Origin of the sequence: Mycobacterium sp. DL (assembly GCF_039729195.1) — a bacterium.
Taxonomy (GTDB): domain Bacteria; phylum Actinomycetota; class Actinomycetes; order Mycobacteriales; family Mycobacteriaceae; genus Mycobacterium; species Mycobacterium hippocampi_A.
This window is the reverse complement of sequence record NZ_CP155796.1, coordinates 519,045-632,975: the sequence shown is the minus strand read 5'-3', so window position 1 is coordinate 632,975 and position 113,931 is coordinate 519,045. Positions and strand designations below refer to the sequence as shown.

The window sequence follows — 113,931 nt, the reverse complement described above, 5'->3', positions numbered from 1 at the left end:
CGACCAGCAGCGGCCACAGCAGCAGCACGCTGACCGCCCCGGCGGTGTGGCGCAGCAGCGCCGCGACGCCGACGCCGAGTACAGCCGCCAGCGCTGCGTAGAGTCCGATCGCGGCGGTGGTGCCGACGGCGTCCGGGTCCAGGCCGACGCGCGCCACCACAAGCGATCCGAGGACCATGACCGTTGCGGTGACGGCGGAGAACACCGCCGCGACAACAGCTTTGGCGATGAGCAACAGGGTCCTGTTCGGGCTGGCCATGAACGAGGTGCGGATCATCCCGGTGCGGTACTCCCCCGTCACCGTCATCGCCGCGACGACCATCAGCACCGGCACCCCGAACACCGCGACGCCGAGCGCCGCGTCCGGTGCGGTCAGCGATTGGTAGTCGTATGCCGTGGCGGCCTGCAGTGCGGCGATACCGAAGCTCAGCAGCGCCGCGGCCGCCGCCGACCACAGCGGGGACCGCACCGTCGTCAGCTTGATCCGCTCGGCGTTCACCACGGCGGCCACGGTGGTCAGCGACGTCATCGGTGTCCGCCCCGGAACTCGGTGGCGTCGTCGGTCGACGACAGGTATGCCTGCTCGAGGGAGACCTGCACGGCGCTGAGTTCGTGCAGCACGATCGCGTGCTGCGCTGCAAGTTCGCCGACCGTGTCGGTGGTGGCCTCACGCACCGTCAGCGCGTCGGGCCCGTCGTCCACCGTGAGGCCGGCCGCGGTGAGTGCCTCGCGCAGTGCGGGCAACTGCGGGCTGCGCACCCTCACGGTGGCGCCGCCGGAGCGGCCGACGAACTCGCTGACCGTGGTGGAGGCGATCAGCTTTCCCCTGCCGATGACCACCAGTCGGTCGGCGGTGTTCGCCATCTCCGAGAGCAGGTGGCTCGACACCAGTACGGTGCGGCCTTCGCCTGCCAGCGTCCGCATCAGCGTGCGCACCCAGTGGATGCCCTCCGGGTCCAGGCCGTTGACCGGTTCGTCGAACAGCAGCACCGGAGGATCGCCGATCAGCGCCGCCGCGATGCCCAATCGCTGGCTCATGCCCAGCGACAACGTGCCCGCCCGGACCGACGCGACGGTGCTCAGGCCCACCATCTCGAGGACCTCGTCGACGCGACCCGCCGGGATGCGGTTGGTGGCCGCGATCCAGCGCAGGTGCCCGCGGATCGACCGGTTCGGGTGGACCTGCCGGGCGTCGAGCAGCGCGCCCACCTCACGCAGCGGATCGGTCAGCTGCCGGTAGGTCTTGCCGTTGATCGTCGCGGCACCCGAGGTCGGGTGGTCCAGGCCGAGGATCATCCGCATGGTGGTGGTCTTGCCGGCGCCGTTGGGGCCGAGGAACCCGGTCACCATTCCCGGCTCGATCGAGCACGTCAGCCCGTCGACTGCCGTGTTCGACCCGTAAGTTTTTGTCAGCTCGGATAATTCGATCATCTGCCGGCTGCGGCGACGACCAGTTCGGCGACCGCACGCATTCCTTCCGCGTTCGGGTGCAGCGGAGCGGGTCGGCGCGGCACCGGCAGACCGAACCGGGTGGTCCAGGGCTGGGCCGACCACGCGTGGTGGTCGCGACTGGCGTCCGCAGCGCGCACCACCGCACAACCGGTCGCCTCGGCGGCCTCGGCGGTCAGGCGTTGCAGGGTGGCCGCCATCCGCCGACCCAGTGCTACCTCGGCGTCACGCAGCGGAGGCGCCGGAGTACCGGCCGGCGGCAGCAACGTGAGGTAGTCGACGAACAGCACGGCAGCGTCGGGGGCGCGGCGGCGCAGCGTGCGCCCGACCTCGACCAGCGACTCGCCGACCTCGACCAGGGCACGGTCGCGCGCCGCCGGATCGAGGAGCTCACGCAGCTTCGCTCCGAGGAACGGTATCGACCGCGCCGGCCGGGGCAGTCCGGCCGCGAACAGCATCGGCACATATCCGATGTCGTTTCCGCCGATCGTCACCGTCACCAGCGTCTCGCTGCCGTCGAGTGCATCCACCTGGGGTGGGGCGCTGCGCTGCGATTCGTGCAGCACGTGCGCGGTGGTCGCCCCCGAGTAGGTGACGTCGACGAGGTCCAGGCCGAGTGACGCCGCGACGAGGTGCGGATAGTTGGCGCCCGACCGGCCCGCGGGTCGCGGCGATCCGGGCACCCGCGGCTGGATCCCCGGTCCGGCCGCCATCGAACTTCCCAGGGCGACATAGCGCTTCGTACTCGGAGTCATCGGTTCTTCGCGCAAGCGCTCATCACAGGTCTGGACTGCTCGCCTGCGCCCAGAACCGCTTCGGGATCCGGCCCGCCTGCCTGGCCAGGTAACCGCCCTTGACGGCGGCCGCCATCGCCGCGGCCATCACGGCCGGATCGGCGGCCCGGGTCACCGCGGTGGCCAGCAGCACCGCGTCGCAACCCAGCTCCATCGCCAGAGCGGCATCACTGGCGGTGCCGATACCGGCGTCGAGGATCACCGGCACCGACGCCTGCTCGACGATCATCTCGATGTTGTGCGGATTGGCGATGCCCAGTCCGGTGCCGATCGGCGACCCGAGCGGCATGACCGCGGCGCAGCCGGCGGCTTCCAGGCGGCGGGCGAGGATCGGATCGTCATTGGTGTAGGGCAGCACGGTGAATCCGTCGTCGACCAGTTGCTCTGCCGCCCTGACCAATTCGACGCCGTCCGGGAGCAGCGTCCGTTCGTCGGCGATGACCTCGAGCTTGACCCAGTTGGTCTGCAGCGCTTCGCGGGCCAGCTGGGCGGTCATCACCGCTTCCGCCGCCCCACGGCAACCGGCGGTGTTCGGCAGCGGGGTGATGCCGATCCGGGCCAGCAACTCGAGCACGCCGGTGCCGCCCTCTGCGTCGACCCGGCGCATCGCCACGGTGGTCAGCTCGGTCTCCGAGGCGATCAACGCCGCCTCCAGCACCGCGAGGTTGGCCGCGCCGCCGGTGCCCAGGATCAACCGTGATCCGAACTCCCGACCCGCGATACTCAGCTTTCCGGTTGACACTTCAGCCACCCTGCACCGCCGTCACCACTTCCACCTTTGCACCGTCAGCGAGCACGGTATGCCACTGTGACCGCGGGATCACCGACCAATTGACGGCAACGGCGATGCCCTTCTCCGGAATTCCGAGCCGGTCCAGTAGCCCCGCCACCGTCATGTGTTCGTCGACCTCCACCGCTTCGTCGTTCACCGTCAGCTTCATCGGGCCGATGCCCCTGCCATGTATGCGGTCTCGGGCAGCGGCTCGCCGCGGAGCTCGGCGGCGATCGCCTCGGCGGTCCACGGGGCCAGCAGGAAACCCGACCGTCCGTGGCCCGCTGCCACCAGGGTCCGCGCGTCGAGCCTGCCCACGAGGGGCAGGTTGTCGGTGGTCATCGGCCGCAGGCCGGCCGAACACTCGGCGAACTCGTACTCGCCCAGGCCGGGCAGCACCGCGCACGCGTCGTCGAGCAGTTCGCGCACCCCCGTCACCGCCGGTGCGGTGTCCCTGCCGTGCTCGTACTGCGTCGCGCCGACCACGACACCATCCTCCCTGGGGACCATGTACACCTGCCGTCCGTGCACCCGTGCCCGGATCACCCGCTGCGGCAACGGCATACACCCGCGGCGCCAGCGCAGTCGAAGCACCTCACCCTTCACCGGACGGATCGGCAGGCCCGGCCACAGGGAGGGCGCATCGATACCGTTGGCGATCACGGTGACGTCAGCGGAGTGGGTCTCGGTCAGGTCGCCGACCGCGGGCGCCCACTGCACTCCGAGCCGCTCACAGTGCGCGGCGAGCGCCTCGACCACAGCCCGGTTGTCCACCGCCAGCTCGGTCTCGGCGACGAAACCATGCCGAATCCCCTGGGCAAGAAGGGGTTCCACGTCGCGAGCGGCGTTGGTCAGCGTCACAGGATGCCCCTGAGCCGACAGCCACTCCCCGACGGTCTTCAGATCTGCGGCGTCGGCCCGGTCCACGGCGACGACGAGCGACTCGCGCGCGGTCACCACCTCGGGTGGCAGTCCGTCGAGGAAACCCTGCTTCCACAGCTCGAGTGACGCCAGCCCGAGCCGCAGCAGGCGCTCCTCGCCGGGCCATCCCTCGCTGTGGGGCGCCAGCATCCCGCCGGCGACCCACGACGCGCCGGGTTCGGCGCGGTGCACCCGGACGGCCCAGCCGTCCGCAGCGGCGCGACGCGCCACCGAAAGCCCGATGACGCCACCGCCGATGACGGCTAACGCTGGCATCGCTGCTCCCTTCGCCGGCATGACCCGGATCAGGTGTGACGGTAAGAGCGGCGCGCTCACTCTCAGTCCCCGTTGCCCGGGACTCCCGTGTGGTCGGCTACCAGCCTACGTCGGCACGGGGTTAGCGTTTCGTGGTGTGAGTGACTCCGCCACGCGGGCCAGGCTGCAGTCGGCCTCCCTGTACCTGTGCACCGACGCCCGCCGCGAGCGTGCCGACCTGGCCGAATTCGTCGACGCCGCGCTGGCGGGCGGCGTCGACATCATCCAGCTCAGGGACAAGGGATCACCCGGCGAGCAGCGGTTCGGCCCGCTGGAGGCACGGCAGGAGATCGAGGCGCTGGCCGTCATCGCCGACGCGGCCCGCCGCCACGGCGCGCTGCTGGCCGTCAACGACCGCGCCGACATCGCCCTGGCGGCCGGCGCCGACGTGCTGCACCTCGGCCAGGACGACCTCCCGCTGTCGGTCGCCCGCACCATCGTCGGGGACACGCTCGTCGGGCGGTCCACCCACGACGCCGACCAGATGACAGCCGCGTCGACAGAGCAGGTCGACTACTTCTGTGTCGGCCCGTGCTGGCCCACACCCACCAAGCCCGGCCGGGCGGCGGCGGGTCTCGACCTGGTCAGGGCAGCAGCTTCGGTCGGCACCGACAAGCCCTGGTTCGCCATCGGCGGAATCGACGCCGCCCGTGTCCCCGAAGTGCTGGCCGCCGGTGCCCGTCGGATCGTCGTGGTCCGCGCGATCACCGCGGCCGGCGATCCGAAGACCGCCGCCGAGCACCTGAAAGAGCTGCTCAGCTCTGGTGGTTGAACGTCAGCGGGATCGAGGCCGTCAGGTCGCGGAGCCGCTGCCAACTCGCGGCGAAGCCGGGGTGCAGCGGGAGATCGGCCACCTCGTCCTCGGCGACCCAGCGCAGTTCCGCGCTCTCCCGATTGGGAATCGTGTCCAGCAGTTCCTCGGCGTCGGCGATGACGGTGGTGTAGGTCCACCCGGTCACCTCGGCGGTGACCACCGTGGTGCGCACGGTCAGCTGGTCGGCGGGCAGTCCGGCCTCCTCGTGGGCCTCCCGCACCGCAGCCTGTTCGGGTGTCTCATGGCTGTCGCGCGCCCCGCCGGGCAGTCCCCAGGTTCCGCCCTGGTGGCTCCATATCGCCCGATGCTGCAGGAGCACCGCGGCCGATCCGTCGGGGCGGGGGGCCCGCAGCAGCAGTCCGGCCGCGCCGTGTCGGCCCCAGTAGGCGGCGCCGTTGGCCGAGACCACCCAACCGTCACCGTCGCCGCGCACGCGTTCAGGATAGGGAACAGATCCCGATATCGGGGAAGTCGCCGCCCGCGAATGCGCACACGTCGCACGGGAAACTCTTAGACTTCTTTCATAGAGTGTGGGTCAATCGGTACGAAGGCCGGGGAGATCGAGACCAAGATGGGGTCCGCGCAGACGTGACTGTGGAGTTGGCGCATCCGTCGACCGAGCCTCTCGCGTCCAGGTCACCCACCACCCCGGCGCATCCGCGTTGGTGGTTCCTGTGGACCACTCCCGGCCGCATCATGACGATCGGTTTTGTGTTGGCAGCGCTGGTGATCGGAAGCGCGTTCGCGACGTCGACGACGATCAACGACCGCCAGCAGGCGCTGACCACCGTCCTCAACCACACCGAGCCGCTGTCCTTCGCCGCCGGTCAGCTCTACACCACGCTGTCGGTCGCCGACGCCGCCGCGGCCACCGCGTTCATCGCCGGCGTCGAACCCCGGGCGGTGCGACAGCGCTACGAGCAGGCGATCACCGATGCGTCGGTCGCGGTGACGCGCGCGTCGAGCGGTCTGACCGACGAGCCGATGGTCCAACTGCTCGGACGCATCAACGCCAGGCTCGCGGTCTACACCGGGCTGGTCGAGACGGCGCGCACCAACAACAGAGCGGGCAACCCCGTCGGTTCGTCCTACCTGTCCGAGGCCTCGTCGATGATGCAGCAGCAGATCCTGCCGGACGCGCAGCGGCTCTACGAGCAGACCTCGGCGCGGGTGGACGCCGAGACCACCGCGTCGACCAGAATCCCCGGGCCGGTGATCCTGGTGGTGCTGGCCACGCTGCTGTTCGGGGCGTTCGCGAACCGCTGGCTGGCCAAGCGCACCCGACGACGGGTCAATGTCGGATTCGTCGCCGGCGGGTTGGCCGTGCTGATCATGTTGATCTGGGTGGGCACCGCGCTGGTGATCTCCACATCGGACAGCCGCAGCGCCAAGAACACCGCGGCGGAGTCCCTCAAGACGGTCACCAACCTGGCGATCACCGCCCAGCAGGCACGGGCCGACGAAACCCTGTCGCTGATCAGGCGCGGCGACGAGGACGTCCGCAAGCAGTCCTACTACCAGCGGATCGACCTGATGCAGGAGCAACTGGTGCGCTACCTCGCGCAGGACGATTCGATCGACAAGTCGGATCTGGCCGACGCGGAGCAACTGCTGGACCGGTGGCGGGCCGCTGATGACCGGATCAGCGCCTACATCGCGGTCGGCAACTACCAGGCCGCCACCCAGGTCGCCCTCGGGGTCGGCGAGGACGACGCCACGCCCGCCTTCGACAAACTCGACGAGGCGTTGACCAAGGGCATCGAACAGAGCCGCAACCAGTTGCGCAGCGACATCGCCAACGCCCGTCGGGTGCTCTCGGGCGCGACCGTCGGCGCCGCGGCGCTCAGTGTCGCGGCGGCGATCGCCGTGGCGTTGGGCATCTGGCCGAGACTGAGCGAATATCGGTAGGCGAGGCACATGAACAGGACCCTGGGGACTCTCGCGGCGGCGATGCTGCTGCTGAGCGGGTGCGCGCAGGCGGCACCGATGGTTCCGACGCCGAGTGTCACGCTGGCGCCGCCGACACCGGCCGGGATGGAGGAACTGCCGCCCGAACCGGCGCGGGCACCGACCGTGGCCGACGACGACTGCGACCCGAGGGTCAGCCTGCGCCCGTTCGACACCGACGCCGAGGCCGACGAAGCCGTCCGCAACATCAAGGAGCGCGGCCGGCTGATCGTCGGCCTGGACATCGGAAGCAACCTGTTCAGCTTCCGCGACCCGATCACCGGTGAGATCACCGGTTTCGACGTCGACATCGCCGGCGAGATCGCCCGCGACATCTTCGGGACCCCGTCACAGGTGGAGTACCGGATCCTGTCGTCGGCCGATCGGATCGAGGCGCTGCAGAACAACGAGGTCGACGTCGTGGTCAAGACGATGACGATCACCTGCGAGCGCAAGGAACTGGTGAACTTCTCCACGGTGTACCTGACCGCCGACCAGCGGATCCTGGCGCCGCGGGACTCGGCGATCCAGACCTCGGCCGACCTGTCGGGCAAGCGGGTCTGCGTCGCCAAGGGCACCACCTCGCTGGAACGGATCCAGCAGATCACCCCGCCGCCGCTGATCGTCGGAGCGGTGACGTGGGCCGACTGCCTGGTCGCATTGCAGCAGCGCCAGGTCGACGCGGTCAGCACCGACGACTCGATCCTCGCCGGGCTGGTGTCCCAGGATCCCTACCTGCACATCGTCGGCCCCTCACTGAACTCGGAGCCGTACGGGATCGGGGTCAACCTGGAGAACACCGGTCTGGTCCGCTACGTCAACGGCACGCTGGAGCGGGTGCGTCGGGACGGCACCTGGAACACGCTGTACCGCAAGTGGTTGACGGTGCTCGGTCCCGCTCCGGCGCCGCCGGCTGCGAGGTACTCGGACTGATGGCCACCTACGACGACGACCCCGACGACCCGGGCACTCAGCCCGCGAGTTTCGCAGACCTGAACGAACTCAGCGACGATTCGGCGTCGACGCTGCGTCCGATGGCCACCCAGGCGGTGTTCCGGCCGAACTTCGACGACGACGATGACGACTCGGTGCAGACCAACGACACCGAACCCCAGGACCAGCCCACGACCCTGACGCGCACGGTGTCACGCACCCGCAGGCTCGGCGGCGGTCTGGTGGAGATCCCACGGGTGCCCGCGGTCGACCCGCTGGCGGCGCTGATGACCGATCCGGTGGTGGCGGAGTCCAAGCGGTTCTGCTGGAACTGCGGGCGGCCCGTCGGCCGGTCGTCACAAGAGGGCCCGGCGCAGTCGGAGGGCTGGTGCCCGCACTGTGGCAGCTCGTATTCCTTTCTGCCACAACTGAACTCCGGTGACATCGTCGCCGACCAGTACGAGATCAAAGGCTGTATCGCGCACGGCGGCCTGGGCTGGGTGTATCTGGCCTTCGACAAGAACGTCAACGACCGTCCGGTCGTGCTCAAGGGTCTGGTGCACTCCGGTGACGCCGAGGCGCAGGCGATCGCGATGGCCGAGCGGCAGTTCCTGGCCGAGGTGACCCACCCGGGGATCGTCAAGATCTACAACTTCGTCGAACACGACGACAAGCACGGCAACCCGGTCGGCTACATCGTGATGGAGTACGTCGGCGGCACCTCGCTCAAACAGGCGACCCGGCTCAAGCAGAGCGAGGGCTCGCGGCTTCCGGTGGCCGAGGCCATCGGGTTCACCCTCGAGATCCTTCCTGCGCTGAGCTATCTGCACGTCAACGGCCTGGTGTACAACGACCTCAAGCCCGAGAACATCATGGTGACCGAGGACCAGCTCAAACTCATCGACCTCGGCGCGGTCTCCCCGGTGAACTCGTTCGGCTATCTCTACGGGACTCCCGGATATCAGGCTCCGGAGATCGTGCGCACCGGTCCGACCGTCGCCAGCGACATCTACACGGTGGGCCGCACCCTGGCGGCGCTGACGCTGCACATGCGGCTGCGCAAGGGCCGCTACGTCGACGGACTGCCCGAGGACGATCCGGTTCTGACCCAATACGATTCGTTCGGCAGGCTGCTGCGGCGCGCGATCGACCCCGACCCGCGGCGGCGCTTCCAGAGCGCCGAGGAGATGACCAGCCAGCTGCTGGGCGTGCTGCGTGAGGTGGTGGCCCAGGACACCGGGATGCCGCGGCCCGGTCTGTCCACGGTGTTCAGCCCGTCACGATCGACGTTCGGCGTGGACCTGCTGGTGGCGCACACCGACGTCTACCTCGACGGTCAGGTGCACTCGGAGAAGCTCACCGCGCAGGAGATCGTCAAGGCTCTGCAGGTCCCGCTGTTGGACCCGACCGATGTCGGCGCCGCGGTGCTGTCCGCGACGGTGCTCAGTCAGCCTGTGCAGACCCTGGATTCGCTGCGCGCCGCACGCCACGGGTCGCTGGATTCCGAGGGCATCGACCTGTCGCAGTCGATCGAGCTGCCGCTGATGGAGGCGCGGGCGCTGCTCGACCTCGGCGACGTCGCCAAGGCCACCCGCAAGCTCGACGAACTCGCCGAGCGGGTCGGCTGGCGCTGGCGACTGGTCTGGTTCCGCGCCGTGTCCGAGCTGCTCACCGCCGACTACGACTCGGCGACAAAACATTTCACCGAGGTCCTCGACACCCTCCCCGGCGAGCTGGCGCCGAAGATGGCGCTGGCCGCCACCGCCGAGCTGGCCGGCAGCGCCGACGAGCGCAAGTTCTACAACACCGTGTGGTCCACCGACCGCGGCGTCATCTCGGCCGGCTTCGGCCTGGCACGTGCGCTGTCCGCGGCCGGCGAGCGCGACGCGGCGGTCCGCACTCTCGACGAAGTCCCGGCGACCTCGCGGCATTTCACGACCGCACGGCTGACGAGCGCGGTGACGCTGCTGTCGGGTCGGTCCTCCAGCGAGGTCACCGAGCAGCACATCCGCAATGCCGCCCGCCGGGTGGAGGCGTTGCCCGACACCGAGCCGCGGGTGCTGCAGATCCGGGCCCTGGTCCTCGGCACCGCCATGGACTGGCTGGCCGACAACACCGCCAGCACCAACCACATCCTGGGGTTCCCGTTCACCGAACACGGCCTGCAGCTGGGTGTCGAGGCGTCGCTGCGGAACCTCGCCCGGGTCGCACCCACCCAGGCTCACCGCTACGCGCTGGTCGATCTCGCCAACAGCGTGCGGCCGATGTCTACGTTCTGAGTTCGATGTAGGTGCTCACCACATCAACCAGCGTCTGCAGATCCCGGGACTGATCCACCGGCTCGGGCCAGGTCATCTGCGCAACGACGATCCCGCGCAGCGTGTTCCAGATGAGGGTGCCGATGTGTGTCGCGTCGGGCGCGGCCAGCCCCTCGCCGAGCTGCCGTCCGAGATCGGTGAGCTTGGCCATCAACTCGGCGAGGTGCGCGTTGACCGCGGCGCCCCGCATACCGCGGGTGGAGATCAGAATCTCCAGCGCGGCTCGCGAGGTCGTGCTGGAGAACGCCTGCCACACCGCGTCGACGACCAACGCAACCCGGTCCCGCGCGCCCGGCGACGACGCCGGCGACAGCCCGGCCAGGGTGTCGAGCAGCTCGCCGAAGCCCTGATCGACCACGGCCATCAGGATCCCGTCGAGGTCACCGAAGTGGTACTGGACCACCCCCCAGGTCACCCCGGCGCGGTCGGTGATGTGCCGGACGCTGGGCGGGGCGAACCCCTCCTCGAGGATGCATCGCACGGTCTCGTCGATCACCGCCGCGCGGGTGCGTTCGGCCCTGGCCTGCCCGCCCGTGGCCGGGCGCCGTGGCGCGGTCATGCTCTCCGGGTCACCACATGACACCCCTGACGTGGTCGAGAGCCCGCAGGTCGTGGGCGGCCAGCAACCCGACCGGTGCGCGGCACACCGCGTCGATGACGTTGACGACCCTTGCCGCGGTGGCGATCACGCCGCCCTGGTTGTGGTCGATACCCGACGTTCCGACATGGGTGTTGATCTCGATTCCCGGGCTGCCGTCCACCAGTACCCGGTGCACACCCGGATGACCGTCGGGCGGAAACGGCCAGTCGGGCGCCGCCGCCGCAGTGAGCCGGTTGACATGCTCCATCGTGACGACCGGGCGGCCGTCGCGCAGCCCGTCCACACCGAACTTGATCGCGGCGACGTGACCGGGTTCCACCCGCATCATCGTGCAGTCGATCGGTTCGGGCGTCACCCACTTCTCGTGCCGTTCCCGCACCTCATCGAGTTCGATGCCGAGGTCCGCGGCGAGGCTGCGCACCTGGGCACCCCACATCGAGGACAGCACGCCGGGAGAGAACAGGATCGGGGTGTGATCGGGTCGGGTACCGAAACCGAAGCTGACGCCGGTGAACTCGGCGTCGTCGTAGGTCCCGTAGTCGAAGATCTCCTGCACTGTCACCGCGGTGGCGCGCGCCGCCAGGCTCAGCGCCGTGTACACCAGCGTGTCGCCGGAGAATCCGGGGTCGATGCCGTTGATGTACAGCGTGGTGCCACCGTCGGCGCAGGCGGCCGCGAGGGGGCCCCGCAGCCAGTCGTCGGCCTGGTCGGGGGCCACCAGCCAGACGAACGACGTCCCGACCACATTGGTACCGGCGCGCAGGAATCGACTGATTTCGTCGATCGCCACCATGGGCCGCGTCTCCGCCTGGGACGTGTACACCATGCAGTCGGCTCCGAGCGCGACCAGCGCGTCGATGTCATCGGTCGCGATCACACCGGTCGGAACGGGTGACCCGCACAGTTCGGCGGCATCACGTCCGACCTTGTCGGCGCTGTTGGCGTGCACACCGACGAGCTCCAGATCCGGGCGCTCGATTATGCTGCGCAACGCGTGCACACCGACGTTGCCGGTGGAGAACTGGATGACCCTACGCATGTTGTCGCTCCTCACAGCAGGTCGGTGATGGTTTTGAGGCCCGCCTCGTACAGCACCCCGGGCAACATTCCGCCGTCGATCTCGATGGTGGTGCCGTTGATGAAATCCGCTGCGCCAGAAGCCAGGAAGACGCAGGTGCGACCGACCTCGGCGGGTTCTCCGCCGCGTCGCAGCGGTAGCGCGCTGAAGTAGTCGGATCCTGTGGGATCGTCCTCGGGAAGGACGAAGGAGCGGAAGTTCTCGGTGATGGTCGGACCGAGGGCGACGCAGTTGACCCGGGCCGTCGGGCCCCATTCCTCGGCGAGCGACCTCGTCAGGTGGTTCAACCCGGATTTTGCCGCCCCGTATGACACCAACGTGGGAGAACCGGCCGGATGACCGGCGCCACTGGAGACGTTGACGATGCAGCCCGTCCCGTCTTGGCGCTGCATCTGCCGGTAGACCCGGATCGCGAACCACAGCGGGCTGATCAGGTTCATCTGAACGGCGAACGCGTGGAACAGCACCGTGCGTTCGAAGTCGTCGTCGGAGGCGGGCGCCCCCTGGATGCGCGAGACCAGGGAGGGGACGTCCTCGGCATGCGGCGACGGGACGGTACCGCCGGCGTTGTTGACCAGGATGTCCACCCGCCCGTACGTGTCAGCCACCTCGGTGACCATGGCGTCGATCGCGTGGTAATCGCCTTGGTCACAAACCATCTGGGCGGATCGCTGCGCCCACTCCGGATTCTCACCGGTCCCCGGGATCGCATCGAGCGGGGCCCGCGAACAGCCGATCACGGTCGCCCCGGCGCGCAGCAGTTCGTGGGCGATTCCGACACCGACACCTCTGCTGGTACCCGTGACGATCGCTACTTTCCCGTCGAGTGCACCCGTCATGACCGGAATCATCACACGCTTGATGTTTTATGCCAATCAACCAGCAACGACGAAATCCGTTGCTGAACCGTCAAAATTGACCAAAGCGTCGCCCGACCCACCTGATCGAGCCGCCGCTGTCGAGCAAACTCGCAGGTGAAGTGGTGTTCGATGAGTTCGGCGAAACTTCTGGTTCCGCGACGGGATCCGTAGTATCGTTTCGACACTGGTTGATGGACCAGCCAGCACAAGTGGTGACGTCATCGGCGCATCGGGCGCGACAAGCGACCAACGCAAGGCTTTGAGAATCAAGGGCCACTCCCCTGACGGCAGATATCGGCTGACGGAGGTCACCGTGTCCAGTTCAGAATCATCAGGCGCTCCGAGTACTCAACGGGTGTACCGTCCGGACCCGCGATCCTTCGACCTGCGGGAGGAGCATCACCGGGCGACGTTCTCCGCCTGCCAGCTGCCTCCGTCGAAGGTGCTGGTGACGATCCACGGCGAGATCGACGCCACCAACAGCTGCGCGATGGCCCGCTACGTGGAACGCAGGATCGCCGGGTCGACTCGCCTCGTCCTGGACCTTCAAACCGTCGAGTTCTTCGCCGCCGCCGGATTTGCTGCGCTGTCCAACATCAACATCATGTGCGCCCGCACCGGCGTCGAGTGGTCGCTGCTGGCGGGCCCCCACGTCTGGCGCCTGCTCACGATCTGCGACCCGGCACGCGAACTCCCCGTGGCGCGCGACCCGTCAGCCGGCAAGTACCTGCGCACACGCACGGGCGATCGCAAGCTCCTCGTTGGTGGGAATCACTAGCACCGTCGTCGGAGCACCCTCGGGGGAGATCCGCCGGGCCGCCCTGGCCGGGCTGTCGTTGAGGTGCTCGTCGAGTTCGATGCCGAACGCGGTGAGTCCGGAGAGCGCATCGCGGCGTACTGCTGCATCGTTCTCGCCGATTCCCGCTGTGAACGTGATGACGCCGGCCGTGCCGAGGACCGCGAGGTAGGCACCGATGTACTTCCGCAGCCGGTGGATGTACACGTCGTAGGCCAATTGTGCTGCTGGATCGCCGGTTTCGATCTGGCGGCGAAGGGCCCGGAAGTCGACCTCGCCGCCGAGTCCCCGCACCCCCGATCGCCGGTTGAGCATCGTCTCGATGTCCTCGACGCTCATGCCGGCGGTGCGCGACAGATACGTGATGACGCCGGGGTCCACGTCGCCGGAGCGGGTCCCCATCACCAGACCCTCCATGGGGGTCAGCCCCATCGACGTCTCGACCGGGCGGCCGCCGACGATCGCAGACGCCGATGCACCGTTGCCCAGGTGCAGCACGATCTGGCTCAGCGTGTCCAGTGGCACCCCGAGGAAGGCGGCCGCCTGCTCGCTGACGTACTGGTGCGATGTGCCGTGAAAACCGTACCGCCTGATGTGCCACCGGCTGGCGACGTCGCGGTCGATGGCGTAAGTGGCTGCGGCAGCGGGTAGGTCGTGGAAGAAGGCCGTGTCGAACACCGCAACGTGCGGGACGTCGGGAAGCGCACGCCGGGCCACCTCGATACCGAGGATCGCCGGCGGATTGTGCAGGGGCGCAAGCGGAGCCAGTTCTTCGATCTGTGCGATCACCGTGTCATCGACCACGGTGGGCCGGAACAGGTTCGGCCCGCCGTGCACCACCCGGTGGCCCACCGCCGCGAGGTCGAGATCCTCGAGGGAATGCCCGTCGGCGGCCAACGCCTCGAAAACCGCATCGATGGCCGCGGCATGGTCGGCCACGGATTTGTCTCCCGAGCCTGGATCGATGTCCTCACCGATGCGGTCGATCATGCCGTCGGCCACCATCGCGCCCGAATCCGGCTGCACGACCGAATATTTCACCGATGAGGAGCCCGAGTTGAGCACCAGCACTGACCGTGTCACGCACTGACCCCCTGGGCCTGGATCGCAGTGATCGCGACGGTGTTGACGATGTCCTCGACCAGCGCACCGCGCGACAGGTCGTTGACGGGCTTGTTCAGACCCTGCAGCACCGGCCCGATCGCGATGGCGCCCGCGCTGCGTTGGACCGCCTTGTAGGTGTTGTTACCGGTGTTGAGGTCGGGGAAGATCAGCACTGTGGCGTGGCCCGCCACCTTCGAGTCGGGCATCTTGGTCGCCGCCACCGAGGGCTCGACGGCCGCGTCGTACTGGATGGGGCCCTCGACCATCAGCTCCGGTTCGCGCGATCTGACCAATTCCGTTGCCTTCCTGACCTTGTCGACGTCGGCGCCAGTTCCGGACGTCCCGGTCGAATACGACAGCATCGCCACCCGCGGTGCGATGCCGAACTGCGCGGCGGTGCGCGCCGACGAGATCGCGATGTCGGCGAGCTGCTCGGCGGTGGGGTCCGGAACGATGGCGCAGTCGCCGTAGGCGAGGACCTCGTCGGCCAGACACATCAGGAAGATGCTGGAGACCGTGGACACACCGGGCACCGTCTTGATGATCTCGAAGGACGGCCGGATGGTGTGCGCGGTCGTGTGCCTGGCGCCCGACACCATGCCGTCGACCATGTTGTTGTGCACCAGCATGGTGCCGAAGTAGGACACGTCGTGGATGATCTCTCGAGCGTGCTCGACGGTGACCCCCTTGTGGCTGCGCAGCGTCGCATACTGCTCGGCGAACTGGTCGCACAGCTCACTGGTCTGCGGGTTGAGCACCGTGGCGCTGGACAGGTCGACACCGAGTTCAGCAGCGCGGCCGCGGACCTCGGCCTCCTCGCCGAGGATCGTCAGGTCGGCCACACTGCGCTGCAGCAGTCGGCCCGCAGCCTGGAGAATGCGATCGTCGTTGCCCTCGGGCAGCACGATGTGCTTGCGGTCGGATCGGGCGCGGTCGAGCAGCCGGTGGGTGAACATCTGCGGCGTGACCGCCGAGGGAATCGTGATCGCCAACTGCGCCAACAGATCCGCGGTGTCGACATGGGTTTCCATCAATGCCAGCGCGGTGTCGACCTTGCGCTGCGATCGTGTCGTGACCCGGCCGCGCGTCGCTGCCACCCTGCTGGCCGTCTCGAAGGTGCCGAACGGCGTCTCGATGATCGGCAGCCGCAGCCCCAGCCCCGACACCAGTGATTCGATCGCCGGATGCAGGGCCAGGCCGCCGTTGAGGATGACGCAGGACAGCGACGGGAACCCTTCTGCGGCATGGGCACTGTGCACGGCGAGCACGACGTCTGAGCGATCCCCGGGGGTGACCACGGCGACGCCCTCGGTCAGCCGCTCCAGGACGTGTTCGGCCGTCATGCCGGCCACCAGGACGTCCATCGCCTCGCGGGTCAGCAGCGCGGGATCCCCCCGCAGTACCGTGCCCTCGACCGCTTCCTGCAGCTCGGCGACCGACGGCGCGACCAGAAGCGGTTCTTCCGGGAGCACATAGGTGCTGGGGCCGAGTTTCTGCAGCGCAGCGGCGACATCGGCCATAGCCGCCGGATCGCATCGGTTCACCACCACCGCCGCGGTCCGTGCGTGCTGCGCGGCGATCTCGTCGATACACACCTCGACGACCTGCGTGACCTGCTCGGGGGTGCGGCCCTTGGCCTTGACGGCGAGCACCACCGGAGCGCCGAGGTTGGCCGCGATGCGGGCGTTCATCGACAGCTCGCTGGGCGCCGCGACGTCGGTGTAGTCGCTGCCGACCACGAGGACGGCGTCACACTGTTCGGCAACCTGGTGGAAGCGGTCGACGATGTCACCGAGCGCGGTGTCGGGGTCGTCGTGCAACTGCTGATAGCTGACGCCGACACACTCCTCGTAGGACAGGCCCGCGGTGGTGTGGGCCAGCAGCAGCTCGAGGATGTAGTCGCGCCCCTCGCCGAGGCGGGTGATGGGCCGGAACACCCCGACCTTGGCGACCGTCGCACCGAGCCGGTGCAGGATGCCCAGTGCGATCGTCGACTTCCCGGTGTCCCCCTCCGGCGAAGCGACGTAGATGGCGGACATCGGGGATTCGGCGGCGTCAGACACGGGTCAAAGCCTGCCGTCAACTGCTTGTCATGTCCACCGGCACCCTGACCGTGGTGAGCAGACCGCGGTGGTCGGCCCCCGGCACCTCGACCGTGCGGGCCGTCGCCGCCGAGGCGTTCTTGGTCAGGACGTGGTCGATGCCCAGCAGCGGAGGCCTGCCGCCGCGGCCGGGGTAGGTGCGGGCGAGGCCGGCGGCGGCGTCTGCGGCGGCATCGCCGTAACCGGTTGCCAGCAGCCGCCGGAACGGTGCCATGTCCGCGGTGGCGTTGAAGTCACCGGCGACGATCACCGCACCCGCTCCGGCGTCGCGGCCGACCTCGGTCAGTGTGTCGGGCATCAGGGCGATGTCGGCCAGCCAGGTCTCGATCGGCTGCGGCCACGGCGCTGCCAGATGTATCGACAGCACCGTGGTGTCGACGACCACCCCGGGGATGCGGATCCGGGTGCCCAGCATCGGTAGCGCGTACCCGTCGATGCGGCCGGAGTTCACGATCGGGTGCCGGCTCCAGATCCCGATCCCGGACGCCAGCGGCGCCGGGAGCACAACGCGATGCGGGAACACCGCATCCATCCCGCCCTCCGACAGCCCGTCGGCCGCCTCCTGCGTCATCTCCTGCACAGCCACGATGTCGGCGGTGTCGCGGGCCAGGGCCACCAGCGAGGGCGGATCAGCTTGTCCCATACCGAGGTTGGTGGTCAGCACCCGGACGTCGACGGCGGCGACGTCGGCGCCCGTCGGAGCGAGATAGCGCGGCACGTACACCCAGAGCAGCGCGACCGTGACGGCCAGCGCGACCACTGTCAGCAGCCAACGTCTGCCCAGCACCAGCAGCAGCACCGCCACCGGTGAGGCGACCGCCAGATAGGGCGACGCTGCCGCCACGATCAGGCTGGGGTGCCCGGTGATCGGCAGGTACCGCGCCGCGAAGGCCACCAGCGCGACGGCAAGGGCGAGCAGGCCCAGCAGCGTCGCGAGAATCCGCATCGTCTCGCGAGGTTCGTCGAGTCAGCCGAGCTTGCGCAGCCTCGGCTCCAGGTCGCGCTGGAACAGTTCCAGGAAACGCCTCTGGTCGTGGCCCGGGGCATGGAAGACCAGATGGTTGAGGCCGTAGCCCACATACTCAGCGACCTTGGCGACGGCTTCGTCGGGGTCCGATGCGACGATCCAGCGTTTGGCGACCTGCTCGATGGGCAGCGCGTCGGCGGCCTTCTCCATCTCCATCGGATCGTCGATGGAGTGCTTCTGCTCGGCGGTCAGCGACAGCGGCGCCCAGAACCGGGTGTTCTCCAGCGCCAGCTCGGGATCGGTGTCGTAGGAGATCTTGATCTCGATCATCCGGTCGACGTCGTCGGGGTTCTTGCCGGCCGCCTCGGCGCCTTCCCGCATCGCCGGGATCAGCTTGTCCTTGTAGAGCTCCTCGCCCTTGCCGGAGGTGCAGATGAACCCGTCGCCGGCCCGCCCCGCGTACTTGGCCACCTGGGGCCCGCCCGCCGCGATGTAGATGGGGATGCCGCCTTCGGGCACGTCGTAGATCGAGGCGCCCTTGGTCTTGTAGTAGTCGCCATCGAAGTCGACGCGGTCGCCCAGCCAGAGCTCGCGCATCAGCCGCACCGACTCGCGCAGTCGTGCGTAGCGCTCCTTGAACTCGGGCCACTCGCCCTCGTATCCGGTGGCGATCTCGTTGAGCGCCTCGCCGGTACCCACACCCAGGAAGATCCTGTTGGGGTACAGGCAGCCCATCGTCGCGAACGCCTGCGCGATGACGGCCGGGTTGTAGCGGAACGTCGGGGTCAGCACCGAGGTGCCCAGGAAAAGGCGTTCGGTGCGCTCACCCACGGCGGTCATCCAGGCAAGCGAGAAGGGTGCGTGGCCACCTTCGTGGCGCCAGGGCTGGAAATGGTCGCTGACCGTGGCGCTGTCCATACCGTGTGCTTCAGCGGCGACGGCCAGTTCGACGAGTTCGCGTGGGGCGAACTGCTCCGCCGACGCCTTGTAGCCCAGTTTCAGTTCAGCCATGTCATCTTTCTACACTCGCCGCATGGCACCCGTGCTCACGGCCATCACCGACCGCGTCCACTTCGCACAGACGGACCTGGTCAACTGGACTCTGGTCGCCGGTGACGACGGTGTGATGATGATCGACGCCGGCTTCCCGGGCAGCCGCGCCGACGTGCTCGGATCGCTGGGCCGACTGGGCTTCGGTGTCGACGACGTCCGCGCGATCCTGTTGACCCACGCCCACATCGACCATTTCGGCACCGCCATCTGGTTCGCCGCCGAGCACGGTACGCCCGTCTACTGCCACGCCGACGAGGTCGGGCACTCCAAGCGCGAATACCTCGAACAGGCCTCGCCGGTGGACGTCGCGGCCCACGTCTGGCAGCCGAAATGGCTCAAGTGGTCGGTGTCGATCATCCGCAAGGGCGGGCTCAACCACGCCGGCATCCCGACGACCGCCCCGCTGACCGACGAGATCGCGGCGGGACTGCCGGGTGCGCCGCAGATGATCCCGACGCCCGGGCACACCGGCGGGCATTGTTCCTATGTCGTGGACGGTGTGGTGGTCAGCGGGGATGCGCTGGTGACCGATCACCCGGTGGCGCCCCGCCGGGGTCCGCAACTGCTGCCGTCGTTGTTCAACCACGACGAGGACGGGTGCCGCCGCAGCCTGGGTGTACTGGCCGAACTCGACTCCGAGGTGCTGCTGCCCGGACACGGGCCGGCGTGGCGGGGCCCGATCAGGGAGGCCGCGACTCAGGCCACCACGGCCGAGCCGTGAATCAGGCCACCACGGCCGAGCCGTGAATCAGGCCACCACGGCTGAGCCGTGAATCAGGCCAACGTGTCGTAACCGAGGAGAAACAGCGCAGTCAGGCACAGGCCGCACGCGATGACGATCGTGGGCATCAGGATCATCGTGTCGAGTTCTTCGTCGTCGAGCACGTCGTCCTCGAAGCGCCCGAAAAGCACCCGTGCGATTCCGGTGCGCCGGAACGTGTGGACGAGACGACGCACCGCTGCGGATTCGCGGCGACGGCCGATGACCACCCGCGACGCTCCACCGAGCACGAATGTCAGTGCGGCAGCGGCCAGCATCAACCAGCCGACGGTCGACTCTGACACGTCGGCAAGCCTATAGGCCGGGTGGGTCCTGCAACGCCTTGACGAAGGCGATCGGATAGACCTCACCCTCGGCGGGGAGCGGCTCGGCCAACCGGGTGTAGCCCATCGACTCGTACAGCGCCTCGGCTTCGGGTTGGCGGTCGCCGGTGGTCAGATAGATCCGCGAATAGCCGCGCGCGGCGATGACGGTTTCCAGCCGCGCCACCAGCGCCCGTGCGTGGCCGCGGCGACGGTGCCCGCTGTCGGTCCAGATGCGTTTCAGTTCGGCGGTCGTGTCGTCGAATCGCCGGTAGGCCCCGCCGGTCACGGGTCGGCCGTCGAGCAGTCCGATCAGCAGGCCACCGCCCGGCGCCTCGAATTCCTCAGCGGGGTAACCGCGCAACCACGCGTGGACTCGGTCTCTGCTTCCGCCATACCGGTCGGCGTACTCGACCGCGAGTTCGTCGATCAGCGGCGCAGCCAGTGGGTCATCTTGGCCGACCGCCACGAAGCGCAGGTCACCAACGGGAGGCGTGGACATCACCTCAATGTCTAGCGCATGGCGCCGGGCCGCATCAGAACGGTGGTGGGTCGTCGCCGTAGTCGGGTTCGTAACCGGCTGGGGGAAACTCGTAGCTGGGCGGCGGCGGTGGCTGTGTCTGCTTCTGTGCTCGTATGGCGGCGCGCTCGGCTTGTCGAGCGGCCGCGGCTGCGATGTCGAGGTCACGTTGGATCGCGTTGAGGCGTCGTTCGGTGGCGATGTGGGCGGCGCGGCTCTGTTCGCGGGTGCGTCGGCGGGTAGGCATCATGAGATCGCGGCCGGGCCTGGGCTCTGAAGGTCGTTCTGAGGTATCCGGCGCGGGCGGGGTGGTGGTGTTCCAGGCGGGGAACAACAACGTCGAGAACGGTTTCGTGGTGTAGGTGTGTCCCGTCGGTGTCGTGACTTGCACTGTGCCGTCAGGTAATTGGGCATCGGCGAAGCCGTCGCAGAACGTTTTCACCAAATGATGCAGACGGCAATAGCATTTGATGTTGCCAGGATGGGTGGGGCCGACGGGCCAGGGGCGGGTGTGATCGATGTCGGCGTGTGCGGCAGGCCGGTCGCAGCCGGGCCAGCGGCACGTCAGGTCCCGGGTGCGCACGAACTCGGACAGCGCGGTCGACGGTCGGTAGCGGTCCTCACTGTCACACGGCGAGCTGAGGTAGCGGATCTTCGCACCACCGGCGATCAGTTCGGCCAGCAGTGGCGCGGGCACGATCGCGCCGTTGGCGCCGGCAATCAGCGCAGCCTTGCGCCGCCGCGGCTCAGGCGGCTCAGGCGGCTCGGCAGGCGCGGGCGGGGTGGGTGCGTATTCCAGCCCCTCGCCGTGCAGTTTCGGGTCCAGGGCGGCATCGAGTGATTCCGGGTCGGCGATGACATGGATGGTCACGCTGCTGGCACGACCGTCGTCGACCTTGCCTCGGCATGTCGGGTCGTCGCAGCGGCACGCCAGATGTGTAGCGTGGGCGGCGATCGCGCCGACAGCATCGGAGCGGCGTTGGCCCAGGGTGCGGGGATCGTCGTCGCACACCGACGCGATCATGTCGGTGATGCGCCGCTCCAGTAGCACCGCATCGGTGGCAGTCAACCGCCCGTGGACGCTGGCAGTTCCGGTGGCATCGTCGCGGTCCCCGACGGTAAAGTCACGCACCCGAACCGAGTTGCGCAGTCGGCGCACCGCGTCGGGGTCATGGCGATCGACCCAGAAATCGATGGCCTGCTCGAGCTTGTGCTGTGACAGCGGGCCCCAGCCCGCGGCGTTGTCGGCGACCTCGCTGTCGATGTGGGACAGCGCGACCGCGTCGCGGACCAGCGCGGTGCGGAACACGATCGTCGAGATCATCGCGCCGCTGAGGTGGCCGGCCAGGAACAGTGCCCCCACTTTCGGGAGCCGATCGCGCAGAGCGACGGCCAACTCGATCTGCCCCAGCGCGCGACCGTGGCTGATCGTCAGCGCACACGACAGGCCCGCCGCGGCGGCATCGACCTCATCAATCGCCCACCGCGAGCGGCTCCCTCCGGCCACGGCGCGGCGCTGCACCTCGGCGATCACCGCCAACTTGCGTGCCTCCGCCGCCGCCGAAGCTGTCGCCCACCCGGCCGCCGCCTCCGCCAGCGCGGCATCGCTGGCCTCAGCCAGGGCAGCCGACTCCGGTAGCGAACCATCGAACATGTGTTCTAAACTACCCGGTTCCACCGACACGTCGAGGCATCACCTTCGCGGCAGCAGCGCCACCAGTTGATCCGCGGTCGCCGCCCACCCGAGGTCGTGATCCTCGAACCCCTCGGGCGGTAGTAGCGAGTGCTCGATGGACATCAGCGTCTGGTCGACGCCGAACGGTTCGAACGCGACGTTGACGATGCTGGTGACCGTCGGATCAGCCCAGCCTGAATGACTCCACGTGAAGCGCAACAGGTTCGGCCGGTCGATGTCGAGGAACTGGCCGGTGATGAGCACCGAGGAGCCCGAGTCGTCGACATCGAAGCTGACCCGGCCCCCGACCTTCGGTTCGATGATGATCGCCACACACCGGGACGGGCGTGGGCACATCCAGTCCATGAGCGCTTCGGGGTCCAACCACTCGTCGAACACCACGTCCGGACGGGCGGGCATGACGCGCTGGACCCGGACCACGGGTCCGTCGGTCATCGGCCGCGTCCCTTCTTGCGCAACCTCTCCGACAACGCGTCGGCGCGGGTGGACCAGAAGTCGGCTTGCGCGTCGATCCACTGGCGCGCGGACGACAGTCCGTCCGGTTGCACAGAGAGCCAGTGCTCGCGGCCGCGCACTTCGCGTCGCACCAGGCCGGCCGACTCCAGCACGCCCACGTGACGCGAGACTCCCGCGAAGGTCATCGGCAGCGGCGCCGCCAGATCGGTGATGCGCGCGTCGCCCTGCCGCAGTGTCTCCAGCAGCCAGCGGCGCGTCGGATCGGCGAGCGCCGCGTACGCGCGGTCCAGGGTCGGATCTTCAACCATTCTGTTGACTATAGCGGTGTGAGCATGTTCTGCTGATGCTGATATTCAACAGAACTGTTTAACGTTTACGAAGGAGGTTCCGTGCAGACACCCGAGATCGTCGCCGCGCCGGAATGGCAGGCGGCCCTTGCCGACATGCTCGTTAAGGAGAAGGAGTTGACGCGTGCCCGCGACGCGCGTGCCCGGGTTGGTCGGTCCGCGACGTCGTGGCCCACATGACGGCCGTCGCACAGGATTGGGCCGACGGACGACTGGCGGGGGCACCGACGGATGCTCAGACCGCCGATCACGTCCGCCGATTCGACGGACTCGGCGCAACCGAGCTCCTCGAACTCTGGGACAGCGCCGCCAGCAGGCTGCACCATCTCGCCGACGCAGAGGACCTGGAACCACCGCTGGGCGACATCGCCTGCCACGAACACGACATCCGCAGTGCGATCGGCCGGCCCGGCGCGCGGGATGCGGAGTCCGTGAGGTGGACCGCGGACACGCTGCTTGCCATGCTCGACCCTCCCGTACCCATGCGCGTCGTCGTCGAGGACGGCGAATATCGCAGCGGCCCACCCGGGGGTGCCGAGCTCATCCTGCACACCACACGATTCGACGCTCTGCGGTGGCGGACGGGCCGCCGAAGCCGCGCCCAGTTGACCGCGATGGACTGGTCCGCGGACCCGGCAGCCGTGGTCGACGACCTCTACTTGTTCGGTCCGGCCGGTGCCGACGTCATCGAGTGACGGACTTCCGTTCAAAACTTGACACGTGTAAAGTTTCGCCGCATGGACAACATCGCCGGCAAGACCATCGCCATCACCGGGGCGGCACGGGGCATCGGGTACGCAACCGCGACGGCCCTGCTCAAGCGCGGCGCCCGCGTCGTCATCGGAGACCGTGACGTGGCGCTTCAGGAGTCGGCGGTGGCTCAGCTGACCAAGCTCGGGTCGGTATCGGGCTACCCGCTCGACGTCACCGACCGCGAGTCGTTCGCGACGTTCCTGGACAAGGCACGCACCGACGGCGGCGGCCACATCGACGTGCTGATCAACAACGCCGGCGTCATGCCCATCGGACCGTTCCTCGAGCAGTCCGAGCAATCGATCCGATCCTCGATCGAGGTCAACCTCTACGGTGTCATCGCCGGGTGCCAGCTGGCACTGCCCGACATGCTCAACCGTCGCCGCGGCCACATCATCAACATCGCGTCGCTGTCAGGCGTCATCCCGGTGCCCGGCCAGGTGGTCTACGTCGGCGCGAAGTTCGGTGTCGTGGGCCTGTCGACGGCGCTGGCGGACGAGGTCGCGCCGCACGGCGTGCACGTCTCTGTGGTGATGCCGCCGTTCACCAGGACTGACCTGATCTCGGGAACCCGAGAGACAGCGGGCACCAAGCCGGTGGAGCCCGAAGAGATCGCGGCGGCCATCGTGAAGACGCTCGACAAGCCCAAGACCCATGTCGCGGTACCGCCGTTCCTCCGCTTCACCGCGCAGGCCGCTCAGTTGCTCGGACCGCGCGGCAGGCGCTGGATGAACAAGAAGCTCGGTCTGGACAATGTGTTCCTCGAGTTCGACATCGCGACGCGGAAGAACTACGAGGACCGCGCACAGGCAGCCCTCGGCGTGGTCGAAGGTCAGGCGAAGAAGTAGACCGCCGCCGGCCGGAATTCGTCGGGACTGGCACGTTTTGGTTTCTTTCGTGTAACGGATCCCGCTAGCGTCACGACAACACCACTGATAGCCAACCGCTGGTAACTGTAGGCACGGCAAGAGGCAACATGGTGATGAAGACCAAGGTCGTCGGCATTCTCGCACTGTGTGCTGTCGTGACCACGGCGCTCGACGCCACCGCGGGAGATTTCACGGCGCAGGCCGACGGCCGGGCAACCGGGATATCCCTCGGCGTCAAACAGCTTCGCCAGGCATGCGGGACGATCGGCGAGGACGCGCGGCTGACCGCGGCGGCTCAGCGGCACGCAGACGACATGCTTCGGAACCGCGCTTACAGTCACACCGGTTCGGACGGCTCGTCACCGCGAGCGCGTATGGCGGACGCAGGCTACGGCGGTCTCGGCTCCACCGGTGAGATCGTCTACTGGGCCACCGGTTCTGCCGCGACTGCCGATGGTGCGCTCAACTTCTGGATGCAAAGTCCCGGCCACCGGGCGATCATCTTGAACTGCGGATTCACCGCAGGCGGCTTCGCCACTGCCTGGGACGGCCATACGATGACCGCTGTCGGTGACTTCGCAGGTCCTTGAGATTTGAACCGTCAAGTCTCGGAAACATCTCTTTTGCAATAGATTTCCAACACGAACGGATGTCAAACCGCACCGAACGTCACCATTCGGAAACGGCCTGGTGCAGCGTCTTCCACCCTTGTAGTTCGTAGAGATAAATTGACGACGTCGCTGCCAGGCGGCTCGGATTGGTGGCCAGACATCCTGTTGCCCCATCGAATCGATGGATCTTTGGAGAGTGAATGAGGGAGTTGGTGCCTGATGGCTGTCGTTGATCGACTCAGCATCAGAGTGGCTGCCGTCGGTGCCGGACTGTGCGGCATCGCCTTGGCATTGAGCCCCGGCGTCGCGCAAGCCGGTGGGTACGAATGCCTCCAGACGTCGGCGGGCGAAGTCCCAGCGGGGGCGGTCGCCTGCGCGCCGATCTCTGAGATGTCCGGTGTTCCAATGGCTTTGCCGGGCCCGCTGGCTCCGCCCCCGGTTCCGCCGGTTGTGCCGCCATTGGCTCCGCCGCCGATCCCCCCGGTCGTGCCGCCACTGGCTCCGCCACCGATCCCCCCGGTCGTACCGCCACTGGCTCCGCCACCGATCCCCCCGGTCGTACCGCCACTGGCACCGCCACCGATTCCCCCGGTCGTGCCTCCACTGGCACCGCCGCCGATTCCGCCTGCAGCACCGCTGATTCCAGCTGGAGCCGCTGTGGCGGATGGCCTTCCGCTGGCCACCATGGGTGGTCTTGCCGGAAAGGGAGATTCGACGGGCCCGGCGCCGAGTGGAGCGCCGGTGCCCGGCCAACCGATCGCGCCCGGCCCCGGAGCTTAGGCGGGAACTGAAGCGTCGCCTGCGGCCCGTCCCCGATGAGGGGGCGGGCCGCAGGTGTGTCTGGCCCGCCGGCATTCAATACATCATCGACGACGCCGCGGATCCGGATTGCCTCTCAGACAGGCGGATTCGGCGTGGATGGTCGAACTGGTTGAGCTCGGCACGGGCGTCGATACCCGGTGCCACAGACCGCCGGCCGGGGCAGCGCTAGCCGGCAACAGTGCGGGGAACTTCCAAGCTGTTCTCCCGAACGATGATCGGATCACCGACATTGACGGTGTTGAAGTACCATTCGGCGTCCTCGGTGCTGAGGCCGACACAGCCGTGGCTGGTGTTCTCGTATCCCATTTGGTTGACAGCCCAGGGAGCGGAGTGCACGAAGAGGCCCCGCTGGGTGAACCGGATGGCGTACTCCACGTCCAGCAGGTAGCCATCGGGAGAGTCCAGGGGAATGCCGACGCTGCTCGAATCCATCACCACGTCGCGTTCCTTGGCCAGGACGGTGTAGACCCCTACTGGCGTAGGGTATTCCGGACGTCCCATTGACGCCGGGAACACCCCGTTCTGTCCCCAGTTGGGCCGGTGATGCGGTGCCGGAAGCTGATCGGGAGGCTGTCCGTCGACTGTCACGGTGAACGTGTGGTCCGAGAGGTTGGCGACACCGATGACGGCCGGGCCCGTCTCGAAGTTCCGGGTTGGCAGGCCGCCCAGGGTGAGCTTCACCGTGCTGTGCGCGGGCCAGAACTGATCCGGGACCCACTGCGCGACATTGTTTTCCACCCACTCGAACTTGCCCGTCATCGGCGGCTCAGACGTGACGCCCAAGGCTTGTTCGGCCAGGCGCCGTTGTACCACCGAGCTGCCGAAGGTGATCACCAGCGGGTGCGCCACGCCCACCACCGCGCCCTCCGCGGGGGACAGAGCGACGATGTCGAGTTGCGGCGACCGACTTGCCGCGCTACCGGGATGCGCCGGCGCTGCAACGGCGCCCGCAGCCACCAAGCCCATGGCGAGGACACTCCTGACGGCCACGCGCATGGTTCTCCGCATCCTTCGAACTATCAAGATCGTCAATGTTGGCGATAGAGATCTGATGTTAGAGGTGATAGCTCGATCACCGAAAGATGTTGAACGCCTTCGATTCGATCAAGGGTTCGTCACACTTGCGCATCGGTGCGCCAGCTGATGCAGCGTTGCCCCGATCAGTCGAACACCGGAAGCGGCTCACCCATCCGGTATGCCTCGATGGCATCGAGGTGGTCGAAGAGTTCCTCCAGGCCGAACTGGTAGTCCTCGTCGGCTCCCACGAACACCACGTGGGCGATCCCGCCGCCGTCGTCCGGGGTCAACAGCACGACGGTCGCGCTGGCCCGCTCGGCGTCGTGGTCGACATCGGCAGCCGACGGTGGCCATATCCAGAAGACTCCCGGCGCGTCATCGTCCTCACCGAACACCCACCCGCGTTCAGTGAGTCCGGCGTCGAATCTCTCCAGCTCCGCGGCGACTTCGAGTTCGGCTGCCACGCTGTCGGACACCCACCCCTCGTCGCGCGCTCGCTGCCGCTTCCTACGCCGCGCCTTCTTCGCGTCGGACTGCCGGGACACTCAGCCCAGCGCCCGATCGAGGTCGGCGATCAGATCCTCGGTGCCTTCCAGCCCGACCGACACCCGCACCACGCCGTCACCCAACCCGATCGCGGCGCGACCCTCCGGGCCCATCGCCCGATGTGTGGTGGTGGCCGGATGGGTGATCAGCGACTTGGAATCCCCGAGGTTGTTGGAGATGTCGATGATCTGCAGCTTGTCGAGGACCTCGAAGGCCCGTTCCTTGCTGCCGCCCCTCAACTCGAAGGTGACGACGGTTCCGCCGCCGGTCATCTGCCTCTTGGCGAGGTCGTACTGCGGATGTGATTCCAGGAACGGGTATTTGACCCAGCTCACCGACGGGTTCGCTTCGAGGAACTCGGCGATCCGGTGCGCCGACGAGTTCTGGTGCTGAACCCGCAATGCCAGCGTCTCGAGTCCCTTCAGCAGCGTCCACGCATTGAAAGGACTTAGCGCTGGGCCGGTGTGCCGCATCAATTTCTGCACGGGCTCGTCGATGTACTGCTTGTCGCCGAGGATCGCACCACCGAGCACCCGACCCTGGCCGTCGATGTGTTTGGTGCCCGAGTAGACGACGACGTCGACACCCAACGGAAAGCCCTGCTGCAGAATCGGTGTCGCGAAGACGTTGTCCAGCACCACTTTTGCGCCGGCGGCATGCGCCATGTCGCACAGGGCGGCGATGTCCACCAGCTGCTGCATCGGGTTCGACGGCGTCTCGAAGAAGACCGCCTGGGTGGGGACCGACAGCGCCTCCTCCCACTGGGACAGATCGTCGCCGTCGACGAACACCACCTCCACGCCCCAGCGCGGCAGGATCTCGTTGCACACGACAAAACACGACCCGAAGAGGCTGCGGGCGGCCACCAATCGGTCGCCGGCACCCAGCAGCGCACCCAACGCCGTGAACACTGCGGACATCCCACTGGCGGTGGCGAAGCACGCGGGCGCGCCCTCGATCAGCCGCAGCCGCTCCTCGAACATCGACACCGTCGGATTTCCATAGCGCGAGTAGACGTATCGATCGATCTCTCCGGTGAACGCCTTCTCCGCGTCGGCTGCGGTCTCGTAGACGTAGCCCGATGTCAGGTACAACGCCTCTGAGGTTTCCTCGAAGCCCGAGCGCAGCAGCCCGCCGCGCACGCCGATGGTGGCCTGGCTGACCCCGTCGGGCAACGCGGCCGGAATCCGTACCGACGGCACCTGCTCGCTCATGATTGCCTCCACGGCAGGCCGAGGGCGCGCCAGCCCGTGCCACCGCGGTGCTTCTGCTCGTCGAGGCCGCCTTCGAAGCCGTCCAGCATGTTGTAGGACGGGGCGATGCCTGCTGCGGTGGCCGCTTCCGCGGCGGGGATGGAACGGTTTCCCGAGCGGCACAGGAACACCACGGGGCGGTCGCCCGGAGTGACGCCCGCAGCCAGCAGTTCGTCGACAAAACCGTCGTTGTGCGCGCCGTCGGTGCGGTTCCATTCGACGTAGACGACATCGCGGCCGAGACTGGAGAGGTCGGCCACCCCGACGAATCGCCACTCGGCATCGGTCCGACAGTCGACCAGAACGGCTTCGGGGTTCTCACTCAGCAGCGTCCAGGCCTCGTCAGGCGTGATGTCTCCCGCATAACTCACGGTCGTGAGTGTCCCATAGCTAACTGGGACCGGTCGAACAGACCTTCCAGGCGCCGCCCTGGCGCACGAAGGCGACCTCGACCGTCTCCTGGGCGTCGGGGTCGTTCTCGAAGTGGTAGGTGACATCGGCGGTGGCCTGGTCGCCGGCGATGGCCACACCGGAGGTGCCGTCGACGAAACGGTCGCCCCGCGTTGCTGCTGAATCCTGCTGTTCGGCAATCACTTCCGACTCGACACCCTGCTGTTCTGCGCAGGTGTAGGACCGGAAGGCGGCGTAGTCCTCGCGTTGGAGCGCGTCGTTCTGCGCCACCACGGCGAGCCCGATCTGCTGGTCGTCGGTCAGTTCGTCACCGGAGAACACGTTGAACAGCCAGACGGCGATCACGATGGCCACGATGATCGTCAGGGCGCCCAGGAAGGGTCCCGCGGTCCCGCCGGCATCGGACGAGTCGGTCGGTTCGGTCACCGGAGCCGTCGAAGGGCAGTCGCTACCCGGCGGACGCGGTCGCGGGCCACGATCGGGTCGGGTGCCGTCGCCAGAGCGAGGGTGCGCCAGCCCCGGGCCTCGGCCGAATCGGACCGGCCGAACAGGCGCACGTCGCTTTCGGCCACAGCCAGCGCGTCTGCCAGCACCAGCTGCAACTGGGTGTCGTCGACGTCGGAGCTCTCCGACTCCCCGCCGTCGTTCGCCTGCGCGTAGGTCACCTCGACCGCGCCCGGCGAGATCATGATGGTGTCCACCGGCAGTCCGAGGACCGCACGAGCCTGCAACTCGAACTGGGAGAGCCGCTGCGAGCGCAGGGTCACCAGCCCGGTGTCGTGCGGCCGGGGCCGGACATCGGCGAAGTAGACCTCGTCGCCGCGGACCAGCAACTCCACACTGAACACGCCGCGGCCGCCCAGCGAGTTGACGATGCGGGCGGCGATCGACTTCGCGGCGTCCAGCGCCGCCGGCGAGAGCTGCTGAGGCTGCCAGGATTCGAGGGCGTCGCCTTCGGACTGGCGGTGCCCGATCGGCTCGCAGAAGTGCACGACGGGACCCGCGGGACCGGTGGTGCGCACCGTCAGCAGTGTCACCTCGAAGTCCACCTCGACGACGGTCTCCGCCATCACCCGCTGCATGCTGAGCCGACCGCCGGCGACCGCGCGGCGCCAGGCGGGCTGGATGTCCTCGGGCCTGAGCAGGACCGACTCGCCTTCACCGGGGGCGGCAGCAACGGGCTTGACCACCAGCGGGAAGCCGGCGTGCGTGGCGACCGCGGTGAGCTCGTCGGCAGAGCCGGCGAACCAGAACGGCGCCGTGGGAAGCCCCAGCTCGTCGGCGGCTAGCCTGCGCAACCCCTCGCCGTCCAGCGACAGCCGGGTGCTGCGCGGCGTCGGGAAGACCTCCACGTCGCCGCGCTCGGCAATGGTGATCCACGCGTCCGTCGCGACGGCGCCGGCGTCGGCCACCACGTAGTGCGGCTTCTGCGCGTCGACGAGCGCGGTGAGGGCGCCGGCGTCGGCGTACTTCTCCACGATCGTCACCTCGGCGCCGAGGCGCTCGAATGCCGAGGCGAGCTCACGGCTGCGTTCCCCGGCACCGAGCAGCATCACCGATGCCGAACCGGGTGCGGGCGGGGCGGGGTGCTCAGTCATCTCGTCGCCGTCTGTCGTGTCACTCATCGACCATCCACCCTGCCAGAACCCGGGCCGCGATGAGTCGCGCCATGCGCAACCTGGCCGTCGAGCTGCGCCCGGAAGGCGCCCATCGCTCCGATGAGCGCCCTGAACACCCGGTGCGCTGCGGCGAGGTCGTCGTCCGGGAGGTCGGCGAGCGAGTCGGTGGTGTGCCCGGCCAGCGGTGTGAAGAACTCCCGCCCGACCTCCAGACCCTGGTCGGCGACCCGCAGCATGACTTTTCGACGATCCGCAGGATCGGAATCCCGCAGCAGATGCCCCGATGCGATCATCCGTTCGACCAGGTAGGTGATCGCCGCGCCAGAGACCCCCATCCGCTTCCTGAGTTCTCCGGCGGTCAACGGCTCGCCGGAATTCTCGGCGACCATGACATGGAGCAGCGCGCGGAAGTCGTTGCCCGTCAGAGCGTGCCTGCCGGCGAAGTTGTGGCCGATCTGGTCGGACTCCGCCGTCAGCGCTCGCACGTCGGCAGCGATCTGCACCTCCAGCGCCTTCCGGTCCTCATCCTGCACCCGACCACCTTAACCAGAATTTCAATTGATTAATGTTTAATTATCTGAAATAGTTGCCGGCATGAACCGCCGCACCTCCTGGCTCGTCGCGCTACTCATCGTCATCGCCTCCGGCGCCCTGATGGGCTTGATCGGCACCGGCGACTCCGCCGAGCAGTCCCCCGTGCCGGTGCCCGCCGGGGCGGAGTCCGCCCGCGCCGACGCGTTGCGCACCGAGTTCCCCGGGGGCGACCGCGTCCCCGCGATCCTGGTCGTGAGCCGCGGCGACGGCGCCGTGCTGACGCCGGCAGATCTCGACGCCGCAGATCAGGCCCGCCAGCGCATGCTGGTGGTGGCCGGTGCGGGTGCCGAAGCGGGTCCACCCGTCCAGGTCTCCGAGGACCGGCAGGCCGCGGTGGCCCCGGTGCCGCTGCGGGCCGACCTGTCCGGGTTCGATCTGAACGACACCGTGAAGGAGTTGCGGGCGGCCGCTTCCGACGGGCTGCCCGGGGATCTTCGAGCCCAGGTCACCGGCGGACCCGCATTCGGCGCGGACATCGCCGACTCCTTCTCCGGCGCCAACTTCACGCTGCTCATCGTCACCGCGGCGGTGGTGGCCCTGCTGCTGATCATCACGTACCGCTCCCCGGTGCTGTGGCTGGTTCCGCTGCTGGTGATCGCGTTCGCCGACCGGGTCGGCTCCGTCGCGGGCGCCGCGGTCGCCGACGCGGTGGGGATGACGCCGGACGGATCGACATCGGGCATCACCAGCGTCCTGGTGTTCGGCGCGGGCACCAACTACGCCCTGCTGCTCATTTCGCGGTACCGAGAAGAGTTGGGGCAGCACCAGTCCCATCAGGACGCCCTGAACATCGCCGTCCGCCGTGCCGGACCCGCCATCCTCGCCAGCAATGCGACGGTGGTGCTGGCGCTGCTGACGTTGCTTCTCGCATCGTCGCCGAGCACCCGCAGCCTGGGCGTCCAGGCGGCTGCCGGGCTGGTCGTCGCGGCGGTGTTCGTGCTGCTGGTGCTGCCGCCGCTGCTCGGGCTCTTCGGCCGGAAGCTGTTCTGGCCGTTCATCCCTGCGCTGGGAGACCGGGCGCTGACCGACAGCGGGATCTGGCACCGGGTGGCGGCGGGGGTCGCGCGACGGCCGGCCCGGGTGGCGGTGGTCTCGATCGGCGCTCTGGCCCTGCTGTGCGCCGGTCTCGTCGGCACACCGATCGGCCTGTCCCAGACCGAGCAGTTCCGCGTCCAGGCCGAATCCGTCGACGGATTCGACACCCTGGCCGCGCACTTTCCCAGCGGGCTCACCGATCCCGCCACCGTGATCGCATCCACCGACCGTGCCGCCGACGTCCAGCGCGCCATCGACGACACGCCCGGCGTCGTGTCGGCCACGCCTGCGGGGAGCGCGGCGAACGGGCTGAGTCAGTGGTCGGTTGTGCTGGCCGCCTCACCGGCGTCCGACGAGGCTTTCGAAACGGTTGACGCACTGCGTGATTCGGTGCAGCAGGTCGACTCGGACGCACTGGTCGGCGGCTCCGACGCGAAGGCTCGGGACGCGTCGGCGGCGGCTGCGTCGGATCGTGCGGTGGTGGTGCCCGCGATCCTCGCCGTGGTCCTGCTGGTGCTCTACGTGCTGCTCCGCTCGGCACTGGCGCCGCTGATCCTGGTCGCGGTGACGGTGCTGAGTGCGCTGGCAGCCCTCGGACTGGGCAGTTGGGCGAGCGTGCACGTGTTCGGTTTCCCCGCGCTGGACAACACCGCACCGCTGTTCGCATTCCTGTTCCTGGTGGCGCTGGGCGTCGACTACACCATCTTCCTCGTGACCCGCGCCCGGGAGGAGACACCACAGCACGGCACGCGGGAGGGCATCATCCGTGCGGTCTCGGCCACCGGCGCCGTCATCACCAGTGCCGGCATCGTGCTGGCCGCGGTGTTCTGCGTGCTCGGCGTGCTCCCGCTGATCGTGCTGACCCAGGTAGGCATCATCGTCGGGCTGGGAATCCTGCTGGACACCTTCGTCGTGCGCACGGTGATCATCCCCGCGCTGTTCACACTCATCGGGCCGCGGATCTGGTGGCCCGCGCTGCGCGAGCAGCCAAGTGGTTCTGACGGAGAATCGAGCGGTCGACACCGCGCCGGGGTGGCTGCCACTTCGTAGAAGCGGTGCCCGCGCGGGCAGCAGGTAGCGTCGAAAGATGAGTCAGGCCCGAACCATCGACGCCGAGTTGCCACCGCTGCACATGCGGCGCGAGGCATTCGACCCGACACCGCAGATGCGCGAGATCCGCGAGACCTCCGGTGTCACCACCTTCACCAATGCCTTCGGCATGCAGGTCTACCTCGTCACGCGCTACGACGACGTCAAGACCGTGCTGTCCGAGCACGCCCGGTTCTCCAACACCCGTCCGCCGGGCTTTGTCATGCCCGGGGCTCCCGAGATGTCCGAGGAGGAGTTGGCCAGCGCCCGGGCCGGGAACCTGCTCGGCCTCGACCCGCCGGAGCATCAACGGCTGCGCCGGATGCTCACCCCGGAGTTCACCTTCCGCAGGATGAAGCGGCTACAGCCCCGGATCGTCGAGATCGTCGACGAGCAGGTGGCGGCAATGGCGGCCGCCGGAACACCCGCCGATCTGGTGGCGCACTTCGCCCTGCCGATCCCGTCGCTGGTCATCTGCGAACTGCTCGGGGTGCCCTACGCCGACCGCGACGACTTCCAGCGACGCAGCGCACGCCAACTCGACCTGTCCATCCCGATGCCCGAGCGCCTCGAGTTGCAGACCGCGGGCAGGGCCTACATGAGATCCCTGGTCGAAGGCGCCAGGACGCAACCGGGAGAAGACATCCTCGGGATGCTCGTCCGGGAACACGGCAACGAGCTCACCGACGACGAGCTGATCGGGATCGCAGGTCTGCTGCTGCTTGCCGGCCACGAGACGACGTCGAACATGCTGGGACTGGGCACTCTTGCGCTGCTCCGCCATCCCGACCAGCTCGCGGCAGTCCGCGACGACCCGACCGCGGTGGCGCCCGCAGTCGAGGAACTGCTGCGCTACCTGTCGATCGTGCAGACCGCGATCCCACGGATCACCACCACCGACGTGGAGATCTCAGGGGTGCACATCCCCGCCGGGCAACTGGTGTTCGCCTCGCTGCCCTCGGCCAACCGCGACAGCCGATTCATCGACAACCCGGATATCCTCGACATCGGTCGCGGGGCGATGGGTCACGTGGCGTTCGGCCACGGCGTTCACCACTGCCTGGGCGCGCCGTTGGCCCGGATGGAGATGCAGATCGCCTTTCCCGCGCTGCTGCGCCGATTCCCCGGCCTGGCCCTGGCCGAGGATTTTGAGGACGTGCAATTCCGCTCGTTCCACTTCATCTACGGGCTGAAGTCGTTGGAGGTGAGCTGGTAGTGAGGGTCTCAGCAGATCGCGAACTGTGCATTCAGGCCGGTAACTGCGTGATGGTGGCGGGTGACGTCTTCGATCAGGACGACGACGGCATCGTGGTGGTCCTCGCCGATCCGGTCCCAGAGGGCGAGCACGACCATGTCCGTGAGGCGGTCAGGCTGTGTCCGGCGAGCGCCCTGTCGTTGCCGGAGGATTGAGGTCGTCGCCGGGCAGGTCGATCACCCCCGAGCGCACCAGCATCACCAGGCTCACCACCAGCACCCACACCGGGAAGGCCAGCGTCATCCACAGGCTGATGTCACTGGCCACCAGAACCGTCAGTGCGACAACATAAGTCACGATCGCCAGCCAGCCGGGCATCAGCCGGGTGCGCAACCAGATGGTGGCCAGCGAGATCATGAACACCCCGGCCATCCGCAACGCGTAGGTGTTGCTGAGCGCGGTGAGCAACCCCTGGCCGAAAGCCGCGACCTCGGTTCGGGTGCTCTCCTCTGCGAGGAACTCCTTGCTGGCGAGCAGCCCGGCGCCGACGGCCGTGGCGACGAAGACCATGCCCAGGAACAACAACCCGCTCCCGATGAACACGGTCGCGAAGAACTTGTCCTCGAGCGCGCCGAGGCCGTCGCGGACCACGCCGATGAACCACAGGAACGCGATGCCCGAGAACGGCATCAGCACGACGGCGATCCGCAGGCGCGCGCTCGACCCGTCGACCCACTGCGAGCCGAGTTGGTCTGCTCCGGGCAGCGCGGTGCGGATCATCACCAGCGCCGTTCCGAAGAGCAACGCGAAGAGCACGCCGGCGAACGCCGCGGCCCGTGGGGTCGTCAGACGGCGGAGGTGGCGGTCGACCGGATGCGTCACGGTCTCATCGTGGCACGACGTCCCCGTCGGATCCGGTCGAACCGCCAGCGCAGTCTCACTCCCCCGCCGAGACGGGATCGTCGGCCGCCACCGTCTGATTCCCACCGGCATTCTTGGCGCGGTACATCGCCGAATCGGCCCGCTCGATCAGCGCGCGCACTGCCACGCGTGCCTGATCCGGCTGATTGACCGCCGTCACGGCACCGATGCTGACGGTCGGCAGCACCGCCGCATCACACTGCGCCACAGCCCGGTGCACGAGTTCGGCGACCCGACGCACGGCGTCGGGCCCGGCGTCGATCACCACGGCGAACTCCTCGCCGCCGGTTCGGGCGATCACCGAACGGACCCCGGCGTTCGACACCGCATCCCTCACGGCATTGGCCACCGCGACCAGGACCCGGTCACCGACGTCGTGGCCATGGCTGTCGTTGATGGCCTTGAACTTGTCGATGTCGACGGCGAGCACACCGACCTGCCCCCCGCCGTGAGACACCAGCTCCTCGCCGTCGACGTCGAGGCCGCGGCGGTTGAGAAGCCTGGTCAGAGGGTCGATCAACGCGTCGACCGCACCCATCCGCAGCGTCAGCAGATAGGACTGCACGATCACCGGGACCCCGACCACCGTCGGCAACAGCACCAGTAGACGCACCGTGATCACCGCAACGGCTGCACCGTCCTGGAAGACAGCCAGCCCGTAGAACCATGCGAACGCGGCGACCGTGAAGCTGAGGTGCCACATCAGGGCACGCGGGCCGTGGAGCAGCACGATGTAGATGCCGTTGGCGGCGAGCAGAGCAAGACCCGGCATCGCGGTGAAAGCACTTGCACAACAGAAGATCACCACGAACACCGACAGGTCGGCGTAGATCGCGAAGGCTGCCGACATCCGCTCGGAGGGCCACGGGCCGACGATCCAGACGACCCCGACCACGGCCGAGCTGACGGCGATCAACACCACGACGACCCGGCCGCCGGCCGGTCCCCCGTCGAGCAATCCGCCTGCCACCGTCAACAGTGCGGTGACGCCGTACATCACGCTGAAGGAGCCGATGAACACCTGATGCACCCATAGGACCCCATTGACCCGCAGAAGTCGTGCGGTCCAATCGAATTCGAAGGGCTGCCGCCACCAGGTCAGCAGGTACTCACGAACCCCCTTGTCCATCGACCCCCCTGTGCAAGTCCTAGGGCTGACCGGGAAGGAGTCGGATCATCAGTCCGTTGGCCTCCGCCAGCAGCGTGCCACCGGGGTCACGCAGTTCGGCGTTGACGAAGGCCTTGCGGCCCTCGGCCTCGCGGACCCATCCCCGTGCGGTCAGCACCGTGTCGATCGGGGTGACGTTGCGATAGTCGACGTGCAGGAAGGCGGTGCGGCTGATCGGGCGCCCCGCGGCGTGGATCACCATGCCGAACACCGAGTCGAACAGCAGGGGCAGCACTCCGCCGTGCACGGCCGAGTTGCCGCCGACCGAGAACCGACTGAACGTCACCTCCAGCTCGACCCCGTCCGGCGCGAACCTGATCGCCCGGTACGGCGGCATCAGCAGGCTGCCGGCACCGGGGAGTTTCGGAACCCGGTTCGCCGGGCCGACGCCCTCGCCCGCCTCGAACGGCTCCAACAGCGAGACCAGTTTCTCGGCGGTGTCGGCGGCCTGCTCCCAGGTGTCGGCGTCGGGGTCGGCCGACACCGCCAGATCCTGCGCCCGGCGCATCGCGGTCAGGAATCGGCCGAACCCGGGGCCGGGCTCGACTGCCTCGAAGTTCGGGAACCCGCCGTGCCGGTCGTATTCGGGATCGACCGCCCTCGGGTCGGTCACCTAGCGGCCAGGATGTCGCGCCGCACGATCGTCTGATCCCGGCCGGGCCCCACGCCGATACATGACACATGTGCTCCGGCAAGCTCTTCGAGGCGAAGCACGTAGTCGCGCGCCTTGGCGGGCAGATCGTCGAACTCACGCGCCGCGGAGATGTCCTCCCACCAGCCGGGCATCTCCTCGTAGATCGGCTGGGCGCGGGCGATGTCGCTCTGGGTCATCGGCATCTCGTCGGTGCGCTTGCCGTCGACGGTGTAACCGACGCAGATCGGCACGGTCTCGAGGCTGGACAGCACGTCGAGCTTGGTGAGGAAGTAGTCGGTGATGCCGTTGACACGTGTCGCATAGCGGGCGATCACCGCATCGAACCAGCCGCAGCGACGCCGCCTACCCGTCGTCACGCCGATCTCGCCACCGGTCTTGGCCAGGTACTCCCCGTACTCGTCGAACAGCTCGGTGGGGAACGGTCCGGAGCCGACACGCGTCGTGTACGCCTTGAGGATCCCGAGCACCGTGGTGATCCGGGTGGGCCCGATGCCGGACCCCACCGATGCCCCACCCGCAGTCGGATTCGACGATGTGACAAAGGGATACGTGCCGTGGTCGACGTCGAGCAGCGTGCCCTGCGACCCTTCCAGCAGCACTGTCTCACCCTGCTCGAGCGCGGCGTTGAGCAGCAGCCGGGTATCGGCGATGCGATGCGCGAACCCCTCCGCCTGCGCCAGCAGCGCGTCGACCACCTCCGCGGGATCGAGTGCCTTTCGGTTGTAGATCTTGACCAGCACCTGGTTCTTGAAATCCAGTGCGCCCTCGATCTTCTCAGCCAGCAGCTTCGGGTCGAGCACATCGGCGACGCGGATCCCGATACGTGCGATCTTGTCCTGGTAGCACGGCCCGATTCCGCGGCCGGTGGTGCCGATCTTCTTGCTCCCCGCATACCGCTCGACGACCTTGTCGATCGCCACGTGGTAGGGCATCAGCAGGTGGGCGTCGGCGGAGATCAGCAGCTGCCCGGTGTCCACGCCGCGCGCCTCGAGGCCCTGCAGCTCGGTGAGCAGCACACCGGGGTCGACGACCACGCCGTTGCCGATGACGTTGGTGACGCCGGGGGTCAGGATGCCCGACGGGATCAGGTGGAGTGCGAAGTTCTCCCCCGACGGCAACACCACCGTGTGACCGGCGTTGTTACCCCCCTGGTAACGAACAACCCACTGGACACGGCCACCGAGAAGATCGGTGGCTTTACCTTTGCCCTCGTCACCCCACTGGGCGCCGATGAGGACGATTGCCGGCATGGCGTAATCTCCCGCTGTCTCCCGCTCGTACTGCGCTCAATTACTCCGCAGCCGGTGAGCCACCTTATCCGACCTGATCGAGGCCCGTTTACAAGGAGTGGATTGGACGACACGCACGTTGCGGTTCTGCTCCTCGGCGGCCGTCGGATTCCCTGGACCCTGCGGGGGCTGCCGGTGCTCGACGCCGGCGCCGATCTCGAGCCGATACCCGCCTGTCGACGCCTCGTCGTGGTCGGCTCCCATGCCGATCTGGCGACGGTGCTGACCCGGCTGCTGCGCGCCGATCGGCTCGACATCGAGGTCGCCCACGTGCGAAAACGGTGGCAGGGGCGGCGTGCCCGTACCGGCACCGCCACCCGGATTCCCCTGATCCGTGACGAGACCGGCACCGTCGTCGCCCAGCGGGCCGACTGGCTGCCTCAGCAGGGCGAACGCGTCATTCTCGGTGAAGCGGTGGTGGATGACGTGGTGCTGTTCGACGGGGAGGTCGCCGGTGTGCGGATAGAGCCGACGACGGCGTTGCCGGGGCTTCGTGCCCGCGTCCTGGCCCGACGGTGGCCGCGGCGCTGGGTTACGGGTCGGGCCGCACAACTGGGCACGTCGGGCGCGTTGGTCGTTCGGGACGGCAACCCGGCGCCGCGACCGGCCCGGCGCTCCACGTTCTACCGTCATACCGAGGGCTGGCTCCGGGTCGACGGGCGGTAACCCCAGGTAGCGTGGTGCGGTGAGCATTCGGCCACTGCACCGGCCGGTGCGTCCCAGCCCGATCTTCCTGGCCATCGTCGCGCTCACCGCGGCCGGCGGCACGGTGGCGTGGCTCTCCGCGCAGCAGATCCGGCCATTGGCCTACGTCGGGGTGTTCGTCTTCGTCATCTTCGGCTGGCTGGTCTCGCTGTGTCTGCACGAGTTCGGGCACGCCTACACGGCCTGGCGGTTCGGCGACCGGGACGTGGCCGTGCGCGGCTACCTGACCCTCAACCCGCTGAAGTACTCCCATCCGCTGCTGTCCCTCGGATTGCCGGTGCTGTTCATCGCGCTGGGCGGTATCGGTCTGCCCGGCGGGGCGGTCTACGTGCAGACGGCGTTCATGAGCAAGCGGCAGAAGACGCTGGTCAGCCTCGCGGGACCCGCGGTCAACCTGGTGTTCGCGGTGGTGCTGCTGACGCTGATCCGGGTGCTGTACGACCCCGCCCACTCGGTCTTCTGGGCAGGCATGGCGTTTCTGGCCTTCCTGCAGATCACCGCGCTGCTGCTGAACATGCTGCCGATCCCCGGCCTCGACGGGTACGGGGCACTGGAGCCGCACCTGAGCGCCGAGACGCAGCGTGCGCTGCAACCCGCCAAGCAGTGGGGGTTCTTCCTGCTGCTCCTGCTGCTGCTCGCGCCGGGACTCAATCAGTGGTTCTTCTCGGCGATGTACTGGCTGTTCGATCTGTCCGGAGTGTCCAGCGCGCTGTCTGCCGTGGGTGGTCAGCTGACGAGGTTCTGGTCGGCCTGGTTCTGAGCGGACCCGCCGTAGATGGTGTCGGCGACGCCGCGTTTCTGCTGTCGCAGTCGTTGCACCGTCCCCGGCCCGAAGCCGCCGCCGGTCGGCCGTTCCGGCACCTTCTCCAGGTCCTCCATCAGCGACCATCCCGACCCGAGCTCGATCAACGACCGGTGTTTGGTGGCGTAGTAGTCCGGGCTGATCGAGACGGCCACCCCCGACGCGCCTGCGGCCGCGGCGGCCATGTGGGGGTGGAACCGGGTGGAGATCCAAATCTGCTCGGCCGACACCGGAAGACCACGGGTCCAGACGTCGACGAACGGGTAGAACCGCGCGCCGGGTAGCTCATGCTCGATGAGCGCATACACCTCGCGGTCGACCCTGGGGATGCCCTCCACGACACACACCTTGTCGCCGCGGACCTGCCAACGACGCAACATCGACAGCACAGCACCGGCCACGGCCGCAGTCCCGGCATCGTTCATGTCGGACTGCAGGCACACCATCACCTCCGGGGCAGGCGCATCCGGCCACATGTCCTGTGGCCGGGAGATCCGGTGGCGCCCGAGGTCGAGGAACGCGTCGTCCACCCCCACGTCGGTGCCGAGTACGTCGGCAGACTGGGTGTCCCGAACATCCACCACGTCGAACCGGTCTGCCAGCGCACACAGCAGCGGGTCGGCTCCGACAGGCTGCGGGGTCAGCCCCTGCCCCGACATCGCCGACCTGGCCCCCGAGAGCCGGGCAGCGGCAACGGCCCCCGCCAGCAGCCCGACGTGCTGCGGCCAGAGGGCGTTGATGTACCCGCCGCCGACGACGTGCACCACGTCGAGTCGGGCCAGCGCCGCGATGCCCTGGTGCCAGCGGGGTGCCATACCCGGATTGGTGATGGCGTGCTGCACCCACGATGCGACCTCCCACGGATCATCGGAGTTGGCCTCCCAGCACAGCCGCCACAGCGTGTCGGTGAAACGGACCCGCGGGTGAGATTCCCCGAAGAGCATCTGGCACGGGCCGGGCGAATGGGTGTCGACCCAGACCTCGGCGTCCGGCGCGACGTCGCGCAGGTGCCGCAACCAGCCGTCGAGGATCAGCTCGTCACCGAAGTTCGGGAAGCCGGCGGTAGCAATCAGGTAGTACACAGGAGATTCCCAGTTTTCCGGCATCACGCGATGGTACTGACCCTCTGCCGGCGCCGCGGCCCCAGCAGACTTGCCACATATGCGCTTCTCTGCATATATTCGCCCCATGGGTGCGGGACACGATCACAGTCATGCGGATACCCGCGTGTCCCGGATGCTCATCGCCGCGGCCATCCTGTCGGTCTTCTTCATCGTCGAGCTGACAACCGCACTGACCATCAACTCGATCGCGCTGCTGGCCGACGCGGGCCACATGCTGACCGACCTGGTGGCGATGTTCATGGGCCTGACCGCGGTGCTGCTGGCACGACGCGGCAGTTCCTCCCCCGCTCGCACGTACGGCTGGCACCGCGCCGAGGTGTTCACCGCGGTCGCCAACGCGGCCCTGCTGCTCGGAATGGCCAGCTTCATCCTCTACGAGGCGTTCCACCGGCTCGGCGACGCGCCCGAGATCCCCGGAGTCCCGCTGATCGTCGTCGCGCTGGCCGGATTGCTGGCCAACGCCGCCGTGGTACTGCTCCTGCGGTCCCACGCCAAGGACAGCCTCGCGGTCAAGGGCGCCTACATGGAGGTGATGGCCGACACCGTCGGAAGCATCGGCGTGCTGATCGCCGGCATCGTCACCCTGACAACGGCCTGGCCGTACGCCGACGTCGTCGTCGCCGTGTTCGTCGCGCTGTGGGTGCTGCCCCGCGCCTTCTCCCTCGCGCGGGCCGCCCTGCGCATCCTGTCCGAGTCCTCACCCAGCCACATCGACGTCGACGAGCTGCGTACGGCGCTCTGCGCGGTCGAAGGAGTCAGCGAGGTCCACGATCTGCACGTGTGGACGCTGGTGCCGGGCAAGGACATGGTCACCGCACACCTGACAAGCCAGCGGGACTCCGCGCTGGTGCTCGACGACGCCCGGGCCGTGCTGACCGCGCGCGGCCTCGACCACTCCACGGTCCAGGTCGAGCCACCCGATACGGCCGCCGACTGCGAGTGCGAGAGCAGCAAGTAGTAACCGGCCGGGTCAGGACAGCCCGAGCTCCACGCGGGCCGCGGGGTCACAATCGTCGAGCAGGTCCAAACAGCGTTGGTACTCGGGCTCCTCGCCGATCGCGTCGGCGGCGCGGGCCAGTGCGGCCACGCACCGCAGGAAGCCGCGATTGGGTTCGTGGCGATAGGGCACCGGGCCGAAACCCTTCCAGCCGTTGCGGCGCAACTGGTCGAGGCCACGGTGGTATCCGGTGCGCGCATAGGCGTATGCGGTGATCGCCTTGTCGGCGGCGAGCGCCTCCTCGGCGAGCAACGCCCATGCGATCGAGGCCGTCGGATGCGCCGCGGCCACGATGGCCGGGTTCTCCGCGGCGTCCAATTCCGCCTCGGCGGCGGGATCACCGGGCAGCAATACAGGTTCCGGTCCGAGGAGATCGCCCATCCGAGTCATGGACCCATTGTGCAGTGCGGCCGTGGGCACTCGTCACCGCGCATGGATAAGCTTCGCCCGTAGCTTCTGTCCGGTGTAGGACCAGGGAGGATTTCAGCAGGGATGTCGAACCCCACAGGGCCTGACCGACCCGAGGACGCCGACGAGTCGGCGAAGCCCGTCGACGACGAGTCGGCGAAGCCCGTCGACGACGAGTCGCAGGCGGCCGGCGCGGACGCCGAGACCGAGATCCTGCCCGAGTCGGAACACGAGCACGAACCCGCGACCGAGGTGATGGCGCCCGCCGACCCGCACGCCGAGGCACCGCCCGAGCAACCCGCCGAAAGGCGGTTCACCGCGCCGTCCGGGTTCGACGCGGGTTCCACCCAGATCATCAATCGGCCCCCCGACCCGGCGACTGAGGTGTTCTCGGCGACCGACAGCGGTCAGACCGAGGAATTCGCTGCGCAGAAACCCGTCATCCCCCAGATGATCCCGCCGCGCGGGGAGGCCCCGAAACCGCCCAAGAAGCGTCGCAGCTGGGGCTGGGTCGCGGCCATCGTCCTGATCATCGCGGCGCTGGCGGCCATCGCGATCCTCGGCACGATCCTGCTCACCCGGACGTCCACACCGGCGGTGTCCCAGGAGGACATGGTCCGTTCCACGATCGAGGACTTCGACATCGCGGTGCAGAACGGCGACCTGTCCACGCTGCGCAGCATCACGTGCGGAACCACCCGTGACAGCTATGTCCGCTACAACGAGAAGACGTGGACGGACACGCACGCGCGGGTGGCCGCAGCCAAGCAGTACCCCGTGGTCGCCAGCATCGACGAGGTGGTGGTCAACGGCGACCACGCCGAAGCCAACGTCACCACATTCATGGCGTACGCACCACAGACCCGCTCGACGCGCAGCTTCGATCTGGAGTTCCGCGACGACCAGTGGAAGATCTGTCAGGCGCCTGCCAGCTAAGAGTTACCGGCGCCGAGTCCCCGACGCGTCCACGTTTTGCAGACGATTACTCGCACTTTCCCTGCAGAACGTGGATCTCTCAGCCGCACACCTGTCAGCTAGGCGGTGACGCTCCGGCCCGCGCTGTGCAGGTCGTTGCAGGCCTCCACGACACGCTCCGCCATTCCGGCTTCGGCCTTCTTGAAGTAGCTGCGCGGGTCGTAGACCTTCTTGTTGCCGACCTCGCCGTCGATCTTGAGCACGCCGTCGTAGTTGGCGAACATGTGCCCGACGATCGGCCGGGTGAACGCGTACTGGGTGTCGGTGTCGACGTTCATCTTGACCACGCCGTACTTCAGCGAATCCTCGATCTCGGACTTCAGCGAACCGGACCCTCCGTGGAACACGAAGTCGAACGGCTGGGAACCCTCCGGCAACCCGAGCTTGGCGGAGGCGACCTTCTGACCTTCGGCCAGCACCTCCGGCCGGAGCTTCACATTGCCGGGCTTGTAGACACCGTGCACGTTGCCGAACGTGGCGGCCAGCAGGTATTTGCCGTGCTCACCGGCCCCGAGCGCCTCGATGGTCTGTTCGAAGTCCTCGGCGGTGGTGTAGAGCTTGTCGTTGATCTCGGCCTCGACGCCGTCCTCTTCGCCGCCCACCACGCCGATCTCGATCTCGAGGATGATCTTCGCCGCGGCCGCCTGCTTGAGGAGCTCCTGGGCGATCGAGAGGTTCTCGTCGATCGGCACGGCCGAGCCGTCCCACATGTGCGACTGGAACAGCGGGTTCTGCCCCTTGGCGACCCGTGCGGCCGAGACCGCCAGCAGCGGCCGGACGTAGGTGTCGAGCTTGTCCTTCGGGCAGTGGTCGGTGTGCAGCGCGACGGTGATCGGGTACCTGTCGGCGATCACATGGGCGAACTCGGCCAGCGCGACCGCGCCGGTGACCATGTCCTTGACGCCGAGTCCGGACGCGAATTCCGCACCGCCGGTGGAGAACTGGATGATGCCGTCGGAGCCGGCATCCGCGAACCCCTTGATGGCGGCGTTCACGCTCTCCGAGCCGACACAGTTGATGGCCGGGAAAGCGAAGGAGTGCTCCTTGGCACGGCCCAGCATCTCGGCGTAGACCTCGGGCGTGGCGATGGGCATAACTGTTCCTCTCGGCTGGCCTGGCTGTACCGGCAGTATCTCAAGAACGATTCAACATCACACGGTCAGCACCATGCGGTAGCGCGCGCTCCCGGAGTCCATCGCGGCATAGGCCTCGGCGGCTTGCGCCAGCGGCCGCTCCTCGACGAGTGCCCGAACGCCGGACAGCAGCGCGAAGTGCAGCGTCTCCTCGACGTCGCGCGACGTGCCCGACGGGTGACCGGTCACCGACAGCCCGGAGTTGATCAGGTCCAGCGGGCTGATCGGCAGATTCTCGGGGGTGACCCCGACGGCGACCAGTTCTCCGGCGGGACCCAGGCCACCGACTGTCGCGGCCATCGCCGCGGCGTTGTTCGCGGTGGCCAGCACGACGGCGGCGCCGCCCAGCTTCTGCAGCTCTGCGGCGACATCCTGCGCGGTCGAGTCGATGTAGTGGTGCGCTCCCAGTTGCGTGGCCTCCTCGGCCTTGCCGGTTCCCCGGGCGATCGCCACCGTCTCGAATCCCATCGCCCGGGAGAACTGCACGCCGAGGTGGCCCAGCCCGCCGACACCGAGGACCGCGACCAGGTCGCCGGCCTTCGCGCGCGTCTGACGCAGCCCGTTGAACGTCGTCACGCCCGCGCAGCCCATGGGTGCGGCTTCGACGAACGACAAGCCGTCCGGAATCCGCGCCAAGGCGGTGGCGGGCACCGTCACCGATTCGGCGTAGCCGCCCGGGTAGTGCCAGCTCGGCACCTGCAGCCGCTCGCACTGCATGAACGCACCCTTTCGGCAGGGCACGCATCGGTTGCAGTTGCCTCCGAACCACCCGACGGCCACCCGGTCGCCCGCCGTGAAGTCCTCGACCCCTTCCCCGACCTCGGCCACGGTGCCCGCGATCTCGTGTCCCAGCGTGAGCGGCCACTGCAGACCGGGAAAGTGACCGGCGGAGAACTCCCGGTCGGTTCCGCAGACGCCGCAGGCGGCGACGTCGATGCGAACGTGGTCCCGCACGGGCGGGGTGGTCTCCACGTCGACGAGAGTGAGCGGTTCGCCGGCCGCAGCAAGCTGGACGGCGGCGTGGGTGCGGGTGCTATCGGGCATGGAATCGACGATATCCACGACACCGGGCAGAAATGAATACCTGCCAGCGGGAATCTCCGGTGCGCGCGTGATTCGGGCCCCGCGATCACGCGCCGGTATCCTTGGATTCCGTGGTCGTCGACAATCTCGCACTGATGCCCGATTTCCTGGACCCGATCAACCTACTGAGCTACTTCGGCACCTGGGCGCTGATCGGCCTGCTGGTGGTCGTGTTCGTCGAATCCGGGGTGCTGTTCCCGATCCTGCCCGGCGATTCGCTGCTGTTCGTGGCGGGCATGCTCGCAGCCGGGACCGCCGCGGCAGCGCAGGACGGCACCGTCCAGGCGAACTTCGAACTCTGGCAGTTGGTGGTGTTCATCCCGATCGCCGCGGTGCTCGGCGGTCAGGTGGGCTATTGGATCGGGCGCAACGTGGGCACCGCGATGTTCAAGCCCAACGCGCGCTTCCTCAAGCAGAAGTACCTCGACGAGGCTCACCTGTTCTTCGAGCAGCGCGGCCCGTTCGCCATCGTCATCGCGCGCTTCGTGCCGATCGTGCGCACGCTCGCACCGATCACCGCCGGTGCGGCGAAGATGAACTACTACGTGTTCACCCTCTACAACGCCGTCGGCGCCGTGGTGTGGGGTGTCGGTCTGACGCTGCTGGGGTACTGGCTCGGCCGTTTCGAGATCATCCAGAGCCTGCTCGAACCCATCGTCATCGGCATCGTCGTCCTCTCGGTTCTGCCGATGGCCTACGAGTGGTACAAGAGGCGCAAAGCCGCCAAGGCGGCAGGAATCCCGACTCCGCCCATGGAGTCCGGCGAGCCCACGGCCTGACCGGTACGGCTCAGCGCCGCTTCTCCTCCAGCGCGCGGATCAGGCTGGCGGCATCCCACGGCCCCCGGTGCCGGATGCCGTTGACGAACAGCGTCGGCGTCGCGCTGAGGTCCATCTCCTCGGCGTCCTCGACGTCGTCGGTCACCCGGTGCAGCACCTTCGACGCATGCACCCGCACGTCCTGGTCGAACTGCTCGATATTGCATCCCGCGGTGACCGCGTAGCGGTACATGTCGGACCACTCCAGGTCATCCTGGTGATCGAAGAGTTCGTGGGCCATCTCCCAGAATCTGCCCTGCAGCGCCGCGGCTTCGCTGGCCCGCGCTGCGTCGAACGCCCGGGGATGCGCCCGATCCAGCGGGAAGTGCCGCCACACATAACGAAGCTGGTCCCCGAAGTGCGCGCGCACCTCGTCGATGGCCCCGGTCGCGCGGCTACAGAACGGGCACTCGAAGTCGCCGTACTCGACGAGCTCCAGCGGCGCCTCGAGGCCGCCGCGGACATGGTCGCGCTCGGGGTCGACCGGACGAATGAGCTTCAGCCCGACCGGCTCGGGCGGGCTGAGCCAGTCGGTCACCCGGAAGATCGCCCAGCCCAGCGCGAACGCGATGATCGAGGCCGCCAGCACACCGATACGTGCCTGATCCTGCCGGTCGGGTTCGGCGATCGCGATGTCGACGATGAACAGCGAGATGGTGAAGCCGATCCCCGACAGGGCCGCCCCGCCCGCGATGCGGCGCAGCGTCAGCCCCGGCGAAAGCTCCCCGAGTCGGGTGCGGCGCATGAACCAGGTGGCTCCGGTGATGCCGACGAACTTGCCGATCACCAGGCCCGCGACGATGCCCCATGTCAGCGGTGACCGAAGCGCCGTCGACAGGCTCTGACTGTCCAGTCGCACGCCGGCGTTGACCAACGCGAAGAGCGGGAGGATCACGAACCCGACCGTCGGACCGACCGTCGTCTGCAGTCTCTCGTTGATCGAGATCGACTCGCGCAGAGAGCGACTCGCAGCACGGGCGTACTCCGAGTTCGGCGACTGCCGGAAAGCGCGGATCTGGTCGACGGCTTTTTCGACCGGTCGCCGCTCGGGTGTGAACACCGGAATCAGCAGCGCCACCGCCACTCCGGCGAGTGTCGGGTGGATTCCGGCCAAGTACAGCGCGATCCACAGCGCCACCCCCAACACCGCATACGCGGGTCCGCGCGCCACCATCGGCAGGTAACGCACCAACGCCAGCGCGACGATCAGCATCACCGAGACCACCAACGGGCCCACCTGGATGCTGTCCGAGTAGAACAGCGCGATCGCGATCAACGCACCGACATCGTCCACCACCGCGAGGGTCAGCAGGAAGATCCGCACGCGGGCAGGGAATTTGGGCTTGATGATGGCCAGAGCACCGACCAGGAACGCGGTGTCGGTGGAGATCACCACCCCCCAGGCGTGGGCGTTCTCCCCGGACGGATTGAACGCCAGGAACACCAACGCCGGGATCACCAACCCGGCCGCCGCGGCGACCACCGGAACCGCGGCACGCGACCGGTCGGTGAGCTCACCGATGGTGAACTCTCTGGTCACCTCGAGGCCGACAATGAAGAAGAAAAACGCCATCAAGGCGTCGTTGACAAAGTGCTTGACGGTCATCTCGAAGTGGTGCTCGCCGAACGTCAGCCCGAGGTGTGTGTCCAGCAGTGCCGAATAGCTCTGCGCCCAAGGCGAATTCGCCCACAGAATCGCCACGACGGTGGCTGCGAGTAACAGCGCGGCGGCGGTGTTGTCCGTCGTCTTGGTGGCCTTGCTGCCGCGACTGAGGCGCGACGGAAGCAGCGGGAAACCCCGCTGGGTCGTCGGTTCACTCACGTATCGGAGTCTCCATCAGGAACGGTGCCCGCAACGGTGTGGGCGGCTTCCATCAACATCCACCCCGACAGCTGCACCGACAGATCACGCTCCGGAATCTGCGAGGAGTTGACCGCTCCTTCAACGAACTCCGCTTCCTTGGACCCGGCTGTCGGCAGCTCGGCCTCCCGTTCCCAGAACGCGCTGAACAGCGGCAGGTCCTCGGCGGTCTGCCGATGCTCCCACGCGGCCTCTGCCGACGCGAGCACCACCGAACGAGCAGTTTGACAAGCCTTCTCGTCATCGGGACCGCGCCGGGGAAGCGCGGTGGCGACCAGCGCCAGATAGCGCGCCAGAATCCCGTTGAACAGACCCCCGTCACCGCCGCCTGCGCCCTTGATCACACCGTCGGGCGCCATGTGCTCGGCCACGGCTGCCACCAGGCGGTGCACCCGTTCGGCATGTTCGGCGTCCTCGGTGCGCACGGCGAGTTCGGTTTCCAGCCCGAGGATCACCCCCTGGCAGTAGGTGTACTGCGCGCGCACCAGCGACCCGGCTTTGATTCCGTCGAACACCAGGTGGGTCTCCGGATCGATCAGTATCTCGTCGATCCAGTCGGCCATCTGCTGCGCCCGCCGCAACCGGCCCTCGTATCGGGCGAGGAAGATCCCGGCGGGGCCGTTGGCCGGGGCGTTGAAGAACTGATCCTGCTTGCGCCAGGGAATGCCACCGCCGTCCTCCGGCACCCAGGCATTGAGGAACTGCTCGGACAGCGTCTCCAGCGCCTTCGGCCGGCCGACCCCGGTGAGGCGACCGGCACGCTCGAGCGCCAGCGCCAGCCACGCCATGTCGTCGTAGTAATCGTTGACCCAGCGACCGAGATTGCGCAGCCGCTGTCCGCGAATCTGGCGGTTGATCGATTCCAGGCGCTCGGGTCGGGGATCACGAACCTGGGCGTCCACCAGGTTGTCCAGCAGATGCGCCTGCCACCAGTAGTGCCAGGTCCCGAACCGCCGGTGCTGCTGGCCGGCAGGCCAGGCGACGACACCGAGTTGGGTGCCCGGCAGCCCCCACAGCTTCTTGAGGTGGCGCTTCGCGATCGCTGCTTCCGCGCTGGCGGCGCGGTTGGCCCACAACTGATCCATGGGGATGATCCTGCCCTACCGGCCGCCCCGAAGCCATGAGACATATCTGTCTCATTTGAGCTATATTTGTCTGATGTCTTCGACCCGCGACGAGTTGCTGCGCGCCGCGGCCGACTTTCTCGGGCGTCGCCCCAACGCGACCCAGGACGAGATCGCGACGGCCGCCGGCGTCAGCAGGGCGACACTGCACCGGCACTTCGCCGGGCGGCACGCCCTGATGGAGGCGCTCGAGAAACTTGCCGTCGCCGAGATGCGCGAGGTGCTCAGAATCGTCCGGTTGCAGGACGGATCCGCCGTCGAGGCACTGCGTCGCCTGGTGTCGGCCTGCCGACCGGTGTCTCCCTACCTGGCGCTGCTGTACAGCCAGAGTCAGGAACTCGACCTGGACAGCACGATCGAGGCGTGGCGGGAGATCGACGACCAGATCACCTCGCTGTTCGAGCGCGGACAACGCGAGGGCGACTTCCGTCCCGACCTGACCGCCGCATGGCTCACCGAAGCGTTCTACAGCCTCTTCGGCGCGACCGAATGGGCCATCCGCGCCGGCCGCGTGGCCGGCCGCGACTTCGACCGACTCATCACCGACCTACTGCTCAACGGAGTACTCAAATCATGAACCGCCGCTGGTTCGCTCTCGGCATCCTCACCATGGCTGTGTTGCTCATCGGCATCGACGGCACCGTCCTCGCCCTGGCGACCCCCTTCATCAGCGCCGACCTCAACACGACCGGCACCCAGATCCTGTGGATCGGCGACATCTACTCGTTCGTGCTGGCCGCGCTGCTGATCAGCATGGGCAGCCTCGGTGACCGCATCGGCCACAAGAAACTGCTGCTCACCGGCGCAACGGCGTTCGCGATCGTCTCGGCCATCACCGCGTACGCCTCGTCGCCCGAGATGCTGATCGTGGGGCGGGCGCTGCTCGGCATGGCCGGTGCGACGCTCGCCCCTGCCACGCTGGCGCTGATCCGTGGCCTGTTCCCGGATCAGCGGGAGCGCAGCATCGCCGTCGGTGTGTGGGCGTCGGCCTTCTCGGCGGGCGCCGCGCTGGGCCCCGTCGTCGGCGGCGTGCTGCTCGAGCACTTCTGGTGGGGATCGGTCTTCCTGATCAACATCCCGGTCATGCTGGTCCTGCTCGTCGGCGGCATCGTGCTGCTGCCCGAACACCGCAATCCCGAACCCGGCCCGTGGGACCTGCCCAGCGTGGCCCTGTCCATGGTCGGGATGCTCGGTGTCGTCTACGGGATCAAGGAGGGCTTCACCGCCCTGGCACACGGGCTGCGGATCGACGCAGTCCTCGCCGCCGTTGTCGGCGCCGTGGCGCTGACGTTGTTCGTGCGGCGCCAGTTGCGCCTACCGGTCCCGCTGATCGATGTCCGGTTGTTCCGCAACCCGGTGTTCTCCGGCGTGGTTTCGGCCAACCTGCTGTCCGTCCTCGGGCTGTCCGGTCTGGTGTTCTTCCTGTCGCAGTACTTCCAGCTCGTGCACGGTTACGGGCCGCTCAAGGCGGGGCTGGCCGAACTGCCCGCCGCGGTGACGGCGACGGTGTTCGGCGTGCTCGCCGGTGTGGCGGTGCGCTACGTCTCGCACCGCCTGGTGCTCACCACGGGCCTGACACTGGTCGGGGTCGCGATGGCCTCCCTGATGGCGTCGCTGTGGCTGTTCACGCCGATCACGCCGTACCTGCCGCTGGGCATCGCGCTGTTCGTCGTCGGCGTCGGGCTCGGGTTGGCGTTCACCGTCGCCAGCGACGTCATCCTGGCCAGCGTGCCGAAAGAGCGCGCCGGCTCGGCGGCCGCAGTCTCCGAGACCGCGTACGAACTCGGAATGGCGCTGGGCATCGCGACGCTCGGCTCGATCATCACCGCCGTCTACCGGACGGTCGTGATCGCACCGGGCCTGTCCGCTGACGTGGCCGGCGAGGCGCGCGACTCGCTGCCGAGGGCGATCAAGGTGGCCGAGGAGCTACCCGCCGACCAGGCGGACGAACTGCTCGCCGCCGCCAAGTCGGCGTTCACGCACGGGCTGGCGATCGCGTCCGGCGTCGGCGCGGCGCTGCTGCTCACGGCGGCGGTGGCGGTCTGGTTGCTGCTTCGGCCGCGAAAGGATGTCGCCGGCTCAGCGACTGGGTCACCAGGCGCGGTCGAGATCGGCGTGCTGGCGGATCCAGGTGTGCATGGCGATTCCGGCAGCGACCGCCGCGTTGATGCTCCGGGTGGAGCCGAACTGAGCGATCGACACTGTGCGGTGGGCACCCGCCGTCGCCTCGGCGGTGATGCCGGGCCCCTCCTGGCCGAAGATCAGCAGGCAATCGCGCGGCAGACGGGCGTCCTCGATGGGGGAAGCCCCGGGGATGTTGTCGACTGCCACGACGGTCAGCGACGCCGCTGAGGCAAAGGCCAGCAGGTCGGCGGTCGTCTCGTGGTGACGCAGCCGCTGGTACCGGTCGGTGACCATCGCCCCGCGCCGGTTCCAGCGTCGACGGCCGACGATGTGCACCGTGTCGACGGCGAAGGCGTTCGCGGTGCGCACGACCGCGCCGATGTTGGCGTCGTTGCCGAAGTTCTCGATCGCCACATGTAGCGGGTGCCTGCGTTCGTCGATGTCGGCGACGATGGCTTCACGGGTCCAATAGCGGTACGGGTCAACAACATTGCGAGTGTCACCGAGGCGCAGCAACTCCGGGTCGTAGCGGGTGTCGTCGGGCAGCGGCCCCTGCCACGGCCCCACTCCCGGACCGTCGCCCCACTCGGTGGGGCCTGCGGCTTCGGGTTCGGGTCCCGGTTCGGTCATCCTTCGGGATCCGTGGTCCACAGCGCCGCATGCGTTCCCGTCATCGACACCGTCGCGTACAGCAACGCGGCGTTGATCTCGCCCTGGGTGCACAGCGACGCGCCGACCTGCACCGCCTCCCGGGAGGCTTCGGGCAGCACCAGCACCGACGCCCCGTAGACGCTGCACGCGTGACTGAGACCGCGTCCCGGCAGCGTCGGTGCGGCCAGCACCATCATCGGGCCACCGCGTTCTGCCGAATCGTCCCGGTATCGCGCTGCGAGGCCGCTGATCTCGAGACCCAGCAGCATGTAGCCGTTGCCCTCGAACGCCGTGGGATCACCGAGCGCGGTGGGTTCGATCTTCGCCCCGTCGGCATGGAAGGCGTCCACGCTGGTCGTGCGCACGCTCAGGCCCGTGTCGTTCTCGTTGGTGGGCATCACCCCGACCGGGAAAGCCGCCGGGTAGGCGGCGGTGGTGCCGGGCATCCGGTCCTTGGGTGAATACACGTAGACACCCCGGACCTGGGACTGATCGCGCAGCGGCCCCATGCAGACCGTCCCCGTCATCCGGTCCGGGGTCGGAGCCGAGAGCGGTTGGATGTCAAGGCTTGTCACGTCCTCGCAGCCACCGAGACCGGGGGCCTCGAGGGGGTGGGACAGTGCACCGTAGAGGCCGAACCGAACGTCCTCGGGCGCAGCGTGCGGCTCGTTCTCCTGCGATGGTGCCGCCTCGACGTCGACCAGCACATGGTCGGCGTCGAATCTCAGGTTGGCCACCGACATGTTCCAGCCGAGGATCGCCAGTGATTCACCGAGTGAGGCGGTGGCCGTGGAGTAGACGTCGGGACGTTCGGTGGCACCCGAGCACGAGGTGGCCGCCAGAACGATCGCGACCAGGACAGCGACTACCCGCACGGGGCCTCAGGTGCGGTCACGGCCCTTGCCCACTACTTTGGTCAAGGCGCGCACCACATTTCGTGGCACCAGGCGCCCGCCGGTGGTCAGTGCCTTGTACTGCAGTCCCGGGATGATCACGACCTTGCCCTTGGCCACGGCTGCCATCGTCTCGCGGACCACGTCGTCGACCTCGAGCCACAGGAACGACGCGGTGCCTGCCATGTCGATGCCCGCGCGCTCATGAAACTCGGTGTGCACGAATCCCGGGCACAGCGCGTGCACGCCGACACCGGTCCCGGCGAGCCCGTTGGCCAGCCCCTCGGAGAACGAGACGACCCACGCCTTGGAGGCCGAGTAGGTGGAGCCACGCCCCGGCAGCAGGCCGGCGACGCTGGCGACGTTGAGCACCGTGCCCTTACCTGCGGCGAGCATCGGCGGCAGCGCGGCATGGGTGAGCGCCATGATGGCGGTGACGTTGACGTCGAGTTGGCCCTGCAGAACCTCCAGATCAGCGGACCAGAACTCCCCCGCGGTGCCGATTCCTGCGTTGTTCACCAGCACCTCGACGCCGGCCTTCAGGCGCTCGGCGACCGTCTCCCGGTCGGCGGCGACGGCAAGGTCCGCGGGAATGACCTCGACCTGCACACCGGCCTCGTCGCGCAACTCCGCGGCGAGCCGGTTCAGCCGCTCGACATCGCGGGCGACCAGCACCAGGTCGTAGCCGTCGACCGCGTAGCGACGGGCGAATCCCTCACCCAGCCCGGACGTCGGCCCGGTGATCAGAGCGACGGGGCGTGACATGCCCAGAGGATACTTACCGCTGATAGTTCGGCGACTGCCGACCGTTGCGCGTCGGCGGTTGCGCCCGACGCATCGGGTCGGGACGGGCCTCGGGCCGGCCGGACTCGGGTCGGGCGGTGTAGCGGCCCACGTCGGCGCGGCCCTGCGGCTGATCCGACATCCCCGGCGGCAACTCGGACCGTCCCGCGGGAGCAGGCGTCACCGGGCGGCTGGGCGAGCCGCTGCGGCGGGCGACCGGCTGACCGGCGACGGCCGCGGGCAGTGGCGGCAGAACCCGCAGCAGGTCGTTGAACTGTCGTACGGTCCGCAGTCCCTCGTCCCATTGGGCGCGGGTACTGGTGACCGGCATGCTGACCAGCGTCCAGTTCTGTTCGTTCCACATGATCTCGGCGCAGTCCGGCGCGGTGTGCGCGAACGTGACCATCCTGCGGTCACAGGCGCGCCGCGCGGCGTCGAGGTTGGTCGAGTACACCATCCTGGGGCCGATGGCGCCGAGCAGCCAGATGTCGCTCTCGCGCGGCTCCTTGATGCCCTTGAGTCGCATGTCGACGACGACGTTCGTGCCGACCTTGCGGTGTAGCGCGATCACGGTCGCCACGTCGTCGAGGTCGAAGATGAAGACCGCCTCGCCGCGGATCTGGCCGAGCACCACGTTGCGCGCCGTCACATCGCCGACCGTGGACATCACGCCGCGCTTCCAGCGCTTGAGAATGTCGCCGGATTCGTGCTCGTAGTCGAACCCGTGCGACTTCGCCCACGACTTGCGTCGACGACCGAGACCCCGACGTCTGTCGAGGTCCACCCACAACAAAACCGCCGCACCCACGAAACAGAGTGCGGACAGCGTGAACCAGAGTGGAACCATTGGGTCAAGAGTACCCGCTCAGGCCGACTAATCCCGAACTCGACCGGAACACAATCCCGCTCCCAGGGGTGACCAGCCCCCGCCGGATTTGCGTTCCAGCCGGCAACCCCCCAGTGGAGACCTGCTGGAACGCAATTCCGGCGACGATGGGGCGTCAGCCCAGGATCAGCGAATCACCGTCCGCGCTGAGGTTGACCGGCACCACGTCACCGTCGTGCACCTCCCCCGCCAGCAGCATCCTGGCCAGCTGATCACCGATGGCCTGCTGCACCAACCGGCGCAGTGGCCGCGCCCCGTAGAGCGGATCGAACCCGCGATCGCCCAGCCACTTCTTCGCGGGCAGCGACACCTCGAGGGTCAACCTCCGCTGCGCCAGCCGCTTCTGCAGCTGGGCCAGCTGGATGTCGACGATCTGCACCAGCTCCTCGGGGTTGAGCCCGTCGAAGATGATGACGTCGTCCAGGCGGTTGATGAACTCCGGCTTGAACGCCGAGCGCACCGCCGCCATGACCTGCTCTTCTGTGCCGCCCGACCCGAGGTTGGACGTCAGGATCAGGATGGTGTTGCGGAAGTCCACCGTGCGGCCCTGGCCGTCGGTGAGCCTGCCCTCGTCGAGGACCTGCAGCAGCACGTCGAACACGTCCGGGTGCGCCTTCTCGACCTCGTCGAACAGCACCACGGAGTACGGCCTGCGGCGAACCAGCTCGGTCAGCTGACCACCCTGGTCGTAGCCGACGTATCCCGGAGGCGCCCCGACCAGCCGTGCGACGGAGTGCTTCTCGCCGTACTCGCTCATGTCGATGCGGACCATCGCCCGTTCGTCGTCGAACAGGAAATCGGCCAGCGCCTTCGCCAACTCGGTCTTACCGACGCCGGTCGGCCCGAGGAACAGGAACGAGCCCGTGGGACGGTTCGGGTCGGCCACCCCGGCCCGGCTGCGGCGCACGGCATCGGAAACGGCAGCCACCGCCTTGCGCTGGCCGACGACCCGCTTGCCCAGCTCGTCCTCCATCCGCAGCAGCTTGGCCGTCTCGCCCTCGAGCAACCGCCCGGCCGGGATACCCGTCCACGCCTCGACCACCTCGGCGATGTCGTCGGGGCCGACCTCCTCCTTGAGCATGACGTTCTCCTGCGCCTCGGCATGCGGGAGCGCGGCATCGAGCTTCTTCTCGATCTCGGGGATCCGCCCGTACCGCAGCTCGGCGGCCTTGGCCAGGTCGCCGTCACGCTCGGCGCGCTCGGACTCGCCGCGCAGGTGGTCCAGTTGCTCCTTGAGGTCGCGGACGACGTCGATGGCACCTTTCTCGTTCTGCCAGCGCGTGGTCAGCTCGGCCAGCTTCTCCTTGTGGTCCGCCAACTCGGCACGCAGCTTCTCCAGGCGTTCCTTGGACGCTGCATCCTCTTCTTTGGCCAGCGCCATCTCCTCGATCTCGAGGCGACGCACCAGACGCTCGACCTCGTCGATCTCGACGGGTCGGGAGTCGATCTCCATCCGCAGCCGGGATCCGGCCTCGTCGACCAAGTCGATGGCCTTGTCCGGCAGGAAGCGCGAGGTGATGTAGCGGTCCGACAGGGTCGCCGCGGCGACGAGCGCGGAGTCGGTGATCCGGACGCCGTGGTGCACCTCGTAGCGGTCCTTGAGTCCGCGCAGGATTCCGACGGTGTCCTCCACCGACGGCTCGCCGACCAGCACCTGCTGGAAACGGCGCTCGAGGGCGGCGTCCTTCTCGATGTACTTGCGGTACTCCTCGAGCGTGGTGGCGCCGACCATCCGCAATTCACCACGGGCCAGCATGGGCTTGATCATGTTGCCCGCGTCCATCGCGCCCTCGCCGGTGGCACCGGCGCCGACGATGGTGTGCAGTTCGTCGATGAACGTGATGACCTGGCCGGCCGAGTTCTTGATGTCGTCGAGCACGGCCTTGAGCCGCTCCTCGAACTCGCCGCGGAACTTGGCACCGGCCACCATCGACCCCATGTCGAGGGAGACGACAGTCTTGTCGCGCAGGCTCTCCGGTACGTCGCCGGCGACGATGCGCTGGGCCAGGCCCTCGACGATCGCGGTCTTGCCGACGCCGGGCTCGCCGATGAGCACGGGGTTGTTCTTCGTCCGCCGGCTCAACACCTGTACGACACGACGGATCTCGTTGTCGCGGCCGATGACCGGGTCGAGCTTGCCTTCGCGGGCAGCGGCGGTCAGGTCGGTGGAGTACTTCTCCAGCGCCTGGTAGGTCGCTTCCGGGTCGGCGCTGGTGACACGCGCACTGCCGCGCACCTTGACGAATGCTTCGCGCAGGGCCTGTGGTGACGCGCCGTGGCCGGTCAGCAGCTTGGCGGTGTCACCGTCACCGGTGGCCAGGCCGACCAGCAGATGCTCGGTGGAGACGTACTCGTCGTCCATCTCGGTGGCGAGTTGCTGGGCCGCCGTGATGGCCGCGAGTGACTCACGGGACAACTGCGGCTGGGATGCCGAACCCGTCGCGCTCGGCAACCGGTCCAGCAGTCGCTGGGTCTCGGTGCGGATGGTCGCGGGATCAACTCCGACGGCTTCGAGCAACGGCGCGGCGATGCCCTCGTTCTGGGTCAGCAGCGCCATCAACAGATGAGCGGGCGCGATCTGCGGATTGCCTGCCGCTGTCGCGGCCTGCAGCGACGCGGTCAGCGCCGCCTGGGTCTTGGTCGTCGGATTGAAGGAGTCCACGACACCTCCCTTTCATGGACAGGGGGCCACATCACGGCCCGTGAAATGCTTCTCGGGTTGTTCAACGCAGTCAAGGTTGAGTCTGTTCCGCTCAACTTTAACTTTTTTGGCGACCACACCACTAGGGACTTAGGCCCCTGGCGGGCATCAACCCGCGTAGTCCCAGAACTGCAGCTCGCGCACTGTCGCAAAAGCGGTCAGCGTCACCGCGTACAGCACCACGATCGTCACCGCCCCGGTGACGCTGATGCGCGTCCCTCTGCCGTCGACCGGGTCCAACCACCGGCGAAACGGTCGGGATGCTGCAGGCATCAGCCACCACTGCATCGCCACCACGCTCACGATCTGGCTGATCCACAACGCCAACCAAGGTTCGGCGCCGACGTCGTCGAGAACCGGTCCGACGAACCGTGACAGCAGCATCACCGTCGGGTAGAGGACCGCCAGCACCAGCATCGCCGACTTCCAGTTCGGCGTCATCAGGGTGCGCCCGCCCTCGATCCGCACCGTGGTGGCGAACGGAGTGGTGTTGGACGCCGACGAGAACTCTTTGCGCAGCGTCGAGCGCAGCCCCGACAGCGCGTCGGACCGTTCCGTCGAGCGCATCCACTCCGACAGCTGCGGGCCCGTCCGGAACCGCACCATCGAGATCCATTCACCCTGCCGGTCCGGCGGCAGCAGTACCGTCCCCTCGTACCCTGGCAGGTCGGCGGCAGCACGCGCCAGTCGCACCTCCATCGCCTCGAAATCGACCTCCTTGCCCGCCGCGACGGCATGGCGGAACAGTCCTACGCCGCCGGACAGCGGGCCGTCGTCGGTGAAGATCAGATCGCCCGAACACCTCGAGAAACCGCGCGCCCGACCCTCGCCGAGCAGAACACTGCGCTGCGGGCTGTCGAGCCAGCGATCCAGCTGGACGTCATCGGAAAACGTCACGGCGACAGCACAATCCAGCGCTGCATCGGCGCGCACCGAAAGCTGGCCCGCCACGCAACCCGCGGCCTCCGCAGAGGCCAAGAGCTCCTGCGACCAACGATCGAAGCCCGCCGCGTCGTCGACCGGATGGAAGACGGTGACCGCGGTCGCCTCACCCATCGACGCGACGGCCCTGCACGTAGACCTGGGCGATCGAGGACTCCCGGATTCCCATCAACAACGCAAAAAGTGTCTGATCGCGTGCCATGTCGGCGTCGGAGGAGCGGACGCCGCACACGATCGAGTTGGCCAGTGCGGGGGTGCGCGACGGGTCCACCACCACGAAGTCCGCCTCTTTGCCGGCGTCGAAGTTGCCGAACCGGTCCTCCATGTCCAGTGCCCGCGCCCCCGCGAGGGTGCCGACGAAGAGCATCTCGGCGGGGTGCATGGAGACCCCTGCCTCGTCGGCCTCAGTGATGTGGACCTTGAACGCATCACCGAGGACCCGAGGGATCAGCCATTCATCACCAGCGCCGAAATCCGTTCCGGCCGAGATGTTCACACCGGAGGCGACGGTGCGACGCCACGGCATCGTCCCGGAGCCGAGGAACAGTTGTGAGACCGGACAGTGCGAGATCGAGGTTCCCGTCTCGGCCATCCGCTGCAGTTCCGCGTCCTGACAGTGCACGCAGTGGGCGAGGATGGTGCGTCGACCCAGCAGGCTCTTGCCGCCGACCTGCGAGCCCGGCAGGAACTTCCCGTCGTAGGTGTCGAGGTAGCTGTCGACCTGATAGGTCTGCAGCACCGAGTCCACCTCGCCGGTTCCGGGCCGGTTGTTCTCGTTGAGGTGAGAATGGACGTAGACACCCCGGTCGCGCACCGAATCGTAGAGTTCCCCAAGGTTTTTCAGAGTCTCGGCGGTGACCGACAGCGAGAACCTCGGCACGATGGCCACGTGCAGCAGCGCAGTCGCCACGTCGCCGGTGTCAGCGGCGTGCCACCTGTCGATCTCCTCCCGAGTCAGCCGCAGTGCGTCCTCTTCCGAGGTGATCAACGCTGCGGCGCTGTCGGGCCCGACGGTCTGGATGCCGCGGCCGCTGACGATGCGCAGGCCGCGTCGCTGCGTCACGGCAAAGAGCGCGTCCTGGGCTTCGGGAAACGCCGAGCCGAAAACCATCGCCGCGGTGGTCCCCGCGGCGATCCGGCGGTCACAGAACTCGACGGCGGCCTTCTGGGCGAACGCGGGATCAGCCAGACGGGATTCGGCCGGGAAGATGCACTGGTCGAGCCATTCCAACAGCTGGCCGCCGCCGTAGGAGTCGCCGGCGTAGGTCTGCGGAAAGTGGATGTGGGTGTCGACGAACCCCGGGAGCAGAAACCCGGGCCGGTGGTCGTGCTGCGTCGCAGACCCGTACCGGGCTGGCAGGTCGGTGCGCTCGCCGCAGAACACGATCCGGCCGTCGGCGTCGATCACCAGAGCACCATCGGGTACCGAGACCAGCGCAGCGACCGAATCACTCACCCCGGGCTGCCCAGCAAGATGGAAGACGTGCCCGAGATGAACCTGGGTCATGGGCTGACGATACCCACGGCCACCGGTTCCCGAGGTTCAAGCGCCGATCGCCGCCACATCTTGCTAGGTTCAGCCGGTGTCGGGTAACTGGGGATCGATTCTGACCGAGCTCATCCCGCTCGCCCTGGTGGTGGCGCTGTCTCCGCTGTCGATCATCCCGGCGGTGCTGGTGTTGCACACGCCCCGGCCCAGGCCCACCGGGCTGGCGTTCCTGGCGGGCTGGCTCGCGGGCCTGGCGTTGTTGACCGGAGTGTTCCTGATCGGTTCCAACCTCGTCGGCGGGCTCGGTAACAATCCGCCGAGCTGGGCGTCGTGGTTGCGCATCGTCGTGGGCGTGGCGCTGATCGTCTTGGGCGGGTACCGGTGGGCGACCCGGAAGAAGTCCGAGCACATGCCCGGCTGGATGACCCGGATGAGCTCGCTGACTCCCGGCAAGGCGGCCGCCACCGCGGCAGCGCTGACGGTGATGAACCCGAAGGTCCTGTTCATCTGCGCCGCAGCAGGTTTGGCGATCGGCTCATCGGGCCTGGGATCGCCGGCGGTTTGGTTCGCCGAGCTCTGGTACGTCGCGGTGGCAGCCTCCACGGTCGCCCTGCCGATCCTCGGATACGCGGTCTCCGGGGAGCGTCTGGACCCCGCGCTGAACCGGCTCAAGGACTGGATGGAACGCCAGCATGCCGCGCTGGTCGCCGCGATCTTCATCGTGATCGGTCTTCTGGTGCTGTACAAGGGCATTCACGCGCTGTAGCTCGGGCAGGCCGGGTTCGCCGGCAGCGGGGTGGCAGAAGCCGGCACCGCAGTGACTTAGGATCGTGCGGCGTGGGACTCGAAGACCGCGACTCGATGCGCATCCTCCGGGATGCGGTCGACCCCGACCGCGGCTCAGCAACGCTGGTACGCGAGTTCTACAGCCGCTGGTTCGGCTCCGATCTGTCGGCCCGGGACCTGTTCCCGCCGGATATGGAGAAACAGCGCACCGTCTTCGCCCACGCGCTGTGCTGGCTGTGTGACGAACTCATCGCCCAGCGCGCCGAGGAGCCGGTGGCCTTCCTCGCGCAGTTGGGCCGCGACCACCGCAAGTACGGCGTCACCCCGCAGCACTACGTCACCCTGCAGCAGGCCCTGCTCACCACCCTGCGATCCCATCTCGCCGACAGCTGGGACCGCCGGCTGAACGAGGCCGTCAAGGACGTGGTGGAGCTGATGGTCGGCGTGATGAGCGGCGCTGCCGACGCCGAGACCAGCCCGCCGTTCGGGGACGGCACCGTGCTCGAGCATCTGCGGCCCAGCCGCGACGTCTCGATCATCAGGCTGAAGATGGATCACCCGCTGAGCTATCTGCCGGGCCAGTACCTTCCCGTCCAGGTGCCGCAGTGGCCGCTGCGGTGGCGCTACCTGAGCCCGTCGATCCCCGCAGACCCCGCGGGCTACGTCGAGTTCCACGTCCGCTCGGTGCCCGGTGGGATGGTGAGCACGGCGATCGTCGGCGAAGCCCGCCCGGGCGATCGGTGGCGGCTGTCCAATCCGCACGGGGCGATGCACATCGACCGCGACGCCGGCGACGTGCTGATGGTGGCGGGCTCGACCGGGCTGGCACCACTGCGGGCGCTGATCATGGATCTGAGCAGGTTCGGGGACAACCCCAGAGTCCACCTGTTCTTCGGGGCGCGATTCCCGTGCGAGCTGTACGACCTGCGCACGCTCTGGGAGATCGCGTCGACGAACCCGTGGCTGTCGGTGACTCCGGTGTCGGAGTTCAAGACCGACCCGCGGTGGGCCGCCGACTACCCCGACGTGACGCCGCCGCGTGGCTTGCACGTCCGTCAGACCGGCAGATTGCCCGAGGTCGTCACCCGGTACGGCAACTGGAGCGACCGTCAGATCCTGCTGTGTGGCAGGCCCGAGATGGTGCAGGCCACCAAGGCTGCGCTGGTCGCCAAAGGCGCGCCCGCCGAACGAATTCTGCACGACCCGTTGGCAAGCTGAGTTCACGTGGCAGGATCGACTCTCATGGACGAGTTCGAGACCGTCACGCTCCGCGATCCGTCATCGGCGCTGACCGCCACCTACGTTCCCATTGCAGGCATGGTCGCCTCGTCGCTGACCGACGACGGCGTGGAACTGCTGGGCCAGCGCCGCGGTGTGCAGGGCTACGTCTCCAACGGCAAGACCATGGGCATCCCCATCCTGTACCCGTGGGCCAACCGGCTCAGCAGCAACGGTTACGGAGTCGACGGGGCTGTGGTGACGCTGACCCCGGGCACCGGCGGCGTACGCACCGACCAGCACGGTGTGCCGATCCACGGGACGTTGGCCGCCTACCCGGACTGGAACGTCACCACCCTGCTGGAGTCGCAGTTGACGGCGGAGTTGGACTTCGCGGCCCGACCGGCGCTGTTGGCGACGTTCCCGTTCCCGCACCTGCTGACGTTGGACATCACGCTGCTGGACCGCACGCTGACGGTGAAGACCACCGTCTCGGCGACGACGGGTTCGCGGGTGCCGCTGTGCTTCGGTTTCCACCCCTACCTGCAACTGCCCGGTGTCCCGCGGGCGCAGTGGCAGATCGAGACACCCGCCATGCGCTACCAGCCGGTGAACGCGTGGGGCATCCCCACCGGCCGGGTGGAGGATCGCCCGGCGAGCTCGGAGGCACTGGGCGACAAGTTCATCGACGACGGCTACGACGAAGTTGTGCCCGGCTCGGTGTTCGCCCTCTCAGGTGGAGGTCGGCGCATCGAGGTGCACTTCGACGAGGGGTTCACCGCGGCCCAGGTGTTCGCGCCCGGCGATGACGATGTGGTGTGCTTCGAGCCGATGGCCGCGCCCACCGACGCGCTGCGCCGCGGCGGGTATCACGTGGTGCAGCCCGGGGAGTCCGCGACCGCTCAGTTCCGGATCACAGTCACCTAGCGCCGATCGCCGAAACGGTATTCCACGCGGGGAAAATCGGGAAAAGACCGCGCGGAATACCGTTTCGGCGGATCTCTAGCGTTGGTGGCGGGGCTGCCACACCACCAGCGCGGTGCTCTTCGCACGCGGCTGCGCCCGCAACTGTTCGACTTCCTGGCTCAGTTCACGGACCCGCGCCTGCAGCGCCTCGACCTGATTGGTCAGCTCGATGATCCGCTTGATCCCCGCGAGGTTGACGCCCTCGTCCTGCGACAGTCGCTGCACCTCGCGGAGCAGATCGACGTCGCGTTCCGAATAGCGCCGGCCACCGCCGGAACTGCGCTGCGGGCTGACCAGGCCGAGCCGGTCGTAGGTCCGCAGCGTCTGGGCGTGCATGCCCGCCAGTTCGGCGGCCACCGAGATCAGAAACGTCCTGGCCTCGTCCCGGCGGTTGGCACTCACAGCGTCCCGGCCCAACCCGCCCGCGGGTCGAACCCGCTCGCGCGCTCAGCTTTGGCGTAGGCCTCGAGAGCCTCGGCCACCTCACCTTCGAGGTTCGGCGGCACCGCCACCTTGACGGTGACCAACAGGTCGCCATGACCCCCGGACCGCTTCGGCACACCGCGGCCACGCACCCTCAGGATGCGGCCGTCCGACGTGCCCTTGGGAACCCTGACCCCGACCTTGCCTTCCAGCGTCGGCACCGAAAGCGTGGTCCCCAAGGCCAATTCGTGGAAGCTGACCGGCACCGTCACGGTGAGATCATCGCCGTTGCGGCCGAACACCTTGTCCGGCTTGACATGTACGGTCACGTACAGGTCCCCGGAGGGGGCTCCCCGCAAGCCGGCCTCACCCTGCCCGGCCAGCCTGATCCGCTGACCGTCCTCCACGCCCGGTGGTATCCGCACGTTGATGGTGCGGGTGCGGGTGGTGACACCGGTGCCCTTGCACTCGTCGCACGGGTTCTCGATGATCGACCCGCTGCCACGGCATTCCGTGCACGGCTCGGAGAATCCGAACGCGCCCTGGTTCCGGCTCACGACGCCTGCGCCGTTGCAGTTGGCGCAGACCTTCGGGCTGGTGCCCGGACGGGCGCCGCTGCCGTGGCAGTTGGTGCACGGGGCCGGGCTGGTCAGCCGAAGCGGCATGGCCACGCCCTTGGTGGCTTCCAGGAAGCTCAGCTCGGTCTCGGTCTCGAGATCGTTGCCGCGACGTGGCCGGGACGGTCGAGGCTGTTGAGCACCCCGGCCGAACAGCCCGCCGAACAGGTCGCCGATGTTGGCGCCGCCGGTCTGACCGGCTGCGTCGAAGAGGTCGTTGAGATTGAACTCCTGACCGTCCCCGGCACCGCTGAACCCGCCGAAGCCCCCGCCGCCACCGCCACCGCCGTAGCGACCCCGACCGAACCCGCCGCCTGCGAACAGCCGGCGGGTTTCGTCGTACTCCTTGCGCTTCGCGGAATCCGTCAGCACTTCCTTGGCTTCCGACGCGGCCTTGTACCGCTCTTCGGCCGCGGTGTTGCCGGGGTTCCGGTCGGGGTGGTTCTCCGAGAGAATCTTGCGGGCGGCCCGCTTGATCTCCTTTTCATCGGCGTCGGAGGTGACGCCGAGCTCCTTGTAGAAGTCCTTCTCAACCCACTCTCGCTGGGCCATATCGGGTCACCTCCTCACCTGCTCGTCGATGTCGATTGGTCAATTCCTACGATTCTGCGGGCTGTTCCGCCCCGGAGTCGGCATTGCCGTCCCCGGTCGCGTCGGGAACGGTGTCCACGACACCCACCATGGCGTGGCGGATCACGTGGTCACCGACCTTGTAACCCCGCCTCATCACGGTCCCGATCACCGAATGCGACCCGTCACCCTCGTGCTGGACGGCCTCGTGCAACGCGGGATCAAAAACCTCACCCTCGGTGCCGAAGGCCGCCAGACCCAGGCCGTCGAGAACACCGACCAGCTTGTCGGCGACCGACTTCAGCGGCCCCGAATCGAGGTCGCCGTGCGTCCGCGCCCGGTCGAGATCGTCGAGCACCGGCAGCAACTGGGTCACCACGTGCGCTTTGGCCCGTTCGGTCGCCACCTGCTGATCGCGCAGAGCCCGCTTGCGATAGTTCGCGAAGTCGGCCTGCACGCGCTGCAGGTCGGCGATCAACTCGGCCGCCTCGTTCTGAGATTCCTCAGAGACGTTGGGCGCCTCCGGAGCCGGCCCACTGGGGGCCGGTCCGGCTGCCGCGTTGTCTCGCACCTGACCTGTCACCGGATCTATCCGGCGCTTGTCGGTGAAGGTGATCGGCTCGTCGCGTTCGCCCGACCGGTCGTGATCGGCGGAACTCACTTGCGCTCCTGGTCGTCCTCAACAACTTCGGCGTCGACGACGTCATCGTTGGATCCGGCGTTGCCGGTGGCGTCGCCGTCTCCTCCGCCCGAGGCCTGCTCTGCCTGAGTCGCCTCGTAGATCGCCTGGCCCAGGGCCTGGCTCTCCTCGCCGAGCTTCTCCATGGCCGTCTTGATCGCGGCGATGTCGGTGCCGGCGAGCGCCGTCTTGGCCTCGGCGATCGCGCCGTCGACCTTGGTCAAGGTGTCCTCGGGAACCTTGGATCCGCCCTCGGCCTCGCGCTGCTCCTTGACGAACTTCTCCGTCTGGTAGACCAGCGACTCGGCCTGATTGCGGACATCGGCCTCTTCGCGACGCTTGCGGTCTTCCTCAGCGTGCGACTCGGCGTCCTTGATCATCCGGTCGATCTCCTCCTGGGACAGGCCGGAGCCCTCCTGGATGCGGATCGTGTTCTCCTTGCCGGTGCCCTTGTCCTTGGCGGTGACGTGCACGATGCCGTTGGCGTCGATGTCGAAGGTGACCTCGATCTGCGGCACGCCGCGGGGGGCCGGCGGGATACCGGTCAGCTCGAAGGAACCGAGCAGCTTGTTGTGCGAAGCGATTTCGCGCTCACCCTGGAACACCTGGATCTGCACCGAAGGCTGATTGTCATCGGCCGTGGTGAAGGTCTCCGAACGCTTCGTCGGGATCGTGGTGTTGCGCTCGATCAGCTTGGTCATCACGCCGCCCTTGGTCTCGATGCCGAGACTCAGCGGTGTGACATCAAGCAGCAGAACGTCTTTCACCTCGCCCTTGAGCACGCCGGCCTGCAGCGCTGCGCCCACTGCGACGACCTCGTCGGGGTTGACGCCCTTGTTGGGCTCCTGGCCGCCGGTCATCTCCTTGACCAGATCGGACACCGCGGGCATGCGGGTGGAACCGCCGACGAGCACCACATGGTCGATGTCGCCCACTGCGATACCGGCGTCCTTGATGACCTGCTGGAACGGCTTGCGGGTGCGATCCAGCAGATCCTGGGTGATGCGCTGGAACTCCGAGCGGGTCAGCTGCTCGTCGAGGAACAGCGGGTTCTTGTCGGAGTCGACGGTGATGTAGGGCAGGTTGATCGACGTGCTCTGCGAGCTCGACAGTTCGATCTTCGCCTTCTCGGCGGCCTCACGAAGCCGCTGCATCGCCATCTTGTCCTTGGTCAGGTCGATGCCGCTGCTGGCCTTGAACTTGTCGACGAGCCATTCGACGATCCGGTCGTCCCAGTCGTCGCCACCGAGGTGGTTGTCACCGGAGGTGGCACGCACCTCGACGACGCCCTCGCCGATCTCGAGCAGCGACACGTCGAAGGTGCCACCGCCCAGGTCGAACACCAGGATGGTCTGTTCCTTCTCGCCCTTGTCCAGGCCGTAGGCCAGGGCTGCTGCGGTCGGCTCGTTGACGATGCGCAGCACGTTCAGCCCGGCGATCTGGCCGGCGTCCTTGGTCGCCTGACGCTGGGCGTCGTTGAAGTACGCGGGCACCGTGATGACCGCATCCTGGATGTCCTCGCCCAGGTAGCTCTCGGCGTCACGCTTGAGCTTCTGCAGGATTCGTGCGCTGATCTCCTGCGGTGAGTAATTCTTGTCGTCGATGTTGACGGACCATTCGGTGCCGATCTCACGCTTGACCGAACGGATGGTCCGGTCCACGTTGGTCACTGCCTGGTTCTTGGCGGGCTGACCCACCAGCACCTCGCCGTTGCGCGCGAACGCGACAACCGACGGAGTGGTCCGGGAGCCTTCGGAGTTGGCGACGACAACGGGGTCGCCACCCTCCAGCACTGCGACGACGGAGTTGGTGGTCCCGAGGTCGATACCGACCGCACGAGCCATAGTTACTGCCTCCTGAATAGACGAAACATTGGTCACGAGTGCACTGCACTCAATAGCACTGAGTGCACCGCGCTCAAGACTGCCTCCACCAATGCCGCGGTGTCAACCAGACTTGAGTCTGTGTTACTCAACTATCGAAGGGGTCAACGGGGCACCTGCGAGATTTGTTCCCAGCCGGCCACCCTCTTCTCCCTCTTCTCCGCGGAATAGCGTTCCGGGTCGCCATCCGAGCCCCACCACAGCCCTGGCGTCACAGTTGGCGGCACCGGCACAACTCGCGCGTCACTTCCGTCACTTCCGCCACAGCCTGCGTATTCTGGGCTCAATGAAGCGGCAGCTGGTTGTTGCGGGAGTCCTCGCCTGCACCGCGGTGCTCGCCGGTTGCCAGTCGATGGTCGACGGCACGGCCACCCGCGAACCGGACTCGTTCGCCGAACCGGAGTTCCCCACCCCGCGCCCGAGCAGGCCCACCCAGGCACCCGCTCCGACGATCGACCCGCAGCCGCCGCCCTCGGCGCCGTCGACTCCGCCGGGATCCGGCGGCGAAGTGCTCCAACCCCAGAACGGCTTCGTGTTCATCCAGACGAAGTCCGGCAAGACCCGCTGCCAGCTCAACCAGCAGGAAGTCGCCTGCGAGGCGCCCTTCACCGACGCTCCTGAGATCGAGGGCATGCCCGCCACCGGGGTACGCGTCAGCGCAGACGGCCAGATCAGTTGGGCGCTGGGCAATTTGGGCGCCATCCCGGCAGTAACCCTGGACTACCAGACGTACTCGGCAGTCGGCTGGACGATCGACGCCAGCGAGGACGGCACGCGGTTCACCAACGACGGCACCGGACGCGGGATGCTCGTCAGGGTCGAAGGGGTAGAGGGCTTCTGATCCGCCGTCACCGATCCTTCATCCGAGGCGAGGTTTGACGCCGAACACCCGGTGGAACAGCAGTGCCGATGCGCACACATGACTTGATCGTCATCGGCGCGGGGTCGGGAAACATGGTCGTCGACGACCGATTCGCCGACCTCGAAGTCGCGATCGTCGAGGAACGCAAGTTCGGCGGCACCTGCGTCAACTACGGATGCATTCCGTCCAAGATCCTCGCCTACACCGCCGACGTCGCCGACACCGTCGCCGCCGCCGACGAGTTCGACCTCGACGCCGCATTCGGGGGGCTGCGATGGCCCGACCTGCGCGACCGTGTTTTCGCCAGAACGGACGCGGTCGCCGAGGACGGGAAGGCAGGCCGCGAGGACAGCGAGTTCATCACGGTCTACACCGGCCACGCCCGGTTCATCGGACCCCGTCGTCTGAGTGTCTCGACCGACCAGGGCACGGTCGAGATCGCCGCCGAGCGGATCGTGGTGGCCGCGGGAGGCCGGCCCGTCGTGCCGGGTCCTGTCGCCGACTCCGGTCTGCCCTACGAGACCTCCGACACGGTGATGCGTGTCGACAGGGCCCCCAAGACCCTCGCGGTGTTGGGCGGCGGGTACATCGCCGCTGAACTGGCCCACGTATTCGCCAGTGCCGGAAGCCGGATCACCATCGTCGAGAAGTCGGACCGCCTGCTCGGCGGCCCCCAGGACGACGACATCCGCGCTGCCTACACCGAGATAGCCCGATCGCGGTACGACGTGCGGTGCGGCCGGGAGCTGGCCGAGATCACCGGCGAGCCCGGCGATCTGGTGATACACCTCAACGACGGATCCGAGGTGCGCGCCGACATGCTGCTGGTCGCCGCGGGACGGACACCCAACGGCGACCACCTCGATGTGCACCGGGCGGGGATCGACACCCACGACGACGGCCGGATCATCGCTGACGAGTTCTGTCGCACCACCGCCGACGGAGTCTTCGCCCTCGGCGATGTCAGCACACCGGTGCCGCTCAAACACGTCGCCAACCGGGAAGCGGAGGTGGTCAAACACAATCTGCTGCACCCAGATGATCTGCACACGATCAGCCACGACATGGTGCCGTCCGCGGTTTTCACCAATCCGCAGCTCGCATCCGTCGGGCGTACCGAGAAGAGTTGCCGCGACGAGAAACTCACGTACCGCGTCGGTGTGGCCGAGTATTCAGACGTCGCCTACGGCTGGGCGATGCAGGACCGGACAGGTTTGTGCAAGGTGCTCTCCGACGCCGACGGCGCGATCCTGGGCGCCCACATCCTCGGTGAGCAGGCGGCGACGCTGATCCAGATCTTCGTGGTGGCGATGAACTTCGGCATCACCGTGGGCGATCTCGCGCGCCGGCCCTACTGGATCCATCCGGCATTGACCGAAGTGGTCGAGAACGCCCTGCTGAACTCGAGGTGGCCGACCCCATGCAGCCTGTGACCGGGTGGGAAACTTCCCGCAGACCTGCACCCACCCCTTCTCGGTCGGTGCGGCGATCGAACTCGATGGCGCACTGCGTGCCACACGACAGAAGGGAACCGCTGACATGACCGTGGCACAGCGAGAACGCGCCGCCCTGGTCGCGACGTTCCGGGAGACACCTCCTGACGCGCCGACCCTGTGCGAGGGCTGGGACGCCCGGGATCTCACCGCACACCTGGTGGTGCGGGAGCGCCGCCTGGACGCCGCGCCGGGAATCCTGATCCCGGCTTTCGCCGACTACACCGAGCGTGTTCAGGAGCAGGTGGCGGCGTCGACCGACTGGGATGTGCTGGTGAGCCAGGTCGCGGACGGGCCGCCGCTGTACTCGCCGTTCAAGCTGCTGGACCCGATCGCCAACGTCGCCGAGATGTTCATCCACCACGAGGACGTCCGGCGCGCGCGGCCCGGGTGGGAGCCCAGGCCGGTCGACGATCAGACCGTGGCGGCCCTGCGCAGACCGGTGGCGATGATGTCGCGACTGACCCTGCGCAAGGCGCCGGCCAAGGTGGTACTGCGCACCCCGCAGGGCGACACGCTCGCCACCGCGGGTCGCGGGCCGACACTCACGGTCACCGGTGACCCCGGGGAGTTGCTGCTGTTCGCGGCTGGTCGCGACGAAGCGCGGGTGACGTTCGACGGGTCCGGCGATCTGATCGAGGCCGTGAAGAAGTCGCGCGGCGGCCTGTGAGCCTAGGCTGGAAATCGTGCACTCGGTAGATTTCAGAATCTTCGTCGAACCTCAGCAGGGCGCCACCTACGCTGACCAGCTCGCGGTGGCCCGGACCGCGGAGAGCACGGGCTACTCCGCCTTCTTCCGCTCGGATCACTACGTGGCGATGGCGGGCGACGGGCTGCCCGGTCCGACGGACTCGTGGGTCACCCTGGCCGGCCTGGCGCGGGAGACCTCGTCGATCCGACTCGGCACGATGGTCACGTCCGCGACCTTCCGCCATCCTGGACCGCTGGCCATCTCGGTGGCTCAGGTCGACGAAATGTCAGGCGGTCGTGTCGAATTCGGCATCGGAGCCGGATGGTTCGAAGCCGAGCACCTCGCCTACGCCATTCCCTTCCCGCCGCTGGGTGAGCGCTTCGACCGGTTGACCGAACAGCTGGAGATCATCAGCGGCCTGTGGACCACCCCGGCCGGTGGGACCTTCGACTACTCCGGAACGCACTACAGCGTCTCCGACTCCCCGGCGCTGCCCAAGCCCGTCCAGTCCCCACACCCGCCGATCATCATCGGCGGCGGCGGCGCGAAGAAGACACCGGCGCTGGCGGCGAGGTTCGCCGCCGAGTTCAACATCCCGTTCGTGCCGTTGGAGACGCTGCAGACGCAGTACGCGCGGGTGGCGGCGGCTGTCGAGAAGTCGGGCCGCGCGGCGGATTCGCTGACGTACTCCGCGGCGTTCGTGGTGTGCGCGGGCCGCGACGACGCGGAGATCACCCGACGTGCGGCCGCGATCGGCCGGGAGGTCGACGAGCTGCGCACCAACTCCCCGGCGGTGGGCACTCCGGGCGAGATCGTCGACAAGCTGGGACCGTTCATCGAGGCGGGTGTGCAGCGGGTCTACCTGCAACTTCTGCACATGTCGGATCTGGATCACGTCGCGTTCTTCGCCGACGCGGTGGTCCCCCAGCTCCGCTGACCGAGCATCGGACCTGCGGCCGCGGCTACTATCGGTGGCCGTGACCAGCCGGGATCGCGACGACGACGCCGATCGGGAGACGCCGCCCGTCCCCTGGCACAACCGCACGTCCACGGTCCTCGGCGCGAGCGTCGCAGCTCTGGCCGCGATCGCGCTGATCGTCACCTCTGTCAGCTATGTCGCCCGGCAGTTCAGCGAGCCGACACAGGCACCGATCAACTACGTCGGGCCGTTCACGTCGACCGAGAACGGGTCGGCGACGCCAACCACGACCGGGACGATCACCAGCACCCGACCGCCCGTCACCACCGACATCAACCCCGACCTGGCACCGCCCCCCGAGACTTCTCCGCCGGAGTCACCCAGCCGGAACCCGAACCTGCGGCCGCCCAGGACGCGCGAGGACGAGCCGGGCGATTCCGAGACGCGGACGACCCGTAACCGGCCCAGAACCAACGTGACACGCACGCTCTACCCGGCACCGTAGAAACCCCGGGGCGAGCGCCTACTATCGGGATTCGTGGCGCGCTACGGATCTCCTGACGATCAGAACAACTACTCCGACGAAGAGCCGACTCAGCTCAGCAATTACGGTGCATACGACGAGCCACCCCCGCCCCCCGGCGACACACCGTGGTATCGCAAGCCTGCAGCGCTGGTGGCGCTCGGCGCCGTCGGCGCGCTGCTCATCGCATTGATCGTCTACGGGCTCGCCAAGGCCATCACCGGCGACTCCACCTCCGACACGACCACCACGACGTCGCTGACCCCGGTGACCACGACTCAGGCTCCCGCGGTGGCGCCCCCGGCGACGGTCACCGACACGGCGACGCCCACGACAACCACAGAACCCGCTCCGACCACCACCACGACGACTGCGCCGACCACCACGACGACGACGACACCGCCGACCACCACCACGACACCCAGCACGTCGGTCAGCACGAGCACCAGCACCGTCACGCAGACCGAAACCGAGACATTGACCGAAACGCCACCGCCGCCGGTCGAGCCCGAGCCCTGATTCCTGGCGGACGCGAACGTGCAACCGCGGTAGTCAGAACGCCGTTCTAGCGACGCAGGACGCACGCTCGGCGTCGCCGAGTCCTAACAGGCTGTCTCGGGTCCCGGCACACATTCGGTGACGGGTGCGGATTCCGGCGCAGTCGACGGTTCAGGCGCAGCCGAAGGCGTAGGCGTGGGTTCTGGTGCAGCTTCTGGCTCAGGCTCTGGTGCGGGCGACGGCGCAGGTTCCGGCTCAGGCTGAGGCTCTGGTGCGGGCGACGGCGCAGGTTCCGGCGCTGGTGCGGGCGACGGCGAGGGCTGAGGTTCGGGCGTCTGCGAGGGCGACGGTTCCCGGGTCGGCGTGGGCGACGGCTCCGCAGACGGCGTCGGCTCCGCCGAGGGCGAGGGGGTCGCCGCCGGCGAGGGAGCGGCGGGAACCGGCTGCGGCGCAGCCGGAACCTGCTGCGGCGCAGCCTGTTTCGACACCACTCGCGGTGGCGGCGGCGCGGGCTGGGGCGCCTGTGGAGCAGGACCCACAGCGACCACCGTCTCGGTGACGGGCGGCGGTGCGGGAGGCGCACCGACGGACAGTGGCGCCTCGACCGGTTGTGTCGCAACCGGTGTGGCGAATTCCGACGCGCCCGTCGGGGCGGTTCCGGCCTCCCCGGCTTGTGCCGTGAACACCAGACCCGCCACTGCCACCGCGGCGAAACAGGCTGCGCCCGCGAACAACACACCCGGTCGTCGGTACCAGGGCAGCGGTTCCGGGTCGGAAGCCGCATCACCGTACTGGTCGAAGTGGATCTCGGGCCGCGCCAGGGCAGGGTCGTACCCAGGCTGCACAATCGCGGCGTCGCCGATCTCCACGGTCTCGGCCGACCAGGCCAGCGGGACGACGGCAGCCGCCACCGTCGCGTCCAGTTCAGGGGCCGCGACCAGCGCAGTGCGCGCCTCGTGCTCGACGCTGCGCCGTGCGAGCAGTTCGGCACCGGCTGCGGCGGCGACCTGCGCATGCGCGGTGGTGGTCACCGGCATCCGGAGAACCTCTGAAAGCCGTTGTGTGACAGCAGGTATACGTGCACCGCCGCCGACAGTGGCGATCGCTGCGAGTTGCGCAGGAGCGATGCGGTTGCGGTGCAGCGTGTCGACGAGCACGTCCATGAACGCGTCGAGTGGCCCCCGCACCTCGTTCTCCAGTTCCGCGCGGGTCAGTCGCAGCGTCGAGTGACCGCTCACGAGTCCGGTGGCCGTCTCGACGGTCAACCGCTCCTTGGCCGCGCGGCACTGCTCGCGCAGCTCGGTCAGTGAAGCCACGGCCGACGTGCCGGTCGGATCGACCTCGAGGTCGGTCATCACATGGCGTAGCAGCGCCTGGTCGATGAGGTCGCCGGAGAAGTCGTCGAAGCGGACCGTCTCCCCTATCGCGGCGAACCCGCTGCCGGCGTCGGCCAGCGTGATGCTGCTACCCGTCGCACCGAAATCACACAGCGCCACCACACCGTGCGTCGGCAGTCCGGGGTCGGCCTGCAGTGCAGTGAGCGCGGCGACGGCGTCGGACACCACCCGCAGATGCGGAAGCCGGGCGCGTAGCGCCGCGACCGTCGACTCCGACCAGTATGCGGGCACCGCGACCGCCGCCAGGTCGGGCCGCCGCTGCGGTCGGGCGAGCCGCGTCAACGCTTCGATCGCGGTCGCGGCCAGGGCCTCGGCGTGGTGGCGCGAACCGTCGGCCAGAACCAGCGGCACCGGGTCGCCGACCCGGTCGACGAACCCGGTGACCGGCACCCCGGGGCCCGCCGCTGCCCCGACCTGGGCCGGGTGATGCGGCGAGAGAGTGAGGGCCGACGGGCGGACGGTCGCTCGCCCGTCGGCGACTGCGATGAGGTTAGCTGCGCCCAGCGAGACGCCCAGAGAACTGCGCATACGTGTTTGTCGCTTGCGGGGACCGAAACGTTAGTCGCCGACGGCACTCCAGTTCGACCGCGCTAGCGGCCGCTGGCGTACTCGGCGACCAAAGCCTCCGCGCTGCGAACCGCCGCCCGGCAGGCCCTCGCGGTGAACGGGTCGTTGAGCGGATGCTCCGCGCGCCGACGCCAGCGCTGAGCTGCGGCGAAGGCGGCGCGCGGTCCGTCGTCGGGGGCGTCCGGCTGCAGTCCCAGCCGGCTGGCCGCATCGGTACCGGAGCCGCCGATCAGGCGGCGCAGCGAGGCCATCTCGTCGGGGTTCAGGGTGGCCGGCCGGGACCGCAACTGGCTGAGCAGTCGGAGCTCCTCGAACGCGTGGGTGTCGGCCAGCAACGGGTCGATGTCGGCGAGTATCTGAGGCGTCGCGTACACCGGGTGCAGTTGCACGAACTGTCGCAGCGACAACAACGCGGTGTGCGCCTTGAGCAGGTCCGAGCGTTGGGCGAACTGCTGATCGATGACGTCGCGCAGTTCGACGAGGCCGCTGCGCTCGAGCAGTTCGTCGGCCAGCGCCACCGAGTCGCTCACGCCGGCGCGCAGCACGGCGATGGAGATCCGGATCCCGAACATGCCGAAGCGGTCCAGCAGCGCGGCCCGGGTAGCCGCGTCGACAGGCAGCGAGTCGTCCTCGCGGACGAACCGGTCGACCGACAGCATCGCCTTCGTCAGGTCGGTGCCCTCCACCCCGGCGAGCTTCTGCAGCGCCACGAACTCGCTCTGTCGCAACGTGCGGGCGGTCAGCGCCAACAGTCCCGACACCGGCACCACGGCCTGGCAGATGCCGGTGCGGTCCATCTCGGTGGTGAACCGTTGGGCCACGTCCTTCGCCGACATCATCGCGTCGATGCGTCCCGCGCCGATTTCATCGGCCCGCGATGCCACCCCGATCACCCCCAGCGCACCGGACGAGCCCCCGACGAGTTGGCCGATCTGCTTGAGCAGCGCGATGTCGGCGGCGTTGAGGGTGCGCAGCAGGAAGACGACGGCGTCCACCCGCGGCACGCCGTCGTCGGGCACCAGCAGGCGCAGCGTGCGCGCCGACACGTCACGGGACAGCGACGAGGTCCCCGGCGTGTCGATGATCGTGGCGTCGGTGAGTTCGGCCGCGGGCCATTCGACATCGAGGTCGACGACGTCGTCGGGATCGAGCATGGCGAAGTCGAACGTCAGGCCCCGATCGTGCGGGTCCCGGGCGATCGGCACGTTGGACCGTCGGCCCCCGCGGTGATTGGCCGTCACCTTCGGCGTCGGTCCGTGCCGGAACCACGTGACGATCCGGGTGGCCTCGGTCGCGTCGGTGGGCGCGATGCCCTCCCCGACGAGGGCGTTGACCAGCGTGGACTTACCCGCCTTGAGCGTGCCGGCGAGCGCGATGCGCATCGGCTGGTTGAGCCGGCGGCCGATGAGTTCGAGCCCGTTGTGCACATCGGGACGCTGACGGTATGCGGGGTCGGCCCGGTAGGCCGCGGTGGTGCCACCCAGGATCGCCCGCACGTGATCGCTTGTGCTCAGGGTTCGCCCGTTTCGAGTTGCCCGACAACTAACCCCCCGAGCTTAGTGACCCCGCGGGCGAAACCAGCTTGTCGGCGTGGTCGATGACCTGCCGCAGGATGTTGAGCTGCCGCTCGAGTTCCTTGACCCGGGTGTTTCGCTCGTCCTCCTGCATCTTTGCCGCGGCGAGGGTGGCCTGCAGCGACTCGTTCAGCGAACGGGTGGTCTGGTTGGCGATCTCGCGGTAGTGATCACGCAGCTGACGCTGGATGCCCTTGAGCCGGTCGCGGGACTCCTTGCCGACCACAAACGCGACGTCGTCGACGAACCGGCGCACCGCGGTCTTGGCGTCGTTGCGGATCCGCAGCATCCGGTTCTCCATGTCCTCCTTGTAGGCCTTGCGACCGAGGATGAAGCCGGCGCCCAGCGACAGTGGGTTGAACATTCCCAGCCCGGCGAAGGAGGTCAGCATGCCGAACATCAGCACCCCGCCGTAGGAGCCGCGCATCCCGGTGACGATCTTGTGGCCGACCTTGAGGGGCTTGGCCTCCAACTGGGCCAGCGAGTTGAACTCGCCGAATTCGGCACCCATGTCCCGCGCGTCGATCGCCGGCATCCGCACCGCGTCGAGCCCGGCCTCCATGAAGGTGCGCGCCACTTCGGCTGCCAGTGCCTCGGCACGCTGGTACGCCCACACGAAGTTGTCACCGACAGCGGTGGCGACCGAATCCTCCAACTCGGCGCCGATCTCGGCCCAGTGCAGCGTCGGATCGCCGGCGTCGATGACCCGCTCGGTGTGAAAGGTGATGTTGCGGAAGCGGTTCCGCAGATCATGATCCACGTCGGCGGTCAGGTCGGCGATGCCGTCGCTCAGCACCTGCTGCCACAGCGCGGTGTGCTGGAGGGCTTCCTGCGCCTCCTGTTTGCGCCGTTCGAGGTCTGCGGTCAGGTTCTCCCTGGCCTGCGGATCGGTGAACGACGAAAGCTCCGACTCCACAGCCATTTTCAGATGCTCCGCGGCGGCACGCACCTCTCCGACCACCTGGTCGCGCACCCGGTCGTTCTGGCGCGAGAGCACATTCTCGGACAGGAACTTCACGATGGCGGGGAAGTTCGACTCTTCGTTGAGTTCCTTGTCGTTGAGCTGCACCGCGTGGCTGCGCAGTGTCGACGACGCCGGGATCATCGGCGTGGTGAGCCCGGCGCGGCGCAGATGGGCGGCGTTGGCATCGGCCACCCGGCGCCAGTGCGGGTACAGATCGGTCTTGGTCGCGACGATCACAGCGACCGGGCAGACCTCCAGAGCCTGCCGCATGAACGTCATCTCGGGTTCGGTGAACTCCTGGCTGGTGTCGCTGACCATCAGCATGGCCTCCGCGTCGGGCAGCAGACCCAGCGTCGCCGACAGATGCGGCTGGCCGTGGCCGCCGACGCCCGGGGTGTCGATGAACGCCAGACCGCCTTTCAGCAGCGGGCTGGGGGCGGTGACCTCGACGCGGAGCACTTCGCGGCCGCCGGCCTGCGGGGCACGCCGGAGGTCGTTGCGTAGATCGGCGGTGGGGATGTCGATCAGCTCCGGTTCCTCGCCGTCGGGCCTGGCGACCACCAGCCGCGCCGACGCCTGCTCGCCGTAGGACACCACCGTCGCGAGCACCGTCGACTCGTCGTCACCGACGCGGGCCACCGGCATGTTCAGCAGTGAGTTCAGCAGCAGGCTCTTGCCCTGTTTGAGCTGACCGGCGATCACCACCCGGATCTGCGGATCGCTGATCCGCCGTTTGGCACGGGCAAGCCGTTCGACCAGATCGCCACGATCGTTGGTCTCGGCGATCTTGCTGGTGTGGTCGATGAGCTCGACGACCACTTTCACCTTGCGGGGGTCGTTCGGCTGCGTCATCGTGCCCCTCTTGTCCGGCGGCTGCTGTTCAGTGGTTCAACGGTATGCGCGCGCCACTGGCGGGGACCATCACGGTCCCCGCCAGTGTCGTCATCTGGTCGCGGTCACTCAGAAGGCGTCCAGATCGGTGTCGGTGGTGTTGTTGGAAGCGAGGTCGGTGTCGATTCCGGTCACGTTGTCCGAGAACAGGTCCGTGGAGGTCTCGTTGCCGGAGAACAGATCCGTGTTGGTCTCGTTGCCGGACCCGATCGCGGTCTCGTTGCCCGACCCGACGTTGGACTCGAAGTTCGACGAGTTGTCCTCGATCGAGCTCTCGGTCGAAGTCGAGGTCTCCGTCTGCACCGAGGTGTTGACGGAATTGTCCTCGACGTTGTCGCTGCCGACGTTGCCGTCGATCTGGGTTCCGGAGTTCACATCGGTGTCGGTGATGATGATCCCGCCGCCGCTGCCGCCGTCACCACCGGACGCGTTGCCGCTGCCGATGCCGATCAGGCTGTCGCCGCCGGCCGCACCGCCGCCGCTGCCGCCGCTGGTGTCGACATCGTTGAGCACCGGCGCGTCGTTGTCGGTGATGAGGTCGTCACCCGCGGTCTGCGAGTTGTCCTCGACCTCGTTGTCCTTGCCGACAACAACATTGGAGCCGGAGCCGGCCAGGATGTCACCGTTGTTCATGGTGTTGCCGTCGCCGAGGGCGGCGCCGTCACCGCTGACGATGTCGCCGTCGTTGTCACCGCCCACCACCACACCACCGTCGGTGGCGGTGTTGCTGGTCTTGTCGCCGAGGGTGATGTCGCCGAAGCCCAGGTTGAATGCGCCATTCTGGGCGTTGGCGCCGGCCGCCTGATCGGGGCTGGCGACCGGGACGTTGTTGCCGCTCAGCAGGTCGGTGTCGTTCCGGCTGGCGAACTCCGTCGACGGAGCGAACGACGTCTGCGGTGAGAAGGGCGACGCGATGTTGGCGGCCAGCTGGTGGTGGTCGGCCACCGCACGCTGCAGGCCGAGGACCGGGTCGCCGCCACCGAGCGCATAGCCGGCAGGCGCGGCCGTGGCGGCCACCGATGCCAGCTGCGCGGCGGTCACGTTCGGCAGACCCGCGTCACGCAGCGCGCCATCGGGGTCGAGGACGAAGGAGGTCGCCGCGGCGGGGCTGCGGAACAGGTCGAGGATGAAGTCGATGAGGGTTGTCATGGAACTTCCTTTCGTGGTCTTCCCGGGTGTCGGGGAGAGGTCTCTCGCCGGGCACCCCGGCGATCTGTAGACCACGTTATGGAGTTGGGGACCTCCCGCAAACGGGGTCCAGTCCCATCCCCGAGCAACCCCGACTAGGGATGTCCACGCGTCCCCATTAGGGGATTAGGGGATTGTCCGGGGAGCTGGGGGAAGTGGGCGTTTTTGCAGCTCAAACGACAAAACCCGCGCGGATCGTCAGATCCGCGCGGGTAGGGCCGGCTTGCCGGTCAGTCGAAGATGTCGAACCCGGGGGTGGGATCACCGGCATGGGGGTCGGCGACCGGCTGCGCCCAGTCCTCGGCGAAACCGGGTTCGGTCACGGTTTCTTCGAGCACCGGCACGTCGAGCTGCAGCGATTCGTCCGGGTCGATCAGATCGGTGCCCGTCGGCGCACCCACACCCAGATCCGTCTGGTCGAGGATGTCGGTCACCACGACGGGTGCGTCGATGACGTCGACGCCCACGACCTCGGGCACGTGGTCGAACGCGTCGAAAGCCGCCGTGGCCGCGCCACTGGTCCAGACGTTGCCTGCCCCATCGGCGCCGAAGTCCTCGAAGGCATCCAGGCCCGGCGACGGAGCGGCTATGGACAGCGATTCCGCCACCACAGGGATCAGGTTCTGGACGTCAGCGCTGGTCACGTCCGTCAAGTCGGCCTCCGCCAGAGCCTGCGCAGGGTCCGCGGCGTACCGTGCGGCGGCATCGGGATCCCGCACCAGCGCCATGACGAAGTCGAGAAGCGAGTTGGCCATCCCCCCACCTTTCTCGGTTGTTCTCCATGTCATACCGCCGTCGTCGGGCTTGTCACGATGCTATCCACCCCGAGCGCGCACCGGATCGGTGCGAAGCCCAGCGCCGGACAGAGACCATTAGGGGACCGGCCGTTAGGGGATCGACGCCACTAGGGGAAATCCGCGGACCTGGCAGGACCAGCCGCTAAGGTGGGGACCGGCCAGGACAGGAGACACGCCATCATGACTGAACCACTCGGGTTGTCGATCGGGATGACCCATCTGGTCGCGGCCCGCGTCGGTCGCCCACCGGTGATGCGGCGATCGATCCTCACCGTCTTCAACAACCGCGCCCCCGAGGTCGGAGCACCTGGGGAGAACCCGAATCTCACCGAGCCGGGCCTGGTCCTGAGCGGTTTCGTCGAACGCGTCGGCGACCCGGTTCCGCTGGTCGCCGCGGACGGCACCGCCCACCGCGGCGAGCAGGTGCTCGCAGAAGCCCTCGACGCGATGGCGCGGGCGGTCGACGGCGGTTCGCCCGTTGCCATCGCCGTGCCCGCCCACTGGGGGCCGGGAGCCGTCGGCGCACTGCGCGGCGCGCTGCGCACCCGGCCGAGCCTGGCACCCAACGGTGTGCCCGCCGCGCTGATCCCCGATTCCACGGCTGCGCTCGCGGCGCTGCAGGCCGCGCCCGGACTGCCCGACCAGGGTGTCATCGTGCTGGTTGACCTCGGCGGCAGCGGATCGAGCATCTCGCTGGCCGACGCCGGTTCGAATCTCGACGCCATCGGCCAGACGGTCCGCTACCCGGAGTTCTCGGGGGATGCGCTGGACCAGGCGCTTCTCAACCACGTGCTCGCGGGGATCGCCGACGCGAACAAGGCCGATCCCGCGGGCACCTCCGCCGTCGAGTCGCTCGCATCGCTGCGTGACGAGTGCCGCCGGGCCAAGGAACGACTCTCCGCGGAGACCGCGACGGTGGTCGCCGCAGAGCTTCCCGGGTTCCGCTCCGACATCCGGGTGACCCGCCCCGAACTCGAGCAGCTGATGGCGATGCCCTTCGGCGGGCTGGTGAATGCCGTCGAAGACACGTTGCAGCGCAACGGAATCCCGGCGGACAGTGTCTCGGCGGTGGCCACGGTCGGCGGCGGCGCCGCGATCCCGCTGGTGACTCAGCGGTTGTCCGAACGACTGCGCGCACCCGTCGTCACCACCCCCGAGTCCCAGCTCAACGTCGCCGCCGGGGCAGCGCTGGTCGCCAACCAGAGCCTCAGCGCGGATGCGCCGACCGGGATGGCTCCCGCTTCGGACATGCCGACCGCGATGGGGCCGGCAGCGTGGGCCGCGGGTGCGGCGGGACTGGCCGCTAGCGAATCCGCCGACGACGGCGCCTCGTCGGCGACCTTCCGCGCGTTGGCCTGGTCACAGGATGACGAGTCGGCCGGGGATCCGCTGCCCTACACCGGGGCCGACTACACCTCCCCGGCTTCCTACGCCGGAGCGGGAGCGACGGCGGCCCGGCCTGCGGTGGCGTTCTCCCCCGGAGACGACGGATATGACGACGAACCCGCTCCGCTGCCCTGGTACAAAAGGCCCCCTCTACTGTTCGCCGCTGCCGCTGCCGCGGCACTGCTGGCGGTGGGCGGCCTCGCGGTGACGCTGACCGGCTCGGACGGCGACTCGACCCCGGTCACCGAGACCGCAACCACGACTCCGGCCGAGGACGTTCCACCCGTGCTGCCACCCCCGGTCACCACGGTCACCGTCGGTCCCGACGGTGTGGCCACCACCACCGTCAGCCAGCCGCCACCTCCGCCACCCACCACGACCACGACGGCACCCACCACCACGACCACACAGCCGACGACGACGACCACAACCACAACGACCACCACGACGGCGCCCACCACGACCACGACTCGGCCGACGACCACCCGGCCGACGACCACGGCGCCGCCGACCACAACGGCCCCGCCACCGGATCCGACCACCGTCGATCCACCGGATCCGACCACGATCGATCCGCCCGACCCGGTGACGCCGACGCTCGTTCCCGACGACGGCGCCTGATCTGCGGCGATGATGAGTCCGGCGCTGCTTCGGCCGGCGGATCTCGCTGCGGCCTCCCGAGAGGCCATCGCTTCCGTCGACGCCGATCCCGGTGCGCCGGCCAGATTGCTCGTGACCGGTGGCATCGGCACCGGCAAGTCGACGGTGCTGGCCGCGATGCGCGCGTCGTTCCGAGATGCCGGTCGGGCGGTGCTCTCCCAGCCGCCGGGACGCGGCGACGCTGGCACCGCCGCGATCGTCGTCGACGACGCGCACCTTCTCAGCAGCGATGACCTCGACCGGCTCACCGAACTCGTCGTCGCCGACCCGGCCGCCACCGTCGTCATCGGCTGCCAACCGTTGGCGCATCACCCGGCGCTCAGCCGCCTCACCACGGCGCTCGAACGGGAGAACCCCGCGGTTGTGCTGGGGCCGTTACCGCCCGTCGAGGTGGGTCGGGCCGCGGCAGCGATGCTCGGCACCCCTGCGACACCGGACCTGGTTCGCGCGCTGATCTCGGCGACCGCGGGATTGCCGTTTCTGCTGCGGCCCGCCCTGTCGGCTGCGGGTGACGGGTCGACCGCCGTCCGCCAAGCCGCACGTTTCGCACTGATCGAGCGTCTCCGCCGCCTCGACGAACGGATCCTCGACACGCTCCTCATCTCGTCGCTGAGTCCCGCCCTGGGACCCGACGATGTCGCCGCCGCACTGCGGCTGCCCTCGGAGGCTGCGTCCGCCGCCGTCGACCGGGCCCGCGCCAGCGGACTGATCGACCCGTCGCACGCTTCGGGATTCCTCCCCGTCGTACACGATTCAATCGCCCAGATCCTCGGTGCCGCAAGGCATCACGAGATCGAGGTGTCCGTGCTGTGCTCCCAGGTCGAGCTGTCGACCCTGACCGCCGATCTGGCGTTGCGCTTGGCCGAGCACGGTCTGCGCGACGAACGATTGGCCACGGCGCTGACCGACCTTGCCGAGCGGGTCCGGGACCATCCCGCCGACGCGGCGCGCCTCTACCGGGCCGCAGCCGACGCCGGTGCCACCGCGCTGAGCGCGCAGCTCGCGGATGCGCTGGCCTTGACGGGCGACTGCGCGACGGCAGGTCGGCTCGCCGACGACCTACTCACATCGGCTGACCCGGGCGAGCGCGCCGCCGCGGTGCGGATCGCGGCGAGCATCGCCCTTCACGACGGACGTGCCGCCCAGGCCAACGACCTGTTCCGCTGGCTCGGCCCGCCTCCCGATGCCGCGATCGGCGCCGCGGCCTCGATCACCGCGCTGGCTGCCGGGGACGCGGCGGCGGCCCGAGCGGCTTCGGAGTTGCAGACCGCCGGCCCGCCGACGTCGACCGCGCGAGCGGCCCGCAGCATCACCGAAGGCCTCGTGCTGACCCTCGATCAGCCCTATCCCGTCGCGATCGCGCGATTGAGTCGGGCCCTCGGCACCGACTACGGCCAGACGTCCGTCGTCCCGGACACTCCCGCCGCCCTCGTCACCCTGGCCGCGCTGCACGGTGGTGACCCGGTACGGGCACGCAGCGTGATCGGCCGCACCGTGCGCGGCGACGGACAGCCCGACCCCGCCGATGCGATCTTCGTCACTCATCGGCACCGGCTGCTGCTGGGCTGGGCGTACATGCAGGACGGGCAGCTGCCTGCCGCCGACGCCACGGTCCCGACCGACGGGGATTCGATGCACCGGCGGGACGCACTGTGGGCGACTGCGCTGCAGACTGCCGTCGCCCGGCGCAGCGGTGACACCGGCGCCATGCAGAAACACTGGTATTCCGCGATGGAGGTGCTCGCCGAGTACTCGGTCGATCTGTTCGCACTGCTGCCGCTGGGCGAACTGTGGGTCGCTGCCGCACGGATGCGGCAGGTGGACCAACTCCAGCACGCGATCGACGAGGCATTCGCCCTGTTGTCGGGTCTGGGCGAGCCGGCGCTCTGGTCGACACCGCTGCACTGGGCAGGCGTGCACGCCGGGATCCTGGCCAACTCACCGGATGCGGTCGCCCCGCACGGCCAGGCGCTGTCGGCGGCGGCAGCGCACAGCTCGTTCGCAAAGGCGCTGGCCACCGCGGGACGGACCTGGCTTCGGGTGCTGGCCAACCAGGTCGACGTCAACGAGGTGAGCACCGCGGCGCGGGGGCTGGCACGGTTCGGTCACACGTCGGACGCGACCCGATTGGCGAGCCAGGCCGCGTTGCAGACCACTGACCCGCGGGTGTCGCAGGTGATGCTGCAGCTCGCCCGCGATCTCAAGCAGACGGTCGCGAACCCTGAGCTGCCGCTCGCCGCGCCGACCGACGACCGCGTCGGTGTGGCCGCGCCTCCGGTGGTCGCGCGCCGGCCTGCCGCGGCCCAGCTGTCCGACCGCGAGCGGGAGGTCGCCGAGCTGTTGCTCAACGGCATGCCCTATCGCGACATCGGGGCGCAATTGTTCATCTCAGCGAAAACCGTCGAGCATCACGTCGCCCGGATTCGTCGCCGGCTGGGTGCGGAATCGCGCTCGGAGATGCTGTCGATGTTGCGGGCGATGCTCTCCGCGCCGAACTGACCGACTCGCGCCTCTCCAAACAGTTAGGACAGCCTTCGTAGCGCTGTTTCCGGACGGGATGTAACTATGAGCAGGCACCCAGCTAAAGTTACCCGTCGGTAACATTGCATAAGTTACCAGCGGGTAACAACGTCACCGGAGGATGCGCGTGGAAACGCAGATGTTGATCAGGATCATCGTCGGCGCGTTGATGATCGTCGTCGTCGGTGTATTGGCCGCAAAGCGCGTGGTGTGGCTGACCAAGCTGATCCGGTCGGGGCAGCCGATGAGCGAGTCCAACAATCGCAAGGACAACCTCCAGAAGCGCATCACCACGCAGTTCGAGGAAGTGTTCGGCCAGACCCGGCTACTCCGCTGGAACACCGCCGGTATCGCCCACTTCTTCACCATGTGGGGCTTCTTCATCCTCGGTTCTGTCTACGTCGAGGCTTTCGGCCAGCTCGTGGACCACGACTTCCACATCCCGTTCGTCGGCCGGTGGGACGCGCTCGGCTTCCTGCAGGACTTCTTCGCCCTCGCGGTGCTGCTGGGCATCATCACGTTCTCGATCATCCGCATCGTCCGCGAACCGAAGAAGCACGGCCGCGACTCCCGCTTCTACGGCTCTCACACCGGCGGCGCCTGGCTGATCCTGTTCATGATCTTCAACGTCATCTGGACCTACGCGCTGGTGCGCGGCGCGGCGGTCAACACCGGAGCGCTGCCCTACGGCGACGGCGCGTTCTTCTCCCAGGCCATGGGCTGGATCCTGCACCCGCTGGGCGAGCCGGCGAATGAGTGGATCGAGACCTTCGCGCTGCTCGCACACATCGCGATCATGCTGGTCTTCCTGCTGATCGTGCTGCACTCCAAGCACCTGCACATCGGTCTGGCGCCGATCAACGTCACGTTCAAGCGGATGCCCAACGGATTGGGCCCCCTGCTGCCCGTCGAGTCCAAGGGCGAGATCGTGGACTTCGAGGATCCCGCCGAGGATGCGGTGCTGGGTCGCGGAAAGATCGAGGACTTCACCTGGAAGGGCTTCCTCGACATGACCACCTGCACCGAGTGCGGGCGTTGTCAGTCGCAGTGCCCGGCGTGGAACACCGGCAAGCCGCTGTCCCCGAAGCTCGTGATCATGAACCTGCGCGACCACATGTTCGCCAAGGCACCGTACTTCCTCGACGGCAAGGAATCGCCGCTGGAGAACACGCCCGAGGGCGGTCTCGGCGAGGAGGTGCGCGGCGAGAAGAAGAGCGAGGAACACTCACACGAGCACGTTCCGGAATCCGGTTTCGAGCGCATCCCCGCCGATTCGCCCCTGCAGGCGACCCGCCCGCTGGTCGGCACCCTCGAGGAGGGTGGCGTCATCGATCCCGACGTGCTGTGGTCGTGCACCACCTGTGGCGCCTGCGTCGAGCAGTGCCCCGTCGACATCGAGCACATCGACCACATCGTCGACATGCGCCGCTACCAGGTGATGATGGAGTCGGAGTTCCCGGGCGAACTCGGTGTGCTGTTCAAAAACCTTGAGTCCAAGGGCAATCCGTGGGGGCAGAACTCGAAGGACCGCACCAACTGGATCGACGAGGTCGACTTCGATGTGCCGGTCTTCGGCAAGGACGTCGAATCGTTCGACGGCTACGAGTACCTGTTCTGGGTCGGGTGCGCCGGTGCGTACGAGGACCGGGCGAAGAAGACCACCAAGGCGGTCGCCGAACTGCTGGCCGCCGCGGGCGTCAAGTACCTGGTGCTGGGTGAAGGTGAGACCTGCAACGGTGACTCGGCCCGCCGCTCGGGCAACGAGTTCCTGTTCCAGCAGCTCGCCGCACAGAACGTCGAAACGCTCAACGGGCTGTTCGAGGGCGTCGAGCGGGTGGACCGCAAGGTCGTCGTCACCTGCCCGCACTGCTTCAACACCCTCGGCCGGGAATACCCCCAGCTCGGCGGCACCTACACGGTGCTGCATCACACGCAGCTGCTGAACCGGTTACTCCGCGACAAGAAGCTGATTCCGGTCAAACCGTCTGACGGCGGTATGGATATCACTTATCACGACCCGTGTTATCTCGGCCGGCACAACAAGGAGTACTCGGCTCCGCGCGAGCTGATCGGCGCGTCGGGCGCGAAGCTCACCGAGATGCCCCGTCACGCCGAGCGCGGCCTGTGCTGCGGCGCGGGCGGCGCCCGGATGTGGATGGAAGAGCACATCGGCAAGCGCGTCAACGTCGAACGCTCAGAGGAAGCGGTGGACACCGGGGCGTCGGCGATCGCGACCGGCTGCCCGTTCTGCCGCGTGATGATGACCGACGGTGTCGACGACGTCGCAGCGAACCGGGACGTGGAGAAGCCCGAGGTGCTCGACGTGGCCCAGCTGCTGCTGGGTTCGTTGGACAAGGGCAACTTCGCATTGCCCGAAAAGGGAACGGCCGCAAAGGAAGCCGAGGAGCGTGCGGCACGCGTCGCGGCCGAGGCGCCCGCGAAGGCTCCTGCCGTGGCAGAGGAAGCCGAAGAGGAGGCTGCCGCACCCGCGAAGGTCGAGGCCAGCACCGCCACCGAGACCAAGCCCGTCACCGGTCTGGGGATCGCGGGAGCCGCCAAGCGCCCCGGTGCCAAGAAAGCCGCAGCGGACACCGGGGGTGGCGACACACCGGCCGCGGCCGCACCGAAGGGCCTCGGAATCGCCGGCGGCGCAAAACGCCCCGGCGCCAAGAAGACCGCGGCCGCACCTGCGGCGGACGCGGTAACCGAGTCGGCCCCGGCCAAGGCCGAGCCGGAGGTCAAGGGTCTCGGAATCGCCGGCGGCGCCAAGCGCCCAGGCGCGAAGAAGACCGCAGCGGCACCTGCCGCCGCCGCACCCTCCGCGCCGGCCGAGGCTGAGGCCGAGGCGCCCAGTGCGCCCGCCGCGCCGGAGCCGGAGGTCAAGGGTCTCGGAATCGCCGCCGGCGCACGCCGGCCGGGCGCGAAGAAGGCCCCGGCTCAGAAGGCGGCGCCCAACGAGGACGCGGGCACGGTTGTGCAGCCGCCGGGCGCGGATCCGGATCAGGCAAAGGCGGGAACGGAATCCGCGGACACCGCGGACTCCGATATGGGGCTTGAGCCCAAACCCGAGCCTGAGGTCAAGGGCCTCGGAATCGCCCCGGGTGCGCGGCGACCCGGCGCCAGAAAGGCGCCTGCGGCCGCACCCAAGGCCGAACCGCAGCCCGAGCCCGAGCCGACCGCGGAAGCCGAACCAGACGCCGCGCCTGAACCCGCGACGCCGACCAACGGTTCAGGCAACGGCGAGGCCCGCATCGTCGGCGACGAACCACCGGTGAAAGGCCTTGGCATCGCCAAGGGTGCGCGTCGGCCGGGCAGGAAATAGCCGACCGCACCCGCCGTGTATGCCTGAGATCACTGCGGGATGACGGTCGAGAGCAGGCGAACGAGTTCAGCCTGCCGGTGTGTGCCCGTCTTGCTGAAGATCGCTCGCAGGTGCGTGCGAACCGTGGTCGAGGACAGGATCAGCTGCTCACTGATCGCAGGGACCCCCTGACCGTGAAGGGCAAGGCAAGCGACAGCTGCCTCCGCTCTGCTCATCCCGTACAGCTGCCGCAAAACGTCTGCAGCGGGCCGGGATTCGCGCGTCGGATCGATGATCAGCACCATCGCCAGAGGCCGGCTCTTGATATCGGTGGCCGTCGCGTCGAGCGGAACCACGTGCACCACGAAGCTTCGGCGGCCTGAAGGCCGTTCACAGGTCAAAGAGCCGCCGCTGCGCAATCCGTGCGCCAGCGCCTGATCGATCAGGCGAGCCAGGGTGCGTTGGGCTCTGGGCGCCGACGCAACCAACGTGCCACCTCGGATCGCGAGCCCGTCATGCTGCGCGAGAAGATCGTCGGCGACCGAGTTCGCTTCCACCACCAAACGGTCCGTGGTGAGGACCACCACGCCGTGGGGCAGACGGTCGACGGCGCCCGCGAGGTGGGCGCCTCGCTCGGACAGAACGGCGATGTGACTCTGTGTGTCGATCGCCTGCTGCAGGTGGGGAACGAGAGCGCTGACGAGTTGCCGTCGATCGTCGGTGGCGAAGGGATGTCTGCGCTGCGATCCGGCGACGACGAGGCTCGCCGTTCGGTCGCCCCGCGTCAACCGCACGAACAGGCCGGCCTCGATGTCGTTCGGGCGGATCCAGTCGTTGTGGAATTCGGTTGTCTTTCGGGTGGACAGCAGCTCCTCACCGGTGCGCAGGACGCCGACAGCCCCCTGCTCGACCGTGTGAAGCACATGGTCGATGCGGCCGTAGTACTCGTCGTAGGGTTTCTCCGCGTCCGGAAGCAGGTGCCCGACGACTGTCCGCTGCGCCCCGTCGGTGACCGACAGCGCGGTGGAGCGGACGGTCCCGGTTCCGGTTGTCGAATGGGCGAGCGTCGAGTGGATCTCGCTGATCGCCTCGCCCCACTTCGCCGGGGTCAGCGATGCGGCATAGATCAACGAGACCAAATGAGAGAACGTGGCCATCGAGACCATCCCCGTCTCCCCCCTTCCGGCGCTGCTTCGCCAAAAGATCATCAATTCGGACGACGCGACCCGAATCCACGGTGTGGTTCCTTATGCACAAACCACGGCGACCAGCCAAAGCTTGCGTAGGGGGAAACGGTGTCTGCACATAATGATGCATCAATCGGGCGTGGTCTGCGCCTTGCTGTCGTGCCGCTCGCGGTGACTGGCGTGGTGATCGCCGGAGCAGAACTGGTGGTCCTGCGGGCACCCGATCCCACGGTCGTGTCGGCGCCAGCCGGGTCCGCGATCGCTGCGCGAGCCGTCGACGTCGCCCCCGCAGCGTCGACCGCACCAGTGACCTTCGCGGACAGCGCGATCCGGCCAACCGAAGGTGTGACGATCCAGCTGCCCGGCAGCGCGTCGGGCGCGGCCTCCGAGCGTGCCGTCGCCGAGACCTCTGCGTCGTCGCTTGTCGGCGGGCCCGTGGCCGCTACCGAGCGGATCAGTGTTCGCGATGGTTCGCCTGAGCCGGTCTTCGAGTCCGCATCTCCGCTGGCCCGGCTGTTGGTCCTGCAACCGTCCGATCGCCAACGGGAATCCGGGTCTGCCTTCGGACGTGCGGCGGGCGCGGCGCCGTCGGCGGAGCCGATCGTCACCGTCCTCGAAGGTGTCTTCGGGTTCTTCATCGGCAACGGAGCGGACGCGGCAGCCGACTGCGCCGGCGACGCCTGCAACGGCCGTCCCGGCGGGATCCTCATCGGCAACGGTGGCGCCGGTGCGAACGGGGGAAAGGGCGGTAACGCCGGCCTCTGGGGCAATGGTGGCCGCGGTGGTGACGGGCTCGCTGCCGGCGTGGACGGCGGCAACGGTGGGCACGGCGGGCTTCTGCTCGGCAACGGCGGCGCGGGCGGCAACGGCGGGGCCGGTGCTGTCGGGGGCAACGGCGGACATGCGGGAATCCTGCTCGGCAACGGCGGCGCCGGCGGTAACGGCGGCAACGGGATCGCCGGCAGCACAGGCACTTCCGGCGACGACGGCCAGGACGGAGCCCGTGGTGACAACGGCGCCGACGGCCGAGACGGTTCCAGCGGCGGGGTGGGGGCGGCCGGCGCCGACGGGGCCAATGGCATCAACCCGATCGGGACGCCGGGTGAGGACGGCGGCGACGGTTTCGAGGGTGAAGGGTTCGAGAGCGGTTTGAACGGCAAAGACGGCAACCCGGGCGGTAACGGGGGTCGCGGCGCTGACGATCTGGGTGCCGCCGCGGGTAGTCAGACCGCCGGGAACGGAGGCTTCGGTGGCAACGGCACCACCGGCGGCAACGGCGGCAACGGCGGCCGGGGCGGTGATGCTGCCGTCGCCTACGGAGCCGCGAACGGCGGCGCCGGCGGAGGGGGTGGAAACGGTGGTGCGGGCGCAGCGGGCCAGTCTGGAGGCGACGGCCAGGCCGGGCCCACGGGCAGCGCCGGGGGCAACGGCGACGCGGGCACGGCCGGGCTCGCCGGAACCGACGGTACCGCCGGTGGTCGGGGTAAGGCCGGCACCGCCGCAGGTGCCGGCGGCAAGGGCGGTCACGGCAGCTGGTTCTTCGGCCGCGGAGGCGCCGGCGGCAGCGGCGGGATCGGTGGGAACGGCGGCGCCGGTGGGAACGGCGGTGCGGGCGGTGACGGCGGCGAGGGCGGCACCGCCGGGGATGGCGGCGACGGCGGCACCGGAGGCATCGGCGGAAACGGCGGACGAGGCGGCAACGGCGCGGCCGGCGGCAACGGTGGCAACGGCGGCGACGGCGGCAACGCGGAGACCATCATCGGGCCGGCGACCGGCGGTGCAGGTGGCCAGGGGGGTGCGGCAGGGCCCGGGGGCGCGGCCGGCGCCGGCGGCAAGGGCGGCGCGGCCGGTCAGGGCGGTGCTGCCGGGCAGGGCGGTTCGGGGGGCGAGGGCGGCGCTGCAGGACAGGGCGGTTCGGGGGGCGCGGGAGGCGCGGGCGGCCGGGGCGGAGCGTCCGGAGAGGGCGGGGACGGCGGACTGTTCGGTGGCAGGGGCGCCGCAGGCCAGACGGGAGCCGGCGGCCAGACCGGCGAGACCGGCTCGGCCGGCGCGAATGGCACAGCCGGATCGGCAGGCGCCGACGGCAGAGACGGGAAGACCGGAAACCCAGGAGTCGCCGGCAACGACGGACAGTCAGGCTCGGCCGGCCAGGCCGGCCAGCCCGGAAGGGACGGCAACAGGGGAGCAGAGGACTGAACTGGGCGCGCTCAGAACGCGGACCGGTCGCGCTTGACCCGGCCTGCGCCGGAAAACACGTGGACAACCGTGGGAGACTTCTCGATGTGAGCACCCATCAGTTGCCGTGGCACGCAACCGGCCAGCACGGCCGGCCGCGCACGTTCACGCAGTCGAGCAAGCTGCAGGACGTCCTGTACGAGATCCGCGGACCTGTACACGAGCATGCGTCGCGCCTCGAAGCCGAGGGACACCGGATCCTCAAGCTCAACATCGGCAACCCGGCGCCGTTCGGTTTCGAAGCACCCGACGTGATCATGCGCGACATCATCTCGGCGCTGCCGTACGCGCAGGGCTACTCCGATTCCAAGGGCATCGTCAGCGCGCGCCGCGCCGTGTTCACCCGCTATGAGCTCGTCGACGGGTTCCCGCGCTTCGACATCGACGACGTGTATCTGGGCAACGGCGTCTCCGAGCTGATCACGATGACGCTGCAGGCGCTGCTGGACAACGGCGATCAGGTCCTCATCCCCGCTCCGGACTACCCGTTGTGGACGGCGTCGACGTCGTTGGCGGGCGGCACCCCCGTGCACTACCTGTGCGACGAGACCCAGGGCTGGCAGCCCGACATCGCCGATCTGGAATCCAAGATCACCGACCGCACCAAGGCGATCGTCGTGATCAACCCGAACAACCCGACCGGTGCGGTGTATCCCCGAGAGGTGCTGACCCAGATCGCCGAGTTGGCGCGCAAGCACGAATTGATGCTGCTCGCCGACGAGATCTACGACAAGATCCTCTACGACGAAGCCGAGCACATCGCGATGGCGAGCGTGGCGCCGGATGTGCTGACGCTGACGTTCAATGGCCTGTCCAAGGCCTATCGCGTCGCAGGTTACCGCTCGGGCTGGCTGGTCATCACCGGCCCCAAGGAACACGCCACGAGCTTCATCGAAGGCATCAGCCTGCTGGCCAACATGCGGCTGTGCCCGAATGTGCCTGCGCAGCATGCAATTCAGGTTGCGCTGGGCGGCCATCAGAGCATCGACGACCTGGTGCTGCCCGGCGGCCGACTGTTGGAGCAGCGCGATGTGGCGTGGACGCAGCTCAACGAGATCCCCGGGGTATCGTGCGTGAAACCCCAAGGCGCGCTGTATGCGTTCCCCCGATTGGACCCCGAGGTCTACGACATCGCCGACGACGAGCAACTCGTCCTCGACCTGCTGCTGCAGGAGAAGATCCTGGTGACCCAGGGCACCGGCTTCAACTGGCCGACACCGGATCACCTGCGGATCGTGACGCTGCCATGGGCCCGTGATCTGTCCAACGCGATCGAACGTCTGGGCAACTTCCTCGTCAGCTACCGGCAGTGATCGTCTGACAGCCGCTACCCCTACCCTGTCGGGGTGGCCCACTCACATTCGCACTCCCATTCGCTGAGCGGCCCGTCGCCGCTCGGGCCACTGGCCGCCAAGATCGTCGTCGGACTCCTGATCGCCTGCGGCGTGGCGACACTGATCGGCGCGGCGCTACTGTGGCCCAGCGGGCAGAAAGCCGACATTCCGCTCCCGTTTCAGAATGCGGCTGGGAATGCGGTCACCACGGAGGCCGGCCACGTGCTGTCCAGCAGTTCGGCGCCGTGCGGTAGCCCGTCGTCCGGCGCGGTGCTCACCGACGATCCGCTACCCGCCCAGGGGCAAGGCGCACCCCCCTGCGTGCAGAACCTGGTGGCCATCGACTCCGGACCCAACGCAGGTGCGAACACGCTGATCGAGTTCAGCGGTGGCCCCGGCCAACCCAGTCTCGCCGTGGGCGACGACGTCCGGCTCAGCCGGACTGTCGGCGACGGCGGCACCACCACGTACGCGTTCTACGATTTCGAGCGGTCGTGGCCGTTGGCCGCACTGGCGGTGGTGTTCGCTGTCGTGATCGTCGCGGTGGCGCGTTGGCGGGGTCTACGTGCTCTCGTCGGCATCGTGATCGCCTTCGGGGTGCTGGTGGTGTTCCTGCTGCCGGCGCTCCGCGACGGCGCACCCGCCGTTCCGGTCGCGGTGGTGGCCTCCTCCGCGATCCTCTACGCGGTCATCTACCTCGCCCACGGTGTGAGCCTGCGGACCAGCGCGGCCCTGCTCGGGACACTGGCCTCGCTGTTGCTGGCGGCCTTCCTGTCCTGGGGGGCAATCGAATTCGCGCATCTCACCGGGCTGTCCGAAGACCAGAACAACGAGGTCGCCGCCTATCTGGGCAATGTCTCGATCACCGGCCTGCTGCTGGCCGGGTTCATCATCGGTTCGCTCGGTGTGCTCAACGATGTGACCGTCACGCAGGCTTCGACGGCGTTCGAGTTGGCCGCGGTCGGTGACGGCACGTCACGCCGCGAGGTGTTCGTCGGGGCCATGCGGGTGGGTCGCGACCACATCGCCAGCACCGTCTACACGCTGGTGCTGGCGTATGCGGGCAGCGCGTTGCCGCTGCTGCTGCTGTTCAGCGTCGCGAATCGCTCGCTCGGTGACGTGCTGACCAGCGAAAGCGTGGCTATCGAGGTCGCTCGTTCGGCAGTTGGCGGTATCGCGCTGGCACTGTCGGTGCCGCTCACGACGGGCATCGCGGCGCTGCTCGCGACGCCGACAGCTAACCGTCCTGCGTCACCCGGTACACCTCGATCTGCTCCGGAAGCCCTTTGAAGTGCTGTAGACCAAGGCATTCGAACGTCAGTGCCGATCCCGCCGACAGGTCGCGCACGGTGCGGCTGGCGAGGATTTCGCCCGCGCCTGCCATCGCGCCGATACGCGCCCCGGTGTGCACCGCCAGTCCGCTCCACTCGCTGCCGCGGCGTTCGCATTCACCGGTGTGGATTCCGACCCGGATCAGGATGCCACGGGTGGCGAGCTCGGGCACGAGTTCGAGAGCGCAGCGCGCCGCACTGGTGGGTCCGTCGAGCAGCGCGAAGTAACCGTCGCCGGTGTGACTCGCGCGGGTTCCGCCATAGCGGGAGAGCACCCGCTCCACCAACTCGTCGTGGGCGTCGAGCTGATTACGCCACCGCGCATCGCCGCGTGCGCTGAGTTTTTCGGTGGAGCCGACGATGTCTGTGAACATCACCGTCGTCACGACGCGTTCGTCGGCCGGTGACCCCTTGCCGCCGCAAAGGAACGCCAGTACCTCATCAGTGAGCTCGTCGATGATGTCGAACGAATTGTGAGGACCGCGCGCAAGCTGCCGGAACTGAGCGTGGGGAATCGCCGCCCCCAGTGCCGCGGTGGCTTCAATGGGTACCAGCCGATCGCCCGGGCGAGCGAGGACCAACGTCGGCGCCTGGATCGTGCCCAACACCGCGCGCACGTCGACGTCGACGAATGCCTGCCACCACAGCCTCGCCATCGTCGGGCTCGCGATCGACCGCTGGCGCTTCCCGAAGCCTTCACGCACACCGGCGATTTCGGAGGCTTCGTTGTGAAACAGGTCCGCCAACGCTCCGTCGCCCCATCTCTGGTCGATCTCCTCGAGTTGCGCCGCGATCTGCTCAGAGGTGAATCCCCAGGGGTGGTCCGGCAGGTGCAGCGAAAAGCGTGCAGCGGTGCCGTACAGGAGAAGTCGGTGAATCCTGTCGGGATACATTGCGGCGAACATGATCGCGAGCGCCCCACCGTCGCCGGTTCCGGACAACGAGGGGCGTTCCTCACCGATCGCATCAACCACGGCCACGAGGTCGGTCACCCGCTCCTCCACCGTGAGGACATGGTCGGCGGGGTCCGACAGCCCGGTGCCGCGTCGATCCCAGATGACCAATGTCATCTCTTCCGCGAGTCGATTGACCAGTCGCGCGTACGGACTGTCCGGCTCGTCGATGTTGTCGACGTCGTTGACCACCCAGCCCGGTGTCCAGACGACCACCGGACCGGAATCACCGAACACGCGGTACGCCAGTCGCACATCACCGTTTCGGGCGTAGCGTACTGTGCTGCCCCCCACGTCAATATGGTGACAGCTTGCCGGTCAGCGCTCCAGCAGTTCCAGCAGATACGCGCCGTAGCCCGACTTGAGCAGCGCCTGGGCCCGGGCCGCGAGAGCGTCGTCGTCGATGAAGCCGACCCGCCAGGCGACCTCCTCGGGCACGCTGATCTTCAGTCCCTGCCTGCGTTCGATCGTCCGCACGTAGTCGCTGGCGTCCAGCAGCGAGTCGAAGGTGCCGGTGTCCAGCCAGGCGGTGCCGCGCGCCAGCACCTCGACGGCCAGTCGGCCCTCGTTGAGGTAGCGCTGGTTGATCTCGGTGATCTCGTACTCGCCGCGGGCCGACCTGCCCAGCGACCGCGCGATGTCCACCACGTCGTTGTCGTAGAAGTACAGGCCGGGCACCGCGTAGTGCGACTTCGGCGTGGCGGGCTTCTCCTCCAGCGACAAGGCTGTGCCATCGGCCGCGAACTCGACGACGCCGTACGCCGACGGGTTGGCCACCCAGTAGGCGAAGATCGCGGCCCCGCTGACGTCCCGGAATCGGCCGAGGCTGGTTCCCAGGCCGGGTCCGTAGAAGATGTTGTCGCCCAATACCAGTGCCACAGAATCGTTTCCGATGTGGTCGGCCCCGATCACGAAGGCCTGAGCGAGACCGTCGGGTTGGTCCTGGACGGCGTAGGTCAGATTGATGCCGAGATCCGATCCGTCGCCGAGCAGACGGTGAAAGGCCGGGGCGTCCTGCGCGGTGGTGATGACCAGGATGTCGCGGATGCCCGCCATCATCAGCGTGGACAGCGGGTAGTAGATCAGCGGCTTGTCGTAGACGGGTACCAACTGCTTGCTGACCCCCATCGTGATGGGGTACAGCCGGGTGCCCGATCCGCCGGCCAGGATGATCCCGCGCATCAGCCGGTCAGATCCGCTTCGGTCAGGTCGGTCGCAGCGAGCGCGGCGGCCAGGTCGTCGTGCCGGAAGACCGAGGTCACATGATCGTCGACGACCCGAAAAGCTGAAGCCGCCGTGCCACCCTCACCGGTGACCGACAGGATCTGCTGCTCGACGACGACGACGCCGTCGTGGACATAGATCCGGCCGGGCTCGGCCTTGCCGTCGAGATCCCGAGCCCAGTCACGCAGCGCGGCGTGTCCCTGAGCGGCACCGTGGGCGTCACCGATCTCGATGTCCTCGCTGGACAGCGACAGCAGGGTGTCAACATCACCGGCGTTGAGCGCGTCGTGCCAGGCAAGGACGGTGGCCATCTCCGAAGTGGTCATGCCGCGAAACTACGCCACTCAATACGGCGTGCTGTCGAGCCAGGCCTCCCAGACGGCGGTGTCGCCGAATACCTCGAGGCCCGCCTCGGCCGCCGTCCTGCGGCGCACGGTGGCCAGCAGCAGGTCGGTTACCGGACCCCGCAGCGCGACGCTGGCCTTGCTGTGGCTGTGCGACCACCACAGGCCTTCGCCGTCGTGGACGATGGTCCACTCCCCCGTCGGCCCGAGTTTCTCCTCGCTGGCGTGCAGGTGGATGCTCTCCCCGCGTGCCAGAACCGGGGAGAGGCGCCTGTCGACGCAGGCGCGTTCGATCCATTCGCTGAGGGCGTCGCCGGCCAACTCCGGTGACAGCTCGAACTGCTCACCCAACGCGAGCGCCGCATCCGCGCGGTGCACCGTCGCCTCGTGCAGTCGGCGCCGGATCCACCAGCCTGCTGGTTTCGGACCGAGGAACGTCCACACCCGGGTTTCGGGGCCGACGCGCTCGACCGCGTCGATGACCATCTGCGCGCCGGCGTTCAGCCAGTCGACCGCCGCGTCGGCGTCGTCAGGCGGTTTCCCGTCGCGCACGTCGTGCGGATCCAGAGGCTGGCTGCGGCGATCGCTGATTATCTGTGCGGCCCAACGATTTCCCCGCCCCACATGACGGAACAACTGGCGCAGTGTCCAGTCGCCGCATGTCGGCACCGGGGTCGCCGGGTCTGCTGACCTGATCTGGTCACCGAACGCTCGAGTCTGCTCGAGCAGGGCTGCTCGGAAGTCCACCTCACGAACCTAACGTGGCCCGCGCCTTTCCAAGCGCAATCGGCAAGGATGACCACCCGCGCAGCACACGGGTGTCGCGCCGGCTGCCGACGCCCGCCAGTCGGGCATCCGGGAAGCGCTCGAAGAACGTCCGCAGCCCGACCTCGCCTTCGGCGCGGGCCAGCGCGGCACCCAGGCAGAAGTGCCTGCCGCCGGAGAACGACAGATGCTTGCCGGCGTTGTCCCGCTCGAGATCGAATCGGTGCGGATCGTCGAAGACCTTGGGGTCCCGGTTGGCACCGGCCAGGTGGATGATGACGAGTTCCCCGCGCTGGATCGCGGTACCGGCGACGACGACGTCCCTGCGGGCGATGCGGGCACTCATCTGCACCGGTGAGTCCAGCCGGAGGACCTCCTCGACCGCGATGGGCCACAGCTCGGGGCGGGCCGACAGCGTCTCGAGGAGTTCGGGGGTGTCGACCAGCATCCGGATGCCGTTGCCCAGCAGATTCACGGTGGTCTCGAACCCCGCGGCGAGTACCAGGCCCGCAGTGGCCTGCAGTTCGCGCTCGGACAGTCGGGCCTCCTCGTCGGCACCCTCGCTGGCCAGGATCAACTGGCTCATCAGATCGTCGCCCGGGTTGCGGCGCAGCGTCTCGAGGTGCCCTCCCAGCCAGCGGTTGAAGCCGACGAGCCCCTTGTGCACCTGGGTGTACTGCTGCCACGACAGGCCGATGTCGAGGCTGGGCGCCCCGAGCTCGCCGAAGTGCAGAATGTGCTGGCGGTCGGCCTCGGGCACACCGAGGATGTCGCTGATCACCGCGACCGGCAACTGCGAGCAGTACCGATCCACCACGTCGACGACGCCGGACTGCCCCTCGAGATCGTCGAGCAGTTGATCGGCGGTCTGCTGCACGCGTTCGCGCAGCGCCGCCACCGCTCTGGGGGTGAACACCGAGGACACCAGCTTGCGGCAGCGAGTGTGGTCGGGCGGCTCGATCGACAGCAGCGACGGCGGCTCGATCGGATGCAGCAGGCCGGGGTGCGTCTTGTCATTGATCCAGCGCAGCGGCTGCGGCAGCCCCGCCCCGAGTGAGGAGACCCGGAAGTCGTCGGACCGCAGCAGCTCGTTGGCCACCTGGTGGTCGAAGGTCATCAGGACCGCGCGGCAGCGGATCACCGGGCCCTGGTCCCGATGTTCGTCGGCGAACGCGGCGGGGTTGTCGCGGACGGCCGGATCGGAGATCAGGCGGGCCTGCGGATCCCCGCTGCGACGGGCCCCGACTGTCGACAGCCCCCGGATCACTCCGTGCAGGGCCAGCCATCGGATTCGTTGCTGCAGGTCGGCTGCCATCACCCGAGTTTAAGCAGAGGCCGCAGATCGGCCAAGGAGTCGAAGAGATGCCAGATGTAGGACGACGCTCCGTTCTCGCGATGGGCGTGCAAATCGGCGAGTTCGGGATCGTTGCGGTAGCTGTCGAACGCCTCCTTCGAGTCCCACTCGACGAGGATCAGCACCGTGCGCGGTTCGATGTCGCCGGTGACCGATTCCCGGAACTTCCCGAGTGCGACGACACGACCGCCGTGCTTGGCGACCTCCTGCGGGGAGCGCTTCGAATAGGCGAGATACTCGTCGCGATCGGCGATGTCGAACAGGTTCAGCGCGTACACCGTCATGCAGGCGACGCTACGCGGCCGAGGGTGCTCCATCTGCCCTGCCCAGCGCGTGGACCCGCCATCCGGCTCCGCGCCACTTGCCGATGTCGAGGCAATTGCGGCCGTCGACAATGACTTTCGCGCGCACGATGGCAGCCAGGGTCTGCGGCTGCAGTTCGACGAACTCGTCCCATTCGGTCAGCACCAGCACCGCATCGGCCCGGTCGCAGGCCTCGACTGCGGAGGTCGAGTAGTTGAGGGTGGGGAAGATCCGCCGAGAGTTCTCCATCGCCTTGGGGTCGTAGACGTTGACGGTGGCGCCGTTGAGTTGCAGCAACCCGGCCACGTTCAGCGCCGGCGAGTCGCGCACGTCGTCGGACTCGGGCTTGAAGGCCGCGCCCAGCACGGCGACGTTCGCACCCAGCAGCGAGCCACCGCACGCCTTGGTCGCCAGTTCCACCATCCGGGTCCGGCGACGCATGTTGATGCTGTCCACTTCCCGCAGGAAGGTCAGCGCGTGGTTGGCGCCGAGTTCGCCGGCGCGCGCCATGAACGCACGGATGTCCTTGGGCAGGCAGCCCCCACCGAAACCGAGGCCGGCGTTGAGGAATCGCCGGCCGATGCGGGCGTCGTAGCCGAGCGCATCGGCCAGCAGGGTGACGTCGGCGTCCACGGCCTCGCACACCTCCGAGATCGCGTTGATGAACGATATCTTCGTCGCCAGAAATGCGTTGGCGGACACCTTGACCAGCTCGGCGGTCTGCAGATCGGTCAGCAGGAACGGCACGTCGTCGGCCAGCAGCGGTGCGTACAGCGAGCGGACCGCTTCCTCGGCCAGTATCGAATCCGGTTGCACACCAAGGACAATCCGATCGGGGTGCAGGGTGTCGTGGATGGCGAACCCCTCGCGCAGGAACTCGGGGTTCCAGGCCACCTCGACCGTCACCCCCTCAGGCGCGAGACGACCGGCGCGGGCGCACAGTTCGGCCGCCGTACCCACCGGAACGGTCGACTTGCCCACGATCACGGCGGGGCGCCGCAGCAGCGGCACCAAAGTGTCGACCACGGCGTACACATGGCGCAGGTCCGCGGAGTACTCGCCTTTCTTCTGCGGGGTGCCCACGCCGAGGAAGTGCACGTCGGCGAACTCCGCCGCCTCGGCGTAGTCGGTGGTGAAGCGCAACCGACCCTGGTCGATGTTGCGCTGCAGCATCTTTCGCAGGCCGGGCTCGTAGAACGGGACATCGCCGCCGGAGAGCTTGGCGACCTTGCCGGGGTCGATGTCCACGCCTGTGACGTCATGGCCCAGTTCAGCCATTCCCACCGCGTGGGTCGCGCCGAGGTATCCCGTGCCGAAGACGGTGCATCGCATACTGCCTCTATAGGCAGCCACGATGAGCTAGTTGCTACGCGACACTGAGCACCAGGCCAACGGCAGGTGACGAATGCTAGCCGCGACCGCCTGAGCTGCAGAACACCAGGAAGCAACCGTCGCCGTTGATATCGCCGGGAACGCCACTGCTCGAGCCGCCCCGCGAGGAGCCCGAGTCGCCGCGCGAGGAGCCTGAGTCGCCGGACCCGCTCGAGCCGCGGCCGCTGCCGGCGCCCGATCCGCCCGATCCGCCCGAGCCACCTGAGGCGCCCGAACCCGAACCCGAGCCCGAGCCGCCGCCGTAGCCCGGACCAGACCCGCCACCGGGCAGCGGCCACTGTGGATTCTGCGGGACCTGGGGCACCTGCGGCACGGTGGGCTGCACCGTGGTGGGCCGCGGCGTTGGGGTCGGTCGCGTCTCCGTTGGTCGCGTCGGAGTCGGCCGCGTCTGGGTGGGCGTCGAGTCGTCGGAATCCTCGTCGTCGTCGCGCTCCCATGGCGGCTGCCACCTCGGCCATTCCGGCTGCGGCAACACGATCACCGGCGGCGGCAACACCACCGGAGGTGCGACGACCGGAGGCGGCGCCACGGGCGCGGGAGGGGGTGCAGCCGGAGCGGGCGCGGGAGCAGGGGCCGCCGGTGCAGGGGCGGGCTGCTCGACGAACACCGTGCGCGGCGCCTCCGCGGGCGCCTGCTGCACGACGGGCACCGGCGGTTTGATGGTCTCCGCCGGTGGCGGTTCGACCGGCTGCTGGGCCTCTTGGACAGGCGCCGGTGTCGGAACCTGACTGCTGGGCACGATGACTGCCTCCGCGGGGCTCGGTCGCTGGTCGGCGGTCGGCCGGATGCTGACGGCCAACGAGATGACCAGCGCGACGACCCCGATCACGAAGACCGAGGTCAGCGCGCTGCCGACGAGCAGGAACGGCTTGCGCTCCTCCTCGACCGGCCGGGACTCGGTCATCGCGTACTCGTCGACGTCGTCGACCGCGAGCCCGGCACTCGCCGGGGCCATCTGCGTTTCGGCACCGGCCAACCCCGCGAACACCGATCCGGCCGTGGTGCCGTCCGGGTCCTGGGAGTAGGCGAGGCCGACCGTTGAGGCTTCGAAAGCCGGCGCCGACGCTGAAGCCAGGGCGGCACCTCTGGCCATCCCCAACTCTGCATCCTCGGGCGCGTTCACCGGCAGGGAGACGAGATGCTCGAGGTGGGCCTTGACCGAACTGACGTCGACGCCGGAGCCGACGACGAACATGCCCTGCGGCGGGGCTTCCTGAGCGGCGACGGCCTCGGCCATCTCGGTCAGCACCGCCATCGCGTCGGTGCTGTGCAGCGTTCGGCTGAGCACCTTGACCACCGAGCCGTCGTCGGTCTGGACCACCGACAGCGTCGCGGTGTCGCGGTTGATGAACAGCAGGGCTGTGGTGTCGTACCCGACCGCACGCCCGACCGCCTGCGCCAGCGAGGCGGCGGCATGCCCCTCGGACACGAGCATGACGTCGTCGATGCCGTGTGCGGCCAACGCGTCGCGCAGTGCGGCGGCTTCGGCGTGGTCGCTCCACGTGACACCGATCGATTTCAGGTGGTGACCACCGGCCTCGGCACTTTCCCTGGTACCGAGCACCGCCGCCAGAACTTGATCAGCGACATTTGCTGAGCCCTCTGTCGAGGCAACATCGAAGACGTCGTGGTCGACGGTGACCCCGTCGGCCTTTTCGCCTTCGACCAGCACCATGCGGACCGTCGTAGGTGTCATAGACACACCCAGTACGATGTCCACTACACCCCTCCAAAATGTTTGCTACGCCTGGTTGGCTGCCTTCGCTCAACGAGCCATCACGAGCCGACAACTAGTACTTCATCGGTGTGACCAGCCGTCGCGTTACATCGGACGCTGTTAGCTGACAGCGGTGAAGACGTAGCCGGAACGCGACGCACGGATGCGCGATGGCGCCGGTTTTTCCGACGATACTCGGGCTGCCGACAAACGGCTGTGACGTTTCCGCCTCAGCGGGATCTGAGGAAGTTCTGATAGGACCGCGACGGCGTGGGCCCGCGCTGGTTCTGATACTTCGAGCCCGCCTTCGCGCTGCCGTAGGGGTGCTCGGCGGGGCTGGTCAGCCGCAGCAGGCAGAGCTGCCCGATCTTCATCCCCGGCCACAGCGTGATCGGCAGGTTGGCGACGTTCGACAGCTCCAGGGTGATGTGCCCGGAGAATCCCGGGTCTATGAACCCGGCTGTGGAGTGCGTCAGCAGACCGAGCCTGCCCAACGACGACTTGCCTTCCAGTCGCCCGGCCAGGTCGTCGGGCAGGGTGCAACGCTCTAACGTCGCCCCGAGCACGAACTCGCCCGGATGCAGGACGAACGGCTCGCCTTCCTTCGGTTCGACGAGGGAGGTCAGGTCGTCCTGGCGTTCGGCGGGGTCGATGTGGGTGTAGCGGGTGTTGTTGAAGACTCGGAACAGGTTGTCGAGACGGACGTCGACGCTGGAAGGCTGGACCAGGCTGTCGTCGAACGGATCGACACCGAGCCTGCCGGCCTTGATCTCGGCGCGGATATCGCGGTCGGAGAGCAGCACCGCACGAGCGTAGCGGCCGACCGAGGCCTTACCGGTAGGCGGCGGGCGCGTCCGCCGACTCGGCGGATTCGGCGACCCGGTCGGGGCGGGTGTTCAGGTACCGGCAGGTGAGGAGGACCAGCATGAAGACGGCCAGAATCAGCACCAGCTCGAGCAGATCGGTCAGCGACGACGGACCCATCATCGATCCCGGGGAGGTCGGTAAGTACTCATGGCTTCCACGATCGGCCGGTCGTTCGACGCGCACCACGATCTTGACGCCTTCTTGATGGTCAGCCGGCGATTCTTGACGGCCGCCCATCAACGCCGCTGTTCACACGCGGCGGCCGGCGGGTGTTAGCCTTCCTGTTCGAAAGTGCCGATGTAGTTCAATGGCAGAACATCAGCTTCCCAAGCTGAATACGCGGGTTCGATTCCCGTCATCGGCTCTCATGTGATGTTGCAAGACATCCGCCAATTGAGCGCCGCGCAGAACGTGCTCATCTGGCCGAGCTTCAGAAGATGTGATCCCGAAAGCGGCGCCGAGGCCCACGGAGCCTTCGACTCATTCCCAAGGCGAACCCCCGTCTGCATCCATCCGCGACAAGCGGGGAGCCGACTTCGCGAGAAACCCGAATGCAGTACTCCCCTACTGCATGCCCGGCATCGTCAACCACCGACGATGAATCGGACACAACACCGAGTCAGATGTACCGCATCGGCGTTGACGACACCTGCGGACGCTGAAAGCATTGTGAGATTCGTCATATGGCCATCCGGTCATATCTGGAAGAGGGATGGCGGCCGATGACCACGAGGGACAAATACACCGATGTGCCCCTGCCGTACTCGTGGGAGACCCCCAGCGCGGGTGACGCCCGCTTCACGTGGGAGTACGACGAGGGGCGCGACCGGCTCCTCTCCCTCTACCAAAAAGGAAAGGACAAGCAGTGGGATGCCCAGTCGCGGATCGACTGGAGCCTGGACGTCGACCCGACGAACCCGGTCGGGATTCCCGACGAGTTCATCGGGCTGTTCGGCAGCCCGGCCTGGGAGGCCGCCGACGAAGCACGCCGCGCCGAGTTCCGCCGGCACAACGCGGCCTGGGGTTTCTCGCAGTTCCTGCACGGCGAGCAGGGGGCGATGGTGTGCGCGGCCAAGATCGTCGAGGTCGTCCCGGACATGGACGCGAAGTTCTACGCCGCGACCCAAACTATGGATGAGGCCCGACACGTCGAGGCGTTCTCGCGATTCCTCCACGAGAAAATCGGCCTGGTGTACCCGATCAACTCGAACTTGACCGCGCTCTTGGGGGACACCCTGAGCGACTCGCGCTGGGACATGCCCTACCTCGGCATGCAGGTTCTCATCGAAGGGCTCGCACTCGCCGCGTTTGGGGTGCAGCGGGATCTGGCGCCCGAAGGCTCGTTGGCCAAACAACTGCTCGCCTATGTCATGCAGGACGAAGCCCGACACGTCGCGTTCGGCCGAATTTCGCTGAAGGACTACTACTCGGCGCTGACAGACGCCGAACGGGACGAGCGGGAGGAGTTCGTCGTCGAGGCGTGCTATCTGATGCGTGACCGGTTCCGGGGCGAGGAAGTCTTCGAAACGCTCGGTCTCAACGTCAAGGAGTGTGCCCAGTGGGTCGACCACTCGCCGGTGATGATCCAGTTCCGCTCGCACCTGTTCAGCCGCATCGTGCCGATCGTCAAAGACATCGGCCTGTGGGGACCCAAGGTGCAGAAGGCGTTCGTCGACATGGGAGTCCACGACATGGCGGCCTCGGACATCGACGCTCTGATGAAGGCCGATGAGGACCAGGCCGATGCGTTGGACAGAGCACAGTCCGAGATGGCAGGCCGCGCCCTCGAGGTGGACCAGATGATCGAGTTAGGTGCGAGCTAGCAAAACGTCCAGATCCGATGCGCTCTGAGACAGCTTCGTTCAGAGCGGCGTAGGTGCGGCAGAGACCGGGTACGCACGCGGCATGCCGGTCATCGGATTTCACTGTTCGCACGAGCAGATCAGCCCAGCCCAGTTGTTACGGGATGTCCAGCAGGCGGAACAGGCCGGCTTCACCGCCGGGATGTCCTCGGACCACTTCAGCCCGTGGAGCACTCGACAGGGCGAATCCGGCTTCGCCTGGTCGTTCCTCGGGGCGGCGCTCGCCACGACCCAGCTGCCGTTCGGCGTCGTCAACGCGCCGGGGCAGCGCTACCACCCGGCGATCATCGCCCAAGCCATCGCGACACTCGCGCAGATGTTCCCTGGGCGTTTCTGGGCGGCCCTCGGATCCGGCGAAGCCTCGAACGAACGCATCACCGGTGATGTGTGGCCGCGCAAGGAATTACGCGACGATCGGCTCGTCGAATGCGTCACGGTGATCCGGCGCCTGCTGCAGGGTGAGGAGGTCAGTCACGATGGCCTGGTACACGTGAACCGGGCGCAGCTCTGGACGTTGCCGGAGACCGTCCCCGACCTCGTCGGCCCGGCCGTCACTCCCGAGACCGCGGCCCGACATGCCGCGTGGGCGGACGGCCTGATCACCGTCAACCAGCCGAAGGACACCTTGCAGAAGATCCTGGACTCCTACCGCGACGCCGGTGGCCGGGGACCCGCTCGTCTGCAGGTCCACCTCTCCTGGGCTCCCACCGAGGACGAAGCCATCGCCGTCGCACACGACCAGTGGCGCAGCAACGTCTTCGCCCCACCGGTGTGTTGGGACGTCGAGACGGTGGAGGCCTTCGACGTCATCGGCGAAACCGTCTCCACCGACCAGGTGAGGAAGTCCGTCAACGTATCCCACGATCTGGCTCAGCACGCGGACCTGCTGGCGCAGTACCTCGATCAAGGGTGGGACGAGTTGTATCTGCACTTCGTAGGCCAGCAGCAGGCGGGATTCATCGACGCTTTCGGCGAGCACGTCCTGCCGCAGCTGGCTCCGACTCCCCCGCTGGTGACCGCGTGAGGTCGGCGGACTCGGGCGACCTGTGGTGGAAGAACGCCGTCTTCTACTGCGCCGACATCGAGACCTTCTACGACTGGAACGGCGACGGCACCGGTGACATCCGAGGGATGACCGACCGCCTCGAGTACCTCAACGACCTCGGCGTGACGTGCTTGTGGCTCATGCCCTTCTACCCTACCGCCCGCAAGGACGACGGCTACGACATCACGGACTTCTACGGAGTGGACCCGCGACTGGGTACCCTCGGCGACTTCGTCGAGCTCGTCCGCACAGCGAAGTCAAAGGGCATCCGGGTCATCGTCGACTTCGTCATGAACCACACCTCGGACGCTCACCCGTGGTTCAAGTCCGCCCGCCGCAGCAAGGACGACCCGTACCGCGACCACTACGTGTGGAGTGCGACCGAACCGAAGTCGAGCCCGAAAGATGTGGTCTTCCCCGACCAGGAGGACAGCAACTGGGAACTCGACCGCAAGACCGGCGAGTGGTACCTGCACCACTTCTACAAGCATCAGCCGGATCTCAACATCGAGAATCCCAAAGTGCAGGAAGAGATCTCACGCACGCTCGGCTTCTGGCTCGAGCTCGGCGTCTCGGGATTCCGAGTCGATGCCGTCCCGTTCCTGTTCGCGAAGGACGCCGTGCCCGGCCAGATCGATGTCTTCGACCCGTTCCAGTATCTGGGCGACATCCGGAACTTCATCACCCGCAGACTGGGTGACGCTGTTCTGCTCGGCGAGGTCAACGTCCCCTACAAGGAGCAGAAGAAATTCTTCGGCGGCGCCGACGGTGACGGGTTGAACATGCAGTTCGACTTCATCGGCATGCAACAGATCTACCTCTCCATGGCCCGCGGCGACGCCCGACCGATCGCCAAGGCTCTTCGACAGCGACCTACGCTCGACCCGACCAGCCAGTGGGCGAATTTCATCCGCAATCACGACGAGCTCACTCTCGACAAGCTCAGCGACACTGAGCGACAAGAGGTTTTCGACGCCTTCGGGCCCGATCCCGACATGCAGCTCTACGGCCGAGGGCTTCGCCGGCGGCTGCCCCCGATGCTCGGCGGGGATGAGCGTCGGATGAAGATGGCGTACTCACTCGCGTTCTCCCTCCCGGGAACTCCCGTCCTGTTCTACGGCGAAGAGATCGGCATGGCCGAAAACCCCGAAATCCCCGGAAGACTCGCCGTTCGCAGTCCGATGCAGTGGACCGGCGGGACCAACGGCGGTTTCTCCAGTGCGGTGAAACGGCGGCTCACCCGTCCGTTGCCGGACGGCCTGTACGGACCCGAGCGCGTCAACGCCGCCGATCAGCGCCGCGATCACGGCTCTTTCTGGTGGTTCATGCGCAATCTCATCTACACCTACCGGGAGCAGCCCGAGATCGGCTGGTCTACGGTCGAGATCCTCAAGCAGCCCAATCGGGCGGTACTGGCCCATGTGTGCCGCGAGGAATCCGGGTGGTCGATGATCGCGCTACACAACTTTGGAGCCGAGGGGTGCATCGTCGCTTTGGAACTCGACGCTGTGGCACCGGGATCCGTGCTCGTCGATCTGCTCGACGGACGCACCGAGATCGAACTCGACAAATCGGGTCGGGTCGAGCTGGACCTGGGTCCCTACGGCTATCGCTGGTTGCGTGTCCTGGGCCCGGAGGAGGAACCGATCATCTGAGCCGCGCCCACGGTCACGCAGGTGTGACCACCCAGTGGCCCTTCCGCAGCACGCCGATGACGGCGAGGTCGTTGTCGAGCATCACCATGTCGGCGGCCGCCCCGGCGGTCAGTCCGGCGCTAGCCGGCAACCCGAGCGCCCGGGCCGGGTTCACCGACGTCTGCGCCACCGCGGCCAGCAACGCCTCGTTCCGCGGCGCTCCACTGTGGGCGACCGCGAACCGGAGTACCTGGTCCATCGTCGCCGTGCTGCCGGCGATGGTGTCGGTGCCGGCCACCCGGGCCACACCGCCGGCGACGTCCACCGCCAACGGTCCGAGGTAGTAGCGGCCGTCGGACATACCGGTCGCGGCCATGGCATCGGTGATCAACGAAATACGTTCAGGACCAATGGTTTTAGCGACAAATCGGTAGATTGCGGGATCGATGTGCACCCCGTCGGTGATCAGTTCCACCGTGATGCGCGGGTCTTCGAGAAGCGCCACGATCGGTCCTGGTTCCCGCCGGTCGATCGGGCGCATCGCGTTGAACACGTGCGTGCCGATGGTCGCGCCGGCGTCGATAGCCGCCCGAGCCTGGTCGTACGTCGCCTCGGTGTGCCCGACCGCGACCACCACGCCGGACGAGGCGAGTTGCTCGATCGCAGCCATGGCCCCGGCGCGCTCCGGTGCGATGGTGACCATGCGGATCGTGCCGTCGCCGGCGCGCAGCACCGCGTCGATCTCGGCGGGCTCGGGGTCCCGCATCAGTGACGGCTGGTGGGCACCACAGCGCAGCGGCGACAGCCACGGGCCCTCCAGGTGGATCCCGTCGAGTACGCCTGCCCGGACGTCGCGCGCCAGCGACTCGACCTGCCGCAGCAGTTCGGCGGGGCCAGCGGTGACCAGCGACGCGACCAGGGTGGTCGTGCCGTGTCTGCGGTGCAGCTCGACCGCGGTCACCGTCTCGGCCGGGTCCGCCGCCGAGAAGTTCCCCCCGGCACCGCCGTGCACGTGCGTGTCGACAAATCCCGGCACCACCGTCGCCACGCCCAGATCCACATCGGGCGGCGTGGGCGCGGGCCCGGCACCCACGGCGCGCACCGTCCCTGCAGCGATGTCGATCCATCCCGGGCGCAACAGTTCGCGCCCGGTTAGCACGGTGTCGGCGCGCAGCAGCACCTCAGATGCCCTGCCAGTCCGGCTTGGAGCTGTAGGTCTCGCGGTAGTAGTCGACGAGTTGGAGCCGCCGCGCGGCCGCGTCGTCGAGTAGCACGGTGACGTGCGGGTGGTGTTGCAGAACGGTCGCCGGCCACATGGCGCTCACGGCGCCCTCGACGAGATGGTGCACCGCTTCGGCCTTGCCACGGCCGGTTGCCACCAGGATGATGTGCCGGGCCTCCAGGATGGTGCCCAACCCCTGCGTCAGGCAGTGCGTGGGGACCGCGTCGACGTCGTCGCCGAAGAACCGGGCGTTGTCGACGCGGGTCTGCCTGGTGAGCGTCTTGATCCGGGTCCGCGAAGCCAGCGACGACCCCGGCTCGTTGAACGCGATGTGCCCGTCGGTTCCGATGCCCAGAATCTGGAGGTCCACGCCGCCCGCGTCGCGGATCTCCGCCTCATATGCCGCACAGGAGGCGGGAATGTCGACGGCAAGGCCGTCAGGCCCCTGCACCGCACCGTCAGCGAAATCGACGCGGGACACGAACACCGCGTCGATGACGTTGCGGTAACGCTCCGGGTGATCGGCTGGCAGACCGACGTACTCATCGAGGGTGAAGCCGCGGGCCTGGCGGAATGACAGTTCGCCGGCCTCGTAGCGCGCCGCCAATTCGTCATAGATCATCAGTGGCGAAGAGCCGGTGGCCAAGCCGAGAACCGCGTCGGGCTTCCGATTCAGCAAGCCCGCCACCGCATCGGCGGCAACCTTGCCGATCTGCGTACGGTCTTGAAGGATAACGACTTCCATCAGCCGGCAGCGGTGAACAGGTCGTCACCTGGGGCCAGCACCGCACCCTCGAGCACGGCCTCTGCCGGAGTGATGTTCTCGGACTCCCGTTCGTCCATCACGACCACGGGGACAATGGGATTCAGGCCTTTGGCCGTGATCGCGGGCACGTCGTAGGTGATCACCTTCTGGCCCGCGGTGACGTCGTCGCCCTGCGTGACGTGGATCGTGAATCCTTCACCGTTGAGCGCGACGGTGTCCAAGCCGAGATGCACCAGCACACCGACGTTGTCGACCGTCATGATGACGTACGCGTGGGGCAGCAGTTTGAGGAGCTTGCCGCTCACCGGGGCGATCGCCTCGACGACCTCGTGCGGCGGATCCACCGCCGCGCCGTAACCCACCATGCCCGCGGAGAACACCGGGTCGGGGACTTCGGATAGCGGGACGGCGCGCCCCGCGACCGGGGCGAGGACTGGCGTTCTGCTCATTGTTGCGACTCCTTTGTCCGATCGGATGAAAGCCGATCGCACCCAGAATAGGCTTGCCGAACTTGCGCAAGGACACGAAACCGGCGAGAGAGAAGGCTGACCTGTGACCAACGATTCTGCGAAGCCCCAAGAAGCACAAAGCAAGTCGGGCATGCGGATCCCGGGATTCGCCCAGTTGCAGCGGCTGGGCAAGAGCCTCATGCTACCGATCGCCGTACTGCCCGCTGCGGGCATTCTGCTGCGATTAGGGCAGCCGGACCTGCTGGGCCGGATAGAGGTCGCGGTCATCGGGCCGTTCTTCAAAGCGATGAGCGCTGCCGGCGACGCCTTGTTCACTAACCTGCCGATGCTCTTCGCAGTCGGCGTCGCCATCGGTTTCTCCAGGAAGGCCGACGGTTCGACCGCGCTGGCCGCAGTGGTCGGTTATCTGGTGGTGCAGGCGGTGTTCAAGACCATGTCGCCGATCGTGCTGGCCGGTCAGGTTGACCAGGCAGGCGATCAGGCGCAGATCAACTACAGCGTCTTCGCCGGCATCGTCGTCGGTCTGCTCACTGCGTGGCTGTTCGACCGCTACCACACCATCGTGCTGCCGTCCTATCTCGGCTTTTTCGGCGGCAGACGGTTCGTCCCGATCATCGTCTCGCTGGCGTGCCTGTTTCTCGCGTTCGCCATGAGCTACTTCTATCCCATCTTCGACGCGGGGCTGACCGGGCTCGGTGAGTTCATCGGCGGGTCGGGAGCAATCGGGGCGTTCGTCTACGGATTCGCCAACCGCATGCTGATTCCGCTGGGCCTGCACCACATTCCGAATTCCTACATCTGGTTCCTCTACGGCGACTACCAGACGCCCTCGGGCGAGACGGTCACCGGCGAACTCACCCGGTTCGCCGCCGGCGACCCCACCGGCGGCCATCTGACCGCCGGCTTCTATCCGATCCTGATGTTCGGTCTGCCCGCCGCAGCACTGGCGATGATCCACGCGGCGAACAAGAAGCAGCGCAAGGTCGCGGTCGGCATCCTGTCAGCCGCGGCACTCACCGCGTTCCTGACCGGCATAACCGAACCTCTGGAGTTCGCGTTCATGTTCGTGGCGTTCCCGCTGTACGTCATTCATGCGATGCTCACCGGACTGTCCCTGGCGATCGCCTACTTGCTCGACATCCATCTGGGATTCTCGTTCTCCGCCGGACTGATCGACCTGCTGCTCTACGGCACGGCGCCGGCCGCGAAGAACATTCCGCTGCTGATCGGTATGGGCGTGGTGTTCTTCGTCGTGTACTACCTACTGTTCCGGTTCGCCATCACGAAGTTCAACATGCGCACCCCCGGGCGGGAGCCCGAGGCCCAGTTCGAGGCCGAGGAGCGGGCCAACCTGGAGGTGGGCGTCCAGGGGGCGACGACGACGGTCGCCGCACCGGCTCAGACGAAGGCCGAGCAACTCATCGCCGCGTTCGGTGGCCGCGACAATCTGGTCAATGTCGACGCCTGCATCACCCGGCTCCGCATGGAGGTCGCCGACAAGTCCAAGGTGGATCAGGCCCGGCTGAAAGCACTCGGTGCCGCCGGCGTCATCGAAGTGGGCAACAGCGTCCAGGCGGTGTTCGGCACCCAGTCCGAGGCGCTGAAGAACGACATCCGCGAGGCGCTGTAGGTCAGCCGGCCTTCTGCAGCTGGAACGGGCTTCTGCTGGCGACTGTGCACCCGAAGTTCGAGTCCGGCGACACTGTCAACACCCAGCGACCGCCGGTCGATGTGGGAGTGGTCCACCCCTGGTTGCTGGCGACTCGGCAACACATCAGTCGGCAGCGACGGCGCCCTCGGACGCTGAAAAGCATTGTGCGATCGCTGATCGCGGCGGGGCGAACTAGCCGGGATCGACGAAGAGCATTGGCTAGCGCGGGGCAGGCGGTGGCGGATTCGTCGGGGTCACGGTGATCGGCAGCCAGTGAGTGCCGGGTCCCTCACCGGGGCAACCGGCTCCCCCGACGACGAGGGTCCGTTCACCGGAGAAGCTGCCGTCGGGGTTGGGGATCAGATAGTCCGAGCGCACCGACGGTACTGCGCTGTCGGGATTCATGCGGTCGCACAGGTACGGATAGTCACCCCCGGTCTCCCACCGGTCGCCGTTCCACCGGTACTCGAAAACTGTTGGTGCACCAGGGTTCCGGGAGAGGTCGTCGGAGTTGTCCATGCTCACCACACAGCCGGCCACGTCGCAGCGGGCGGTGTATGCGACGACGAATGTTTTGGCGGGCATCGGTGTCGGCACACCGTTGAACGTCTGTTTGGAGAAGTCGACGAACACGTCGTAGTACCCGTACAGCAGCGGCGGTGCGCCACGCTCCGCATGCGCGACCGGCGACACCGCAAGCACCACGCACCCTGTGAGCACTGCTACGCCCAGCGTCTTGGCGCGATTCTTCGGCACCGGACCAGTAACACACAGGGCGGCCCCGTCCATCGCGGAATTCCGGAAGATGCGGGTGCGTCTTCCCGTGGCAGATGTCGATTCGGCGACATGATGGGCACAACTGGGAGCTACCCGCGCTGCCTGGCTCGATCGTGGCAACAGGCCCGCTAGATTGCTGAACACCATGTCGAAGATTGTGCGCGTTCTGGCCACCGCCGTCGCAGTGCCGACGATTGCAGGTATCGCCCTGGCCGGCACCGCGAATGCCGACCCACGGCTTGTCAATGGCGCCTTCGTCGAAACCAACGGCGATCCTCTGAACGTCTTGACGTTCGAAACGAGTTGCGGCCCCGCCGGTTGCGCCGGCACCGTCTCCAGCAACCAGGGCTGGACCACCGCCGCCATGATGACCGGTGGTCGCTGGGTCTTCACGGTCTCGAAGCCGGGTGGTCTCACCTGCGACGATGGGAGCTATGAACCCGCCGTGACGTCCATGTCGGTCGATCCGGTGACGTTGGGCGGGGTGTTGTCGTCCGACTCCAACTTCGGATGCGAAGGCGGAACCGTGACCACGAGCGCGTTCCAACTACAGCGGGTCGGCTAGCTCGCTGCCGCGCCGGGCCAGCGAACGCGCTCCGCCTGTTTCTCGGCCAGATAACTCCACACGGCGTCACTTTCATTTATGGTTTGCCCGTGCCAGAAATGGATCGCCGCCACATGATGTTCATGGTCGGTCTGGGCGCGGCGGCCGCCGCCTTGCCCGGCGCCACGGCCCACGCCCAGCCGGTATCCCCGGAAGTCGACACCGGCCCCGTGATGCTGTTCCAGGACGAGTTCAACGGTCCGGCCGGCTCCCCGCCGGACCCGGCTTGGTGGTTCATCGTCCCGGCGCGCGAGACCATCAGGAACCCCCACGAATGGGACAAACCCTTCAACATGGGGCGCTACGTGACCGATCAGGAGCACGTGTTCCAGGATGGCAACGGCAATCTGGTCATTCGCGCCACCCGCGGACCCGGCACCACCATCCAGGAGAAGTACGCCAGCGCCAAGATCGTCGGCAACTGGCGTGGCGGTATGGGGACCACGTGGGAAGCGAGAGTCAAGCTCGACTGCCTGACCGACGGCGCGTGGCCCGCTTTCTGGCTGATCAACGACAACCCGGTGCGCGGCGGTGAGATCGACCTGGTCGAGTGGTACGGGAACAACGACTGGCCGTCGGGCACCACGGTGCACGCCAGGCTGGACGGCACCGCGTTCGCCACCCATCGCCACCCCATCGACAACGCGTGGCACACCTGGCGCATGACATGGCTTCCGACGGGCCTGCACTTCTGGAAGGACTACCAGCCGGGCATGGAGCCGTTCTTCGTGGTGCCGGCGAACTCGATCCCGGACTGGCCGTTCAACGACCCCGGGTTCACGATGGCACCGGTGTTCAACATCGCCGTCGGCGGCTCAGGTGGCCGCGAGCCCGCGGCGGGCACGTACCCCGCCGAGATGCGCGTCGACTGGATCAGGGTCTTCTGAGGCGTGCCACGGCGATCACTCGCGCTCAGTCCCGAAAGTACGCTTTCTGAGGCATTTCTCGAGTAACGCCGTCAAGAACCGTGCGCTCGAGGCAGATCCGGTGCACCACTGCCGCGGCAACGGCGTGAGCAGTAGATGACCTGATCCCACTGCCCCCGCGTCTTCCACTTCTTTCGATTGTGGAATGGCCTTCCGCAGGCGGCGCAGATCTTCACCTCGGCGTCTTTGTCCATCGTTCCTCCATGCGCGACTGTACGAGTGCCCGCACCGCCGCCCGGCAAAATGACGTCTCGCTGACGTTGCCGACAATTCGGTCCACCGCCGGCCGATCCACGGTTTAATCCCAGACCGTGACGTCGACT

General features: G+C 67.9%; 109 protein-coding genes, 1 tRNA gene, 2 pseudogenes and 1 riboswitch (2 of these 113 running past the window's edge). Of the genes and pseudogenes, 44 read left to right on the top strand and 68 right to left on the bottom strand.

Translation table 11 applies throughout. The features are described from left to right. The 6 genes from ABDC78_RS03015 to thiO form a co-directional block, all read right to left on the bottom strand. Positions 1-529, bottom strand: the 5' portion of a protein-coding gene (locus ABDC78_RS03015; RefSeq protein ID WP_178361280.1) for an ABC transporter permease. Its footprint begins 209 nt before the window's first position; the window shows 529 of its 738 coding nt (coding positions 1-529); its start codon is at positions 527-529; the stop codon falls past the left edge of the window. Beyond that, the gene (locus tag ABDC78_RS03010) at positions 526-1,431 is read right to left on the bottom strand and encodes an ATP-binding cassette domain-containing protein (RefSeq protein ID WP_178361279.1); all 906 of its coding nucleotides are present in this window, start codon (positions 1,429-1,431) and stop codon (positions 526-528) included. Before ABDC78_RS03010 ends, ABDC78_RS03015 begins: the two co-directional genes overlap by 4 nt. After that, complete coding sequence (locus tag ABDC78_RS03005; RefSeq protein WP_256736372.1) at positions 1,428-2,204, bottom strand: SGNH/GDSL hydrolase family protein; 777 nt, start codon at positions 2,202-2,204, stop codon at positions 1,428-1,430. Before ABDC78_RS03005 ends, ABDC78_RS03010 begins: the two co-directional genes overlap by 4 nt. A gap of 22 nt (positions 2,205-2,226) precedes the next feature. Next, on the bottom strand, positions 2,227-2,985 hold the full coding sequence (locus tag ABDC78_RS03000) for a thiazole synthase (protein ID WP_178361509.1): 759 nt from the start codon (positions 2,983-2,985) through the stop codon (positions 2,227-2,229). 1 nt (position 2,986) lies between these two features. Continuing rightward, a complete protein-coding gene (thiS, locus tag ABDC78_RS02995; protein WP_178361278.1) occupies positions 2,987-3,184 on the bottom strand; it encodes a sulfur carrier protein ThiS in 198 nt (65 codons plus the stop codon). Further along, complete coding sequence (gene thiO / locus ABDC78_RS02990) at positions 3,181-4,212, bottom strand: glycine oxidase ThiO (RefSeq protein WP_178361277.1); 1,032 nt, start codon at positions 4,210-4,212, stop codon at positions 3,181-3,183. Before thiO ends, thiS begins: the two co-directional genes overlap by 4 nt. Next, positions 4,202-4,311, bottom strand: a riboswitch (TPP riboswitch). (Overlaps the previous gene by 11 nt.) Before the next feature lie 37 nt (positions 4,312-4,348). On the opposite strand from thiO, the gene thiE reads away from it, so the two are divergent. After that, positions 4,349-5,023, top strand: coding sequence for a thiamine phosphate synthase (gene thiE, locus ABDC78_RS02985; protein WP_178361276.1), 675 nt, complete (start codon positions 4,349-4,351; stop codon positions 5,021-5,023). On the opposite strand, the gene ABDC78_RS02980 is transcribed toward thiE, so the two are convergent. Continuing rightward, positions 5,007-5,498, bottom strand: coding sequence for an NUDIX hydrolase (locus tag ABDC78_RS02980; protein ID WP_178361275.1), 492 nt, complete (start codon positions 5,496-5,498; stop codon positions 5,007-5,009). The two genes, thiE and ABDC78_RS02980, sit on opposite strands and share 17 nt — an antisense overlap. A 155-nt stretch (positions 5,499-5,653) precedes the next feature. On the opposite strand from ABDC78_RS02980, the gene glnX reads away from it, so the two are divergent. The 3 genes from glnX to ABDC78_RS02965 are packed head-to-tail and all read left to right on the top strand — an operon-like array spanning position 5,654 to position 10,224. After that, positions 5,654-6,973 carry a protein kinase G-activating protein GlnX gene (gene glnX, locus ABDC78_RS02975; protein WP_178361274.1) on the top strand — a complete coding sequence of 440 codons (1,320 nt, stop codon included), beginning with the start codon at positions 5,654-5,656 and terminating at the stop codon, positions 6,971-6,973. Between the two features lie 9 nt (positions 6,974-6,982). After that, positions 6,983-7,945: a glutamate ABC transporter substrate-binding protein gene (locus ABDC78_RS02970; RefSeq protein WP_178361273.1), complete on the top strand. Its 963-nt coding sequence runs from the start codon at positions 6,983-6,985 to the stop codon at positions 7,943-7,945. Beyond that, positions 7,945-10,224: a serine/threonine-protein kinase PknG gene (locus tag ABDC78_RS02965; protein ID WP_178361272.1), complete on the top strand. Its 2,280-nt coding sequence runs from the start codon at positions 7,945-7,947 to the stop codon at positions 10,222-10,224. Before ABDC78_RS02970 ends, ABDC78_RS02965 begins: the two co-directional genes overlap by 1 nt. On the opposite strand, the gene ABDC78_RS02960 is transcribed toward ABDC78_RS02965, so the two are convergent. Genes ABDC78_RS02960 through ABDC78_RS02950 form a run of 3 tightly spaced genes read right to left on the bottom strand, consistent with a single transcriptional unit; the run spans position 10,214 to position 12,781 of the window. Continuing rightward, the gene (locus ABDC78_RS02960; protein WP_178361271.1) at positions 10,214-10,822 is read right to left on the bottom strand and encodes a TetR/AcrR family transcriptional regulator; all 609 of its coding nucleotides are present in this window, start codon (positions 10,820-10,822) and stop codon (positions 10,214-10,216) included. The genes ABDC78_RS02965 and ABDC78_RS02960 overlap by 11 nt on opposite strands. A gap of 10 nt (positions 10,823-10,832) precedes the next feature. Continuing rightward, entirely contained in the window at positions 10,833-11,903 is a 1,071-nt protein-coding gene (locus tag ABDC78_RS02955) for a dihydrodipicolinate reductase (protein ID WP_178361270.1), read from the bottom strand. A gap of 11 nt (positions 11,904-11,914) precedes the next feature. After that, a complete protein-coding gene (locus tag ABDC78_RS02950) occupies positions 11,915-12,781 on the bottom strand; it encodes an SDR family oxidoreductase (RefSeq protein WP_178361269.1) in 867 nt (288 codons plus the stop codon). 334 nt (positions 12,782-13,115) lie between these two features. On the opposite strand from ABDC78_RS02950, the gene ABDC78_RS02945 reads away from it, so the two are divergent. Further along, the gene (locus ABDC78_RS02945) at positions 13,116-13,580 is read left to right on the top strand and encodes an STAS domain-containing protein (protein ID WP_178361268.1); all 465 of its coding nucleotides are present in this window, start codon (positions 13,116-13,118) and stop codon (positions 13,578-13,580) included. Here ABDC78_RS02945 and ABDC78_RS02940 read toward each other — a convergent pair. Genes ABDC78_RS02940 through fgd form a run of 4 tightly spaced genes read right to left on the bottom strand, consistent with a single transcriptional unit; the run spans position 13,515 to position 18,782 of the window. Next, entirely contained in the window at positions 13,515-14,681 is a 1,167-nt protein-coding gene (locus ABDC78_RS02940) for an acetate kinase (protein ID WP_178361267.1), read from the bottom strand. The two genes, ABDC78_RS02945 and ABDC78_RS02940, sit on opposite strands and share 66 nt — an antisense overlap. Continuing rightward, positions 14,678-16,741, bottom strand: a complete 2,064-nt coding sequence (pta, locus tag ABDC78_RS02935) for a phosphate acetyltransferase (RefSeq protein WP_178361508.1) — start codon at positions 16,739-16,741, stop codon at positions 14,678-14,680. The genes ABDC78_RS02940 and pta overlap by 4 nt, the downstream gene beginning before the upstream one ends. Before the next feature lie 40 nt (positions 16,742-16,781). Further along, entirely contained in the window at positions 16,782-17,750 is a 969-nt protein-coding gene (locus ABDC78_RS02930) for an endonuclease/exonuclease/phosphatase family protein (protein WP_178361266.1), read from the bottom strand. A 21-nt stretch (positions 17,751-17,771) separates the two neighbouring features. Next, positions 17,772-18,782, bottom strand: a complete 1,011-nt coding sequence (gene fgd / locus ABDC78_RS02925) for a glucose-6-phosphate dehydrogenase (coenzyme-F420) (RefSeq protein WP_178361265.1) — start codon at positions 18,780-18,782, stop codon at positions 17,772-17,774. 22 nt (positions 18,783-18,804) lie between these two features. Here fgd and ABDC78_RS02920 point away from each other — a divergent pair, with 22 nt between their 5' ends. Next, the gene (locus ABDC78_RS02920; RefSeq protein ID WP_178361264.1) at positions 18,805-19,545 is read left to right on the top strand and encodes an MBL fold metallo-hydrolase; all 741 of its coding nucleotides are present in this window, start codon (positions 18,805-18,807) and stop codon (positions 19,543-19,545) included. Positions 19,546-19,598: 53 nt separating this feature from the next. On the opposite strand, the gene ABDC78_RS02915 is transcribed toward ABDC78_RS02920, so the two are convergent. The 5 genes from ABDC78_RS02915 to ABDC78_RS02895 are packed head-to-tail and all read right to left on the bottom strand — an operon-like array spanning position 19,599 to position 22,887. Further along, positions 19,599-19,862: a hypothetical protein gene (locus ABDC78_RS02915; protein ID WP_178361507.1), complete on the bottom strand. Its 264-nt coding sequence runs from the start codon at positions 19,860-19,862 to the stop codon at positions 19,599-19,601. Positions 19,863-19,899: 37 nt separating this feature from the next. After that, positions 19,900-20,409, bottom strand: a complete 510-nt coding sequence (locus tag ABDC78_RS02910) for a GNAT family N-acetyltransferase (RefSeq protein WP_178361263.1) — start codon at positions 20,407-20,409, stop codon at positions 19,900-19,902. A 34-nt stretch (positions 20,410-20,443) separates the two neighbouring features. Beyond that, positions 20,444-22,081 (bottom strand): HNH endonuclease signature motif containing protein, encoded by a 1,638-nt coding sequence (locus ABDC78_RS02905; protein WP_178361262.1) that lies wholly within the window; start codon positions 22,079-22,081, stop codon positions 20,444-20,446. Between the two features lie 39 nt (positions 22,082-22,120). After that, complete coding sequence (locus ABDC78_RS02900; RefSeq protein WP_178361261.1) at positions 22,121-22,558, bottom strand: SRPBCC domain-containing protein; 438 nt, start codon at positions 22,556-22,558, stop codon at positions 22,121-22,123. Further along, positions 22,555-22,887 (bottom strand): metalloregulator ArsR/SmtB family transcription factor, encoded by a 333-nt coding sequence (locus ABDC78_RS02895; RefSeq protein WP_178361260.1) that lies wholly within the window; start codon positions 22,885-22,887, stop codon positions 22,555-22,557. Before ABDC78_RS02895 ends, ABDC78_RS02900 begins: the two co-directional genes overlap by 4 nt. 81 nt (positions 22,888-22,968) lie before the next feature. Between ABDC78_RS02895 and ABDC78_RS02890 the strand changes: the two are divergent. The 5 genes and pseudogenes from ABDC78_RS02890 to ABDC78_RS02870 all read left to right on the top strand — a co-directional run. Beyond that, a pseudogene (locus ABDC78_RS02890) lies at positions 22,969-23,070 on the top strand (DUF899 family protein); the annotation flags it as partial. Positions 23,071-23,102: 32 nt separating this feature from the next. Continuing rightward, positions 23,103-23,621 (top strand): hypothetical protein, encoded by a 519-nt coding sequence (locus ABDC78_RS02885; RefSeq protein WP_178361258.1) that lies wholly within the window; start codon positions 23,103-23,105, stop codon positions 23,619-23,621. A 42-nt stretch (positions 23,622-23,663) separates the two neighbouring features. After that, entirely contained in the window at positions 23,664-24,527 is an 864-nt protein-coding gene (locus ABDC78_RS02880; RefSeq protein WP_178361257.1) for an SDR family oxidoreductase, read from the top strand. A gap of 128 nt (positions 24,528-24,655) precedes the next feature. Beyond that, entirely contained in the window at positions 24,656-25,138 is a 483-nt protein-coding gene (locus ABDC78_RS02875; RefSeq protein ID WP_178361256.1) for a CAP domain-containing protein, read from the top strand. Between the two features lie 240 nt (positions 25,139-25,378). Next, the gene (locus tag ABDC78_RS02870) at positions 25,379-25,939 is read left to right on the top strand and encodes a hypothetical protein (RefSeq protein ID WP_256736370.1); all 561 of its coding nucleotides are present in this window, start codon (positions 25,379-25,381) and stop codon (positions 25,937-25,939) included. A gap of 207 nt (positions 25,940-26,146) precedes the next feature. Here ABDC78_RS02870 and ABDC78_RS02865 read toward each other — a convergent pair whose 3' ends face one another. The 7 genes from ABDC78_RS02865 to ABDC78_RS02835 all read right to left on the bottom strand — a co-directional run bounded on the left by ABDC78_RS02865 (position 26,147) and on the right by ABDC78_RS02835 (position 31,360). Then, complete coding sequence (locus ABDC78_RS02865) at positions 26,147-26,977, bottom strand: L,D-transpeptidase (protein ID WP_178361506.1); 831 nt, start codon at positions 26,975-26,977, stop codon at positions 26,147-26,149. Between the two features lie 164 nt (positions 26,978-27,141). Next, positions 27,142-27,543, bottom strand: coding sequence for a hypothetical protein (locus ABDC78_RS02860; protein ID WP_178361255.1), 402 nt, complete (start codon positions 27,541-27,543; stop codon positions 27,142-27,144). Next, positions 27,544-28,758, bottom strand: coding sequence for an O-succinylhomoserine sulfhydrylase (locus ABDC78_RS02855; protein WP_178361254.1), 1,215 nt, complete (start codon positions 28,756-28,758; stop codon positions 27,544-27,546). It abuts the gene before it with no gap. Further along, positions 28,755-29,168, bottom strand: a complete 414-nt coding sequence (locus tag ABDC78_RS02850) for a rhodanese-like domain-containing protein (RefSeq protein ID WP_178361253.1) — start codon at positions 29,166-29,168, stop codon at positions 28,755-28,757. The genes ABDC78_RS02855 and ABDC78_RS02850 overlap by 4 nt, the downstream gene beginning before the upstream one ends. Positions 29,169-29,187: 19 nt before the next feature. Further along, complete coding sequence (locus ABDC78_RS02845) at positions 29,188-29,634, bottom strand: lumazine-binding protein (protein ID WP_178361252.1); 447 nt, start codon at positions 29,632-29,634, stop codon at positions 29,188-29,190. Then, positions 29,631-30,806, bottom strand: coding sequence for a formate-dependent phosphoribosylglycinamide formyltransferase (purT, locus tag ABDC78_RS02840; RefSeq protein WP_178361505.1), 1,176 nt, complete (start codon positions 30,804-30,806; stop codon positions 29,631-29,633). The genes ABDC78_RS02845 and purT overlap by 4 nt, the downstream gene beginning before the upstream one ends. A gap of 23 nt (positions 30,807-30,829) precedes the next feature. Further along, a complete protein-coding gene (locus ABDC78_RS02835; protein ID WP_178361251.1) occupies positions 30,830-31,360 on the bottom strand; it encodes a MarR family winged helix-turn-helix transcriptional regulator in 531 nt (176 codons plus the stop codon). A gap of 61 nt (positions 31,361-31,421) precedes the next feature. On the opposite strand from ABDC78_RS02835, the gene ABDC78_RS02830 reads away from it, so the two are divergent. The 3 genes from ABDC78_RS02830 to ABDC78_RS02820 are packed head-to-tail and all read left to right on the top strand — an operon-like array spanning position 31,422 to position 34,955. Continuing rightward, on the top strand, positions 31,422-33,506 hold the full coding sequence (locus ABDC78_RS02830) for an MMPL family transporter (protein WP_178361250.1): 2,085 nt from the start codon (positions 31,422-31,424) through the stop codon (positions 33,504-33,506). Positions 33,507-33,543: 37 nt separating this feature from the next. After that, the gene (locus tag ABDC78_RS02825) at positions 33,544-34,761 is read left to right on the top strand and encodes a cytochrome P450 (RefSeq protein WP_178361249.1); all 1,218 of its coding nucleotides are present in this window, start codon (positions 33,544-33,546) and stop codon (positions 34,759-34,761) included. Beyond that, on the top strand, positions 34,761-34,955 hold the full coding sequence (locus tag ABDC78_RS02820) for a ferredoxin (protein ID WP_178361248.1): 195 nt from the start codon (positions 34,761-34,763) through the stop codon (positions 34,953-34,955). The genes ABDC78_RS02825 and ABDC78_RS02820 overlap by 1 nt, the downstream gene beginning before the upstream one ends. Here the strand turns inward: ABDC78_RS02820 and ABDC78_RS02815 are convergent. From ABDC78_RS02815 to ABDC78_RS02800, 4 genes are read right to left on the bottom strand one after another with little or no spacing between them, the layout of a single operon-like run. Continuing rightward, entirely contained in the window at positions 34,912-35,622 is a 711-nt protein-coding gene (locus ABDC78_RS02815; RefSeq protein ID WP_178361247.1) for a hypothetical protein, read from the bottom strand. The genes ABDC78_RS02820 and ABDC78_RS02815 overlap by 44 nt on opposite strands. A 55-nt stretch (positions 35,623-35,677) precedes the next feature. After that, positions 35,678-36,790, bottom strand: a complete 1,113-nt coding sequence (locus tag ABDC78_RS02810; RefSeq protein ID WP_178361246.1) for a GGDEF domain-containing protein — start codon at positions 36,788-36,790, stop codon at positions 35,678-35,680. Positions 36,791-36,809: 19 nt separating this feature from the next. Next, positions 36,810-37,442, bottom strand: a complete 633-nt coding sequence (locus tag ABDC78_RS02805; RefSeq protein ID WP_178361245.1) for a PaaI family thioesterase — start codon at positions 37,440-37,442, stop codon at positions 36,810-36,812. Then, the gene (locus ABDC78_RS02800; RefSeq protein WP_178361244.1) at positions 37,439-38,734 is read right to left on the bottom strand and encodes an adenylosuccinate synthase; all 1,296 of its coding nucleotides are present in this window, start codon (positions 38,732-38,734) and stop codon (positions 37,439-37,441) included. The genes ABDC78_RS02805 and ABDC78_RS02800 overlap by 4 nt, the downstream gene beginning before the upstream one ends. A 102-nt stretch (positions 38,735-38,836) precedes the next feature. Here ABDC78_RS02800 and ABDC78_RS02795 point away from each other — a divergent pair, with 102 nt between their 5' ends. Beyond that, positions 38,837-39,439, top strand: a complete 603-nt coding sequence (locus ABDC78_RS02795; RefSeq protein WP_178361243.1) for a peptidase M50 — start codon at positions 38,837-38,839, stop codon at positions 39,437-39,439. Between the two features lie 19 nt (positions 39,440-39,458). Next, positions 39,459-40,238, top strand: a complete 780-nt coding sequence (locus ABDC78_RS02790; RefSeq protein WP_178361242.1) for a site-2 protease family protein — start codon at positions 39,459-39,461, stop codon at positions 40,236-40,238. Here ABDC78_RS02790 and ABDC78_RS02785 read toward each other — a convergent pair. Next, positions 40,205-41,386, bottom strand: a complete 1,182-nt coding sequence (locus ABDC78_RS02785) for a polysaccharide pyruvyl transferase family protein (RefSeq protein ID WP_178361241.1) — start codon at positions 41,384-41,386, stop codon at positions 40,205-40,207. The two genes, ABDC78_RS02790 and ABDC78_RS02785, sit on opposite strands and share 34 nt — an antisense overlap. Positions 41,387-41,468: 82 nt before the next feature. Between ABDC78_RS02785 and ABDC78_RS02780 the strand changes: the two genes are divergently transcribed. Further along, positions 41,469-42,362, top strand: a complete 894-nt coding sequence (locus ABDC78_RS02780; protein WP_178361240.1) for a cation diffusion facilitator family transporter — start codon at positions 41,469-41,471, stop codon at positions 42,360-42,362. Positions 42,363-42,374: 12 nt separating this feature from the next. Here the strand turns inward: ABDC78_RS02780 and ABDC78_RS02775 are convergent, their stop codons facing one another. Beyond that, positions 42,375-42,791 carry a DUF3151 domain-containing protein gene (locus ABDC78_RS02775; RefSeq protein WP_178361239.1) on the bottom strand — a complete coding sequence of 139 codons (417 nt, stop codon included), beginning with the start codon at positions 42,789-42,791 and terminating at the stop codon, positions 42,375-42,377. A gap of 102 nt (positions 42,792-42,893) precedes the next feature. Here ABDC78_RS02775 and ABDC78_RS02770 point away from each other — a divergent pair, with 102 nt between their 5' ends. Then, positions 42,894-43,745, top strand: coding sequence for a DUF4878 domain-containing protein (locus ABDC78_RS02770; protein ID WP_178361238.1), 852 nt, complete (start codon positions 42,894-42,896; stop codon positions 43,743-43,745). Between the two features lie 98 nt (positions 43,746-43,843). On the opposite strand, the gene fbaA is transcribed toward ABDC78_RS02770, so the two are convergent. After that, complete coding sequence (gene fbaA, locus ABDC78_RS02765; protein WP_178361237.1) at positions 43,844-44,878, bottom strand: class II fructose-bisphosphate aldolase; 1,035 nt, start codon at positions 44,876-44,878, stop codon at positions 43,844-43,846. A gap of 57 nt (positions 44,879-44,935) precedes the next feature. Further along, a complete protein-coding gene (locus tag ABDC78_RS02760; protein WP_178361236.1) occupies positions 44,936-45,961 on the bottom strand; it encodes an alcohol dehydrogenase catalytic domain-containing protein in 1,026 nt (341 codons plus the stop codon). A gap of 134 nt (positions 45,962-46,095) precedes the next feature. Between ABDC78_RS02760 and ABDC78_RS02755 the strand changes: the two genes are divergently transcribed. Next, the gene (locus ABDC78_RS02755) at positions 46,096-46,779 is read left to right on the top strand and encodes a VTT domain-containing protein (protein ID WP_178361504.1); all 684 of its coding nucleotides are present in this window, start codon (positions 46,096-46,098) and stop codon (positions 46,777-46,779) included. A 10-nt stretch (positions 46,780-46,789) separates the two neighbouring features. On the opposite strand, the gene nhaA is transcribed toward ABDC78_RS02755, so the two are convergent. Continuing rightward, positions 46,790-48,640 (bottom strand): Na+/H+ antiporter NhaA, encoded by a 1,851-nt coding sequence (nhaA, locus tag ABDC78_RS02750; protein ID WP_178361235.1) that lies wholly within the window; start codon positions 48,638-48,640, stop codon positions 46,790-46,792. Continuing rightward, a complete protein-coding gene (locus tag ABDC78_RS02745; protein ID WP_178361234.1) occupies positions 48,637-49,764 on the bottom strand; it encodes a glycoside hydrolase family 76 protein in 1,128 nt (375 codons plus the stop codon). Before ABDC78_RS02745 ends, nhaA begins: the two co-directional genes overlap by 4 nt. 73 nt (positions 49,765-49,837) lie before the next feature. On the opposite strand from ABDC78_RS02745, the gene ABDC78_RS02740 reads away from it, so the two are divergent. Both ABDC78_RS02740 and ABDC78_RS02735 read left to right on the top strand, forming a co-directional pair. Next, positions 49,838-50,380 (top strand): TetR/AcrR family transcriptional regulator, encoded by a 543-nt coding sequence (locus ABDC78_RS02740; protein WP_178361233.1) that lies wholly within the window; start codon positions 49,838-49,840, stop codon positions 50,378-50,380. Beyond that, a pseudogene (locus tag ABDC78_RS02735) lies at positions 50,377-52,005 on the top strand (MFS transporter); the annotation flags it as partial. The gene ABDC78_RS02740 and the pseudogene ABDC78_RS02735, both read left to right, overlap by 4 nt. Here the strand turns inward: ABDC78_RS02735 and ABDC78_RS02730 are convergent. The 7 genes from ABDC78_RS02730 to ABDC78_RS02700 all read right to left on the bottom strand — a co-directional run bounded on the left by ABDC78_RS02730 (position 51,895) and on the right by ABDC78_RS02700 (position 60,290). Next, the gene (locus tag ABDC78_RS02730) at positions 51,895-52,557 is read right to left on the bottom strand and encodes an RNA methyltransferase (protein ID WP_218621305.1); all 663 of its coding nucleotides are present in this window, start codon (positions 52,555-52,557) and stop codon (positions 51,895-51,897) included. The pseudogene ABDC78_RS02735 and the gene ABDC78_RS02730 overlap by 111 nt on opposite strands. Then, positions 52,554-53,453, bottom strand: a complete 900-nt coding sequence (locus ABDC78_RS02725) for a hypothetical protein (RefSeq protein ID WP_178361231.1) — start codon at positions 53,451-53,453, stop codon at positions 52,554-52,556. The genes ABDC78_RS02730 and ABDC78_RS02725 overlap by 4 nt, the downstream gene beginning before the upstream one ends. Positions 53,454-53,459: 6 nt before the next feature. Continuing rightward, a complete protein-coding gene (locus ABDC78_RS02720) occupies positions 53,460-54,236 on the bottom strand; it encodes an SDR family oxidoreductase (protein WP_178361230.1) in 777 nt (258 codons plus the stop codon). Between the two features lie 13 nt (positions 54,237-54,249). Next, positions 54,250-55,101, bottom strand: coding sequence for a trehalose monomycolate transport factor TtfA (gene ttfA, locus ABDC78_RS02715; RefSeq protein ID WP_178361229.1), 852 nt, complete (start codon positions 55,099-55,101; stop codon positions 54,250-54,252). A gap of 154 nt (positions 55,102-55,255) precedes the next feature. Then, positions 55,256-57,802: an ATP-dependent chaperone ClpB gene (clpB, locus tag ABDC78_RS02710; protein WP_178361228.1), complete on the bottom strand. Its 2,547-nt coding sequence runs from the start codon at positions 57,800-57,802 to the stop codon at positions 55,256-55,258. A 147-nt stretch (positions 57,803-57,949) separates the two neighbouring features. Further along, positions 57,950-58,897, bottom strand: coding sequence for an antibiotic biosynthesis monooxygenase (locus ABDC78_RS02705; protein ID WP_178361227.1), 948 nt, complete (start codon positions 58,895-58,897; stop codon positions 57,950-57,952). Then, positions 58,890-60,290, bottom strand: coding sequence for a guanine deaminase (locus tag ABDC78_RS02700; protein ID WP_178361226.1), 1,401 nt, complete (start codon positions 60,288-60,290; stop codon positions 58,890-58,892). The genes ABDC78_RS02705 and ABDC78_RS02700 overlap by 8 nt, the downstream gene beginning before the upstream one ends. Before the next feature lie 76 nt (positions 60,291-60,366). Here ABDC78_RS02700 and ABDC78_RS02695 point away from each other — a divergent pair, with 76 nt between their 5' ends. The 3 genes from ABDC78_RS02695 to ABDC78_RS02685 all read left to right on the top strand — a co-directional run bounded on the left by ABDC78_RS02695 (position 60,367) and on the right by ABDC78_RS02685 (position 63,203). After that, the gene (locus ABDC78_RS02695) at positions 60,367-61,038 is read left to right on the top strand and encodes a GAP family protein (protein ID WP_178361225.1); all 672 of its coding nucleotides are present in this window, start codon (positions 60,367-60,369) and stop codon (positions 61,036-61,038) included. A 71-nt stretch (positions 61,039-61,109) separates the two neighbouring features. Next, complete coding sequence (locus tag ABDC78_RS02690; RefSeq protein WP_178361224.1) at positions 61,110-62,276, top strand: FAD-binding oxidoreductase; 1,167 nt, start codon at positions 61,110-61,112, stop codon at positions 62,274-62,276. Between the two features lie 24 nt (positions 62,277-62,300). Then, positions 62,301-63,203 carry an aldose 1-epimerase gene (locus tag ABDC78_RS02685; RefSeq protein WP_178361503.1) on the top strand — a complete coding sequence of 301 codons (903 nt, stop codon included), beginning with the start codon at positions 62,301-62,303 and terminating at the stop codon, positions 63,201-63,203. 75 nt (positions 63,204-63,278) lie between these two features. Here the strand turns inward: ABDC78_RS02685 and ABDC78_RS02680 are convergent, their stop codons facing one another. From ABDC78_RS02680 to dnaK, 4 genes are read right to left on the bottom strand one after another with little or no spacing between them, the layout of a single operon-like run. Beyond that, positions 63,279-63,644: a helix-turn-helix transcriptional regulator gene (locus ABDC78_RS02680; protein ID WP_178361223.1), complete on the bottom strand. Its 366-nt coding sequence runs from the start codon at positions 63,642-63,644 to the stop codon at positions 63,279-63,281. After that, the gene (gene dnaJ, locus ABDC78_RS02675) at positions 63,641-64,834 is read right to left on the bottom strand and encodes a molecular chaperone DnaJ (protein WP_178361222.1); all 1,194 of its coding nucleotides are present in this window, start codon (positions 64,832-64,834) and stop codon (positions 63,641-63,643) included. Before dnaJ ends, ABDC78_RS02680 begins: the two co-directional genes overlap by 4 nt. 46 nt (positions 64,835-64,880) lie before the next feature. After that, positions 64,881-65,513: a nucleotide exchange factor GrpE gene (grpE, locus tag ABDC78_RS02670; protein WP_178361221.1), complete on the bottom strand. Its 633-nt coding sequence runs from the start codon at positions 65,511-65,513 to the stop codon at positions 64,881-64,883. Further along, complete coding sequence (gene dnaK, locus ABDC78_RS02665) at positions 65,510-67,375, bottom strand: molecular chaperone DnaK (RefSeq protein ID WP_178361220.1); 1,866 nt, start codon at positions 67,373-67,375, stop codon at positions 65,510-65,512. The genes grpE and dnaK overlap by 4 nt, the downstream gene beginning before the upstream one ends. Positions 67,376-67,700: 325 nt before the next feature. Here dnaK and ABDC78_RS02660 point away from each other — a divergent pair, with 325 nt between their 5' ends. The 6 genes from ABDC78_RS02660 (at position 67,701) to ABDC78_RS02635 (ending at position 72,421) form a co-directional block, all read left to right on the top strand. After that, on the top strand, positions 67,701-68,255 hold the full coding sequence (locus ABDC78_RS02660) for a hypothetical protein (RefSeq protein ID WP_178361219.1): 555 nt from the start codon (positions 67,701-67,703) through the stop codon (positions 68,253-68,255). A gap of 68 nt (positions 68,256-68,323) precedes the next feature. Beyond that, positions 68,324-69,709 carry a mycothione reductase gene (locus ABDC78_RS02655; protein WP_178361218.1) on the top strand — a complete coding sequence of 462 codons (1,386 nt, stop codon included), beginning with the start codon at positions 68,324-68,326 and terminating at the stop codon, positions 69,707-69,709. Between the two features lie 106 nt (positions 69,710-69,815). After that, positions 69,816-70,439 (top strand): TIGR03085 family metal-binding protein, encoded by a 624-nt coding sequence (locus ABDC78_RS02650; protein ID WP_178361502.1) that lies wholly within the window; start codon positions 69,816-69,818, stop codon positions 70,437-70,439. A 16-nt stretch (positions 70,440-70,455) separates the two neighbouring features. Then, positions 70,456-71,397 carry an LLM class F420-dependent oxidoreductase gene (locus ABDC78_RS02645; RefSeq protein WP_178361217.1) on the top strand — a complete coding sequence of 314 codons (942 nt, stop codon included), beginning with the start codon at positions 70,456-70,458 and terminating at the stop codon, positions 71,395-71,397. Positions 71,398-71,437: 40 nt separating this feature from the next. Continuing rightward, positions 71,438-71,884, top strand: a complete 447-nt coding sequence (locus tag ABDC78_RS02640; protein ID WP_347133307.1) for a hypothetical protein — start codon at positions 71,438-71,440, stop codon at positions 71,882-71,884. A 33-nt stretch (positions 71,885-71,917) separates the two neighbouring features. Then, positions 71,918-72,421 (top strand): hypothetical protein, encoded by a 504-nt coding sequence (locus tag ABDC78_RS02635; protein ID WP_178361215.1) that lies wholly within the window; start codon positions 71,918-71,920, stop codon positions 72,419-72,421. 83 nt (positions 72,422-72,504) lie between these two features. Here ABDC78_RS02635 and ABDC78_RS02630 read toward each other — a convergent pair whose 3' ends face one another. The 5 genes from ABDC78_RS02630 to ABDC78_RS02610 all read right to left on the bottom strand — a co-directional run bounded on the left by ABDC78_RS02630 (position 72,505) and on the right by ABDC78_RS02610 (position 79,736). Further along, complete coding sequence (locus ABDC78_RS02630; protein WP_178361214.1) at positions 72,505-74,325, bottom strand: Hsp70 family protein; 1,821 nt, start codon at positions 74,323-74,325, stop codon at positions 72,505-72,507. 62 nt (positions 74,326-74,387) lie between these two features. After that, positions 74,388-75,878, bottom strand: a complete 1,491-nt coding sequence (locus ABDC78_RS02625; RefSeq protein ID WP_178361501.1) for a dynamin-like GTPase family protein — start codon at positions 75,876-75,878, stop codon at positions 74,388-74,390. Positions 75,879-75,906: 28 nt separating this feature from the next. Next, positions 75,907-77,754, bottom strand: coding sequence for an isoniazid-induced dynamin-like GTPase IniA (iniA, locus tag ABDC78_RS02620; protein WP_178361213.1), 1,848 nt, complete (start codon positions 77,752-77,754; stop codon positions 75,907-75,909). A 108-nt stretch (positions 77,755-77,862) separates the two neighbouring features. Beyond that, complete coding sequence (locus ABDC78_RS02615; protein ID WP_178361212.1) at positions 77,863-78,942, bottom strand: IniB N-terminal domain-containing protein; 1,080 nt, start codon at positions 78,940-78,942, stop codon at positions 77,863-77,865. Positions 78,943-79,211: 269 nt separating this feature from the next. Further along, a complete protein-coding gene (locus ABDC78_RS02610) occupies positions 79,212-79,736 on the bottom strand; it encodes an IniB N-terminal domain-containing protein (protein WP_178361211.1) in 525 nt (174 codons plus the stop codon). A 222-nt stretch (positions 79,737-79,958) separates the two neighbouring features. Here ABDC78_RS02610 and ABDC78_RS02605 point away from each other — a divergent pair, with 222 nt between their 5' ends. The 3 genes from ABDC78_RS02605 to ABDC78_RS02595 all read left to right on the top strand — a co-directional run bounded on the left by ABDC78_RS02605 (position 79,959) and on the right by ABDC78_RS02595 (position 87,666). Then, positions 79,959-81,785 (top strand): Hsp70 family protein, encoded by a 1,827-nt coding sequence (locus tag ABDC78_RS02605; RefSeq protein WP_178361210.1) that lies wholly within the window; start codon positions 79,959-79,961, stop codon positions 81,783-81,785. Between the two features lie 9 nt (positions 81,786-81,794). Further along, on the top strand, positions 81,795-84,323 hold the full coding sequence (gene iniR, locus ABDC78_RS02600) for an isoniazid response ATPase/transcriptional regulator IniR (RefSeq protein WP_178361209.1): 2,529 nt from the start codon (positions 81,795-81,797) through the stop codon (positions 84,321-84,323). 148 nt (positions 84,324-84,471) lie between these two features. Then, a complete protein-coding gene (locus ABDC78_RS02595) occupies positions 84,472-87,666 on the top strand; it encodes a (Fe-S)-binding protein (RefSeq protein ID WP_178361208.1) in 3,195 nt (1,064 codons plus the stop codon). A gap of 29 nt (positions 87,667-87,695) precedes the next feature. Here ABDC78_RS02595 and ABDC78_RS02590 read toward each other — a convergent pair whose 3' ends face one another. Further along, positions 87,696-88,802: a helix-turn-helix transcriptional regulator gene (locus ABDC78_RS02590; protein WP_178361207.1), complete on the bottom strand. Its 1,107-nt coding sequence runs from the start codon at positions 88,800-88,802 to the stop codon at positions 87,696-87,698. A gap of 210 nt (positions 88,803-89,012) precedes the next feature. Here ABDC78_RS02590 and ABDC78_RS02585 point away from each other — a divergent pair, with 210 nt between their 5' ends. The 3 genes from ABDC78_RS02585 to ABDC78_RS02575 are packed head-to-tail and all read left to right on the top strand — an operon-like array spanning position 89,013 to position 93,691. After that, the gene (locus ABDC78_RS02585; RefSeq protein ID WP_347133306.1) at positions 89,013-91,028 is read left to right on the top strand and encodes a PGRS repeat-containing protein; all 2,016 of its coding nucleotides are present in this window, start codon (positions 89,013-89,015) and stop codon (positions 91,026-91,028) included. Between the two features lie 59 nt (positions 91,029-91,087). Next, positions 91,088-92,380: a pyridoxal phosphate-dependent aminotransferase gene (locus ABDC78_RS02580; RefSeq protein ID WP_178359589.1), complete on the top strand. Its 1,293-nt coding sequence runs from the start codon at positions 91,088-91,090 to the stop codon at positions 92,378-92,380. 33 nt (positions 92,381-92,413) lie between these two features. After that, entirely contained in the window at positions 92,414-93,691 is a 1,278-nt protein-coding gene (locus ABDC78_RS02575; protein WP_178359561.1) for a YibE/F family protein, read from the top strand. Here the strand turns inward: ABDC78_RS02575 and ABDC78_RS02570 are convergent. The 10 genes from ABDC78_RS02570 to ABDC78_RS02525 form a co-directional block, all read right to left on the bottom strand. Next, positions 93,639-94,979, bottom strand: a complete 1,341-nt coding sequence (locus tag ABDC78_RS02570; RefSeq protein ID WP_178359560.1) for an adenylate/guanylate cyclase domain-containing protein — start codon at positions 94,977-94,979, stop codon at positions 93,639-93,641. The genes ABDC78_RS02575 and ABDC78_RS02570 overlap by 53 nt on opposite strands. Positions 94,980-95,003: 24 nt before the next feature. Continuing rightward, on the bottom strand, positions 95,004-95,867 hold the full coding sequence (rfbA, locus tag ABDC78_RS02565; RefSeq protein ID WP_178359559.1) for a glucose-1-phosphate thymidylyltransferase RfbA: 864 nt from the start codon (positions 95,865-95,867) through the stop codon (positions 95,004-95,006). Further along, complete coding sequence (locus ABDC78_RS02560; protein WP_178359558.1) at positions 95,867-96,235, bottom strand: nuclear transport factor 2 family protein; 369 nt, start codon at positions 96,233-96,235, stop codon at positions 95,867-95,869. Before ABDC78_RS02560 ends, rfbA begins: the two co-directional genes overlap by 1 nt. 18 nt (positions 96,236-96,253) lie before the next feature. Beyond that, the gene (locus ABDC78_RS02555) at positions 96,254-97,000 is read right to left on the bottom strand and encodes a maleylpyruvate isomerase family mycothiol-dependent enzyme (protein ID WP_178359557.1); all 747 of its coding nucleotides are present in this window, start codon (positions 96,998-97,000) and stop codon (positions 96,254-96,256) included. Position 97,001: 1 nt separating this feature from the next. Further along, a complete protein-coding gene (locus ABDC78_RS02550; RefSeq protein ID WP_178359556.1) occupies positions 97,002-98,333 on the bottom strand; it encodes a cytochrome P450 in 1,332 nt (443 codons plus the stop codon). Then, entirely contained in the window at positions 98,333-98,656 is a 324-nt protein-coding gene (locus ABDC78_RS02545; protein ID WP_178359555.1) for a DUF1330 domain-containing protein, read from the bottom strand. The genes ABDC78_RS02550 and ABDC78_RS02545 overlap by 1 nt, the downstream gene beginning before the upstream one ends. Positions 98,657-98,666: 10 nt before the next feature. Continuing rightward, complete coding sequence (locus ABDC78_RS02540; protein WP_178359554.1) at positions 98,667-100,007, bottom strand: UDP-glucose/GDP-mannose dehydrogenase family protein; 1,341 nt, start codon at positions 100,005-100,007, stop codon at positions 98,667-98,669. 76 nt (positions 100,008-100,083) lie between these two features. Continuing rightward, complete coding sequence (locus ABDC78_RS02535) at positions 100,084-101,787, bottom strand: hypothetical protein (RefSeq protein WP_178359553.1); 1,704 nt, start codon at positions 101,785-101,787, stop codon at positions 100,084-100,086. Positions 101,788-102,014: 227 nt separating this feature from the next. Continuing rightward, positions 102,015-102,587: a dCTP deaminase gene (dcd, locus tag ABDC78_RS02530; protein WP_178359552.1), complete on the bottom strand. Its 573-nt coding sequence runs from the start codon at positions 102,585-102,587 to the stop codon at positions 102,015-102,017. Between the two features lie 28 nt (positions 102,588-102,615). Beyond that, positions 102,616-102,888 (bottom strand): hypothetical protein, encoded by a 273-nt coding sequence (locus ABDC78_RS02525; protein ID WP_178359551.1) that lies wholly within the window; start codon positions 102,886-102,888, stop codon positions 102,616-102,618. 56 nt (positions 102,889-102,944) lie between these two features. Here ABDC78_RS02525 and ABDC78_RS02520 point away from each other — a divergent pair. From ABDC78_RS02520 to ABDC78_RS02505, 4 genes are all read left to right on the top strand, one after another. Further along, positions 102,945-103,015 (top strand) — tRNA-Gly (locus ABDC78_RS02520). A 358-nt stretch (positions 103,016-103,373) separates the two neighbouring features. Continuing rightward, entirely contained in the window at positions 103,374-104,474 is a 1,101-nt protein-coding gene (locus tag ABDC78_RS02515; RefSeq protein ID WP_178359588.1) for a ferritin-like domain-containing protein, read from the top strand. An 82-nt stretch (positions 104,475-104,556) separates the two neighbouring features. After that, positions 104,557-105,537, top strand: a complete 981-nt coding sequence (locus ABDC78_RS02510; RefSeq protein ID WP_178359550.1) for a TIGR03885 family FMN-dependent LLM class oxidoreductase — start codon at positions 104,557-104,559, stop codon at positions 105,535-105,537. After that, positions 105,534-107,213 carry an alpha-amylase family protein gene (locus ABDC78_RS02505; protein WP_178359549.1) on the top strand — a complete coding sequence of 560 codons (1,680 nt, stop codon included), beginning with the start codon at positions 105,534-105,536 and terminating at the stop codon, positions 107,211-107,213. Before ABDC78_RS02510 ends, ABDC78_RS02505 begins: the two co-directional genes overlap by 4 nt. Before the next feature lie 13 nt (positions 107,214-107,226). Here the strand turns inward: ABDC78_RS02505 and nagA are convergent, their stop codons facing one another. The 3 genes from nagA to ABDC78_RS02490 are packed head-to-tail and all read right to left on the bottom strand — an operon-like array spanning position 107,227 to position 109,629. Then, a complete protein-coding gene (nagA, locus tag ABDC78_RS02500) occupies positions 107,227-108,372 on the bottom strand; it encodes an N-acetylglucosamine-6-phosphate deacetylase (RefSeq protein ID WP_178359548.1) in 1,146 nt (381 codons plus the stop codon). Between the two features lies 1 nt (position 108,373). After that, on the bottom strand, positions 108,374-109,159 hold the full coding sequence (gene nagB / locus ABDC78_RS02495) for a glucosamine-6-phosphate deaminase (protein ID WP_178359547.1): 786 nt from the start codon (positions 109,157-109,159) through the stop codon (positions 108,374-108,376). Continuing rightward, entirely contained in the window at positions 109,159-109,629 is a 471-nt protein-coding gene (locus ABDC78_RS02490; protein ID WP_178359546.1) for a PTS glucose transporter subunit IIA, read from the bottom strand. The genes nagB and ABDC78_RS02490 overlap by 1 nt, the downstream gene beginning before the upstream one ends. Positions 109,630-109,780: 151 nt before the next feature. On the opposite strand from ABDC78_RS02490, the gene ABDC78_RS02485 reads away from it, so the two are divergent. After that, positions 109,781-111,280: a PTS transporter subunit EIIC gene (locus ABDC78_RS02485; RefSeq protein WP_178359587.1), complete on the top strand. Its 1,500-nt coding sequence runs from the start codon at positions 109,781-109,783 to the stop codon at positions 111,278-111,280. Positions 111,281-111,520: 240 nt separating this feature from the next. Here ABDC78_RS02485 and ABDC78_RS02480 read toward each other — a convergent pair whose 3' ends face one another. Continuing rightward, positions 111,521-112,033, bottom strand: a complete 513-nt coding sequence (locus tag ABDC78_RS02480; protein ID WP_178359586.1) for a hypothetical protein — start codon at positions 112,031-112,033, stop codon at positions 111,521-111,523. A 190-nt stretch (positions 112,034-112,223) separates the two neighbouring features. On the opposite strand from ABDC78_RS02480, the gene ABDC78_RS02475 reads away from it, so the two are divergent. Together ABDC78_RS02475 and ABDC78_RS02470 are read left to right on the top strand one after the other, a co-directional pair. Continuing rightward, on the top strand, positions 112,224-112,643 hold the full coding sequence (locus ABDC78_RS02475) for a hypothetical protein (protein ID WP_178359545.1): 420 nt from the start codon (positions 112,224-112,226) through the stop codon (positions 112,641-112,643). A 98-nt stretch (positions 112,644-112,741) separates the two neighbouring features. Further along, positions 112,742-113,569 (top strand): glycoside hydrolase family 16 protein, encoded by an 828-nt coding sequence (locus tag ABDC78_RS02470; RefSeq protein WP_178359585.1) that lies wholly within the window; start codon positions 112,742-112,744, stop codon positions 113,567-113,569. A 71-nt stretch (positions 113,570-113,640) separates the two neighbouring features. Here the strand turns inward: ABDC78_RS02470 and ABDC78_RS02465 are convergent, their stop codons facing one another. After that, on the bottom strand, positions 113,641-113,802 hold the full coding sequence (locus tag ABDC78_RS02465; RefSeq protein WP_178359544.1) for a DUF2256 domain-containing protein: 162 nt from the start codon (positions 113,800-113,802) through the stop codon (positions 113,641-113,643). A 117-nt stretch (positions 113,803-113,919) separates the two neighbouring features. On the opposite strand from ABDC78_RS02465, the gene ABDC78_RS02460 reads away from it, so the two are divergent. Continuing rightward, positions 113,920-113,931 carry the start of a lipocalin family protein gene (locus ABDC78_RS02460; protein ID WP_347133305.1) on the top strand. Its footprint extends 2,124 nt past the window's final position, so only the first 12 of its 2,136 coding nucleotides appear in the window; its start codon is at positions 113,920-113,922; its stop codon lies beyond the right edge, outside the window.

Coding starts and splice junctions, on each gene's coding strand:
- ABDC78_RS02685 (WP_178361503.1), top strand. CDS start 62,301: ATGGACGAGTTCGAGACCGTCACGCTCCGCGATCCGTCATCGGCGCTG.
- purT (WP_178361505.1), bottom strand. CDS start 30,806: ATGACTGAGCACCCCGCCCCGCCCGCACCCGGTTCGGCATCGGTGATG.
- ABDC78_RS02775 (WP_178361239.1), bottom strand. CDS start 42,791: ATGACTCGGATGGGCGATCTCCTCGGACCGGAACCTGTATTGCTGCCC.
- ABDC78_RS02870 (WP_256736370.1), top strand. CDS start 25,379: ATGGCTGTCGTTGATCGACTCAGCATCAGAGTGGCTGCCGTCGGTGCC.
- ttfA (WP_178361229.1), bottom strand. CDS start 55,101: ATGGTTCCACTCTGGTTCACGCTGTCCGCACTCTGTTTCGTGGGTGCG.
- ABDC78_RS02810 (WP_178361246.1), bottom strand. CDS start 36,790: ATGGACAAGGGGGTTCGTGAGTACCTGCTGACCTGGTGGCGGCAGCCC.
- ABDC78_RS02630 (WP_178361214.1), bottom strand. CDS start 74,325: ATGCGCAGTTCTCTGGGCGTCTCGCTGGGCGCAGCTAACCTCATCGCA.
- ABDC78_RS02465 (WP_178359544.1), bottom strand. CDS start 113,802: ATGGACAAAGACGCCGAGGTGAAGATCTGCGCCGCCTGCGGAAGGCCA.
- rfbA (WP_178359559.1), bottom strand. CDS start 95,867: ATGCGCGGGATCATCCTGGCCGGCGGATCGGGCACCCGGCTGTACCCC.
- ABDC78_RS02655 (WP_178361218.1), top strand. CDS start 68,324: ATGCGCACACATGACTTGATCGTCATCGGCGCGGGGTCGGGAAACATG.
- dnaJ (WP_178361222.1), bottom strand. CDS start 64,834: ATGGCCCAGCGAGAGTGGGTTGAGAAGGACTTCTACAAGGAGCTCGGC.
- ABDC78_RS02910 (WP_178361263.1), bottom strand. CDS start 20,409: ATGTCCACGCCTCCCGTTGGTGACCTGCGCTTCGTGGCGGTCGGCCAA.
- ABDC78_RS02540 (WP_178359554.1), bottom strand. CDS start 100,007: ATGCGATGCACCGTCTTCGGCACGGGATACCTCGGCGCGACCCACGCG.
- ABDC78_RS02660 (WP_178361219.1), top strand. CDS start 67,701: ATGAAGCGGCAGCTGGTTGTTGCGGGAGTCCTCGCCTGCACCGCGGTG.
- ABDC78_RS02785 (WP_178361241.1), bottom strand. CDS start 41,386: ATGCCGGAAAACTGGGAATCTCCTGTGTACTACCTGATTGCTACCGCC.
- ABDC78_RS02485 (WP_178359587.1), top strand. CDS start 109,781: ATGCGGATCCCGGGATTCGCCCAGTTGCAGCGGCTGGGCAAGAGCCTC.
- ABDC78_RS02510 (WP_178359550.1), top strand. CDS start 104,557: ATGCCGGTCATCGGATTTCACTGTTCGCACGAGCAGATCAGCCCAGCC.
- ABDC78_RS02760 (WP_178361236.1), bottom strand. CDS start 45,961: ATGCCCGATAGCACCCGCACCCACGCCGCCGTCCAGCTTGCTGCGGCC.
- ABDC78_RS02780 (WP_178361240.1), top strand. CDS start 41,469: ATGGGTGCGGGACACGATCACAGTCATGCGGATACCCGCGTGTCCCGG.
- pta (WP_178361508.1), bottom strand. CDS start 16,741: ATGTCCGCCATCTACGTCGCTTCGCCGGAGGGGGACACCGGGAAGTCG.
- ABDC78_RS02650 (WP_178361502.1), top strand. CDS start 69,816: ATGACCGTGGCACAGCGAGAACGCGCCGCCCTGGTCGCGACGTTCCGG.
- ABDC78_RS02755 (WP_178361504.1), top strand. CDS start 46,096: ATGCCCGATTTCCTGGACCCGATCAACCTACTGAGCTACTTCGGCACC.
- fbaA (WP_178361237.1), bottom strand. CDS start 44,878: ATGCCCATCGCCACGCCCGAGGTCTACGCCGAGATGCTGGGCCGTGCC.
- dnaK (WP_178361220.1), bottom strand. CDS start 67,375: ATGGCTCGTGCGGTCGGTATCGACCTCGGGACCACCAACTCCGTCGTC.
- ABDC78_RS02605 (WP_178361210.1), top strand. CDS start 79,959: ATGACTGAACCACTCGGGTTGTCGATCGGGATGACCCATCTGGTCGCG.
- ABDC78_RS02880 (WP_178361257.1), top strand. CDS start 23,664: ATGGACAACATCGCCGGCAAGACCATCGCCATCACCGGGGCGGCACGG.
- ABDC78_RS02915 (WP_178361507.1), bottom strand. CDS start 19,862: ATGCTGGCCGCTGCCGCACTGACATTCGTGCTCGGTGGAGCGTCGCGG.
- ABDC78_RS02900 (WP_178361261.1), bottom strand. CDS start 22,558: ATGACCGACGGACCCGTGGTCCGGGTCCAGCGCGTCATGCCCGCCCGT.
- fgd (WP_178361265.1), bottom strand. CDS start 18,782: ATGGCTGAACTGAAACTGGGCTACAAGGCGTCGGCGGAGCAGTTCGCC.
- ABDC78_RS02875 (WP_178361256.1), top strand. CDS start 24,656: ATGGTGATGAAGACCAAGGTCGTCGGCATTCTCGCACTGTGTGCTGTC.
- ABDC78_RS02950 (WP_178361269.1), bottom strand. CDS start 12,781: ATGACGGGTGCACTCGACGGGAAAGTAGCGATCGTCACGGGTACCAGC.
- ABDC78_RS02590 (WP_178361207.1), bottom strand. CDS start 88,802: ATGGCCACGTTCTCTCATTTGGTCTCGTTGATCTATGCCGCATCGCTG.
- ABDC78_RS02525 (WP_178359551.1), bottom strand. CDS start 102,888: ATGGGCGGCCGTCAAGAATCGCCGGCTGACCATCAAGAAGGCGTCAAG.
- ABDC78_RS02470 (WP_178359585.1), top strand. CDS start 112,742: ATGGATCGCCGCCACATGATGTTCATGGTCGGTCTGGGCGCGGCGGCC.
- ABDC78_RS02740 (WP_178361233.1), top strand. CDS start 49,838: ATGTCTTCGACCCGCGACGAGTTGCTGCGCGCCGCGGCCGACTTTCTC.
- ABDC78_RS02770 (WP_178361238.1), top strand. CDS start 42,894: ATGTCGAACCCCACAGGGCCTGACCGACCCGAGGACGCCGACGAGTCG.
- iniR (WP_178361209.1), top strand. CDS start 81,795: ATGATGAGTCCGGCGCTGCTTCGGCCGGCGGATCTCGCTGCGGCCTCC.
- ABDC78_RS02705 (WP_178361227.1), bottom strand. CDS start 58,897: ATGGGTGAGGCGACCGCGGTCACCGTCTTCCATCCGGTCGACGACGCG.
- ABDC78_RS03005 (WP_256736372.1), bottom strand. CDS start 2,204: ATGACTCCGAGTACGAAGCGCTATGTCGCCCTGGGAAGTTCGATGGCG.
- ABDC78_RS02550 (WP_178359556.1), bottom strand. CDS start 98,333: ATGGCAGCCGACCTGCAGCAACGAATCCGATGGCTGGCCCTGCACGGA.
- ABDC78_RS03010 (WP_178361279.1), bottom strand. CDS start 1,431: ATGATCGAATTATCCGAGCTGACAAAAACTTACGGGTCGAACACGGCA.
- ABDC78_RS02490 (WP_178359546.1), bottom strand. CDS start 109,629: ATGAGCAGAACGCCAGTCCTCGCCCCGGTCGCGGGGCGCGCCGTCCCG.
- ABDC78_RS02610 (WP_178361211.1), bottom strand. CDS start 79,736: ATGGCCAACTCGCTTCTCGACTTCGTCATGGCGCTGGTGCGGGATCCC.
- ABDC78_RS02700 (WP_178361226.1), bottom strand. CDS start 60,290: ATGACCCAGGTTCATCTCGGGCACGTCTTCCATCTTGCTGGGCAGCCC.
- ABDC78_RS02720 (WP_178361230.1), bottom strand. CDS start 54,236: ATGTCACGCCCCGTCGCTCTGATCACCGGGCCGACGTCCGGGCTGGGT.
- ABDC78_RS02475 (WP_178359545.1), top strand. CDS start 112,224: ATGTCGAAGATTGTGCGCGTTCTGGCCACCGCCGTCGCAGTGCCGACG.
- ABDC78_RS02865 (WP_178361506.1), bottom strand. CDS start 26,977: ATGCGCGTGGCCGTCAGGAGTGTCCTCGCCATGGGCTTGGTGGCTGCG.
- ABDC78_RS02615 (WP_178361212.1), bottom strand. CDS start 78,942: ATGACAACCCTCATCGACTTCATCCTCGACCTGTTCCGCAGCCCCGCC.
- ABDC78_RS02905 (WP_178361262.1), bottom strand. CDS start 22,081: ATGTTCGATGGTTCGCTACCGGAGTCGGCTGCCCTGGCTGAGGCCAGC.
- thiO (WP_178361277.1), bottom strand. CDS start 4,212: ATGCCAGCGTTAGCCGTCATCGGCGGTGGCGTCATCGGGCTTTCGGTG.
- ABDC78_RS02885 (WP_178361258.1), top strand. CDS start 23,103: ATGACGGCCGTCGCACAGGATTGGGCCGACGGACGACTGGCGGGGGCA.
- ABDC78_RS02730 (WP_218621305.1), bottom strand. CDS start 52,557: ATGACCGAACCGGGACCCGAACCCGAAGCCGCAGGCCCCACCGAGTGG.
- ABDC78_RS02970 (WP_178361273.1), top strand. CDS start 6,983: ATGAACAGGACCCTGGGGACTCTCGCGGCGGCGATGCTGCTGCTGAGC.
- ABDC78_RS02545 (WP_178359555.1), bottom strand. CDS start 98,656: ATGACGGTGTACGCGCTGAACCTGTTCGACATCGCCGATCGCGACGAG.
- thiS (WP_178361278.1), bottom strand. CDS start 3,184: ATGAAGCTGACGGTGAACGACGAAGCGGTGGAGGTCGACGAACACATG.
- ABDC78_RS02855 (WP_178361254.1), bottom strand. CDS start 28,758: ATGAGCGAGCAGGTGCCGTCGGTACGGATTCCGGCCGCGTTGCCCGAC.
- ABDC78_RS02965 (WP_178361272.1), top strand. CDS start 7,945: ATGGCCACCTACGACGACGACCCCGACGACCCGGGCACTCAGCCCGCG.
- ABDC78_RS02825 (WP_178361249.1), top strand. CDS start 33,544: ATGAGTCAGGCCCGAACCATCGACGCCGAGTTGCCACCGCTGCACATG.
- ABDC78_RS02960 (WP_178361271.1), bottom strand. CDS start 10,822: ATGACCGCGCCACGGCGCCCGGCCACGGGCGGGCAGGCCAGGGCCGAA.
- iniA (WP_178361213.1), bottom strand. CDS start 77,754: ATGACGCAGCCGAACGACCCCCGCAAGGTGAAAGTGGTCGTCGAGCTC.
- ABDC78_RS02955 (WP_178361270.1), bottom strand. CDS start 11,903: ATGCGTAGGGTCATCCAGTTCTCCACCGGCAACGTCGGTGTGCACGCG.
- ABDC78_RS02895 (WP_178361260.1), bottom strand. CDS start 22,887: ATGGTTGAAGATCCGACCCTGGACCGCGCGTACGCGGCGCTCGCCGAT.
- ABDC78_RS02920 (WP_178361264.1), top strand. CDS start 18,805: ATGGCACCCGTGCTCACGGCCATCACCGACCGCGTCCACTTCGCACAG.
- ABDC78_RS02515 (WP_178359588.1), top strand. CDS start 103,374: ATGACCACGAGGGACAAATACACCGATGTGCCCCTGCCGTACTCGTGG.
- nagB (WP_178359547.1), bottom strand. CDS start 109,159: ATGGAAGTCGTTATCCTTCAAGACCGTACGCAGATCGGCAAGGTTGCC.
- ABDC78_RS02800 (WP_178361244.1), bottom strand. CDS start 38,734: ATGCCGGCAATCGTCCTCATCGGCGCCCAGTGGGGTGACGAGGGCAAA.
- ABDC78_RS02930 (WP_178361266.1), bottom strand. CDS start 17,750: ATGCGGATTCTCGCGACGCTGCTGGGCCTGCTCGCCCTTGCCGTCGCG.
- ABDC78_RS02745 (WP_178361234.1), bottom strand. CDS start 49,764: ATGGATCAGTTGTGGGCCAACCGCGCCGCCAGCGCGGAAGCAGCGATC.
- ABDC78_RS02560 (WP_178359558.1), bottom strand. CDS start 96,235: ATGACCACTTCGGAGATGGCCACCGTCCTTGCCTGGCACGACGCGCTC.
- ABDC78_RS02830 (WP_178361250.1), top strand. CDS start 31,422: ATGAACCGCCGCACCTCCTGGCTCGTCGCGCTACTCATCGTCATCGCC.